The 112,610-nt window shown below is 65.8% G+C and carries 107 protein-coding genes and 1 pseudogene (2 of these 108 cut by a window edge); 60 read left to right on the top strand and 48 right to left on the bottom strand.

What is annotated here, in order from left to right; translation table 11 throughout:
* Nucleotides 1-30, top strand: a pseudogene (locus tag LV475_RS08670) (MerR family transcriptional regulator) (its annotated part extends 235 nt beyond the left edge of the window); the annotation flags it as partial.
* Nucleotides 31-299: 269 nt separating this feature from the next.
* On the opposite strand, the gene LV475_RS08665 reads toward LV475_RS08670, so the two are convergent.
* Both LV475_RS08665 and LV475_RS08660 read right to left on the bottom strand, forming a co-directional pair.
* Nucleotides 300-1,103 carry a GNAT family N-acetyltransferase gene (locus tag LV475_RS08665; RefSeq protein ID WP_250106142.1) on the bottom strand — a complete coding sequence of 268 codons (804 nt, stop codon included), beginning with the start codon at nt 1,101-1,103 and terminating at the stop codon, nt 300-302.
* A gap of 129 nt (nt 1,104-1,232) precedes the next feature.
* A complete protein-coding gene (locus tag LV475_RS08660) occupies nt 1,233-3,248 on the bottom strand; it encodes a thioredoxin domain-containing protein (RefSeq protein WP_250106141.1) in 2,016 nt (671 codons plus the stop codon).
* Between the two features lie 259 nt (nt 3,249-3,507).
* Here LV475_RS08660 and lgt point away from each other — a divergent pair, with 259 nt between their 5' ends.
* From lgt to LV475_RS08640, 4 genes are all read left to right on the top strand, one after another.
* A complete protein-coding gene (gene lgt / locus LV475_RS08655; RefSeq protein ID WP_136865905.1) occupies nt 3,508-4,329 on the top strand; it encodes a prolipoprotein diacylglyceryl transferase in 822 nt (273 codons plus the stop codon).
* Nucleotides 4,326-5,120 (top strand): thymidylate synthase, encoded by a 795-nt coding sequence (locus tag LV475_RS08650; protein ID WP_136865904.1) that lies wholly within the window; start codon nt 4,326-4,328, stop codon nt 5,118-5,120. The genes lgt and LV475_RS08650 overlap by 4 nt, the downstream gene beginning before the upstream one ends.
* Before the next feature lie 129 nt (nt 5,121-5,249).
* Complete coding sequence (gene folA, locus LV475_RS08645) at nt 5,250-5,753, top strand: type 3 dihydrofolate reductase (RefSeq protein WP_136865903.1); 504 nt, start codon at nt 5,250-5,252, stop codon at nt 5,751-5,753.
* A gap of 121 nt (nt 5,754-5,874) precedes the next feature.
* Nucleotides 5,875-6,333 (top strand): hypothetical protein, encoded by a 459-nt coding sequence (locus LV475_RS08640; RefSeq protein ID WP_136865902.1) that lies wholly within the window; start codon nt 5,875-5,877, stop codon nt 6,331-6,333.
* A 76-nt stretch (nt 6,334-6,409) separates the two neighbouring features.
* Here LV475_RS08640 and LV475_RS08635 read toward each other — a convergent pair whose 3' ends face one another.
* Together LV475_RS08635 and LV475_RS08630 are read right to left on the bottom strand one after the other, a co-directional pair.
* Entirely contained in the window at nt 6,410-7,159 is a 750-nt protein-coding gene (locus LV475_RS08635) for a hypothetical protein (RefSeq protein WP_136865901.1), read from the bottom strand.
* Nucleotides 7,156-7,728 (bottom strand): RNA polymerase sigma factor, encoded by a 573-nt coding sequence (locus LV475_RS08630; protein ID WP_136865900.1) that lies wholly within the window; start codon nt 7,726-7,728, stop codon nt 7,156-7,158. The genes LV475_RS08635 and LV475_RS08630 overlap by 4 nt, the downstream gene beginning before the upstream one ends.
* A 270-nt stretch (nt 7,729-7,998) precedes the next feature.
* Here LV475_RS08630 and LV475_RS08625 point away from each other — a divergent pair, with 270 nt between their 5' ends.
* The 3 genes from LV475_RS08625 (at nt 7,999) to LV475_RS08615 (ending at nt 11,884) form a co-directional block, all read left to right on the top strand.
* On the top strand, nt 7,999-8,496 hold the full coding sequence (locus tag LV475_RS08625; RefSeq protein ID WP_136865899.1) for a DsrE family protein: 498 nt from the start codon (nt 7,999-8,001) through the stop codon (nt 8,494-8,496).
* A gap of 115 nt (nt 8,497-8,611) precedes the next feature.
* Nucleotides 8,612-9,898, top strand: a complete 1,287-nt coding sequence (locus LV475_RS08620) for a porin (protein WP_136865898.1) — start codon at nt 8,612-8,614, stop codon at nt 9,896-9,898.
* A gap of 99 nt (nt 9,899-9,997) precedes the next feature.
* Nucleotides 9,998-11,884: a sensor domain-containing protein gene (locus LV475_RS08615; protein ID WP_136865897.1), complete on the top strand. Its 1,887-nt coding sequence runs from the start codon at nt 9,998-10,000 to the stop codon at nt 11,882-11,884.
* Nucleotides 11,885-11,904: 20 nt separating this feature from the next.
* On the opposite strand, the gene LV475_RS08610 is transcribed toward LV475_RS08615, so the two are convergent.
* Nucleotides 11,905-12,822, bottom strand: coding sequence for a LysR family transcriptional regulator (locus LV475_RS08610; protein WP_156573343.1), 918 nt, complete (start codon nt 12,820-12,822; stop codon nt 11,905-11,907).
* 155 nt (nt 12,823-12,977) lie between these two features.
* Between LV475_RS08610 and LV475_RS08605 the strand changes: the two genes are divergently transcribed.
* The 24 genes from LV475_RS08605 to LV475_RS08490 all read left to right on the top strand — a co-directional run bounded on the left by LV475_RS08605 (nt 12,978) and on the right by LV475_RS08490 (nt 37,050).
* Entirely contained in the window at nt 12,978-14,399 is a 1,422-nt protein-coding gene (locus tag LV475_RS08605) for a form I ribulose bisphosphate carboxylase large subunit (RefSeq protein ID WP_136865895.1), read from the top strand.
* 43 nt (nt 14,400-14,442) lie between these two features.
* A complete protein-coding gene (locus LV475_RS08600) occupies nt 14,443-14,775 on the top strand; it encodes a ribulose bisphosphate carboxylase small subunit (protein WP_136865894.1) in 333 nt (110 codons plus the stop codon).
* Between the two features lie 64 nt (nt 14,776-14,839).
* Complete coding sequence (locus LV475_RS08595; RefSeq protein ID WP_136865893.1) at nt 14,840-17,620, top strand: alpha-carboxysome scaffolding protein CsoS2; 2,781 nt, start codon at nt 14,840-14,842, stop codon at nt 17,618-17,620.
* Between the two features lie 21 nt (nt 17,621-17,641).
* The gene (locus tag LV475_RS08590; protein ID WP_250106140.1) at nt 17,642-19,204 is read left to right on the top strand and encodes a carboxysome shell carbonic anhydrase; all 1,563 of its coding nucleotides are present in this window, start codon (nt 17,642-17,644) and stop codon (nt 19,202-19,204) included.
* Nucleotides 19,201-19,452 carry an alpha-carboxysome shell vertex protein CsoS4 gene (csoS4, locus tag LV475_RS08585; protein ID WP_058575620.1) on the top strand — a complete coding sequence of 84 codons (252 nt, stop codon included), beginning with the start codon at nt 19,201-19,203 and terminating at the stop codon, nt 19,450-19,452. Before LV475_RS08590 ends, csoS4 begins: the two co-directional genes overlap by 4 nt.
* Before the next feature lies 1 nt (nt 19,453).
* Nucleotides 19,454-19,702, top strand: coding sequence for a carboxysome peptide B (locus LV475_RS08580; protein ID WP_125198465.1), 249 nt, complete (start codon nt 19,454-19,456; stop codon nt 19,700-19,702).
* A gap of 44 nt (nt 19,703-19,746) precedes the next feature.
* On the top strand, nt 19,747-20,043 hold the full coding sequence (gene csoS1 / locus LV475_RS08575; protein WP_058575618.1) for an alpha-carboxysome major shell protein CsoS1: 297 nt from the start codon (nt 19,747-19,749) through the stop codon (nt 20,041-20,043).
* A 69-nt stretch (nt 20,044-20,112) separates the two neighbouring features.
* Nucleotides 20,113-20,409, top strand: a complete 297-nt coding sequence (gene csoS1 / locus LV475_RS08570) for an alpha-carboxysome major shell protein CsoS1 (protein ID WP_136865891.1) — start codon at nt 20,113-20,115, stop codon at nt 20,407-20,409.
* Between the two features lie 139 nt (nt 20,410-20,548).
* Nucleotides 20,549-20,875 carry an alpha-carboxysome major shell protein CsoS1 gene (gene csoS1 / locus LV475_RS08565; protein WP_136866068.1) on the top strand — a complete coding sequence of 109 codons (327 nt, stop codon included), beginning with the start codon at nt 20,549-20,551 and terminating at the stop codon, nt 20,873-20,875.
* Between the two features lie 43 nt (nt 20,876-20,918).
* Nucleotides 20,919-21,335: a ferritin-like domain-containing protein gene (locus LV475_RS08560; protein ID WP_250106139.1), complete on the top strand. Its 417-nt coding sequence runs from the start codon at nt 20,919-20,921 to the stop codon at nt 21,333-21,335.
* A 298-nt stretch (nt 21,336-21,633) separates the two neighbouring features.
* Entirely contained in the window at nt 21,634-21,915 is a 282-nt protein-coding gene (locus tag LV475_RS08555) for a 4a-hydroxytetrahydrobiopterin dehydratase (protein WP_156573338.1), read from the top strand.
* Nucleotides 21,916-21,950: 35 nt separating this feature from the next.
* A complete protein-coding gene (parA, locus tag LV475_RS08550; RefSeq protein ID WP_136865888.1) occupies nt 21,951-22,589 on the top strand; it encodes a ParA family partition ATPase in 639 nt (212 codons plus the stop codon).
* Nucleotides 22,586-22,930, top strand: a complete 345-nt coding sequence (locus LV475_RS11085; RefSeq protein ID WP_156573336.1) for a hypothetical protein — start codon at nt 22,586-22,588, stop codon at nt 22,928-22,930. The genes parA and LV475_RS11085 overlap by 4 nt, the downstream gene beginning before the upstream one ends.
* 127 nt (nt 22,931-23,057) lie before the next feature.
* Nucleotides 23,058-25,409: a nitric oxide reductase activation protein NorD gene (locus LV475_RS08540; protein ID WP_156573334.1), complete on the top strand. Its 2,352-nt coding sequence runs from the start codon at nt 23,058-23,060 to the stop codon at nt 25,407-25,409.
* Between the two features lie 112 nt (nt 25,410-25,521).
* The gene (locus tag LV475_RS08535) at nt 25,522-27,204 is read left to right on the top strand and encodes an NADH-quinone oxidoreductase subunit 5 family protein (RefSeq protein ID WP_250106138.1); all 1,683 of its coding nucleotides are present in this window, start codon (nt 25,522-25,524) and stop codon (nt 27,202-27,204) included.
* Between the two features lies 1 nt (nt 27,205).
* Nucleotides 27,206-27,952 (top strand): hypothetical protein, encoded by a 747-nt coding sequence (locus tag LV475_RS08530; RefSeq protein WP_136865884.1) that lies wholly within the window; start codon nt 27,206-27,208, stop codon nt 27,950-27,952.
* 4 nt (nt 27,953-27,956) lie between these two features.
* On the top strand, nt 27,957-31,097 hold the full coding sequence (locus LV475_RS08525) for a DUF2309 domain-containing protein (RefSeq protein ID WP_250106137.1): 3,141 nt from the start codon (nt 27,957-27,959) through the stop codon (nt 31,095-31,097).
* Nucleotides 31,094-31,420, top strand: coding sequence for a P-II family nitrogen regulator (locus LV475_RS08520; RefSeq protein ID WP_058575608.1), 327 nt, complete (start codon nt 31,094-31,096; stop codon nt 31,418-31,420). Before LV475_RS08525 ends, LV475_RS08520 begins: the two co-directional genes overlap by 4 nt.
* A 64-nt stretch (nt 31,421-31,484) precedes the next feature.
* Entirely contained in the window at nt 31,485-32,324 is an 840-nt protein-coding gene (locus LV475_RS08515; protein WP_250106136.1) for a CbbQ/NirQ/NorQ/GpvN family protein, read from the top strand.
* A 604-nt stretch (nt 32,325-32,928) separates the two neighbouring features.
* Complete coding sequence (gene phnC / locus LV475_RS08510) at nt 32,929-33,738, top strand: phosphonate ABC transporter ATP-binding protein (protein WP_156573327.1); 810 nt, start codon at nt 32,929-32,931, stop codon at nt 33,736-33,738.
* On the top strand, nt 33,738-34,595 hold the full coding sequence (gene phnD / locus LV475_RS08505; protein WP_156575322.1) for a phosphate/phosphite/phosphonate ABC transporter substrate-binding protein: 858 nt from the start codon (nt 33,738-33,740) through the stop codon (nt 34,593-34,595). The genes phnC and phnD overlap by 1 nt, the downstream gene beginning before the upstream one ends.
* A gap of 81 nt (nt 34,596-34,676) precedes the next feature.
* Entirely contained in the window at nt 34,677-35,474 is a 798-nt protein-coding gene (gene phnE, locus LV475_RS08500) for a phosphonate ABC transporter, permease protein PhnE (RefSeq protein WP_156573325.1), read from the top strand.
* A 47-nt stretch (nt 35,475-35,521) separates the two neighbouring features.
* The gene (locus LV475_RS08495) at nt 35,522-36,529 is read left to right on the top strand and encodes a phosphonate dehydrogenase (protein WP_156573323.1); all 1,008 of its coding nucleotides are present in this window, start codon (nt 35,522-35,524) and stop codon (nt 36,527-36,529) included.
* Entirely contained in the window at nt 36,526-37,050 is a 525-nt protein-coding gene (locus LV475_RS08490; RefSeq protein WP_156573321.1) for a LysR family transcriptional regulator, read from the top strand. The genes LV475_RS08495 and LV475_RS08490 overlap by 4 nt, the downstream gene beginning before the upstream one ends.
* 30 nt (nt 37,051-37,080) lie before the next feature.
* Here LV475_RS08490 and LV475_RS08485 read toward each other — a convergent pair whose 3' ends face one another.
* The 4 genes from LV475_RS08485 to LV475_RS08470 form a co-directional block, all read right to left on the bottom strand.
* Nucleotides 37,081-37,548, bottom strand: a complete 468-nt coding sequence (locus LV475_RS08485; protein WP_250106135.1) for a DsrE family protein — start codon at nt 37,546-37,548, stop codon at nt 37,081-37,083.
* A 173-nt stretch (nt 37,549-37,721) separates the two neighbouring features.
* The gene (locus LV475_RS08480; protein WP_156573319.1) at nt 37,722-37,994 is read right to left on the bottom strand and encodes an antitoxin; all 273 of its coding nucleotides are present in this window, start codon (nt 37,992-37,994) and stop codon (nt 37,722-37,724) included.
* A gap of 8 nt (nt 37,995-38,002) precedes the next feature.
* Nucleotides 38,003-38,266: a BrnT family toxin gene (locus LV475_RS08475; RefSeq protein WP_430886870.1), complete on the bottom strand. Its 264-nt coding sequence runs from the start codon at nt 38,264-38,266 to the stop codon at nt 38,003-38,005.
* Between the two features lie 179 nt (nt 38,267-38,445).
* Entirely contained in the window at nt 38,446-39,822 is a 1,377-nt protein-coding gene (locus tag LV475_RS08470; RefSeq protein WP_430886872.1) for a DEAD/DEAH box helicase, read from the bottom strand.
* A 303-nt stretch (nt 39,823-40,125) separates the two neighbouring features.
* Here LV475_RS08470 and LV475_RS08465 point away from each other — a divergent pair, with 303 nt between their 5' ends.
* Together LV475_RS08465 and LV475_RS08460 are read left to right on the top strand one after the other, a co-directional pair.
* On the top strand, nt 40,126-41,997 hold the full coding sequence (locus LV475_RS08465) for a pyruvate kinase (RefSeq protein ID WP_250106132.1): 1,872 nt from the start codon (nt 40,126-40,128) through the stop codon (nt 41,995-41,997).
* 337 nt (nt 41,998-42,334) lie between these two features.
* Nucleotides 42,335-42,886, top strand: a complete 552-nt coding sequence (locus LV475_RS08460; protein ID WP_250106131.1) for a DUF2058 family protein — start codon at nt 42,335-42,337, stop codon at nt 42,884-42,886.
* Nucleotides 42,887-43,004: 118 nt separating this feature from the next.
* Here the strand turns inward: LV475_RS08460 and rssA are convergent, their stop codons facing one another.
* From rssA to LV475_RS08445, 3 genes are all read right to left on the bottom strand, one after another.
* Nucleotides 43,005-43,943, bottom strand: coding sequence for a patatin-like phospholipase RssA (rssA, locus tag LV475_RS08455; protein ID WP_250106130.1), 939 nt, complete (start codon nt 43,941-43,943; stop codon nt 43,005-43,007).
* Between the two features lie 254 nt (nt 43,944-44,197).
* A complete protein-coding gene (locus LV475_RS08450; protein WP_136866560.1) occupies nt 44,198-44,710 on the bottom strand; it encodes a DsrE family protein in 513 nt (170 codons plus the stop codon).
* A gap of 155 nt (nt 44,711-44,865) precedes the next feature.
* Nucleotides 44,866-45,357, bottom strand: coding sequence for a DUF4174 domain-containing protein (locus LV475_RS08445; protein WP_169303546.1), 492 nt, complete (start codon nt 45,355-45,357; stop codon nt 44,866-44,868).
* A gap of 424 nt (nt 45,358-45,781) precedes the next feature.
* Between LV475_RS08445 and LV475_RS08440 the strand changes: the two genes are divergently transcribed.
* Both LV475_RS08440 and LV475_RS08435 read left to right on the top strand, forming a co-directional pair.
* Nucleotides 45,782-47,005 carry an ATP-grasp domain-containing protein gene (locus LV475_RS08440; protein ID WP_250106129.1) on the top strand — a complete coding sequence of 408 codons (1,224 nt, stop codon included), beginning with the start codon at nt 45,782-45,784 and terminating at the stop codon, nt 47,003-47,005.
* Between the two features lie 33 nt (nt 47,006-47,038).
* Nucleotides 47,039-49,078: a hypothetical protein gene (locus LV475_RS08435; protein ID WP_250106128.1), complete on the top strand. Its 2,040-nt coding sequence runs from the start codon at nt 47,039-47,041 to the stop codon at nt 49,076-49,078.
* A gap of 27 nt (nt 49,079-49,105) precedes the next feature.
* On the opposite strand, the gene LV475_RS08430 is transcribed toward LV475_RS08435, so the two are convergent.
* The 5 genes from LV475_RS08430 to LV475_RS08410 form a co-directional block, all read right to left on the bottom strand.
* Entirely contained in the window at nt 49,106-49,903 is a 798-nt protein-coding gene (locus LV475_RS08430; protein ID WP_250106127.1) for a class I SAM-dependent methyltransferase, read from the bottom strand.
* Nucleotides 49,894-51,240 (bottom strand): amino-acid N-acetyltransferase, encoded by a 1,347-nt coding sequence (gene argA, locus LV475_RS08425; RefSeq protein WP_250106126.1) that lies wholly within the window; start codon nt 51,238-51,240, stop codon nt 49,894-49,896. Before argA ends, LV475_RS08430 begins: the two co-directional genes overlap by 10 nt.
* Before the next feature lie 81 nt (nt 51,241-51,321).
* Entirely contained in the window at nt 51,322-52,224 is a 903-nt protein-coding gene (locus tag LV475_RS08420; RefSeq protein WP_250106125.1) for a sensor domain-containing diguanylate cyclase, read from the bottom strand.
* Between the two features lie 54 nt (nt 52,225-52,278).
* Nucleotides 52,279-53,193, bottom strand: a complete 915-nt coding sequence (gene argF, locus LV475_RS08415; RefSeq protein WP_156573299.1) for an ornithine carbamoyltransferase — start codon at nt 53,191-53,193, stop codon at nt 52,279-52,281.
* Between the two features lie 65 nt (nt 53,194-53,258).
* Entirely contained in the window at nt 53,259-54,437 is a 1,179-nt protein-coding gene (locus LV475_RS08410) for an acetylornithine transaminase (protein WP_156573298.1), read from the bottom strand.
* A gap of 552 nt (nt 54,438-54,989) precedes the next feature.
* On the opposite strand from LV475_RS08410, the gene LV475_RS08405 reads away from it, so the two are divergent.
* From LV475_RS08405 to LV475_RS08390, 4 genes are all read left to right on the top strand, one after another.
* Nucleotides 54,990-56,336 carry a TRZ/ATZ family hydrolase gene (locus LV475_RS08405; RefSeq protein ID WP_136866567.1) on the top strand — a complete coding sequence of 449 codons (1,347 nt, stop codon included), beginning with the start codon at nt 54,990-54,992 and terminating at the stop codon, nt 56,334-56,336.
* 40 nt (nt 56,337-56,376) lie between these two features.
* On the top strand, nt 56,377-57,168 hold the full coding sequence (gene ubiG / locus LV475_RS08400; protein WP_136866568.1) for a bifunctional 2-polyprenyl-6-hydroxyphenol methylase/3-demethylubiquinol 3-O-methyltransferase UbiG: 792 nt from the start codon (nt 56,377-56,379) through the stop codon (nt 57,166-57,168).
* A 205-nt stretch (nt 57,169-57,373) separates the two neighbouring features.
* Nucleotides 57,374-58,072 carry an HAD-IA family hydrolase gene (locus LV475_RS08395; RefSeq protein WP_136866569.1) on the top strand — a complete coding sequence of 233 codons (699 nt, stop codon included), beginning with the start codon at nt 57,374-57,376 and terminating at the stop codon, nt 58,070-58,072.
* The gene (locus tag LV475_RS08390) at nt 58,069-58,650 is read left to right on the top strand and encodes a hypothetical protein (protein WP_136866570.1); all 582 of its coding nucleotides are present in this window, start codon (nt 58,069-58,071) and stop codon (nt 58,648-58,650) included. Before LV475_RS08395 ends, LV475_RS08390 begins: the two co-directional genes overlap by 4 nt.
* Before the next feature lie 32 nt (nt 58,651-58,682).
* On the opposite strand, the gene LV475_RS08385 is transcribed toward LV475_RS08390, so the two are convergent.
* The 3 genes from LV475_RS08385 to LV475_RS08375 form a co-directional block, all read right to left on the bottom strand.
* On the bottom strand, nt 58,683-60,410 hold the full coding sequence (locus LV475_RS08385) for a GGDEF domain-containing protein (protein ID WP_136866571.1): 1,728 nt from the start codon (nt 60,408-60,410) through the stop codon (nt 58,683-58,685).
* Entirely contained in the window at nt 60,407-61,663 is a 1,257-nt protein-coding gene (locus LV475_RS08380; protein WP_136866572.1) for an ABC transporter substrate-binding protein, read from the bottom strand. The genes LV475_RS08385 and LV475_RS08380 overlap by 4 nt, the downstream gene beginning before the upstream one ends.
* Before the next feature lie 146 nt (nt 61,664-61,809).
* On the bottom strand, nt 61,810-62,991 hold the full coding sequence (locus LV475_RS08375; RefSeq protein WP_136866573.1) for a methyl-accepting chemotaxis protein: 1,182 nt from the start codon (nt 62,989-62,991) through the stop codon (nt 61,810-61,812).
* A 167-nt stretch (nt 62,992-63,158) separates the two neighbouring features.
* Between LV475_RS08375 and LV475_RS08370 the strand changes: the two genes are divergently transcribed.
* Together LV475_RS08370 and LV475_RS08365 are read left to right on the top strand one after the other, a co-directional pair.
* Entirely contained in the window at nt 63,159-64,034 is an 876-nt protein-coding gene (locus tag LV475_RS08370) for a phytoene/squalene synthase family protein (RefSeq protein ID WP_136866574.1), read from the top strand.
* Nucleotides 64,035-64,108: 74 nt separating this feature from the next.
* Nucleotides 64,109-64,879 (top strand): SDR family NAD(P)-dependent oxidoreductase, encoded by a 771-nt coding sequence (locus LV475_RS08365; protein WP_169303547.1) that lies wholly within the window; start codon nt 64,109-64,111, stop codon nt 64,877-64,879.
* Here the strand turns inward: LV475_RS08365 and LV475_RS08360 are convergent.
* From LV475_RS08360 to LV475_RS08340, 5 genes are all read right to left on the bottom strand, one after another.
* Nucleotides 64,846-66,054, bottom strand: coding sequence for a class I SAM-dependent methyltransferase (locus LV475_RS08360; protein WP_136866576.1), 1,209 nt, complete (start codon nt 66,052-66,054; stop codon nt 64,846-64,848). The genes LV475_RS08365 and LV475_RS08360 overlap by 34 nt on opposite strands.
* Complete coding sequence (gene folB, locus LV475_RS08355; protein ID WP_169303548.1) at nt 66,051-66,485, bottom strand: dihydroneopterin aldolase; 435 nt, start codon at nt 66,483-66,485, stop codon at nt 66,051-66,053. The genes LV475_RS08360 and folB overlap by 4 nt, the downstream gene beginning before the upstream one ends.
* Before the next feature lie 100 nt (nt 66,486-66,585).
* Nucleotides 66,586-68,679 carry an EAL domain-containing response regulator gene (locus LV475_RS08350; protein ID WP_136866578.1) on the bottom strand — a complete coding sequence of 698 codons (2,094 nt, stop codon included), beginning with the start codon at nt 68,677-68,679 and terminating at the stop codon, nt 66,586-66,588.
* Nucleotides 68,676-70,319, bottom strand: coding sequence for a hypothetical protein (locus LV475_RS08345; RefSeq protein WP_136866579.1), 1,644 nt, complete (start codon nt 70,317-70,319; stop codon nt 68,676-68,678). The genes LV475_RS08350 and LV475_RS08345 overlap by 4 nt, the downstream gene beginning before the upstream one ends.
* 158 nt (nt 70,320-70,477) lie before the next feature.
* Nucleotides 70,478-71,410 (bottom strand): KamA family radical SAM protein, encoded by a 933-nt coding sequence (locus tag LV475_RS08340; protein WP_136866580.1) that lies wholly within the window; start codon nt 71,408-71,410, stop codon nt 70,478-70,480.
* Nucleotides 71,411-71,442: 32 nt separating this feature from the next.
* On the opposite strand from LV475_RS08340, the gene efp reads away from it, so the two are divergent.
* Nucleotides 71,443-72,012 (top strand): elongation factor P, encoded by a 570-nt coding sequence (gene efp / locus LV475_RS08335; RefSeq protein ID WP_136866581.1) that lies wholly within the window; start codon nt 71,443-71,445, stop codon nt 72,010-72,012.
* Between the two features lie 8 nt (nt 72,013-72,020).
* On the top strand, nt 72,021-73,010 hold the full coding sequence (locus LV475_RS08330) for an EF-P lysine aminoacylase GenX (RefSeq protein ID WP_247709480.1): 990 nt from the start codon (nt 72,021-72,023) through the stop codon (nt 73,008-73,010).
* Nucleotides 73,011-73,318: 308 nt separating this feature from the next.
* Here LV475_RS08330 and asd read toward each other — a convergent pair whose 3' ends face one another.
* On the bottom strand, nt 73,319-74,233 hold the full coding sequence (gene asd, locus LV475_RS08325) for an archaetidylserine decarboxylase (RefSeq protein ID WP_136866582.1): 915 nt from the start codon (nt 74,231-74,233) through the stop codon (nt 73,319-73,321).
* A 126-nt stretch (nt 74,234-74,359) separates the two neighbouring features.
* Between asd and prmB the strand changes: the two genes are divergently transcribed.
* From prmB to LV475_RS08305, 4 genes are all read left to right on the top strand, one after another.
* Nucleotides 74,360-75,325, top strand: a complete 966-nt coding sequence (gene prmB / locus LV475_RS08320; protein ID WP_169303549.1) for a 50S ribosomal protein L3 N(5)-glutamine methyltransferase — start codon at nt 74,360-74,362, stop codon at nt 75,323-75,325.
* A gap of 182 nt (nt 75,326-75,507) precedes the next feature.
* A complete protein-coding gene (locus LV475_RS08315; RefSeq protein WP_136866584.1) occupies nt 75,508-76,785 on the top strand; it encodes an NAD(P)/FAD-dependent oxidoreductase in 1,278 nt (425 codons plus the stop codon).
* A 177-nt stretch (nt 76,786-76,962) separates the two neighbouring features.
* Nucleotides 76,963-78,177 carry a cupin domain-containing protein gene (locus tag LV475_RS08310; RefSeq protein ID WP_250106124.1) on the top strand — a complete coding sequence of 405 codons (1,215 nt, stop codon included), beginning with the start codon at nt 76,963-76,965 and terminating at the stop codon, nt 78,175-78,177.
* Between the two features lie 12 nt (nt 78,178-78,189).
* A complete protein-coding gene (locus LV475_RS08305; RefSeq protein WP_136866586.1) occupies nt 78,190-78,972 on the top strand; it encodes a Rossmann-fold NAD(P)-binding domain-containing protein in 783 nt (260 codons plus the stop codon).
* Nucleotides 78,973-79,011: 39 nt separating this feature from the next.
* Here LV475_RS08305 and pseI read toward each other — a convergent pair whose 3' ends face one another.
* The 6 genes from pseI to pseB are packed head-to-tail and all read right to left on the bottom strand — an operon-like array spanning nt 79,012 to nt 84,571.
* Complete coding sequence (pseI, locus tag LV475_RS08300; protein WP_136866587.1) at nt 79,012-80,073, bottom strand: pseudaminic acid synthase; 1,062 nt, start codon at nt 80,071-80,073, stop codon at nt 79,012-79,014.
* Between the two features lie 2 nt (nt 80,074-80,075).
* Nucleotides 80,076-80,576, bottom strand: a complete 501-nt coding sequence (gene pseH / locus LV475_RS08295) for a UDP-4-amino-4,6-dideoxy-N-acetyl-beta-L-altrosamine N-acetyltransferase (RefSeq protein WP_136866668.1) — start codon at nt 80,574-80,576, stop codon at nt 80,076-80,078.
* Nucleotides 80,577-80,611: 35 nt separating this feature from the next.
* Entirely contained in the window at nt 80,612-81,715 is a 1,104-nt protein-coding gene (gene pseG, locus LV475_RS08290; protein ID WP_136866588.1) for a UDP-2,4-diacetamido-2,4,6-trideoxy-beta-L-altropyranose hydrolase, read from the bottom strand.
* The gene (gene pseF, locus LV475_RS08285; RefSeq protein ID WP_136866589.1) at nt 81,712-82,416 is read right to left on the bottom strand and encodes a pseudaminic acid cytidylyltransferase; all 705 of its coding nucleotides are present in this window, start codon (nt 82,414-82,416) and stop codon (nt 81,712-81,714) included. The genes pseG and pseF overlap by 4 nt, the downstream gene beginning before the upstream one ends.
* The gene (gene pseC / locus LV475_RS08280) at nt 82,413-83,573 is read right to left on the bottom strand and encodes a UDP-4-amino-4,6-dideoxy-N-acetyl-beta-L-altrosamine transaminase (protein ID WP_136866590.1); all 1,161 of its coding nucleotides are present in this window, start codon (nt 83,571-83,573) and stop codon (nt 82,413-82,415) included. The genes pseF and pseC overlap by 4 nt, the downstream gene beginning before the upstream one ends.
* On the bottom strand, nt 83,570-84,571 hold the full coding sequence (gene pseB, locus LV475_RS08275) for a UDP-N-acetylglucosamine 4,6-dehydratase (inverting) (RefSeq protein WP_136866591.1): 1,002 nt from the start codon (nt 84,569-84,571) through the stop codon (nt 83,570-83,572). Before pseB ends, pseC begins: the two co-directional genes overlap by 4 nt.
* Before the next feature lie 135 nt (nt 84,572-84,706).
* Here pseB and LV475_RS08270 point away from each other — a divergent pair, with 135 nt between their 5' ends.
* Nucleotides 84,707-87,304: a motility associated factor glycosyltransferase family protein gene (locus LV475_RS08270; RefSeq protein WP_136866592.1), complete on the top strand. Its 2,598-nt coding sequence runs from the start codon at nt 84,707-84,709 to the stop codon at nt 87,302-87,304.
* 66 nt (nt 87,305-87,370) lie between these two features.
* On the opposite strand, the gene LV475_RS08265 is transcribed toward LV475_RS08270, so the two are convergent.
* The 5 genes from LV475_RS08265 to LV475_RS08245 all read right to left on the bottom strand — a co-directional run bounded on the left by LV475_RS08265 (nt 87,371) and on the right by LV475_RS08245 (nt 91,215).
* Nucleotides 87,371-87,724, bottom strand: a complete 354-nt coding sequence (locus LV475_RS08265; RefSeq protein ID WP_136866593.1) for a hypothetical protein — start codon at nt 87,722-87,724, stop codon at nt 87,371-87,373.
* A gap of 81 nt (nt 87,725-87,805) precedes the next feature.
* The gene (gene fliS / locus LV475_RS08260) at nt 87,806-88,210 is read right to left on the bottom strand and encodes a flagellar export chaperone FliS (protein ID WP_136866594.1); all 405 of its coding nucleotides are present in this window, start codon (nt 88,208-88,210) and stop codon (nt 87,806-87,808) included.
* A gap of 137 nt (nt 88,211-88,347) precedes the next feature.
* A complete protein-coding gene (fliD, locus tag LV475_RS08255; protein WP_136866595.1) occupies nt 88,348-89,736 on the bottom strand; it encodes a flagellar filament capping protein FliD in 1,389 nt (462 codons plus the stop codon).
* A 14-nt stretch (nt 89,737-89,750) separates the two neighbouring features.
* Nucleotides 89,751-90,212 carry a flagellar protein FlaG gene (locus LV475_RS08250; protein WP_169303552.1) on the bottom strand — a complete coding sequence of 154 codons (462 nt, stop codon included), beginning with the start codon at nt 90,210-90,212 and terminating at the stop codon, nt 89,751-89,753.
* Nucleotides 90,213-90,372: 160 nt separating this feature from the next.
* A complete protein-coding gene (locus tag LV475_RS08245) occupies nt 90,373-91,215 on the bottom strand; it encodes a flagellin N-terminal helical domain-containing protein (protein WP_136866597.1) in 843 nt (280 codons plus the stop codon).
* Between the two features lie 138 nt (nt 91,216-91,353).
* Between LV475_RS08245 and glgP the strand changes: the two genes are divergently transcribed.
* Nucleotides 91,354-94,119 (top strand): alpha-glucan family phosphorylase, encoded by a 2,766-nt coding sequence (gene glgP, locus LV475_RS08240; protein ID WP_430886869.1) that lies wholly within the window; start codon nt 91,354-91,356, stop codon nt 94,117-94,119.
* A gap of 185 nt (nt 94,120-94,304) precedes the next feature.
* On the opposite strand, the gene LV475_RS08235 is transcribed toward glgP, so the two are convergent.
* A complete protein-coding gene (locus LV475_RS08235; RefSeq protein ID WP_430886871.1) occupies nt 94,305-94,952 on the bottom strand; it encodes an endonuclease III domain-containing protein in 648 nt (215 codons plus the stop codon).
* 208 nt (nt 94,953-95,160) lie between these two features.
* Between LV475_RS08235 and msrA the strand changes: the two genes are divergently transcribed.
* The 3 genes from msrA to LV475_RS08220 are packed head-to-tail and all read left to right on the top strand — an operon-like array spanning nt 95,161 to nt 96,202.
* Nucleotides 95,161-95,625, top strand: coding sequence for a peptide-methionine (S)-S-oxide reductase MsrA (gene msrA, locus LV475_RS08230; protein WP_136866669.1), 465 nt, complete (start codon nt 95,161-95,163; stop codon nt 95,623-95,625).
* 31 nt (nt 95,626-95,656) lie between these two features.
* The gene (locus tag LV475_RS08225) at nt 95,657-95,839 is read left to right on the top strand and encodes a PLD nuclease N-terminal domain-containing protein (protein ID WP_136866600.1); all 183 of its coding nucleotides are present in this window, start codon (nt 95,657-95,659) and stop codon (nt 95,837-95,839) included.
* Between the two features lie 18 nt (nt 95,840-95,857).
* Nucleotides 95,858-96,202 carry a DUF488 domain-containing protein gene (locus LV475_RS08220; RefSeq protein WP_136866601.1) on the top strand — a complete coding sequence of 115 codons (345 nt, stop codon included), beginning with the start codon at nt 95,858-95,860 and terminating at the stop codon, nt 96,200-96,202.
* A gap of 27 nt (nt 96,203-96,229) precedes the next feature.
* On the opposite strand, the gene LV475_RS08215 is transcribed toward LV475_RS08220, so the two are convergent.
* From LV475_RS08215 to LV475_RS08205, 3 genes are read right to left on the bottom strand one after another with little or no spacing between them, the layout of a single operon-like run.
* Entirely contained in the window at nt 96,230-97,003 is a 774-nt protein-coding gene (locus LV475_RS08215; protein WP_136866670.1) for an ABC transporter permease, read from the bottom strand.
* Nucleotides 97,004-97,062: 59 nt separating this feature from the next.
* Nucleotides 97,063-98,016, bottom strand: a complete 954-nt coding sequence (locus tag LV475_RS08210) for an ABC transporter ATP-binding protein (protein WP_136866602.1) — start codon at nt 98,014-98,016, stop codon at nt 97,063-97,065.
* Between the two features lie 45 nt (nt 98,017-98,061).
* Nucleotides 98,062-98,670 carry a trimeric intracellular cation channel family protein gene (locus LV475_RS08205; RefSeq protein ID WP_136866603.1) on the bottom strand — a complete coding sequence of 203 codons (609 nt, stop codon included), beginning with the start codon at nt 98,668-98,670 and terminating at the stop codon, nt 98,062-98,064.
* A 214-nt stretch (nt 98,671-98,884) separates the two neighbouring features.
* On the opposite strand from LV475_RS08205, the gene hemN reads away from it, so the two are divergent.
* Nucleotides 98,885-100,270, top strand: a complete 1,386-nt coding sequence (gene hemN, locus LV475_RS08200) for an oxygen-independent coproporphyrinogen III oxidase (protein WP_136866604.1) — start codon at nt 98,885-98,887, stop codon at nt 100,268-100,270.
* A 16-nt stretch (nt 100,271-100,286) separates the two neighbouring features.
* Here the strand turns inward: hemN and LV475_RS08195 are convergent, their stop codons facing one another.
* Both LV475_RS08195 and LV475_RS08190 read right to left on the bottom strand, forming a co-directional pair.
* The gene (locus LV475_RS08195; protein WP_169303553.1) at nt 100,287-101,498 is read right to left on the bottom strand and encodes an NnrS family protein; all 1,212 of its coding nucleotides are present in this window, start codon (nt 101,496-101,498) and stop codon (nt 100,287-100,289) included.
* Nucleotides 101,495-101,899, bottom strand: a complete 405-nt coding sequence (locus LV475_RS08190; RefSeq protein ID WP_136866606.1) for a hemerythrin domain-containing protein — start codon at nt 101,897-101,899, stop codon at nt 101,495-101,497. The genes LV475_RS08195 and LV475_RS08190 overlap by 4 nt, the downstream gene beginning before the upstream one ends.
* Before the next feature lie 114 nt (nt 101,900-102,013).
* Between LV475_RS08190 and LV475_RS08185 the strand changes: the two genes are divergently transcribed.
* The 4 genes from LV475_RS08185 to LV475_RS08170 all read left to right on the top strand — a co-directional run bounded on the left by LV475_RS08185 (nt 102,014) and on the right by LV475_RS08170 (nt 105,112).
* Nucleotides 102,014-102,505, top strand: coding sequence for an RrF2 family transcriptional regulator (locus tag LV475_RS08185; RefSeq protein WP_136866607.1), 492 nt, complete (start codon nt 102,014-102,016; stop codon nt 102,503-102,505).
* Between the two features lie 255 nt (nt 102,506-102,760).
* Nucleotides 102,761-103,234 (top strand): diaminobutyrate acetyltransferase, encoded by a 474-nt coding sequence (gene ectA / locus LV475_RS08180; protein ID WP_136866608.1) that lies wholly within the window; start codon nt 102,761-102,763, stop codon nt 103,232-103,234.
* A 93-nt stretch (nt 103,235-103,327) separates the two neighbouring features.
* The gene (ectB, locus tag LV475_RS08175; RefSeq protein ID WP_197039214.1) at nt 103,328-104,602 is read left to right on the top strand and encodes a diaminobutyrate--2-oxoglutarate transaminase; all 1,275 of its coding nucleotides are present in this window, start codon (nt 103,328-103,330) and stop codon (nt 104,600-104,602) included.
* A 99-nt stretch (nt 104,603-104,701) separates the two neighbouring features.
* Nucleotides 104,702-105,112, top strand: coding sequence for an ectoine synthase (locus tag LV475_RS08170; protein ID WP_125198400.1), 411 nt, complete (start codon nt 104,702-104,704; stop codon nt 105,110-105,112).
* A gap of 89 nt (nt 105,113-105,201) precedes the next feature.
* Here the strand turns inward: LV475_RS08170 and LV475_RS08165 are convergent, their stop codons facing one another.
* From LV475_RS08165 to LV475_RS08155, 3 genes are all read right to left on the bottom strand, one after another.
* Nucleotides 105,202-105,543 (bottom strand): DUF2853 family protein, encoded by a 342-nt coding sequence (locus LV475_RS08165; protein WP_136866609.1) that lies wholly within the window; start codon nt 105,541-105,543, stop codon nt 105,202-105,204.
* A 150-nt stretch (nt 105,544-105,693) separates the two neighbouring features.
* Nucleotides 105,694-106,134, bottom strand: a complete 441-nt coding sequence (locus tag LV475_RS08160) for a hypothetical protein (protein WP_136866610.1) — start codon at nt 106,132-106,134, stop codon at nt 105,694-105,696.
* A gap of 215 nt (nt 106,135-106,349) precedes the next feature.
* A complete protein-coding gene (locus tag LV475_RS08155; RefSeq protein WP_250106123.1) occupies nt 106,350-108,917 on the bottom strand; it encodes a DNA internalization-related competence protein ComEC/Rec2 in 2,568 nt (855 codons plus the stop codon).
* A 49-nt stretch (nt 108,918-108,966) separates the two neighbouring features.
* On the opposite strand from LV475_RS08155, the gene gloB reads away from it, so the two are divergent.
* Nucleotides 108,967-109,776: a hydroxyacylglutathione hydrolase gene (gene gloB, locus LV475_RS08150; RefSeq protein ID WP_169303554.1), complete on the top strand. Its 810-nt coding sequence runs from the start codon at nt 108,967-108,969 to the stop codon at nt 109,774-109,776.
* 23 nt (nt 109,777-109,799) lie between these two features.
* Nucleotides 109,800-111,338: a lytic transglycosylase gene (locus LV475_RS08145; protein ID WP_250106122.1), complete on the top strand. Its 1,539-nt coding sequence runs from the start codon at nt 109,800-109,802 to the stop codon at nt 111,336-111,338.
* 368 nt (nt 111,339-111,706) lie between these two features.
* On the opposite strand, the gene LV475_RS08140 is transcribed toward LV475_RS08145, so the two are convergent.
* Entirely contained in the window at nt 111,707-112,534 is an 828-nt protein-coding gene (locus LV475_RS08140; RefSeq protein ID WP_250106121.1) for a TatD family hydrolase, read from the bottom strand.
* Nucleotides 112,535-112,573: 39 nt separating this feature from the next.
* Nucleotides 112,574-112,610, bottom strand: the 3' end of a protein-coding gene (locus LV475_RS08135) for a PilZ domain-containing protein (RefSeq protein ID WP_136866616.1). The gene runs 317 nt beyond the window's last position; only the last 37 of its 354 coding nucleotides appear in the window; its start codon lies beyond the right edge, outside the window — the gene reads right to left on this strand; the stop codon is at nt 112,574-112,576.

The following is a 112,610-nucleotide window of genomic DNA, read 5'->3' as shown; positions in this document are numbered from 1 at the left end:
CCATCGCCGGCGCCCGCCAGCAACTCGCCGCCCTGCCCAAGGCCTCCTCGCGCGAGTCCTCGAGTGCGCTGGAAGCCGTGCGCGACATGCGCGAGCGCATCAGCCAGAGCGGCGGCAACCTGCTGGCGCTCGACCCGCAGGGCGAGGCCGGGAACGACACCGTGCCGTCCGCGCCTCCCGCGGAAGCTCCCCTCCCCGCCGGTCGCCAGCTGGACCTGCGCGAGATCCGTCTCGGCCTCGAGGCACTGGTCGACGAACTCGCCCCCTACTGCAACGAACGCCAGCCCGAGGACTGACCGTCAGGCTGCGATGTGCGTCCCGGCCGATCGCGGCTCGGGCGCCCGACGTCGCTCGACGAAGTGGCGCAGATAGCGCGACTGCAGGTCCGCACTCTCCAGCAGGATGAACAGGTCGGCGCAACCGAACGCCGGGTCCCAGCACGGCTCGCCCCCGACCGTCGCACCCAGTCGCATGTAGGCCTTCAACAGGGGCGGCAGTCGCGTTGATGTCGTGTTCGAGGCCGCGCTTGCGGCCGGCAAGGGGCGACGCGGCCGGACCCGTCGCTCCGCGGGCGCTAGGTGGCGAGCGATCAGGCGGTCCGTGATCGCACGGGCCGTCGCCCCACCATCATCCATCGGAATCGACGCGCAGCCGATCAGATAGGCAAACCGGTTGTCCGCCATGAAACGGGCCAGCCCCGCCCAGAGCGCGGCGATGGTGCCGCCCCGCCGCCACTCCGGATCGACACAGGTCCGCCCGATCTCCATGACCCGGCCGGGCAGTTTGCGAATCCCGCCCAGATCGAACTCCTGCTCTGAGTAGAACCCGCCGGTCAGGCAGGCCTGGGTATCGGTCAGCACCCGGGTGCAGGCAACGATCTCGCCCTCGGCATTACGCACCGCCAAGTGGTGGCAGTGCGGATCGAAGGCATCGCGCTCCAGGCCGCCGTGTCCGGTCGGGATCGCGGCACCCATCTCCTCGACGAACACCCGGTAGCGCAATCGGTAACAGGCCTCGCGATCGGCGGTCGTGGTCGCGAAGGCCACCGAGAGCCCCGCCGACTGATTCAACCGGCCACGCCGGTTTGCCTGGTCTCGCTGCATGGTTGGTCTCCCCTGACGGTATCGACTCCACCAAGGGTGGGCAGGGGAGTTGGCAACATCGTGACGGGACGATGTCGATCCGATGACGGGATGACACTCGGGAGACGAACGGCGCCGCCGCCTGCGGGGTTAGCGAAACTGCCGGAGCAGGCCTTCGGGGTCGGGCTCCGGCGGCAGACAGGCGGTGCCGCGACACACGTAGGCCAGCCCCGAGCCGGTCTCCGGCAGCGGCTTGTCGGCCAGCACCTCGTCGCTGCCGGTGGCGATCACCGCCACGCCACGGGCGCGCAGTTCACCGATCGCCTGCTGCCAGGCGGCCATGTCCTGGGCCTTGATCACCACCGCCGTGCCCGGCTGGTGGAAGCGCCGCAGGGCGGCGAGCAGGCGGGTATGCACCTGGGGTGCCCGCTCGATCGAGCCGGCCGCCGCCCGGAAGATGCCCTCGGCCCGCTCCAGCCAATCGGTCCGCCCCAGGACATATCCAAGCCGGGTGAGCGCGTCGGCGAACACCGCGTTTCCGGCCGGCTGGGCATCGTCCGTGAACACCACCAGCCCCGCCACCGGTGCGCCGTGGCCCGGGTGACTGAGCCGGAAGGCGCCGCTGGGATCGGCGAAACGCTCGGTGATGGTGTCGATGATCTCCTCGATGCGGGCCAGCCGGTCGACGTCGGGCACGCGGAAGAAGGCCTCGGTCTCGGCCTCGAGCAGCAAGGCGAGATCGTCGAGAAAGGCGGGCACCGACGGGCGACCGTCGAGATGCCCGGTCGGCAGGTCCGCCACGACCGTCACCGTCGGCACCAGTCGATCAAGGAGATCAAGTCCACGGGTGCCCCAATCGTCCCGTCCGAGTCGATTGCCGGCCCGTATCAACCCGGTGGCCAGCAGGGCGTTCAACCCCAACAGGGACTTGTCGTCACGCCTGGGCTGGGGACGGGTGTCGCGGCGTGCCAGCAAGGGACCACGAATCGCCTCGGCCAGCGGACGCACCGCCCCAACGCGTTTGGCACGACGTACGGCCGCCAGATGCCACTTGCCCTCGAAATTCGCCGGCTGCTCGAGCCCGTACTCGTCCAGGAAGCCCTCGATGACGGCGCGATCGACCCCGGCCGATTCCAGCACCTCGCGCGCCTCGTCGGGCGTCCACAGGTAGGTGGCGCCCTCCTCACCCTGGGTGTCGGCATCCAGACTCGCGGCGAAGGTGCCGTCGGCCAGGCGCATGCGGTCGAGGAAATGATCGATGCCGCGTTCGAGCAGCGATTCGATCACGGTCCGGCGTTCGGTGTCATCCGGTGCCAGCAGGGCAAAGCGCGACAGGGTGTCGGGCAACTGCGCGTTATCCACCAGCATTTTCTCGAAGTGCGGGATGGTCCAGTCGACATCGACGCAGTAGCGGAAAATGCCGCCATCGAGGTGGTCGAAGAGCCCACCGTCCAACAGGGCGGCCACGGCGTGCTCCAGTCGCCCGTTTCCGTCCGCACCCCGGGCGGCGGCCTCGTCGATCAGAAAGTCGAGCATCGGCAATTGCGGGAATTTCGGCGCGCCGCCCAGGCCGCCGTGCTCCTCGTCCAGCGCCTCCTCGAGGCGGGCACGGGCGGCATCGGCGATCGCGACCGGCGGCAGCTGGTCACTGCCCGGCGGGGTGGCGCTCAAGGCCCGATGCACCGCCACGCCCTGCTCGCGCGTCTGCTCGCGCTTTTCCCGGTAGACACGGCGCACCCGCTCGAGCAGGTCGGCAAAGCCGGGCATGCCGAAGCGCGGCTCGGCCGGGAAATAGGTACCGATAAAGAACGGGGTCAGGTCGTCCGGGTTGAGAAACGCGGTCAGCGGCCAGCCGCCACCGCGCTGATTCAGGAGCGCGTGGGCCGTCTGGAAGGTCTTGTCGAGATCGGGACGTTCCTCGCGATCGACCTTGATGTTGACGAAATGCCGGTTCATCACCGCCGCGATCTCGGGGTTCGAGAAGCTCTCGCGCGCCATCACGTGACACCAGTGACAGGCGGCATAACCGATCGACAGCAGGATCGGACGATCCTCGTCGCGGGCACGGGCGAGCGCCTCGTCGGTCCAGGCATACCACTCGACCGGGTTGTCGGCATGGGCCTGGAGGTACGGACTCGTCGATTCGAGCATGCGGGGATTGGTCATCCGGTGCCCCTGATCGTGAGGTGGGTGGTTAAGGAAGGTCTGCACGAAAGCCATGCCCCTGAAGGCTTGGCGAGTCGTTCGTGATCAAGGCGCGATGTCGCGGGCGTGCCGGTGGCCACGTCAAGACATCGCAACGCCGAGCACGGGCGACTCGCCAGGCCCCGCCGGGCGTGTCTTGAGCGGCATGGCTTTCGTGCAGACCTTCCCACGGATACTGGTAGACTCCCAGCGGATTCACAACCGCGGAACCGCGTTGCCCATGGATTACCCCGCCATCGACCCCATCGCCCTGCAGATCGGCCCGCTGGCCATCCACTGGTACGGGCTGATGTACCTGTTCGGCTTCGCCGGCGCCTGGGCGCTGGCCCGCCTGCGCGCCCGTCGCCCCGACTGGCCGGTCAGCCCGGTGCAGGTCGACGACCTCCTCTTCTACGGGGCGCTGGGCGTGATCGTCGGCGGACGCGTCGGCTACATGCTCTTCTACCAGCCGGGCATGCTGATCGACTCGCCGTTGAGCCTGTTCGCGCTCTGGGACGGCGGCATGAGCTTTCATGGCGGGCTACTGGGCGTGCTGGTGGCCATGGGCCTCTACGCACGCCGGCAGGGCCTGGCGTTCTTCACGGTCACCGACTTCATCGCCCCGCTGGTGCCCATCGGCCTGTTCTTCGGCCGGATCGGCAACTTCATCAACGCCGAGCTGTGGGGCAGCCCCACCAGCCTGCCGTGGGGCATGGTCTTCCCGGGAGCCGGCCCCGAGCCGCGCCACCCGTCGATGCTCTACGAGGCCTTCCTCGAGGGGCTGGTGCTGTTCGTCCTGCTGTGGGTGTTCTCGATGAAGCCACGGCCGCGCATGGCGGTCTCCGGGCTGTTCCTGCTCGGCTACGGCGTGTTCCGCTTCGCGGTGGAGTTCGTGCGCGAGCCGGATGCGCACATCGGCTACCTTGCCGGCGGCTGGCTGACCATGGGCCACCTGCTTTCCGCCCCCATGATCGTCGCCGGGATCGCCCTGCTGGCTTGGGCCTATCGCCGCGGTATCATGGACCGCCCCGCTCACACCCAACCGACCACGAGTTCCGAATGAAGGCCTATCTCGACCTGATGCAGCGCGTCCTCGATAACGGCGTGGACCGCGACGACCGCACCGGCACCGGCACGCGCAGCGTCTTCGGCCACCAGATGCGCTTCGACCTCTCGGCAGGCTTCCCGGCACTGACCACCAAGAAGCTGCACCTGCGCTCAATCATCCACGAGCTGCTGTGGTTCATCAGTGGCGATACCAACGTGCGCTACCTGCAGGACAACGGGGTGCGCATCTGGAACGAGTGGGCCGACGAGAACGGCGACCTGGGCCCGGTCTACGGCGCGCAGTGGCGCTCCTGGCCTGACCGCGACGGCGGCACCATCGACCAGCTCGGCCAGGTGATCGAGCAGATCAAGAGCAATCCGGACTCGCGCCGGCTGATCGTCACGGCCTGGAACCCGGCCGACGTGCCCGAGATGGCCCTGCCGCCCTGCCATCTCCTGTTCCAGTTCTACGTGGCCAACGGCAGGCTCTCCTGCCAGCTCTATCAGCGCAGCGCGGACATCTTCCTTGGCGTGCCGTTCAATATCGCAAGCTACGCCCTGCTGACCATGATGGTCGCGCAGGTCTGTGATCTCGAGCCGGGCGAGTTCGTCCACACGCTGGGCGATGCCCACCTCTACCACAACCATCTCGACCAGGCACGCGAGCAGCTCACCCGTGAGCCGCGATCACTGCCGACCATGCGCATCAACCCGACGCGGCGCACCATCGACGACTTCGTCTTCGAGGACTTCGAACTGGTCGATTACGACCCGCACCCGCACATCAAGGCCAAGGTCGCCGTCTAACGACGGTTGACCTGCTAACGACGACGGCGGCGCGTCAAGACGAGCGCATTGACGTGAACCACCCCCGCGTTTGGGCTAGACTGCTGGGTTGATCCCGTTCAACCACCATGCCGCAAGGCAGGAAACCGCATGCGCGTCAGTCTCATCGCCGCGATGGCCCGCAACCAGGTCATCGGTCGCAACAACCAGCTTCCCTGGCGGCTGCCGGCCGATCTCAAGCACTTCAAGCAGTTGACCATGGGCAAGCCCCTGATCATGGGGCGCAAGACCTTCGAGTCGATCGGCAAGCCGCTGCCCGGCCGCACCAACATCGTGGTCACCCGCGACGAGGACTTCGCCGCCGACGGCGTGATCGTGGTGCACACGCTCAACGCCGCGCTCGCCGAGGCGGAGAAACACCTCGACGAGAGCGAGGAAGCCATGGTGATGGGCGGGGCGAACATCTACTACCAGTACCTGCCCCGCGCCGACCGGATGTATCTCACGCTGGTCGAGGTGGAAGTCGCGGGCGACGCGCACTTCCCGGTCTACGTCCCCGACGAGTGGGAACTGACCGAGGCCACGCGTCACGACCCGGACGACAAGAACCCCTACGCCTACCAGTTCCTGGTGTTCGACCGCGTACCGACCTGAACCCCGGCCGGCCTTGCCGGTCTGACCTGACCCACGACATCAACTATCATCCGGTGAAGGGATTCCCGATCACGGCGGCGGTGCCTGGCACCCCGCCGGAACCGCCAACCCCGGAGTCCGCATGACCCAGCCGTCCCTCGACCTGCGCGACGAATTCGACTACCAGCCCGAGCTGATCGCCCGGCTGGTGGACGTCTACGAGATCGCCCTCAAGCATCGCTGGATCTACGCCAGCGTGATCGCGCTCACCGGCGCGTTCTTCATGCTGCAATGGTCGCTTCTGGCCGACACGGCCCAGTACGGCCACCCCTGGGTGGGCGTGCCGCTGATCGCGATGGCCGTCTGGCTGGCCCTCGCCCCGGCAGCGACCATCGCTAAGTGGGTGTCCCTGCCCGCCCACTTCAGCGGCGACTACCTCTCCTACCGCGACATCCACTGGATGCAGCAGATGACCGAGCGCCACCCGGTGCTGGTCACCACCGCCGAGCCCTTCCTCAACGCGCGCGAGCCGGTGCCGGTCGGCGCCCTGCGTCTGTTCTGGGCACCCCTGGTCCGCGAGGAAGAACGTCACCAGCGCTAGCTCAAGCCCGGGGTGAACCGATAACAAAGGCCCGCCATTCGGCGGGCCTTCCTGTATGCGGCCGAAGCAGCGAGGATCAGATACGGATGTAGGTCCAGCCACGCTGCATCCGACGCACCACCTCGCTTACGGCCGTGTCGACCACTTCCACGTTCGGCAGTACCGCGACGTCCTCCCCCTCACGCTGTAGGCGCGCGAGACTCTGGCCGCAAGCGGTGAATTCCAGGTTGGGGTGATCCCTCAACATGGCGGCGATCCGCTGGGCATGCGGTGTCACATTCTGCCGCACGAGGTTCACCCCACCCGAGTTGGCCAACACCTGCAAGTGAAAATTGGGGTTATTGTCGGCGTTGGCAAGCAGACTTTCCGCTGTATCGAGAGCCTGGTCGAAGGTCTGACGGTCGGACGATCCGACATGCAGGATGATGCGCGTGTCCTGCTTCGCCGTCTCTTCGTTCAGCGCCGCCGTCGCTTCCGCCACGGTGCCGGGGCCGGTGGATGGAGTCGGCAACCCGGAACTGGCCAGCCAGCCGATCATCACCCCAGCCCCCACGAGCAGACTCGCGGCCACAGCCCGACGCCAACCGCCAGGTCGAGAACGGCCGGCGTAACGATCCGGCACCATCGGCGGCGCGGCATAGGCCTGCTGCACCCAATCCTTCATCTGATCGAGATCGCAGACCTCCTGGGCCAGTTCCGGGTGGCGACGGATGGCCCGACGCACGCGCCGACGGGACTCCGCGTCAAGCTGGTTGTCGACGAAGGCGTTCAGATCCTCCTCCGACACGTGCTCCCGATCGTCTTCATGCAAGTCAGATGTACTCATACCACCCTCCGCAGGTGCCGACGGGGCTTGTCGCCCGAATCAACCACGCCCAGCTCGCTCTCGGCCAGATCGGCCAACAACTGCTTCAACTGCCGCCGTCCCCGACAAAGGCGGCTCATGACGGTGCCGATCGGCAGATCGAGCAGCTCAGCGACCGTCTGGTAAGAAAACCCTTCGAGATCGACCAGGGTCAGAACGGTACGCTGGCCGACCGGCAACGAGGACACCGCGTTGCGGACTTTCTGCACCAGTTCCCAACTGCTGTGCATCCGATCGGGGGCATTGGCCGGATCATCGACCACCTCGTCGAGTTCCGCATCCGGGTACTTTTTCCGCAACAGGTCACACCAGAAACCGTGCAGGATGCGCACCAGCCAGGCTTCCAATGCCTCCATGTCCCGCAACTGGTGACGTTTCTGCAGGGCCCGATACAGGACATCCTGGGTCAGGTCGTCCGCAAGCTCCGGATGCCGGGTCCAGGCATACGCGATGCGATACAGCCGGGGCCGCGCCCGTTCCAGACGGTGACCGAAGGTCAAGACGCGGCAGGCAGACTTGATCAACTCCATTTGCCCTCACTCTCCCACCTCTCGAATCGGGGCAGTCCCTTTTTTGTTTGATTGTTCGCCTAGGGGGTAGACGGATCTGCGCGGCAGTTTATTCCACCTTCGATGCCATTTGCCCGTTCCGGGAAAAACTTTCAATCACGGGGGAATAAACCCACCCCCACCCTCGTCTCCCCCCTAAGACCCGGCCGATCGAAATCGCCCGTATGTCACGACGTGCGATGACCGGGACTTTCAACCTCAATCCATGACCAGACGAGGAGAGAATCCTTCATGAAACAGGCCCATGCTGCCCGGAAAGCACTGCGTAACGCACTGCTTGCGCCCGTGCTCCTAGCCGCTCTGGCGATCGGAGGGACCGTCCAGGCGAACGATCCGGCCGACCCGGTCGACCAGGTCCTCAAGGAAAAACCGTTCGCCGATGCCCGGGTGGTCCTACAGATCAGCGACCCCGACCCCTTCAAGCAGACGTTGGTGCTGAACGTCGCCCAGAACTTGCTCAAGTTCTATGGCCCGGATCGGGTCGACATCGAGGTGGTCGCCTTTGGCCCCGGTCTTCGCCTGCTATTCGCGGACAACGCTCAGGCCGGCCGCATCGCCACCCTTGCAGACCAAGGTGTCCGCTTCAGTGCTTGCAAGAACACCATTACCAACATGGGCAAGAAACTCGGCCGCGAGCCGGCGCTTAACCCCACTGCGCGCATCGTGCCGGCCGGCATCGTCCGCCTGATCAAGCTCAATCAGGCCGGCTACTTCGTCGCCAAGCCGTAAGCGACACCCCGGTCATCGATAACGAGAAGACGGCAATTACAAGAACCGAACCACCACGGCAAAAGCAGCGACAGACCTGATCGACAGGCTGCGCCGAAACAAGGAGAAAAGAGCCATGAAGAGCACGCATCAACGACTCACCGCCACTGCACTCGGCATCTGCCTCGGACTGGGGGCCGCCGGCTCGGCCCAGGCGGCCAACTGGCTGATGCTGCAGGGCACCGAGAAGGCCGACAACGCCCCGCGCGCCAAGGTCTGGGGCTTCATCCAGCCCGAGTACCAGCAGGACTTCAGTGACGCGCACCCGACCGACACCTACATTCCGCCCAAGCTGATCGGGCCGGGGCTCGACGACCAGTCGGCCTTCAACATCAGGCGCGCGCGCATCGGGGTCCGCGGCACCGGTTTCCCGCTCGACGGCAAGGTTAACTACTTCCTGCTGGCCGAGTTTGGTAACAACGCCATCACCAACGGTGGCCGCTACGGCGACTACACCCCCGCTCTGACCGACGCGAGCGTCACGCTCAACTACATCCCGGGCGCACGCATCCGGGCCGGCCTGTTCAAGACACCAGGCGCCGAGGAGGCCCTCCAGGGCATCATCGCCCTGCCCTACATCAACTACACCAGCGTCACCAACCAGCTCTTGCTCGAGCGCTTCCCGGATGACGGCGACAGCAATATCCCACCGCAGACCACGCCCAGCGCGGACATGAACGGTTTTTCCCAGTCGGCCGGCGCGTACCGCGACACCGGTATCCAGATCTTCGACTCCTTCGATACCGGCAAGTGGGAACATAGCTATGCGGCCATGCTGGGTAACGGCAACGGCGTACAAATACTGGACGACGACAGCAACAAGGACGTTTACCTGTACTGGTCATCGGCCTATCTCTTCGACGGCAAGGCTGGTGGCCCGTGGCGCTCGACCATGAAACTGTTCGGCTGGTATCAGGACGGCAAGCGCACCAATGCCTACGACAAGAATCAGGAGCAAGACCGCACCCGTTATGGCATCGGGGCCTTTTATCTCAAACGCCCATTCCGCGTTAGCGCCGAGTACATCAAGGGCGAGGGGATGATTTTCCAGGGGCAACACACCCCGCAAGCAATGTTCAATGACTTCAAGGCCGAAGGTGGCTACGTTGAAGGCGCCTACTTCGTCCCGAACACGCCGTTCGAGTTGCAATTGCGCTACGACACCTACAACCGCAACGTCGACCAGCCGAACAAGGCGACCTTCGACACCTGGACGGCCGGCGTGCAGTACCACATCAACAAAAAGACCCGCGCGACGCTGAACTATGCCTTCCGCGACTTCAGCTCAGACGCGGCCGGCCCCAACTCCCATCTCGAGGGAGTTGGCGACCGAGTGTCCGTTCAATTGACGGCGGTCTTCTGAACGCACGCCGTTTACTTAATCGACTCCATTGCCAATGCTTGCTCGCCCCATGGGGCGAGCTTTTTCGGTAGTAATGACCCCGGAAACCGGAGGACGCTCATGCCCATACGCACGTCACCTCAGGTCGCGATTCGCACAGCCACGCTGCTGCTAGCAGTCCTAATCTGGCTTGGCACCGCCGGCCACGCGCTGGCGGAAAAGCCTGCCACGACGCTCGCCGGTGACACGAGCATCACCTCTCTCTTCGGGTCGACCGGCGCTTGGCTAACGACCTTGCTGCTGGCCCTAGGTGCGGGCTGGTTTGCCGGTCGCCGGCGAAAAACGGCCCTGGAGCCGGAGATGGCTCGCCTTCAGCATTGTTTCGAGGACAACAGCTCGATACTCATGCTGACCAACAGCGAGACCGGTCGCATCGTCAACGCCAACCAAGCAGCTGCCGAGTTCTACGGTTGGCCGCGGGAAAGCCTAATCGATCGACCTCTGCACGAGTTGTGGACCGAGCCATGCAAGCACTGGTCTCGGAGCTCGCGCCCCGAATTACCTGCACCCGCCTGCCACCTGCACACCCACAAACGACGCAACGGCGAAAAACGGCGGGTCGAAGTTCATGCCACCCCGTTTCGGGACCAAGACGGCACTGCTCATGTATTTTCCATCCTGCACGACGTCACCGAACGCGAGCGCGCCGCGGAGGCCCTGGAACGCGAACGGAGCCGTCTCGCCAACGTGATCGAGAGCAGCCAAGCGGGCACATGGGAATGGGAGATCGATTCCGGGAAAATGACCTGCAACAAGCGTTGGGTGGAGATGCTCGGTTACGGCTTGGACGAACTCGCACCGATCACGATCGAAACCTGGCAGGGGCTCGTGCACGACGATGATCGCGCACTGGTCTCTAGCAAGCTCGCCGCATGCCGGCAGGGCGGACAGGATGCTTGCGAAATTGAAGCACGCATGCGCTGCCGAAACGGCGGCACCATGTGGACCCTGGCACAGGGACGCATCCTCGAATGGGCACCGGGCGGCGAACCACTAAAAATGTGGGGCACCCTCCACGACGTCTCTCACCGAAAACGGATGGAACAGGACCTGTGGCTGGCGGCCAGCGTGTTTTCACAGGCGAACGAGGCAATCATGATCACGGATCTCGACGCGCGCATCATCGATGTCAACCAAGCCTTCACTCACATGACCGGCTGGGAGCGGGAAGAAGTGGTCGGTCACACCCCCAAGCTTTTCCAATCGGGATTGCACGGTCCGGATTTCTACCGGGAAATGCGCAACCGGCTTAAGCGAACGGGGCATTGGTCCGGGGAGGTATGGAACTGCAACAAGGCCGGCGAGCTGTATGCCGAACGCCTGACTATCAGCGTGGTTCGCGACGCGCAGGACCGCCCCTGCAACTACATTGCCCTGGCTTCGGACATCACCGATCTCAAGAACTATCAAAAGGAGCTTGAGCACCGCGCTTCCCACGATGAACTGACCGGGCTTCCCAATCGGGTGCTTATGGCTGATCGTCTTCGACAGAGCATGGCGACCAGTCGCCGCAGTGGGAAATTTCTGGCCGTCGCGTTTCTCGATCTGGATGGGTTCAAATCCGTAAACGATCGCCATGGACACGACATCGGCGACCGATTGCTCAAAAGCATGAGCGAGGATCTGAACGACGAATTGCGTGCCACCGACACCCTATCTCGTATCAGTGGTGACGAGTTCGTGATCTTGCTGACTGACTTGGAACAAGTCGCACAGGCCTACCCGGTGCTTGATCGGCTCGTAAGTACGGCTGCCGCCAACCGGGTAGTCAACGGACGAGATATCCACTTATCGGCAAGCGTCGGCGTCACGTTTTACCCACAGCCTCAAGAGGTCGATGACGAGACGTTGCTTCGCCAGGCAGACGCCGCGATGTATCGAGCGAAACGCGCCGGTCGCGGCAGGCTGGTCCCTTACGAGCCAAGCGCTGCAGAGGACTCCTGCTAGATAGGGGCCTTGAAACAAACTCACCCTTCGGACGGCAGGCGCACCTGCCGCTCGGCTTGCTCGAGCACGTGGTCGTGGAAGCTGCGCATCACCGGGGTGTCGCGCTTGCCCTGCCGTTGCACCATGTACCAGTGCCGGATGATCGGTAACCCGTCGACGTCCAGTATCACCAGCCGACCGGTCTCCAGCTCCAGTTCCAGGGTGTGCTGCGAGACGATCCCCACGCCGAGGCCCGCCTCGATCGCCTGCTTGATCGCCTCGTTCGAGCGCATCTCCAGCCCCGGCTTTACCGCAAGCCCGTGTTCCTCGAAGAACCGCTCGATCGCCGCGCGCGTGCCCGAGGCCGATTCGCGCTGCACGAAGCGGTGCTGCGCCAGCTCCTCGAGCGCGATCGACTTGCGCCCGGCCAGCGGGTGATCGGCCGCCGCGATGGCGACCAGCGGGTTTTCCAGGAACGCCTCGGAGTGCAGGTCGGCATCCGTGGGCGGCTCGCCCATGATCACGATGTCGGCCTCGTTGTCGGCCAGCTGGCGCAGCAGCCGTTGCCGGTTGGTGACGTCCAGGCTGATCGACACGCCCGGGTAGCGCTTGGAGAAATCGGCCAGCAGGCGGGCAACGAAGTAGTTCGCCGTACTGGCGACGCTCACCCGCAGGTGACCGCGATGCACCCCCTTCATCCCCTCGAGCACCTCCTCGGCCTCGGTGATCACCTCGAGGATCCGCTGGGCGTAGCCGTACAGCTCCCTTCCGGCATCCGTGAGGTAGAGTTGCCGACCGGTCTGCTCGAACAGGGGCAGGTCGACATTGTCCTCCAGCTGACGGATCTGCATTGACACCGCGGGTTGGGTAAGATGCAGCTTCTCGGCTGCCTTGGTGTAGTTGAGGAGCTCGGCCGCGGCGCTGAAGACGCGGAGCTGGTGCAATGTGAATCGAATCATCGGCTAACCCATAAGGCTTTCTTTATGGTGAACATCACTTATTTTGAATTGCTTTGATGGTCGGTGGACGTATAGTATCGGCCGAGACGAAAGAGGGGCCTTCCCCTAGGTCGATCCCAAACCCAATGCCAACCTTACCCTTCCGGAGGATCGCTATGGCGACTAAAAGTTACAGCGCGGGCGTAAAAGATTACCGCGAAACCTACTGGATGCCGGAGTACACGCCGCTCGACACCGATCTGCTGGCGTGCTTCAAGATCACCCCGCAGCCGGGCATCGATCGCGAGGAAGCCGCTGCCGCCGTTGCAGCCGAGTCCTCCACCGGTACCTGGACCACGGTGTGGACCGACCTGCTGACCGACATGGACTTCTACAAGGGTCGTGCGTACCGCATCGAGGACGTGCCCGGTGACGACTCCGCCTTCTACGCGTTCATCGCGTACCCGATCGACCTGTTCGAGGAAGGCTCTGTCGTCAACGTGTTCACCTCGCTGGTCGGCAACGTATTCGGCTTCAAGGCCATCCGTGGCCTGCGCCTGGAAGACGTTCGCTTCCCGATCGCCTACATCAAGACCTGTGGTGGTCCCCCGCACGGTATCCAGGTCGAGCGTGACAAGCTGTCCAAGTACGGCCGTCCGATGCTGGGCTGCACCATCAAGCCGAAGCTGGGCCTGTCGGCCAAGAACTACGGCCGCGCGGTCTACGAGTGCCTCCGTGGTGGTCTCGACTTCACCAAGGACGACGAGAACATCAACTCTCAGCCGTTCATGCGCTGGCGTGACCGCTTCCTGTTCGTCCAGGAAGCCACCCAGACTGCCGAGAACCAGACCGGCGAGCGCAAGGGTCACTACCTGAACGTCACCGCGCCGACCCCGGAAGAGATGTATAAGCGTGCCGAGTTCGCCAAGGAGATTGGCGCACCGATCATCATGCACGACTACATCACCGGCGGCTTCACCGCGAACACCGGTCTGGCCAAGTGGTGTCAGGAAAACGGCGTCCTGCTGCACATCCACCGCGCGATGCACGCAGTAATCGACCGTAGCCCGACCCACGGCATCCACTTCCGCGTACTGACCAAGATCCTGCGTCTGTCCGGCGGCGACCACCTGCACACCGGTACCGTCGTGGGCAAGCTGGAAGGCGACCGCGCCTCCACGCTGGGCTGGATCGACCTGCTGCGTGAATCCTTCATCCCGGAAGACCGCTCGCGCGGCATCTTCTTCGACCAGGACTGGGGCTCCATGCCGGGCGTCTTCGCCGTCGCATCCGGTGGTATCCACGTCTGGCACATGCCGGCACTGGTCAACATCTTTGGCGACGACTCCGTCCTGCAGTTCGGCGGTGGCACCCTGGGTCACCCGTGGGGCAACGCCGCTGGCGCCGCGGCCAACCGCGTCGCTCTGGAAGCCTGTGTCGAGGCCCGCAACCAGGGTCGCGACGTAGAGCGTGAAGGCAAGGAGATCCTGACCCAGGCTGCCCAGCACAGCCCGGAACTGAAGATCGCCATGGAAACCTGGAAAGAGATCAAGTTCGAGTTCGACACCGTCGACAAGCTCGACACTCAGAACCGCTAATCCAGGCCTTCTTAACCAGAATCTGACTCATAGGTAAGAAACCATGAACCAAATGCAGGACTACAAGACGACGGTCAAGTTCGAGACTTTCTCCTACCTGCCGCCGATGACCCCGGACCAGATCCGCGCTCAGATCGAGTACGCGCTGTCGCAGGGCTGGGCCCCGAGCATCGAGCACGTCGAGCCGGAAAACATGATGAACCACTACTGGTACATGTGGAAGCTGCCGTTCTTCGGTGAAGACAACGTCGAGAACGTTCTCTCCGAGATCGAAGAGTGCCACCGCAAGTACCCGGGCCATCACGTTCGCCTGGTTGCGTATGACAACTTCACCCAGAGCCAGGGTACGGCCTTCGTGGTTTACCGCGCCGGCTGATAAAGCGATGTGGCTGCCCGCCCTCGGGCGAGCAGCCTAACCATCAACACGAGGTACAACAGGCATGCCTGTACAATCTGGAAACAACGCAGCCAGAAATCGTGCAGCAGCTCGCGCCCGACGTGAGGAGCTTTCCCGTGGTGGCAGCACCGCGGCCGCTTCTCAGGGTGGCGGCAGCCTCGCCGGTCTGACCGGCAAGGACCTGGCCCGCGCCCGTCGTGCGCAGTTGTCTGCACACGGCAAGAACGCCAGCACCTCGACCTGGAAAACGGCCGCGTCGGCCGCTCGTCAGAACCCCGCGGCATCGCGGGCTCCGGCGAGCAATGGCGCTGCCGCCTCACAATCCCACGCATCCTCGTCCACCGACGAATCCGTTGACCAGATGTGCTCGCTCGCCGAGTCCGATCCGGGTCAGTTCGGTTCCGAGGCGGACCTGGTGCGGTCCGTCTGCCGTTCGCGTCGCCAGGCCATGGCGAAGTACGGCAAGAGCGCACTCCCGCCGAAGCCCGCCTCCCAGGGCGGCCCGGGTCGCAAGCAGATGCCCTTCGCTGACGAGGTTCGCTCGCAGTCGAAGCCGGCACCGGCTAGCAACGACACCCAGGCCGACCAGGAGACCGAGGCGTCGTTCGAGTCGCTCTGCTCGGTCGCCAAGAAGCGTCCGGCTCGTCTCGGCAAGCAGGCCACCAGCGTGCGCCAGATCTGCCAGGCTCGCCGCGAGGCGATGGCGAACAAGGGCAAGCGTGCGCTGCCGGCCAAGCCGGCCTCGCAGGGCGGCCCGGGACGTGTGGGTTACCAGGTTCCTGGTTATCTGGATACCAGCGCCAGCGGACGCGAAGCGGCCATGCGCCATCGCGAGATGCTGTGCCATTACGGTCGGGGCAGCGCCCCGTCCTGCCGTCCTACCGGACGTCGCAAGACCGAATCCTCCAGCGAGGCGTCCACGCCAAAAAAGGTGGAGACCGGTCACACGATTTCCGGCCGTGAGGTAAAGGGCACCCAGGTGGAGCGCTCCAATCGCGTTTCGGGTAACGAGTCCGGCAGCTGCCGGGTGATTTCCGGCACCGAGTACATCGGTTCCGAGCAGTACGAATCGTTCTGCTCCACCCGCCCGCAGCCGAACGCGCCGAAGGTTCGCACGACCACGACCGCTCGCGGTCATGGCGTCAGCGGCACCGCGGTAGGTCGAGCCGCCCAGGTTACCGGTGACGAGCGCGGGACTTGCGAGTCCGTGACCGGCACCGAGTATCTGAGCAGCGAAGACCTGCAGGCCTTCTGCGGCACCAAGGCCCGCCCGAGCCACGCCGACAAGGTGGTGGAAGGTCGGACCGAGAAGCAGATGCGTGTGACCGGTAGCGACGAGTTCCGCCCGGCCCGGGCCACCGGTTGGGAAGCTGGCGCGAGCCGGCCGATCACCGGCTCCGAGTACGCCGATTCCGGCGTGGCACGGATGACCATCAACGGTGCGCCGAAGAAGGTTGCGGAGACGCACACCTACACGGGTCGTACCGTGTCGGGCACCGCCGTGGGTCGTTCCAGCCACGTCACGGGTGACGAGCCGGGCTCCTGCCGCAACGTCTCCGGTACCCAGTACCTGAGCTTTGAGCAGTACGAGTCGTTCTGCAACACGCAGCCGGAGCCGGGCTACGACAAGGTCGGTATCGACCAGTCGCGCCACGGCCAGCGAATCACGGGCAACCTCGTGGATCGCAGCGAGCGTGTTACGGGCAACGAGCCGGGTTCCTGCTCCCGTGTCACGGGTTCTCAGTACGGCGAACCGCGTCTTTGCGGTGGCGGCGTCGACAAGGTCCAGTCCATGCACACCCTCGGGGGTCGTGGACTGACCGGTCAGCGCGTCGACCATCACCCAAAGATGTCCGGTGACGAGCAAGGGGGGTGCATGCCCGTCACCGGTACCGAGTACTACGGCACTGAACACTACGGTGCCTACTGCTCGGGTTCGCCCGCACCCCGTGCTGAGAAGGTCGAGGAGTCGCTGACCTGTGACGGCCAGACCGTCGGCGGTACGCCGATGGACCGGACCGATCACGTGACCGGTAACGAGTACGGTTACGACCACTACGTCAGCGGCACGCCCTACGCCAACGCGATGCACACCGGTTGTGCCGCGCCGACCAGCTACCCGCTGGCCGCGCCGACCCAGCCGAGTGCACGGTACGTGCCCCAGCAGGCTCACGCCCCGGTCCAGGAGCCGATCACGGCCCCGCAGGACTTCAGCGTGGACACGCCGGCACGCGCCGCTCGCGGACGCGTCACGGGCAGCTCCTTTGACCAAGGTGGCCGTATCACCGGCCCCGGCAACATGGCCATGGGACTGATCACCGGTACGCCGGAGTTCCGTCACCCTGAGCCGAGCGCCGCGCATCCGCGGATGGGTTCGGTCATGCCGACGCCTACGCCTGCCCCGCAGGCGGTGGCCCCGGCACCCGCTCCCGCCCCGGTCCAGCCGGCGCCGACTCAGAACGCACCGGCCCAGCCGGTCGAGGCCGCCGAGCCGCAGCCTGCACCGGCTGTCGCTCCGGCCCAGGCCGAGCTGCAATGCGCCCCGGAGCCGCAGGTTTCCGAGCGCATCACCGGCGAAGGCGGCGATCGCTGCCGCATCACCGGTGACGACTGGTCGCGTAATGGTTCCGTTACCGGTACCGAAGGTCAGTGGGCCCAGTCCCGCAACCCGTCCCTCCGGGGGCAGGCTCGCGGTGCTGTGCGCAACGCCTGGGTCAACCGTGAAGTGCCGCGTCCGGATGTTCCGGCATCCAAGATCACCGGCAGCAGCGGTAACGACATGAACGGGTCGACGATCACCTACTCCGGCGGTGCTCGGGGCTAAGTGGCAGGAATGAACGGTCAGATGACACAACAGCGGTTCCGTCGCAGCAGTCTGGGTGCGCCCCGACTGGGTCAGCGTCGGGCGCCGTTCGGACTGGGCGCACCCAGCGGGCCTCGCAGCCCCCTGGGCACGCCCCAGCCGATCGCGCACCCGGCCTGCCCCTCGCTGCCGGAGCGCGGTTGTCATCACCCGCTCACCGACCACGAGGCCAACCGGCAACTGGCGTACTGCGAAGACTCCGTCAAGGAGCGGTTCGATCGCATCGTGCCGTTTCTCAAGGAAGTGGCCGCCCTGCCCCGTGACGGGCAACTGGGCGACCGCATCCAGGAGCTGGCCACCGACTGGCTGGGCCACGGCTTTGACGAGGCCCTGGTCAACGACAGCTGGATCGAGGGTCCGGACCTGAAGGGGCTCTTCGCGCGTGCCACCTTTGACGCGCTCAACGCTGCCACCCGGCAGTTCGGGCGCAAACTGGAAGACCAAAAGGACGACGCACTGTCCACGAGCAGCTTCTTCCTCGACTGCGGCTTTCACGCGGTCGATATCAGTCCCTGCTCGGACGGACGGTTAAAGGGCCTGATGCCGTTTATCTTTCGGCTCCCGCCCTGGTCGTTCACTTATCGCAAGGCGTATGCCGGCGCACTGTTCGACGTCGAGGAAGATCTTCGACTCTGGAGCGAAGTCGAACTCCGCCGGTTTCGCGAGGGCGTACCGAACCGGGCTGACGAGGGTAGCCGCTATCTCAAGATCGCGGTCTACCACGGCAGCTCCTCGGACCCTCACCATGAAGGCTGCGCCGCGCATGGCAGCGACGAGCGCAAGGCAGCCGAGGCCGCACTGGACCGGCTGTATGCCTTCCGCCAGGCAGTGGAGAACACCTACTGCTGTGGCGCGAGCACGGACATCCTGCTGGTGGGTGTCGACACGGACACGGACGCGATTCGCGTCCATGTCCCCGACGCCAACGGCGATGTCAGCGTGCACCGATACATCGACAACGCCTACCTGTACCAGGAGACGTTGAACCTGGAGCGCGATGCGGCCCATCTGGCCATCTACGATGCCATCCGCTCGGTCAACGAAACCGACGACTGGGGGCGTTCGACCGGGGGCGAACCGCACGACGGCATGCGACGGTTCGTTGCCAACCTGCTGATCAGCAACCTGTCACAGATCGATTACGTGACGGAGCGTTACCAGGGGCGCTACCCGGCCGAGATCATCGGCCACGCCGAACGCTACATCAGCGTCGGCGATGGCTTCGAGGAGGTGCAGATGCGCAATCTGGCGTATTTTGCGCACCTCCACACGGTGGAAGAGAACACAAACGACCTGGACGTCGGGATCAAGATTTTCCGCAAGCTCAACGTGAGCCACGGACTGCCAATTCCGATCGCCATCCACTTCCGTTACGACGGTCGTGTTCCGGGTGCACGCGACCGGGCCGAGGCCCGGGCACAGCGGGTCTGCAACGCGATCCGCGAGCGTCACTCGGAGCTGGATGAGCAGGGCATGCTGTATTTCCAGCTGACCGTTCAGGACCGCCCGTCGGGCAGCGACATTGAAGAGGTTTCTCAGGCATGAAGATCATGCGGGTCGAAAAGACCTTGGTCTCGACCAACCGGATCGGCGAGCTGGGCCACCGCCCGCTCCTGGTCGTGACCGACAAGCCGGGCGGCACACCGCAGGTCGCGGTGGACGCGATCGGCTGCATCCCGGGTGACTGGGTGATCTGCGTCGGTTCCTCGGCGGCTCGGGAAGCCGCGGGTAGCAAGTCCTACCCGTCCGACCTGACCATCGTCGGGATCATCGACCAGTGGTCCGCTGAGTGACATGGAGATCATGCAGGTACGTTCCGACCTGGTGGCCACGCGGCGTGTGCCCGGGTTGAAACACGTTTCCTTGAGGGTGCTGGTCGACCAGTCCGGCAAACTCAACGTCGCGGCCGATCCGGTCGGGGCACCAGAGGGTAAATGGGTCGTCACCGTCAGCGGTTCCGCCGCCCGGTTGGCGCTCCCGGATCCCACGATCCAGACGGATCTGACAATTGTCGGCATCATCGATCACTGGGATCCTTGCTGACATTAGGTTTTCGTTTTAACAAGTCGTTCGAGAGGAGAGACAAGATGGCTGATGTATCCGGTATCGCACTGGGAATGATTGAAACGCGCGGCCTGGTGCCGGCAATCGAGGCGGCTGACGCCATGACCAAGGCGGCCGAGGTTCGCCTGGTTGGTCGTCAGTTCGTTGGTGGCGGTTACGTGACCGTTCTGGTCCGTGGCGAGACCGGCGCGGTCAACGCCGCCGTTCGCGCTGGCGCCGACGCCTGTGAGCGTGTTGGTGACGGTCTGGTTGCTGCGCACATCATCGCGCGTGTCCATTCCGAAGTAGAAAACATCCTGCCGAAAGCCCCGGAAGCCTAAGGCGGATTTACGTAATGTCGGCGGCCTGACGTCGCCGGCTGATTCAACTACAGCTTGGGAGTAACTCAAATGGCTGATGTATCCGGTATCGCACTGGGAATGATTGAAACGCGCGGCCTGGTGCCGGCAATCGAAGCGGCTGACGCCATGACCAAGGCTGCCGAGGTTCGCCTGGTTGGTCGTCAGTTCGTTGGTGGCGGTTACGTGACCGTTCTGGTCCGTGGTGAGACCGGCGCGGTCAACGCTGCCGTTCGCGCTGGCGCCGACGCCTGTGAGCGTGTCGGTGACGGCCTGGTCGCTGCGCACATCATCGCGCGTGTCCACTCCGAGGTAGAGAACATTCTGCCGAAAGCGCCGGACGCCTAAGTCCGCGCAATTTGAGCAGGCTCCTGTGGTCGTGTCCCCGTGGCACGACCCTGTCTGCCAACCAGATTCTTTTTCAGGAGCCGTTCAGACATGAGTGCTGACGGCTCTTGTTGGATTGACCGACCTGAGGGTTCATTACATGGCTAATTCCGGTATTGCACTGGGCATGATCGAAACGCGTGGCCTCGTCCCTGCCATCGAGGCGGCGGACGCAATGACCAAGGCCGCCGAAGTGCGGCTGGTCGGCCGCTCGTTCGTCGGTGGCGGTTACGTCACCGTTCTCGTGCGCGGCGAGACCGGGGCCGTGAACGCTGCCGTACGTGCCGGCGCCGATGCCTGCGAGCGCGTCGGCGACGGCCTGGTGGCCGCCCACATCATTGCCCGCGTGCATGGTGAGGTCGAGACGATCCTGCCGGAGGATGCCGCCCACTGCGAATCCTCCTGGTGCGTCCCGTCTATCGCGTGACGCATCGCTGCTTGATGGCTGATACCTGAGACGAGGATTAGCAATGAGCATGCGGAACAATTCGCGTGTGATCGGGCTGCTCGGACGCGCCCTGGAACTGGAAATGGAAGCCGCCCAGCAGCATGCCACCCGTGCCACGTTGGCATCGCTCTGGGGCCAGCAGTCGCTGGCCGAACAATTGACGCGCCTGTCGGACGAGGAAATGGGGCACGCCGACCTCGTCACCCGACAGATGTTGCTGTTGGGGTTCGCCCCGCCGGCGCTCTCCCTCGCCCCGGTCCGGCCCGGCCGCGACCCGGAGGAACTCCTGGCCCTCGCCCGGACCAAGGAGTGGGAGACCGTGCGGTTCTACGAGGACGCCGCCAACTGGTTCCGGCGATTCCAGCCGGACGAGACCGGCGCCCTCTTTGCCCATCTGTTCAACGAAGAGCTGGGCCACGTCCGTCAGCTCGGCGGTTAGGGAAGGGCTGAGCGAATGACATACCGCTCTGCGCGCCTTGAGCCGGGCAGATGCAAGGCGCTCGTCCGCCGTGGAAGGGTGACTCCCTTTCCAAGGACGACAACGCAGCAGATGTCCGGCTCAAGGCGCGCCCTGCGGGGCTTGGCGAGTCGCCCGTGCTCCGCGTTGCGATGCCTTGACGTGACCACCGGCACGCCGGCGACATCGCGCCTTGACCACGAACGACTCGCCAAGCCAGAGTGGCATGGCATTCGCGCAGACCTTCCCAAGACAACACGAGTTCTCAGGGAGAACGCACATGGCTGAGACGACCGACATTCAGGTGGACGGCTGGCAGACCCAGAAGCGCCCCCCCATGCTGATCCGCAAGTTCGAGTTCGCGGACTACTCGCAGACGCGCGATTTCCTCGACCGGCTCGCCGAGGTCTCCGAGGAGATGGGTTACCACCCGAGCCTGCAGTTCGACCGCACGCAGGTGAGCGTCAACGTCTCCCCGCTCGAGGAGACGCTCGGTGATCTCGAGGTACGCTTTGCCAAACAGGCCACCGAACTGGCCGAACAGACCCAGCAAGCGGGTTAACCTGGCAGGCTGACCCCATCAAGGAGGGTGACACCATGGCCGCACACGTCATCGCACTGGCCAATCTCAAAGGCGGCTGTGGCAAGACCACGCTGTCGATCAACCTCGCCTCCGGGCTTGCCCGGCGGGCCGAGGTCGGCCTGATCGACGCCGATCCCCAGGGGGCGTTGCGCCACTGGTCCGGCTGGGGCGAGGCCAAGTCCGGCCTGCCCCGCCTGTTCGACGATCACGACGACGCGCACGCCAACCTCGCCGCCGCGCGTGAGTCCTGCGACTACGTCATCGTCGACTGCCCGCCCTCACTCGACATGAACGTGACCATCGAGCTGCTGCTCCACAGTCACCAGGTCCTGATCCCCGTTCTCCCCTCGCCGCTCGACCTCTGGGCGAGTGCCGACACCGTCAAGGCGGTCAACAAGGCCCGCGAGAACGGCAACGAATCCCTTTCGGCGGCTCTGTTGCTCAATCAGACCGAACCGCGCAGCGCCATGACCCGTGCCATGCAGAACGCCGTCACGGGCCTTGGCTTGCCTGTCCTCCCGGCGGCGGTGCGTCGTCGGGCCGCCTATCGAACGGCGGTCGTGGAAGGAGTGAGCGTCTACCAGCTTGGCGGCCGCGGTCGTGCGGCGGTGGACGAAATCGAGAACATCATTGACGAGGTAACGCCATCATGAGCAAGTTGGAAGACAAGCTGAGCGCCAGCGTGAAGTCCGAGTCCCAGGCCACTCCGAACAAGCCGGCCGAGACCGCCAAGACCGAAACCAAGCCCGCGGCAGCGAGCAGCACGGCGGCCAAGCCGGCGGCCTCGACCGCCACGGCCAGCAAGGCCCCGGCCAAGCGCGCCACCCCGGCCCGCAAGCCGGCCCCGAAGACGACCGCGCGCAAGCCCGCGGCCAAGAAGCCCGCCAGCAAGCCGGCCGCCAAGTCCAGCACCACCCGCAAGCCGGCGGCCAAGTCGCAGGCACCGGGCCAGGGAAAGCAGCCGCTGCATCCGCGCCGCGTCTGGCCGGACTGATCGCCGCGGCGAGGTCCGCGCGATCCGCCAGGCCACACGAGCCCGGCAGTCGTACTGACCCGTTGTCTAGGCCGGCCCCGCGCCGGCCACTTTCTTCCTTGCCACAAGCAGAGCCACGATCGATGCCATGACGAGTGCACGGCTAGAAGACCAGGAGCGCCTCGACGAACTGGGCGAATCCGCACGCGAGATCCTCGAGATCCACTGGGTGGACGCCTCGCGGGTGTTCTCGCCGCGTGCGCTCGAGGCCTACCTCGAGGGCGCGATCAGCCTGCAATCGCTGGGTCGGGGCGAGGAACTGGTCCTCGCCTACATCGAGAGCCTGCCGCAGGTGGCCCGGGAGATCGGTACCGATGCCGCCTTCGAGCTCCTCTCGATGGCGATCAAGATGTTCTCCAAGACCAGTGGCGCCGTACTCGTCCTGCTGTTCTCCACCTCACCGGTGGCCGCGAACCGCCTCGGCGAGGCCTCGCTGTTCCAGCAGTACCTGTCACTGGTCAACTTCATTCTCGCGCAGGCGCCACGCGCCCTGCGCCCCATGCTCACGCAGCTCGACCACCTGCTCGAGGTGCTCACCCTGGGTGGCCTGCGCCGCTGGGCGACCTGGGGCATCAACGCCCACCGCAACGACTTCGATGCGCTGGACGCCTACTTCAGCCTGGCCAGCCCCGATGCCGAGGCCGTGCTGCAGAAGGAGCGTCGCGGCACCCTGTTCGTCGACGTCCAGCGCCGCCTGGTCATGTATCTACGCGCACTGTGGGCACGCAATTTCCTGATGCGCCCCACTTCGGGCGACTTCGAGAGCCGCGAGGGCTACCGCCCCTTCATCGAAGGGCCGTTCATCAACCTGCCCGATGCCTTCGATGACTACGTCGACCGCGACGATTCCTCGGTCGACGGCGTCAATCTCTACCGCGCCGCGGCCTCGCACGCCGCCGGGCACATGATCTACTCGGGCTTCGACGCCGAGTCCGAGGACGCCTCCAAGCTGCAGCAGACCTTCATCGGCCTGATGGAGGACGCGCGCGTCGAGACCCTGGCCGGCAAGGACTTCCCGGGGCTCGCGCCGCTGTGGACCCGCATCGCGCGAATCGCGGTCAACCGCCACGAGGAAACCGATCCGGACCGTGTCGGCCCGTTGCTCGACCGCATCGCGCTCGCCCTGCTCGACCCCGATTACGTCGACGACCACCCGCTGATCGCTCAGGCCCGCGAGGCGGTCGGCCACATCCGCGAGGACCTCGAGGACTACGAGCGCGTCCGCGCCGCCGGCCTGGCACTGGCCGAGCGCGCCAACGAGCTGGGTCTGCACTTCAGCCCCAGCCAGGACGTGCCCAGCATCCCCTACCGCGACGACAACCGCTTTCTGTTCGAGAAGCCCGAGTCGGCGTTCGAGATCCAGCAACAAGGCAGCGTCGACGACAAGCGTCGCTACGTCACGCTCATGGAGATGCTCAACTCGCTCGACGTCGAGTACATCTCCGCGGAGGACGCCGACGAGATCTGGGTCCTGGGCACCGAGCTCTACGACAACCACGGGCGCAAGTACTCGGACATCTTCGCCGAGGACCGCACGCTCTCGCCGGTGCACTACCACGAGTGGGATTACATGTCCCAGCTCGAGCGCCCGTACTGGACCACCATCAACGAGAAGCGCCCGGTCGACGGCGACCCCGAGACCATCGACGCGATCCTCGATCGCCACAAGCCGCTGGTCCGGCGCCTGAAATACCTGATCGAGGGCATCCAGCCGCAGGGCGTGGTGCGCGAGAAGAAGGTCGAGGACGGCGACCAGATCGACCTCAACGCGGCCGTGAACGCGATGATCGACATCCGCATGGGCCAGACCCCGGACCCGCGCATCGGTATCCGTACGCGCCTGCAGATCCGCGATCTGTCGGTGATGCTGTTGATCGACCTGTCCGAGTCGACCAACGACGTGCTCGGGCGCGGCGACGAGGAGACCACGGTGCTGGACCTCTCGCGCGAGGCGGCCGCCCTGCTCGCCGATGCCATCCACCGCGTAGGCGACCCGTTCGCGATCCACGGCTTCGATTCCAACGGCCGCCACGACGTCGAGTACTACCGCTTCAAGGATTTCGGCGAACCCTACGGCGACAAGGCCAAGGCGCGCCTGGCCGGCATGACCGGCCAGTTGTCCACGCGCATGGGCGCGGCCCTGCGCCACGCCGGCTCGGTGATGCGCCAGCGGCCCAGCCAGCGCAAGCTGGTGCTGCTGCTGTCCGACGGCGAGCCCTCGGACAACGATGTCCGCGATCCGCAGTACCTGCGTCACGACACCAAGAAGGCGGTCGAGGAGCTGCATCGCCATGGCGTCGAGACCTTCTGCGTCACCCTCGACCCCAACGCCGACGAGTACGTCTCGCGCGTGTTCGGGCCGAAGAACTTCATGGTCCTCGACCACGTGTCGCGGTTGCCGGAAAAGCTCCCGGCGCTGTACCTGTCGATGACCCGCTGATCCGCCGGGGCGGCGATCACCGCCCCACCCGGCCCCGAGGCCCGGTCGGCACGCGGAAACGAGATTTTTTTGCAGCGAACTGGCACCGGCCAGTGAAAGATGGAGTCAGGACATGATCAAACTGCAATGGTTGATCCCTTTATTGCCGGTGCTCTCCGCCCTGCTGGTGCACCTGCTGGCCGGCCGGCTCGGCCGGCGGGTCGCCCAGTTGAGCGTGGGCATGGGGGTGATCACCTTCCTCGTCGCCCTCTGGCAGATCGTGGTCTTCATCACGAGCGACCAGGGCCCGAGCTGGATGGGCATCGGCGGCAACTGGGGCAGCGTCTACCTCGACCCCCTGAGCGCCACCATGGCGCTGGTGGTCTCCGGCTTCAGCCTGATCGTGCACATCTACTCGGTGCGCTACATGGCCGAGGAGCCGGGCTACGCGCGCTTCTTCATGCTGCTCGACCTGATGACGGCGTCGATCCTGCTGTTCGTCACGGCCGGTGACCTCATCACCCTGCTGATCGCCTGGCACCTGGTCAGCGTGATGATGTACTTCCTGCTCGGCCAGAACACCGAATCCCGGCCGGGCGAGCGCTATGCCTTCTGGACCTTCCTGACCTACCGCATCGGCGACCTGCCGATGGTCCTGGCGGCCGTGATCTTGTTCCAGGCCTACGGGGCGCTGGACTTCCCGACGCTGTTCGACCGGCTGATGGCCGCCCCGGACACCGAGGTGTTCGGCATGCCCGCGGCGATCACCGCGGCCGGGCTGATCGCCGTCTCGGCCTTCGCCAAGTCCGCCCAGTTCCCGCTGCACACCTGGCTGCCCTACACCATGGACGGCCCGACGCCGGTCTCGGCATTGATGCACGCGGGCATCGTCAACGCCGGCGGCATCATCATCAACCGCTTCGCCCCGGCCTTCGTCAATGCCGACGGGGTGCTGCACCTGCTGTTCGTGGTCGGCCTGCTTACCGCCGTGATCGGCTCGGTATTGATGCTCACGCAGAACGACATCAAGAAGTCGCTGGGCTACTCCACCATGGGCCAGATGGGCTTCATGATCATGGAAACGGGCGTCGGGGCGTTTTCGCTGGCCGTGTTCCACCTGATCGCCCACGGCATGTTCAAGGCGACCATGTTCCTGAGTTCGGGTGACCTGATCGGGGATGCGCGCCGCCACGACGACGTGCCGCAGAACCCGCTGTACACCTTCCTGGTCGACCGCAAGACCGGCAAGCCGACGCGACTACCATGGCTCGCCATCGGCGTGGTGACCCTGGTCGTACCGCTGGCCATCCTCCTGCTGGCGCACTGGGCGGTCTCGCCGGACTTCTTCCAGAAACAGGGCGCGATCGTGCTCCTGTTCTTCGGCTGGATCACCGGCGTGCAGGTGCTGTTCGCCACCCATCGACTGGATGCGACCAACCCGGTGCGCATGATGCTGATGATCCTGCTCTCGTTCGCCCTGATCGTGATCGGCTACAGCATCATCGGTCACACCTTCGAGACCTTCCTCTACCCGGATGCGGCCTTCCGCGAGGCGCTGTATCACGCCGCGGGGCTCGACGCGGTGACCTTCGACGGGCTGGTCATCCTGCTGGGCCTGATCGTGCTGGTCGGCTGGATCGGCAGCTATCTCGCCAGCCGCGAGGAATCCCTGTTCGGCAACCGCTTCACCGAACTGCGGCTGACGCTCTACTCGCTGATCTCGCGCGAGCTGTACATCGCCGACCTGTACGAGCGGCTGAGCCAGGCCCTGCTGGCGGGCTCCAAGCGCATCAATGTCTGGATGAGGTGGCGCTGACATGAACACGCTGTTGCTGTTGCTGGCAGGGTTCTTCCTGCCCCTGTTCCCCCTGAGCATGGCCTTCAACTGGCTGCTGGGGCGATTCAACAACCCCGTGGTCCGCGCGGCTCTGATCCTCGTCTGGCCGCAGATCGGCGTGCTGCTGGTGCTGACCGCCGGCGTGCCGCTGACCGGAAGCGTCTTCCTCTGGTGGGGCCTGATCACCGCCGCCTTCTACGCCTGGCGCCTGCTCACCGTGCGCGAACTGGGCCAGTGGGCCGCCATGCTGGCCACCTCGGCCTTCGCGCTGACCTGGGTGATGGCGGCCGACGGCGCGCGGGCGATCGACCTGCATGCCTTCGTGCTCGGCTTTGCCGTCGCACCGGCCCTGCTAGTGGCGGTCACCACGCTGCTGGAACGCCGCCTGGGCGCGGCCTACTCCGGCCTGGTCACCGGCATGGCACGGGACATCCCCCGGCTCGCCGGCCTGATCACGGTGGTGCTGCTCGCCGCGATGGCGTTGCCGATCTCGCCCGGCTTCTTCGTCATGCTCGACCTGCTGCTCGAAAGCGACCCCGCGCCGGTGATCGTGGCGCTGCTGACCTGGCTGCTGTGGAGCTGGGCCGGCACCCGTCTGCTGCGGGACACCGTCTTCGGTCCGCGTAGCGGCAAGAACGTCGCCGACCTGCCCGTCCCCCTGGCCTGGGCCTTCGCGGGCGTGATTGTCGCCGCGGTCGTGTTGAACCTGATCTGGACAGGAGTCTGACGCCATGAGCCGACTGACGCTGGGCCATCGCCTGAAAATCCGCTCCATGGTTCACATGGCCGCCGAACCCATCCCGTTCTTCTGGCCGATGCGGACCTTCATCCACCACAACCCGCTGCACGGCCTCGAGCACCTGCCCTTCGAAGAGGGCGTGCGCCAGGGCGAGCAACTGTTCCACGGCCGGGGCTTCCTGCCGCGGACCGACTACCAGCGCTATCACGCCGAGGGCAAGGTCGACGACGCCACGCTCGGCGACGACATCCGGCGCTTCCTGGCCGAGCGCGAAGCCATCGGCGACCTCGACCTCCAGGGCCTGCTGCAGACCCTGCTGTGCCGCACCCCGGAAACGGTCGGCGTGCGACTGGACCTGGCGGATGCCGACGACATCAAGTGCGCCATCGACGGCGGGACCTCCTGCGCCGAAGAGACCGCCGACATCGACGCCCTGCAGGAACGCCTTGCCAGGCAGTTCCCGCCCGAGCGGCCGCTGTACGAATCGATCGACCTCCTGTTCGGCACCGAGATCGGCACGACCCTCGACGAGCTGGTGATCAAGAGCTGCCTGGACTTCTTCGACGAAGGCCAGTCGACCCTGCAGATGCCGGGTCGCGAACACGGCTTCTTCACCGCCTGGAGCGCGCTGGCCAAGCGCAACCTGCGGTTGTTCCTGCGCGGCCTGCACATCAAGAAGATCCTCGCCCAGGACACCTCCGCCGAAGGCGTGATCGCCTACGTGCTGGGTGAACTGGGCATCGAGGAGGCGCACTGGGACGGGCTGATCACCCGCGAGCTGACCCGCCTGCACGGCTGGGCCGGCTTCATCCGCTGGCGCTCGTCGGCCAAGCGTTACCACTGGTCGCAGACCTACCCCGCCGACCTGATCGACTTTCTGGCCATCCGGCTGGTGCTGGGGCTGGCGCTGATCCGCGAGCATGCCCGCCGCAAGCGCCTGCCCGCCACCTTCCCCGAGTTGTCGCACTACCTCGAGCAACACACCGCCGAGTGCTACCTGCGCCAGGCCTATCACGGCGGCACCGTCCAGCCGGAATGGGCCCACCGCGTCGACGACGCCCTGGCACACAAGCACCCCGGCCGCATCAACCGCCTGCTGCCCGAGTACCTGCAGGCCGAGCGGATCGCCGAGACGCGCCGACAGGCCGACCGACTGCTGTCGCTGGCCGAGGCCGCCGGGCAGGCCGAGGCGCTCAAGGCACTGGACGCCAACCAGATCGACGCCCTGCTCACCCTGCTCGACGAGTTCGAGGACGGCGAGGGCATGATGTGGCTGCGCGCCATGGAGGCGGTCTACCGCAAGTCGATCCTCAACGAGATCAAGCTGCTGCCGCCAGCCAAGCGCGAAAAGCGGCCGTTTGCCCAGGCGCTGTTCTGCATCGACGTGCGTTCCGAGCGCATCCGCCGCCAGCTCGAGCACGTCGGCGACTACCAGACCTTCGGCATCGCCGGCTTCTTCGGCGTGCCGGTCAGCTTCATCGGGCTGGGCAAGGGCACCGAGCTGGACCTCTGCCCGGTGCAGATCACGCCCAAGAACGTGGTACTGGAAGTGCCCACCGGCGCGACGCAGATCGAGACCGATTTCTACTCGTCGGCCAGCCACGTGCTGCACGACGTGAAGAGTTCGGTGCTCTCGCCCTACTTCACCGTCGAGGCCATCGGCCTGCTGTTCGGCTTCGACATGATCGGCAAGACCGTCGCGCCGCGTATCTACGATCGCTGGCGCAACCGCATCGAGCCCAAGGACGCCTCGACCCGCCTGCTGATCGACAAGCTCTCGCGCGAGCAGGCCGACTCGATCGTCCGCTCGTTGCAGCGGGTGACGATCGTGCGCGCCATCGGCCAGGAGCTCGGCATCGACCGCGACGCGATCACCGACTCGATGATCCGCGAGCTGCGCGAGATCGCGATGGGCAACAAGGAAGGCACGTCGGAATTCGCCCGGCAGTTCGCGTTGAGCCCGGCCGCCGAGGCCGATTTCATCGAGACGCTGCGCGACGAGTACCGCATCAACCCGTCGTTCGTCTCCATGCAGATGGAGCGCCTGGGCAAGATCGGCTTTTCCACCGACGAGCAGGTCTACTTCGTCGGCCAGGCGTTGCGCATGATGGGCATGAAGGAAACCTTCTCCCGTTTCGTCATCCTCGCCGGCCACGCCAGCGAATCGGACAACAACCCCTACGAGTCCGCGCTGGACTGTGGGGCCTGCGGTGGCGGCCACGGCCTGGTCTCCGCGCGCGTGCTCGCGCAGATGGCCAACAAGTCGGAGGTGCGTCGGCGCCTGGCCGAACAGGGCATCCGCATCCCGGATGACACCTGGTTCGTCCCGGCGCAGCACAACACCACCTCGGACGAGATCGTCCTCCATGACCTGGACCTGCTGCCGACCAGCCACCTGGTCTACATGGAGCGCCTGCGCAACGGCCTGCGCGCGGCCAGCCGCCTGTGCGCCGCCGAACGCCTGCCGACGCTGGAGGACGGCGTCGACCCGAACCTCGACACCACCACGGCGTACCGCCACATCCAGCGCAACACCAGCGACTGGACCCAGGTACGCCCGGAATGGGGCCTGGCACGCAACGCCGCGGTGGTCGTGGGCGGCCGGCACCTGACCGAGGACATGAACCTCGACGGGCGCAGCTTCCTGCTGTCATACGACTACAAGCTCGACACCAAGGGCCGCCTGCTGGATACCATCCTCTCCGGCCCGTTGATCATCGGCGAGTGGATCAACCTCGAGCACTACTTCTCTGCCGTCGACAACGAGGGCTTCGGCAGCGGCTCCAAGGCCTACCACAACGTCGCCGGCCGCTTCGGCGTGATGACCGGCAACCTGTCCGACATCCGTACCGGCCTGCCCTCGCAGACGGTGCTCAAGGACGGCCGCCCGTACCACGAGCCGCTGCGCCTGCTGGTGATCGTCGAGGCGCCGGTACCGCACGTACTGGCCGCCGCCGGCCGGGTACCCAAGGCACTGAGCCTGATCGTCAACGGCTGGATCAACGTGGTGGTCGCCGACCCCGAGAGCGGCCACCTGCACTTCTTCGATCGCGGCGAATGGCACGACCTGGGACCGGCACCCCAGCGGGCCAAGCAACTGGAATCCATTGACGCAGAGGAGAGCCCTGCATGAGCAATCTCAAACTCAACCCGCTGAAGAAGCTCGAGATCATCATCGAGGGCGAGCACCAAGAATTCGCCACCGACCTCCTCGACCGCGCTGACGTCAAGGGCTACACCATCGTCGGCAACCTGTCCGGCAAGGGCAGCCAGGGCTTCCACGAAGGCCACCTCATGTTCAACGAGGACGAGGTGCTGATCATGATCATCGCCGCCGTTCCGGAAGAACTGGTCGAGCCGCTGCTCGAAGGCTTCGCCCCGTTTTTTGACAAGCACAGCGGTGTGGTCTTCGTCTCCGACATCCAGGTCAGCCGACTGGTTAAGTTCAAGGGCTGATCGCGGTAGCATTGCGACCCAGCCGTCGCCACCGACACCCCAACACCGAATCGAGAGCGCAAACATGTTGTTTGATCAAAGCCCCCAACAAGGCACCAGCAGCGCGGACGCCGACCAGTACCGCATCCAGACCGAGCCCTACTACCGCCCGGTCCACGACGAGATCGAGCTGTACGACGCCGCCTACAAGGCCCGCATGCCGATGATGCTCAAGGGCCCGACCGGCTCAGGCAAGACCCGCTTCGTCGAGTACATGGCCTGGAAGCTGCAGCGTCCGCTGATCAGCGTGGCCTGCAACGAGGACATGACCGCCTCCGACTTGGTCGGCCGCTACCTGCTCGACAAGGACGGCACCCGCTGGCAGGACGGCCCGCTGACCACGGCCGCCCGCATGGGCGCGATCTGCTACCTCGACGAGATCGTCGAGGCCCGCCAGGACACCACGGTCGTCATCCACCCGCTGACCGACCACCGTCGCGTCCTGCCGCTGGAGAAGAAGGGCGAGCTCGTGGAGGCGCATCCCGACTTCCAGATCGTGATCTCCTACAACCCGGGCTACCAGAACCTGATGAAGGACCTGAAGCAGTCAACCAAGCAGCGCTTCGGCGCGCTGGACTTCGACTACCCGGACCCGGACACCGAGACCGAGATCCTTGCCCACGAAACGGGTGTAGACCGCGACACCGCCGGCAAGCTGGTAGAGATCGCCCAGCGGGCGCGCAACCTCAAGGGCCACGGCCTGGACGAGGGCATCTCCACCCGCCTGCTCGTCTACGCAGGCCAGCTGATCGCCAAGGGCGTCGACCCGCGCGATGCTTGCTCCATGACCCTTGTCCGTCCGATCACCGACGACCCGGACATGCGCGATACCCTCGACTCGGCGGTCGCCGCCTTCTTCTCCTGACGTCGCAGGCCCGCCGAATCCACAAACGCCCAGCCGATTAAACCGGCTGGGCGTTTTTTTTGTCAGATCATACGACCCGCCGGTAGCGCGTCAGCACGAATTGCACGGCCACGACCTGTCCGGCCTAAAGACGTGTCGGATGCGCGCTGTCGCCAGTCGGTCCACGAACGATCACCGGCGAAAAATCACCTGGGACATCTAACGCGCGCGTCAGATTGTGTCCATCCCCCCCGTCAACGTTTGTTCCAGCAGCGCGATCGCAATTGCCTGATGCGGATTTCCACACCCACGGACTCAATGCCCGGGAAAAACGCGACCTACTCAACAAGCACCTCGAACGGCGGTTTCCTCATTGCCATCGAATGCACCTCCATCATGTCGATCTCGAGCGACATGCTGCCATCTCGACAAACACGACAACTGAGTTAGCACTTATTTCTTAAGCCTCCAAACCCGGGGTAGTCACGAACATCCACCACGGCCATCAAGCTTCATCCCCTGGTCATCCGCCCGTCACGGCGTAGTCACATCTACCCCATAGCCTGAACTCAATTCGGTTTTCGAATCGAATCTAGGTTTTGATTCAAACTAAGTGGAGGCGAGCATGATCCGACTCAATCAGGTCAGCGTGACCTACCCTGGCGGCTTCACCGCCCTGCACCCGACGGACATCGAATTCCGTCGCGGTGAGTTCACGGTCCTGCTGGGCGCCTCCGGCGCCGGAAAGTCGACCCTGTTGCGCTGCCTCAACTACCTCAATGTCCCCAGTAGCGGCCATGTGCATGTGGAAGGGATCGGCGAATTGAAGCGGCGCTCGGCACTCCTGGCCCACCGCAGACGTACCGGAATGATATTTCAGCAGCACCAGCTGATCGGCCGCCTCAGCGCGTTGCGCAACGTACTAACCGGCCGGCTCGGTTATCACGGCACTTGGCGCAGCCTGGTTCCATTACCTCCTGAAGACCAACGTATCGCACTACAGGCCCTCGATCGCGTGGGCCTGATGGCGAAGGCTCTGGAACGGGTCGACTCACTCTCAGGCGGCCAGCAACAACGCGTCGGGATTGCCCGAGCGATCGCCCAACGGCCGCAGATGGTCCTCGCCGACGAACCCGTCGCCAGTCTCGATCCCCACACGTCGGTGCAAGTACTGGGACTCATTCGCGGGGTCTGCGCCGAGGATCACATCCCCGCCGTGGTGAGCCTGCATCAACTCGACCTGGCTCGCCAATTCGCCGATCGCATTGTCGGCATCGCAGCCGGACGGGTCGTCTACGATGGCGCACCCGCCGGACTCAGCGATCTCCACCTGGAAGCCATCTACCGCCGTGACCCGACCCGCAGCAGCGAGGCCACGGCCGCCCCTTCCACCACAACCGAGTTCCCCCTGAACCTAGCAACGGAGAAATCGTGATGAAGAAGCTCTTCGCAGGACTGCTTACCGCCGCCACCCTCATGACCGGCGCAGCCCACGCAGCGCCGCAGGCCGACCCCGATACCCTAAAGGTTGCTCTGCTGCCGGATGAAAACGCCGCCACCATCATCAAGAACAACAAGCCGCTCCAGGACTACCTCGAAGATCGCCTGGACAAGGAAATCGAACTGGTTGTCACCACCGACTACTCCTCGATGATCGAGGCCATGCGTCATGGCCGGCTCGACCTTGGCTACTTTGGTCCGCTCTCCTACGTGCTGGCGAAACAGAAGAGCGAGATCGAGGCCTTCGCAGCGATCAACAAGGGCGGCAGCACTTCCTACCACGCCGTTCTCATCGGCAACGTCGAAGCCGGTGTTGAAGACTACGAAGACATCACTGGCAAGGATGTCGCCTTCGGTGACGTCGCATCCACCTCGAGTCACCTCATCCCCAAGGCCATGATGGCCGAACAGAAGATCAGCCATGAGGGCGATTACGAGGAACACTTCCTCGGCTCCCACGATGCAGTGGCCATCGCCGTCATGAACGGCCGAGCTCAGGCCGGCGGTTTGAGCCAGCCCATTTACAACTCGCTGGTTGCCCGCGGGATGGTCGACGAAGACAAGGTGAGCGTCATCGAGGTCTCCAAGCCGTATCCGCAGTATCCGTGGACCATGCGCTCAAGCCTGGCACCGGAAGTCAAGGAGCGCATTCGCAACGCCTTCTACGATCTGGAGGACCCGGCGGTACTCAAGCCGTTCAAGGCAGATGCCTTCGAGCCCATTTCCGACAGCGACTACGACGTGGTGCGTGAACTCGGCCAGCTCCTCGACCTGGACTTCTCCAAGATGTAATGCGAAACGGAGTCGGCGCTCGTGTGACCGCCGGCTTCCCTCGTTCGAACGAACAGGAAACTCCACAGGTATTTCGTCGCCATGCAAAGCGAACACGATGCAGTACTGCTCCAGCAGCGACAAACGTTTCGCCGCGGCAGCATCCAGTTGCTGGTTGTCGCCACGGTAATCACCATCTGCTCCATTTACGTCGGTCTGTTCGACGGCGCGCGTCTGGCAGAGGGCATCCCGAGCATGATCAGCCTGATCGGCGAGATGTTCCCGCCCGACTTCCAGAATGCTCGCGACTGGGTCGAGCCGCTACTCGACACACTTGCCATGAGTGTCGCCGGCACCGCTCTCGCCGTGACCTTCTCCGTCCCCCTGGCCCTGCTGGCCGCGCGCAACACCACCCCCCACCCAGTGGTCTACCAAGTCGCCCGCGCCATTCTCAACGGATTGCGCTCCATCCCGGAACTGATCATGGGGATCATCTTCGTCGCCGCGGTCGGTTTTGGCGCGCTCCCTGGCGTCCTGGCCCTGGGACTGCACTCGATCGGGATGGTGGGCAAGTTTTTCGCCGAGGCCATCGAGCACGTTGACGAGGCACCAGTCGAGGCAACCCGCGCCGCCGGCGCCAACGGTCTGCAAGTGATCTGGCACGGCATCCTGCCCCAGGTGCTGCCGCAAATGGCGGATGTTTCCATCTATCGCTGGGAATACAACTTCCGCGCTTCCACCGTCATGGGGATGGTCGGCGCCGGGGGCATCGGCTTCGAGCTCATGGGCTCGCTGCGCATCATGCAGTATCAGGAGGTTCTCGCGATTCTCCTGGTGATCCTGGTGATGGTGACCATGGTCGACGCCCTGAGTGCCGTACTGCGCCGCAAGTTCAAGTAACACCACCGCGGCGCGCGAGCCGCCTGTTCCCACATCGGAGTCTATCCATGTCCAAACCCAAAGTCGTCCTTACCCACTGGGTCCACCCCGAGGTGATCGAGCTACTGCAGACGCGTTGCGAGGTGGTCGCCAACCCCACCCGGGAAACGCTGTCCGCCGAAGAAATCCGTCGACGCACCGCCGATGCCGACGCCATCATGGTATTCATGCCCGACAGCATCGATACGGCATTCCTGGACGCGTGCCCGCACCTGCGCGTAGTCGGGGCGGCCCTCAAGGGGTACGACAACTTCGACGTCCAGGCGTGCACCCAGCGCGGCATCTGGTTCACCATCGTGCCGGATCTGCTCACCGTGCCCACGGCCGAACTGACCATTGGACTGATGCTGGCCGCCGGGCGACGCATGCTGGAGGGAGATCGTTTCGTTCGCAGTGGCGAGTTCGCGGGCTGGCGCCCCCAACTGTATGGCACCGGCCTGGCCGACACCACCGTGGGCATTATCGGCATGGGCGCGGTGGGCCGCGCCATCGCCAAACGCCTGGCCGCCTTCGACACCCGCATCCTCTACACCGACCCGGTGCCGCTGAGCCGGCAAGAAGAGGCGGCGTGGCAGGCCGAAGCAGTGGCACTGCCGAAGCTGCTTTCCCGCAGCGACTACGTGATCCCCATGCTCCCGATAAAACCCGAGACGCTTCACCTGATCGACTCCGATGCCCTGGCGCAGATGCGCGACGGCACCATCCTGGTCAATGCCTGTCGCGGCTCAGTCGTAGACGAGGCGTCCGTCGCACAGGCACTGGACACCGGCAAGCTCGCCGCCTACGCTGCGGACGTATTCGAATTGGAGGAATGGGCGCGGCCGGAACGTCCCCGAGAGATCCCGCCCGCCCTGCTGGAACATCCGCACACCTTCTTCACCCCGCATAGCGGTTCGGCAGTCGATGCCGTTCGGCGTGACATCGCCCTCGAGGCGGCACGCAACATCCTTCAGGCCCTCGCCGGAGACCGGCCACATGGTGCTCTCAACGACCCGCAGGTACGGAAAGGCGCGTGAACCTCAGACATCTGGAGAGCTTCCTCGCGGTACTCCGACACGGAAGCTACCGAGAAGCCGCAACGCGGACAGGGACGTCACAACCCGCCCTCTCCCAACACATCCGCAAGCTCGAGGCCGAACTGTGCGTCGGACTGATCCAGCGTCAGCACAGTGGATGCAAGCCCACCCCGGAAGGGTTGGCACTGGTCCCCTACGCCGAAAGCCTGTTACGTACCGAAAAGCGGGCGCGTGCCCACTTCCGGGACCGTTCGTTGGGTATTGGCGCGGGCACCAACATCGGCGTGTACCTGTTGCCTGCCTATCTCAAGGATTTCCGCACCCGGAAACCGGAAACGGAGATCGAGATGACCGTCGACAACAACCCCGCGATCGCCCGGCGTCTCGAAGAAGCACAGATCGAAGTAGCCATCATGGAATGGTGGGACGGACGCCGCGGCTTCACCGCACATCCGTGGCGACGCGAGGAACTCGTGCTGATAATCCCACCCGCGAAAAAGGGGTCAGAACCCTTTAAATAGAGCCGACGGGGCCTCTCGAGAACCCGACGATCACTTCATGTAGGCATAGCCCTGGTGCTGCAACTCGATGATCTCGGCGTCGGCCATGGGCACCACCTTGACGAAACCATGCACGTCCTCGGGCGCGACGTCGTGCAGTGCCGCGGCAGCCGCGCACATGCGGTACTCGATATTGCCGGCCACGGTGAGCGATTGCGCGCGCTCCATCAGCTCCTTGTTCTCCTCGTACTTCTCGTGAGTGAACAGCGGGATCTCGTCGCCGTGCAGGACCACGACGATATGCGCGTCGAAGACATCGCCGGCGTATTCGTTGTTCAGGTGACTGACCCGGCCGATGATGCTGTTGAGCGCCTCGGCATCCTTTGCCGCCACGTCGTAGACGACCTTGTCGGGCTGGTAGTCCTTCTCGTTCAGCTCGGCCGTGCCCCAGGGGCGGTTGTCGCTGGCCATCGCAATGGCCGGCATCAGGCAGGCAAACAGCAGGGCTCGCTTGATCATCGCTTCCTCCGTGAATCCTCGAGGGATTGTTGTGTGCTCCCATCCGACGGTAGCCGACCCCACGGGCAATACCAATTACTTTGTCTGTTATTCGATAACGGCCTACCCAACCGGCCACGCGCAGCAAAAAAAACGCCCGACCGGTTGGTCGGGCGTTCGTCGTCTGCGGACGATCAACCGTCCTCGTGCAGACGCCCCTCCACGTACTTGTGCAAAATACTGGAGACCAACGTCTGGTAGGGAATGCCCTCGGCCAACGCCTTCTTTTGCAGCCCCCTCAGATCCGTCGATGACAGTCGGATGTTGATCCGAGCGTCTTTCCGAAAGGTCGCCTCGGCGTAGGTCTGGTGACCCTGCTTGATCTCGTCCGCCTGCTCCGCACGCTTTAGGGCGCCTGCTTCAAAGGCCTCGAGAACCTCGCGTTCTTCATCATCCAATCGGTTCATATCAGACCTCACAAATACGTCTTCGTCGCCTTCCGGCTCGGAATCACGATCTTCAGGAAGACCTCGTCTTCCGTCTCGACGAAGGGAACAAGAACAAGGTAAGCGTAGCCCTCGATATCGACCACGTGAATTCTTTGTCCCGGATAGCGGGCCGGGTTCGGGTGATCGAATGTATCCAGAATCCCGCCAGCACCAATGTGGTACACCACGTCTTCGAACGAAACGTTTCGCTCTTCCTTGAGCAACCGATTCTTCGACGGATTCCATGTCATCGTTCTCATAGCACGAAAGCAGCACAACGTGTGCTCAATGCATTCACATCAGCGATTCGTCCGCCACGGGTTGTTTCATCCGAATGGCGAACCCGCATCAGAACGAGCAACGCCCGGCTGGACAGCCGGGCGTTTCATTCCGTGATCCTCGATCTCGGCCGAGGATTGAGGGGTGCGGATCAGCGGTTGCCGCTGCGACCACCGCCGCCACGACCGCCACGGCCACCGGGACGACCGCCCGGGCCGCGACCGCCGCCACCGGGGCCACGGCCCTGGCCGCGTCCCTGGCCACCGCCGGGCCCACCGCGACCGCCACCGCCGCCGGGTCGACCACCGCCGCCACGACGGCCGCCGCCGGCATTGTTGCGACCGTTCGGGATCGGCTCGGGCTTGGCGTTCGGGTCCGGCTCGAAGCCGGGCACGACGTGGCGGGTGAACTTCTGCTTGGTCAGGCGCTCGATGCCGGCCAGGAGCTTGTGCTCGTCGATGCAGACCAGCGAGATCGCCTCACCGGATTCGCCCGCGCGACCGGTGCGACCGATGCGGTGGACGTAGTCCTCGGCCACGTTGGGCAACTCGAAGTTGACCACGTAGGGCAACTGGGCGATGTCGATGCCGCGCGCGGCGATATCGGTGGCCACCAGTACCCGGATGCTGCCGTTCTTGAACGATTCCAGCGCCTTGGTCCGGGCCGTCTGGCTCTTGTTGCCGTGGATAGCCATCGCCGGGATGTCGCGCTTGGAGAGGTACTCGGCCAGGCGGTTGGCGCCGTGCTTGGTTCGGGTGAACACCAGTACCTGCTGCCAGTCCTGGTCGATCAGCAGTTCGGCGAGCAGTTCGCGCTTCTTGTCGCGATCGACCTCGTAGACCGACTGGCTGACCGCCTCGACGGTGGTGTTGCGCGGGGTCACGGAAATTTCCGCCGGGCTATCCAGCAGCTTGCCGGCCAGGGTGCGGATCTCGTCGGAGAAGGTGGCCGAGAACAGCAGGTTCTGGCGCTGCTCCGGCACGATCTTGAGGATCTTCTTGATGTCGTGGATGAAGCCCATGTCGAGCATGCGGTCGGCTTCGTCCAGCACCAGGATCTCGACCTTCGACAGATCGACGGTGCCCTGGTTCTGGTGGTCCAGCAGGCGGCCCGGCGTGGCGACGAGGATGTCGACGCCGCGCTTGAGCTTGTCGATCTGCGGATTGATGCCCACGCCGCCGAACATGACCATCGATTTCAACGGCAGGTGGTGACCGTAATCGAGCACACTCTGCTCGACCTGGGCGGCCAGCTCACGGGTCGGGGTGAGGATCAGCGCGCGGATCGGGCGCTTGCCGCCCTTGTGGCCGCCTTCCGGGTGAGTCGCCATCAGGCGTTCCAGGAGCGGCAGGGTAAAGCCGGCGGTCTTGCCGGTGCCGGTCTGCGCGGCGGCGAGCAGGTCGCCACCGGAGAGAACTTCCGGAATGGCCTTGGCCTGGATCGGGGTCGGGGTGGTGTAGCCGCGTTCTTCGATCGCGCGCTGGAGTTCCGGGCGGAGGCCCAGTTCTGAAAACAACATAGAGATGATTTTCCTTGGGAGACGCTAGGCGCATGGAGGCCATGGCAAACATGGCGTCTCGAATGGCGTGGCGTTTCCCGTCACACGGTCCCGGGGAGGGAGCGCACGCCAGTCGGCAAGGAAAACGCGGGGTGATGACGTGTCGTCGGACAGGGCATCGATGATGAAATCGGCAGGACTGGTCAGACCGAGGCGGCGCATACTAGCACGTTCGCGGCGGGGTCAACGCTTTTTCTCGTGGGAGTCGTCGCTGCCATCTACCCGTCATATCGGGATGGTATCGATGGACCTCCCAGGCAGGAGGTGCCGCTCATGTGTATCGCCACCCGATCCCCGATATCCGAATGCTCCATCGACTGGCTGCTCGACCAGCTCATCGGCCTGCGCGAACGGGTGCTCGACCAGGCCCGCCGGTGGCTCGAACGCGAACTGGGCGATCCGGTTCTCGCCAGCGAGAGCAGCTGGAACCTGGCCTGCTATCTTGCCCTGCGCTCCGAGGACCTGCGCGAGCTGCAACCGCTGCTGGCGGCCCACGGCTTATCCTCCCTGGGGCGCAGCGAATCCCACGTCGTGGCGACGCTTGATGCGATCATCCACCTCCTCGGTCTCGCCTCTGGCCGGGACGTCAATGCCGAAGCCGGCTCGGCGACACGCTTCCTCGCCGGGGAGCGAACGCTCGAGAGCAACACCCGGCGCCTGTTCGGCATCGAGCCCCCACACGGGGTGCGCATCATGGTCACGTTGCCCACCCAGGCCGCCGATGACGCGGACCTGATCGAGGACCTGCTGTGCGCCGGCATGACCTGCGCCCGGATCAACTGCGCGCATGACAGCGCCCGCGAATGGAGCCGGATGATCGCCAATCTGAAGGCGGCCCGCGAACGTTGTGGGCGGGAATGCCGGGTATTCATGGACCTCGCCGGGCACAAGGTACGCACCGGCGACATCCGTCGTCGCCACAAGGCGCTCGAGATCGACTGGGAAGGCAACCGGGCCCCGGTGGTCGAGATCAGCGACGGCTTTCTGCGCTCGGAGGCCGTGGGCAAGGGACGCAGGCGCAACTGGCACCTGGCGCTGGATTCCGCCGTGATCGACCGACTCCACGATCACCAGGAACTGTACTTCGTCGACGCGCTGGGCCGGGAACGGCGCATGCGCCTCGCCGCGTCGGGCACGACGCGCTTCTTCCGCGCCGCGCTCGACGGCCCGGCGCACATCGACCAGACAACCGTGTTCCACGACCCGGCCACCGGCGAACAGTTCGTCGCGCGGGGATTCGACACCCGCCCGGCCAAGGTGCGCGTCTTCGAGGGCGACCCGCTGCGACTCTCCGCCGACCCGACGCCGGGCGAGCCTGCCCGCATCGACCCGACCGGCAACATCCTGGAGCCCGCGCGGGTGCCTTGCGCCGAGCCGCGCGTATTCGAACGCCTCACGGACGGCGACATGGTCTGGATCGACGACGGCAAGATCGGCGCACGTGTCAGCCAGGTGGATACCGACGGCGCCCTCCTCACCATCGAGCATGCCGCCCCGCAGGGCCGGTCGATAAAGCCCGACAAGGGGCTCAACTTCCCCGACACCCCGCTCAATCTGCCCGCCTTGAGCGACAAGGATCTCGCCGATCTCGATTTCGTGGTCCGGCACGCGGACATGGTGGGCTTCTCCTTCGTCGAATCCGGCGACGACATGCGAGTGCTCATGGCCGAACTGGACGCGCGAGGAGCCGCGGGGATGCCGATCGTCGCCAAGATCGAGACCCGCCGAGCCGTGTCCAACCTGCCGGAAATCATGCTCGCCGCGCTCGACCGGCGACCGCTGGGCATCATGATCGCCCGCGGCGACCTGGCCGTGGAACTGGACCCCGAGGCGATGATCGAGGCTCAGGAAACCCTGCTCTGGTTGACCGAGGCGGCACGCACGCCGGTGATCTGGGCCACCCAGGTGCTGGAGACGCTGGCAAAGAAGGGCAGCATCTCGCGCCCCGAACTCACCGACGCCGCGATGGCCGAACGGGCCGAATGCATCATGCTCAACAAGGGGCCCTACATCGAACGGGCCGTACGCATCCTGGTCGAGATCGTGCAGCGCATGCACCGTCATCAGCACAAGAAGACCGCGCAGCTTGCGCCGCTGCAATGCCTGATCCGGCCGGACGACCCCGCCGAACGCGCCGCGCCGTGATCCCTGCGAGGGAAACTCTGCACGAATGCCATACCACTGAAGCGCGCCTTGAGCCGGGCCGATGCAAGGCGCTCGTCCGCCGCGGAAGGGTGGTTCTCGCATCCTCGGACGACAACGCAGCCGATGTCCGGCTCAAGATGCGCCCTGCGTGGCCTGGCGAGTCGCCCGTGCTCTGCATTGCGATGTCTGGACGTGGCCACCGGCACGCCGGCGACATCGCGCCTTGATCACGAACGACTCGCCAGGCCAGAGTGGCATGGCATTCGTGCAGAGTTTCCCGAAGCGGGCGTGCTGGTAGACTGCCGACCCGTTTCACCGACCGGCATCGCGAACCATCATGAGCAAGGCATCGCTTCAGGATCAGTTACTCAAGGCAGGCCTGGCCAAGAAGGGCGGCAAGCAACCCAAGCAGAAGAAATCCGCCTGGGGACGCGTCAGTCGCCACGACAAGGACGCGAACACCAAACCGCCTGCCGAGATCGAGGCGGCCAAGAAGGCCGCCGCCGAGAAGCTCGAGCGTGAGCGCCGCCAGGCGCGCGAAGCCGGGGCGCGCCAGCGCGAGGCCGAGCAGCGCCGCGCCCAGCGCGCCGAGATACGCCAGCTCATCCTCGATCACGCCGAGAAACTGCCCAGCCACGGCGAGCCGTTCCACTTCGCCGACCAGTTCCGCGTGTTGAGCCTGCCGGTCAACGCCCGCCTGCGTCGCGGCCTGGCCACCCGCAAGCTGCGACTGGCCACCTGGGACAAGCGCTACTACATCGTGTCGGCGCAGACCGCCGAGAAGATCGCCCAGCGCGACCCGGCCTTCCTGGTCGCCCTGCCCTCCGGCGGGGAGATCCGCGACGAGGCCTACGCCGAACATCAGGTGCCGGACGACCTGGTCTGGTGACGGGCCGGGAGAAACCAGACGTCAGATAGCAGGGATCAGAAAGGGGGCATTCGCTGCCGGAATTTCCCAGCCCTCTCCCCTCTGACATCTTTCCTCTACCGTCTTCCCTCTGGCCTCGTCAACCTGACGTTCCGCCCACCTCCGGGACGAGGTCACTGCCATCGAGCGCCCGCTCGGCGGCCTTGCGGCCGACCTCGATGGTCTCGGCGGCGCGCTCGAACTCGAGCAGGCCGATGTGCGAGAGCTTGGGCGAGATCAGCAGCTCGGGCGGATCGCCGGCCATGCGGCTTCTTGTGATGCGGTCCTGCATGATGTTGATTGCGCCGGCCATCACGTCGAGCATGCCGGGCGTCGGTTCGTCCTTGCCGCGCTCTTCCAGCCACTTGCCGATCCGGCCGTCGAGGAAGCGCTCGTCCAGGCCGTCGACCCACTTGCGCAGCCCGCTGTCGTTGTCGGTGTCGTGGCGCGCCGCCCCGCGGATGTCGCGGATGTGACGGCCGACCAGGTCGCTGTTGAGGTTCACCGCGATCACCACGTCCGCACCCAGCGCGCGGCACAACGAGACCGGCACCGGGTCGGTCAGCCCGCCGTCGACCAGCCAGCGGCCCTGGTTGCGCACCGGCGACATCAGCCCGGGCACCGCGATCGACGCGCGCACGGCATCCATCAGGCTGCCCTCGCGCAGCCAGACCTCGCGACCAGCCTCGAGATCGGTGGCGACCGCCGCGAACGGCACGCGCAGCGTCTCGATATCGACGGGCTCGACCTGCTTGGCTAGCGAGCGCATCAGGTTATCGCCCTCGATCAGCCCGCCACCGAGGCGCACGTCGAGCAGGCGCATCACGTCCCAGGAGCGAATGCCGCGAGCCCAGGCCTCGAGCTTGTCCATCGACTCGCCGGCGTACCCGGCCCCGACCAACGCGCCGATCGAGCAACCGGCCACCATCGCCGGACGGATGCCGGCCGCTTCCAATGCCTGGATCACGCCGATGTGCGCCCAGCCACGGGCCGCCCCGCTGCCCAGTGCCAGGCCGATCGTCGGTTTGCCGTCGGTCATGGTTTCGTTCCTCTCGTTCCATCGAAAAACCCGCCCTGAAGGCGGGTGATATCCGGCAGTGCCGTTCCCGGGAACGGACGGCGCGGATTCGATGCCGCTCTGCACGCCTTGAGCCGGGTAGATGCAAGGCGACCGTTCGCCGTGGAAGGGTGATTCCCTTTCCAAGAACGGCAACGCAGCAGATGCCCGGCTCAAGACGTGCCCGACGGGGCTCTATGAGCCAGAGTGGTATCGAACCCGCGCCGGCCGTTCCCTTAATCGTACACGGGGATCAGGGCGTAGCCGTTGTTCTGATAGCCCATCAGCGAGATAAAGCCGGAACGCACCGGCTCGATGCCCGGCAGCAGGGTGTCGTTGTCGACGTTGAACGCCCGCGTGGCGCCATTGCAGGCCTCGATGCGCACCCCCAGGTCCTGCAGGGTCTCGATGCTCCGGGCGATGCTGGCCAGCGCGTCGCCATAGTCGGCCTCGGTCTCCATGGTCGGCTCGGTGTTGATGAACTTCACCGAGTGGGAGATGAACACCATGACCAGATCGGCCTGCACGCCCTCCTTCTCCAGGTTCTCGACATTGGTGATGATGGCCTTGAGGTACATGTCGAGCGCATTGGGGTTGGACTTGCGCACGTCGTAGACGGCCTTGATGTTCTCCAGACCACCGATGGCGGCGCGGTTGTGCAAGTTCTCGGCGGCCACGGTCGGCGCGAGCGCAAGCGCGGCCATGGCGAGACCGGCGGCCCGAAGAAGACGGGTGACACGACGGATCATGGGATTCCTCCTTGATGGGGCCGATTGATGGGGCCGACAAAACCAAGCCGGCAAACGATTAGCCTCACCTGTCATCCTTGCGCGATGCGTCACTCGAATCAATATCCGCTCAATCGAATTTTCTGATTCCGGTCATGTCGAGCGATATGCCGGTCTCAGTCGGCGCAGTCGTCCGGTTCGCGCGCCATCTCGGCCCGCCGCATCGGCATGCGGTCGATCAGCGACCAGATCGTCTCGAGCGAGTCGGGACGGCCGCGGTACTTTTCTTGCCCGTCCAGCCCGAACAGCACCAAGGCGGTCTTGTCCCCGGCCGACCATCCCACCTGGTCGCGGACATCCCCCGCTGCGCTCTCGTCCAGCCGCGTCCGCTCGACCTGGGCCTCGTCGGTCCCGCCGAATCGGCGCCACACCCGGCCATCCGCGCCGATCGTCAGCCAGTGGATACGTCGTTCGGCCATCGCGCAACGCGCCGCCAGCAGCCGCTCGGCCCAATCATCGGCAGACCCGTCCCCGTCGACGAGCACGAGCGGGCGCACCTGCCACGCGAGTTCCTCCCAGTAGTCACCGGCCCAGGCAGAGGGGGCCACGACGCTCAGGGCGGTGGCGAGAACGGCGAGCAGAGGAACGGTCCGGCTGGTTCGAGTCATGGAGGCTCCGGCGTACTGGATCAGGTAACGAGGGTAGACCTGAACCCGCCGACCGTCTTGGCGGCAACAAGTCCCGGGTACAGGGGTTCCGGGGCGCCAATATCGGCGGGCCACTCGATATCCGGTCCGCGTAGCCATGCCTTGTCGACTAGGCTCTATGCCTGAGGGAAACTCTGCACGGATGCCATACCGCTGAAGCGTGCCTTGAGCCGGGCGGATACAAGGCGCTCGTCCGCCGTGGAAGGGTGATTACCGCATCCTCGGACGACAACGCAGCAGTGCCCGGCTCAAGGCGCGCCCAGCCAGAGCGGCATGGCATCCGTGCAGAGTTTCCCTGGCTTTCCCGATTCGCGCGGCACAAATGGACGTGCCGGTAAGCCCGTGTCGGCTCGACATTCCATTTCGCACGAATCAGAGGTACCCCATGGAGAAGAATCCCGACAAAGGTTTTGTCGCGCTGCTCGGCTGGTCGCTCAACGCGGTCGAGGCCGCCGAGACCTTCGATCGCCGCTACGTCGTGGTCGCCCCCGACTGGGCCGAGGAATATTGCGAGAAGCACGACATTCCCTACATCCCGTGGAACTTCGAGCGGCTGAACGACCGCTCGATGGAGATCGCGCACACCCTGCAGGAAAAGGGCGTGGACGTGGCGATCCCGCTCTACGAGGAGACGGTCGAATGGGCCGGGGCGATCAACTCCGTGCTGCTCGACAAGCCCAAGTTGTTCGGCCAGGCCATGCTGTTGCGCGACAAGGCGCTGATGAAGCGTCGCGCCCAGCTGGGCGGCATTCGCGTGGGCATCTTCGAGGAGGCCCACGACAAGGAGGACGTGGTGCGTTTCCTCAAGCGGGTCAACCAGACCCTGCTCAAGCTCGACGGCGATCCCAACGACCCGATCCACCTCAAGGCCTTCGACAAGGCGGGCTGCCTGGGTCACCGCGTGATCCGGACGCCCGACGAGGTCGATACCATCCCGGACGAGGAATTCCCGGTATTGATGGAATCCCATCTCGACGGCTGGGAGTTCGCGGTCGAGGCCTGGGTCCACAACGGCAAGATCCGCTTTCTCAACATCTCCGAGTACGTCACGCTGGGCTATTCGGGGTTCGTACCGGCCACCCCGGAGCTGGAAAAGTACCGCGAGCAGATCACCGCCCAGATCGAGAAGCTGATCAAGACCTTCGACATCGAATTCGGCTTCGTCCACCCGGAGTACTTCGTCACCAACGACGGCGAGATGTATTTTGGCGAGGTGGCCTACCGCCCGCCGGGCTTCAAGGTCTTCGAACTGCTCGAGCGGGCCTACGGTTTCAACGCCTACCAGGGCCTGATCCTGTCGTTCGACCCCAAGACCACCGAGAAGGAAATCACCGCGTTCTTCCCCAAGGAAGTCGTGGACGCCAAGGGCGTGGCCGGCTGTTTCGGCGTCTACCCGCGTCGGCGCGTGGTCAGCAAGCTCGAGATGCCGGCCGAGACCGAGGACCACCCCTACTTCGAGTCGCATGAACTGACCCCGCCGATCGAAGAAACCGTCACCAAGCGCACGGCCTTCGGCACGCACTGGGGCCTGATCTACTTCTTCGGCGACGATCCGCACACGATGCGCGACCTGCTCAAGCGCCAGGAGGACCTGGACTTCTATGTATAATCCGGCGGCAATTCCCGGGGATGAGGTTCCCACGTGACCAGCGACGTCGACGACCAAGCGCCCGGGGCCCTCCTGCCCGGCCTTCTGCAACGACTCGACGAGGCGATCGAAGCCCTCGACTCCGCGCCCGATTTCTCCAAGCCCACGCGGCTCCGTCGGGTGTTGGACGGGGCCAAGCGGGTGCTGCTGCAGGAAGGCGGCCCGGCGGCCATCGAGGCACGTGCCCAGGCCATCGAGGCCGCCGGCACCTTCACCGGCTCGGACTGGGCCTGGCCCGAGATCCTGATCCCGTCGCTCTCCGCGCATGCGCTGGGTAGCCATGATGCGGATACCGTGGTGATCGAGGCCCTCAGTGACCTGCGCATCCTCGCGGTAGCCCGGGGCGCCTACCTCCATCCCACGCTCTCGGCGGAGAACGCCCACCATCACCTCACCCAGGTGCTGGCGATTAACCTGCAACGGCTGTTCATGCCGCCCAGCGAGGCCGAGCGCGAGAGCCAGGGACGGCTCGCCCAGCTCGCTCGCGCCCTGCTCGGCCACCTGGCTGAGCGGATCGGCTACGAGCACATCGTCGACCAGTTGATCGAGGAGATCTGGCGGATCCTGCAGCAACGGCCGATCCAGACCGAGCCGGTCAAGCAGATGATCACGCAGATCGCGATCTGCCAGGCCAACCCCGACATCGACCTCGGCAGCAGCGGCCAGGGTGCCGACCGCCTGGTCAGCAGCCTGTTCGGCCCCACCCAGGCCTGCCGCGAGGACCCCGGTGTCGAGATCTACCGCGACCGGCTGGAACGCATGGACGGCGTGGCCCTGCAGAACGAGGCGACCGGGTTCGCGCGGGCCATGCACGATACCGGGCTGGTCTCGCCCTACCACGCCGTGCTGCTCCGCCATCTGGCCGATCACGGCGATCACCTGCTGTCCGAGGCCATGGGGCTGTCGTCGACCGGCCGGGACTGCCTGCTGTGCTACAGCGAGCTGGTGCACGCGCTGATCGACCAGGCGGTGTTCGCGGAGACGGCCCAGGCCATCTACGGGATGGCCCTGATGCTCGAGCGCGGCATCCTCTACCAGCCACCGGTGGCCCCGGCCCTCTGGCGCCAGCTGAGCCTGCCACTGTCGGCCTGGTCACGCGAGCGCCTGGCGATCGCCTTCGGCGAGACCGTGCCGCCACGGACCCGCCTGCTGGAAGGGGTGCTCTGCATGCTGGGCCAGCCGCTGGGCGTGGGCCAGGGCAACAACCCCACCTGCCAGTCGGCCCGCGCCCTGTCGATGTGGGCCTACAACGACCCCGACTACCTGCTGCAAATGGTGGCCTGGGCGGCGCGCGACGACGAGATCATCATCCACTTCGAGGGCCAGCCGATCTCCTCGATGGCCTCGCTCAGCGGCGTCGCCACCACCCTGCCGATCGACCTCGATCCGGTGTCCCTGCTGGTCGTACCGCACCTGGACCGCATCTACGCCGAGATGGGGCGTCGCTGCATCGGTCGGGAGGGCGACCCGCACCGCTGGATCAACCCGGAGTTCCACGGTTGGTGGTCCGGGCGCGGCTTTCGCATCAACGTGGACGTCGCCACCGGCAAGCTCGAGTCGCTGGAGGACTTCCTGCGGCACTTCTACGCGAGCTACCACCCCTACTTCAACGGCAACCAGCCGCTGATCCACCCGCAGCCGATCGGCATCGCCGCGACCGACAGCGCCGCGCGCTTCATCGGCTGGCACGCGATCACCCTGTTGCGGGTGTCACTCGACCCGCAGGACGTCATGCGGGCGTATTTCTACAACCCCAACAACGACAGCGGCCAGAACTGGGGGGATGGCGTCGAGGTGAGCACGGCCGGCTGCGGCGAGCGCTTCGGCGAGTCCTCCCTGCCGTTCGAGGAATTCGCCTCGCGTCTGTACATCTTCCACTACGACCCGCTCGAGCACGGCGAACTCGCCTCGGTACCGCAGGAATCGCTCGACCGCGTGATCGCGATGGTGCACCGCACCTGGGGCGCCGATCGCATCCCCGACGAGCACCTGACGCTCAACCTCGACAGCCCGGCAACCGGCACCGAGGCCTGACTCTTCCGGGAGTCGCCCCGGGCCTGATCAACCCAGGTAGACGTCGAAGCGCAGTCGCCCGGAGCGATAGTCGATGTCCGGGGTGGTCGCATCGATGGTGGGGGCGCCCGGCGGGCGCTTGACCACCCAGCGGGCACCGGGCTGGGTTCGGGCCCAGGCAAACAGGGCCGCGGCGTCCGGGTCCTCGCCCACCAGCTGGTGGAAGATACGCATGGGCTTTTTCACCAGCGCCGATTTCTTGCGCTCCGGGAACATCGGGTCGAGGTACCAGACCGTCTCCTCACTAGCGTGAAGCGCCGGCGGTTCGGCGCCCAGCACATCGCCGAACACCGGTTCGATCCGTGCGGCGATCGCTGCCAGCGCCGGATCCTCCGCCGCTCGCTCGATCGCATCGGTGAGCAGCAGCCAGACCACCGGGTGGCGCTCGACGGCCGTCACCTCGCAACCGCCGCTCGCCAACGCCCAGGCATCCCGCCCCAGCCCGGTGGTCAAATCCACCACCGGCGGCCGATAGCCGCCCTTCCAGCCGGTCGCCCGCGCCAGGGCATCCTTGCGCGCCAAAGGCCGGGCAAACCGTGGGTCGGCGGCAAAATCGATCACCAGCGGGTGCGAACCCAGGTCGGGATGGTCGCGGGGGGGAATCAGGCCGATGCGGCCCTGATCGATGGCGAGCGTGAAGCGGGCCGGCGAGTCGCCGGGCGCCTCCACCCAGTCGAGCCCCCGGGTCGCGACAAACGCCTGCAGGCGCCCGGCCGCAGCCCCATCCACCTCGGGGCGACAGGCGACCACCGGCAGCGAGGCTACAGCGAGTTGTCCTATAGCCACTTGCGGAAGATCCGCGAATTGCGCTTGAGGTTGTAGAGCGCGCGGCGTTCGGCGGGCAACCGGTCCAGGCTTTCGTCGGCATAGCCCCGCTCGCGGAAGAAGGCCATGGTCTGGGTCGACAGCAGAAACAGGGATTTCAGGCCCAGCGAACGCGCCCGACTTTCCATGAAGCCAAGCAGGCGCGCCGCCCGACCGCCGCCCTGGTAGGAGGGGTGCACCACCAGGGCGGCCAGTTCGGCGGTACCGTCCTCGGGGAAGGGGTAGAGCGCGGCGCAGGCGATGATGTCGCCGTCGCGGTCGATCACGACGAAGCGATCGGTCTCGAGCTCCAGCTGCTCGCGCGAGCGGCGCACCAGCACGCCGGCCTGCTCCATCGGCTCGATCAGCGCGAGAATCCCGCCGATGTCGTCCAGCGTCGCCGGGCGGATGCGCTCGTAGGGCTCGCTGGTGATCAGCGTGCCGCAGCCGTCGCGGGTGTAGAGCTCCACCAACAGCGCCCCGTCGACCTCGCGATCGACCAAGTGGATGCGATCCACGCCCTTCGAGCAGGCGCGCACGGCGCTGTGCAGGTGCAGCTGGAACTCGGTCGACAGCTTGTCGCCTTCCCGGTCGAGCAGGCCTTCGACCTCGGAAAGGCTCATCGCGGTGGGCAGGTCGTCGAGCGGGTCGGTGAGAAAGATCAGCTTGTCGGCCCCCAGGGCGACGGCCATGCTCTCGGCGACGTCCTCGGCGCGCAGGTTGAACAGCTCGCCGGTGGGCGAGTAGCCGATGTTCGACTGGACCACGATCGAGCCGTCGCCGAGCGCGTCGCGCACGCCGTCGACGTCCACCCGGCGTACCGCCCCGGTATGGCCGAGATCGACCCCGTCGATCACGCCCATGGGCCGCGCGGTGACGAAATTGCCGGTCAGCACCCGCTGGGCCAGCCCCGAGCCCGAGGCCAGGCTCAGGCGCGCCGAGAGCCAGGAAATCACGTCGAACTGCACCGCGCCGACCGCCTCGGTGAGCGGATCGATCATCTCGGGCTCGGTCACGCGCAGGCCACCGTGGAACCGCTCCTCGAAGCCCGCCGCCTGAAAACGGCGATTGATCTGCGGGCGGGCGCCGGGCACCAGCACCAGGCGCACGCCGAGGTCGGCGATCAGCACGATGTCGCGGATCAGCCGCTCGAAACTGGCCGGCTCGTCGAGCGCCTCGCCGCCGAAGGCGAGCACGAAGACGTGATCCTCGTGCTCGCGGATGTAGGGCACGGCGTCACGCAGCCCCTGCACCAGCATGCGGGCCGCGCCCGTCGGTTGGCAGGTGCCGGGAGGGGTTGGCGTCGAGGGATCGTTCACGATGGCGCTCCATGCAAGTCTTGACGCCGAGGATAACGCAGAGTGGGCATAGGGGCAGGCCATCTAGCCACTCCCCGGTCGTCAGACAATGCGGTTACGGCCCTGGCGTTTTGCCTCGTAGAGGGCCTGGTCGGCTCGATGCAGGGCGCCTTCGTGGCTGGTGTCCCCCTCGCGCATGGCGGCCACGCCCTGGCTGATGGTCACCGGGGGGATATCCGGGAAATGGGTCGCCAGCCCCTCGATCACCGCACGACGGAACCGTTCGGCGACCTGGCGGGCGTCATCCAGATCCGTCTGCGGCAGGACCAGCACGAACTCCTCGCCGCCGAAGCGCGACAGCAGGTCGTTTTCGCGCAGCATGCCCCGGCCGATCTCGGCGATGGCGATCAGCACCTCGTCGCCGACGGAATGGCCGTACTGATCGTTGACGCGCTTGAAGTGATCGACGTCGATCATCACCACGGCACAGGGCTCGCCGTAACGGCGGTGCTCACCGAACCGCTCGGCCAGCACCTCGAGGAGCTTGCGGCGATTGAACACCCCGGTCAGCGGATCGATCACGCTCGCCCGCCGCAGCTTTTCCTCGAGGTCCCGCCGCGGGGTGATGTTGCGCGCCACCCAGACCACGGCCCGCTCGCCATTGATCGGTTCGGCGAGCGGCTGGATGTGCCCTTCGAACCAGAGCATCTCGCGCGGACCGTCGGCCGACTCGAGACCCTTCACCTCATGGGCGGCGAGCGGGTATTCGACCTTGAGCAGGCGGTTTTCGCTGAGCGATTGGCGGATCTGATCCAAGACCTGGCTCGCCTTGTCGGCGGGCAGCAGATCCTCGACGGTTTGCCCGACGAGCGTTCGACCGTCGTGGTAGTAGCCTGGGTCATTGCCGCCGTAGACCGCCAGGTAGCGGCCCGATTCCGACAGGATGAACAGCGGGTCCGGCAGGGCGTCCAGCACGGCCGGCAGCAGGTCCGCAGGCAGACTCATGGCAATCCCTCGTCAATGGCAACCAATCAGCGGACGGCCCGGGCTCGCGGTGACTTAGGGAAACTCCCCCAGCATCAGGAACTCGACCAGCGCCTGCTGGGTGAACATGCGTGCCTCGGCCTCGTCCCAGACCACGCTCTGCGGGCCGTCGATCACGCCGGCGGTGACTTCCTCGCCGCGGTGGGCCGGCAGGCAGTGCATGAACAGCGCGTCATCCTTGGCGCGGCCCATCAGCTCGTCGTTGATCTGGTAGTCGTGGAAGTCGCGCAGGCGGCGCAGGCGCTCCTCCTCCTGGCCCATCGAGGCCCAGACGTCGGTGACCACCAGATCGGCGCCCTCGACCGCCTCGGCCGCCGTACCGACCAGCTCGACGCGGTCCTCGGCCGCGGCGACCACGTCCGGGTCGGGCTCGTAGCCGCGCGGGGCGGCGACGACCAGGTCGAAGTCGAAGGTGCGCGCGGCGTTGATGTAGGAATGGCACATGTTGAAGCCGTCGCCCACCCAGGCAACGCGCTTGCCGGCGATCGAGCCGCGGTGGCGCTGGTAGGTGTAGATATCGGCCAGCAACTGGCAGGGATGACTGCGGTCGGTGAGCGCGTTGATCACCGGCACGCGGCTGTTGGCGGCGAAGGTCTCGACCATGCCGTGATCGTTGGCGCGGATCATGATGGCATCGACCATCCGCGACATGACGCGGGCCGAATCCTCGACCGGCTCGCCGCGACCCAGCTGGGTGTCGCGCGGCGAGAGGAAGATCGCCGACCCGCCCAGCTGCGCCATGCCCGACTCGAACGACAGCCGGGTGCGGGTCGAGGCCTTTTCGAAGATCATGCCCAGCACGCGACGCTCAAGCGTGTTGGGGCGCTCGCCGCGCTCACGGGCGGCCTGCAGCTGCCCCGCGCGCTCGAACAGGGCGCGGTACTCGTCCGCGGTGAGATCGAACAGGCTCAGGAAGTGACGTGTGGACATAGCGATATCGGTTCTGTCGGTTGAGGGGAGCGCACGGGCAAACGCCCGGCACCAGCCCCGGAAACTCAGGTGGTCGCGTACCAGTCGCGGATGACACCGATTACCCGGTCGGCGATCAGGTCGGCCTGCGATTCGCTCAGGATCAACGGCGGCAGCAGGCGCACCACGGAACCGGCGGTGACGTTGATCAGCAGGCCCTGCTCCAGCGCCCGGCCGACCAGCTCGCCGGCCGGACGATCCAGTTCGATGCCGATCATCAGTCCGCGACCGCGCACCTCGCGGCAGCCGGCCAGGTCGGTCAGACCGTCGCGGATACGATCGGCGATCGACCGGCCCAGTTTCTCCGCCCGCGTGACCAGCCCGTCGCGTTCGATCACCTCGAGCACGGTCGCCGCCGCGCGGCAGACCAGCGGGTTGCCGCCAAAGGTCGAGCCGTGGCTGCCCGGACCGAACAGGTCGGTGGCCCGGCCGGCCGTCAGGCAGGCGCCGATCGGCACGCCGTTGCCCAGCCCCTTGGCCAGGCTCATCACGTCGGGCAGCACCCCGGCCTCGTGCTGGAAGCCGAACCAGCGTCCAGTGCGCGCGATGCCGGTCTGTACCTCGTCGACCAACATCAGCCAGTCGTGGTCGTCGCACAGCGCGCGCACCGCGGCCAGATAGCCCGTCGGCGCCGGGCGGACACCGCCCTCGCCCTGCACCGGCTCGAGCAGCACGGCGACGATGGTCTCGTCCGAGGCGACGCGCTCGAGCGCCTCGATGTCGCCGTAGGGCACGCGCACGAAGCCATCGAGCAATGGCTCGAAGCCCTTCTGGATGGCGGCGTTACCGGTCGCGGCCAGCGCGGCGAGCGTGCGGCCATGGAAGCTGTGCTCCATCACCGCGATCTTCGGGTTGTCGATCTCGCGGCGGCGACCGTGCAGGCGGGCAAGCTTGATCGCCGCCTCGTTGGCCTCGGCACCGGAGTTGGCGAAGAACACCTTGTCCATGCCGGAAATCGCGGCGAGCCGCTCGCCCAGACGCTCCTGCCACGGGATGCCGTAGAGGTTGGAGGTGTGGATCAGGGTCTTGGCCTGGTCGCACAGCGCCTCGGCGATGTCCGGGTGGGCGTGGCCCAGACCGGTCACCGCAATTCCGCTGACCGCGTCGAGGTATTGCACGCCCGCCTCGTCCCAGAGGTACGGGCCTTCGCCCCGGACGAAACGGACGGGCTGTCGATTGTAGGTGGGCAGCAGAAAGTCGCTCACGGCATTCCTCGAAAACCGATTTCGCCCGGATATTTCCGGGCGACACAAAACCAAAAAAGCGCTCCCCGGAACGACGAGCGCATTGAATCCATTGCGTTTTGTGCCCCTCGACGAACAACGATATGCCTGGCCAACACAGTTGGCGCGAGTTCGGAGGGGCAAGTCATGGAGCATATCACGAATCGAATCGATTTCGACAAAGGGCCGCACGGCGCGGCATGCCAGGGAAACTCTGTACGAATGCCATACCGCTCTGCGCGACTTGAGCCGGGCAGGTGCAAGGCGTCCGTCCGCCGCGGAAGGGTGACTCCCTTTCCAAGGACGGCAACGCAGCAGATGCCCGGCTCAAGGCGCGCCCTGCGGGGCCTGGCGAGTCGCACGTGCTCCGCGTTACGATGTCTTGACGTGGCCACCGGCACGCCGGCGACATCGCGCCTTGATCACGAACGACTCGCCAAGCCAGAGTGGCATGGCATTCGGGCAGAGTTTCCCTAGGCTTCCGCAAGCCTTTTTGCCGCCATTGCCCTTCTCAACCGGACCACTGCAATTTCCATGGCAAACGACCATCCCAACCAGATTCTCGCCCCCCGCTGGCTGATCCCCGTCGCCCCGCGCGACGAGGTGCTGGAAGACCACGCCGTGTGGATTCGCGATGGCCGCATCGAGGCCATCCTGACCCGCGAGCAGGCCCGCGAGCGCCAGCGGGCAACCGAGGAACCCGTCGACTGGGTCGACCTGCCCAGCCACGCCCTGATTCCCGGGCTGGTCAACGGCCACACCCACGCGGCGATGAGCCTGATGCGCGGGCTGGCCGACGACCTGCCGCTGATGACCTGGCTCGAGGAGCACATCTGGCCGGTCGAGGGACAGATGCTGGGTCACGACTTCGTTCGCGACGGCACGATGCTCGCCGCCGTCGAGATGATCCGCAGCGGCACGACCACGCTCTCGGACATGTACTTCTTCCCCGAGGCGGCGATCGAGGCCGTGCAGGCCGCCGGCCTGCGCGGGATCTTCGGCATCGTGGTGATCGACAACCCCAATCCCTGGTCGGCGAACGCCGAGGAGGCACTGGCCAAGGGCGTCGAGCTGGTCAACGACTGGCGCCATCATTCACGCATCGAGTTCACGCTCGCCCCGCACGCCCCCTACACGGTCGGCGATGCGGCGCTCGAACGGGTGCGCACCATGAGCGACCAGCTCGACCTGCCGGTCCACATGCACGTCCACGAGACCGCCCACGAGGTCAAGTCGACCCTCGCCGCCACCGGCGAGCGGCCACTGGCCCGCCTCGATCGGCTGGGGCTCCTCAACGAACGCCTGGTCGCCGTGCACATGACCCAGCTGACTGAGGCGGAGATCGCCCGCCTGGCCGTCACCGGCACCCACGTGCTGCACTCGCCGCAATCGAACCTCAAGCTCGCCTCCGGCTTCTGCCCGGTGGCCAAGCTCCTCGAGGCCGGCGTGAACGTCGGGCTGGGCACGGACGGGGCCGCCAGCAACAACGATCTCGACATGCTCGACGAGATGCGCACCGCCGCGCTCATCGCCAAGCCTGTGGCCAATGATGCCGCGGCGGTCAGCGCCCACCAGGCCCTGCACATGGCAACCCTGGGGAGTGCGCGCGCCTTCGGCCTGGACGACCGTATCGGCTCGATCGAGCCGGGCAAGCAGGCGGACCTCGTCGCGGTCGATCTCGATGCCCCGGAGACCCAGCCGGTCTACGATGCCGTCTCGACCCTGGTCTACAGCGCCTCGCGCGCCCAGGTGAGCGATGTCTGGGTCGACGGGCGCGCCCTGCTGCGCCACGGGCAGTTGCGTGGGCTCGACAGCCGGGCGATCATCGAGCGGGCAAACACTTGGCGCGAGCCGATCCGGCGGGCCAAGCCCGCCGTCTGACACGTTCACCGTCCATTCGCCCTTACCTGGCCACGCCGCGATGACCCCGACCCACGACACTGCCGACAACGCCTCCAGCGCCTCGCCCGACGAGCTGGCCCACTTCAATCGGCTGGCAAAGCAGTGGTGGGACAGCGACGGCCCGTTCGCCTCGCTGCACGCGATCAACCCGTTGCGCATGGCCTTTATCGAGACCCACAGCGACGCCGGCGACAGCCGCGTGCTCGACGTCGGCTGCGGTGGCGGGATACTGGCCGAGGCACTGGCCCGCAGCGGTGCTGCCGTCACCGCGCTGGATCTCGCCGAGGACGTCATTGCGGTCGCCCGCGACCATGCGCCGGACACACTCGGGATCGACTACCGGGTCGCCGACGTCACCCGCTTCGCCCCCGAGCACGCCGGCACGTACGACGTGGTCACCTGCATGGAGATGCTCGAGCACGTCGAGGACCCCGCTCGCATCATCGAGGCCCTGGCCACGGCGGTGCGCCCCGGTGGGCACGTGTTCCTCTCGACGCTCAACCGCAACGCCAAGTCGTGGCTGCTGGGGATCGTCGCCGCGGAGTACCTGCTGAACATGGTGCCACGCGGCACGCACGACCACCGCCAGTTCATTCGCCCCGGCGAACTCGCCCGGATGGGTCGTGCCGCCGGGCTCAAGCCGATCGCCTCGACCGGCATCGTCTACAACCCGCTCACCCGCGAGTTCTCGCTCAACGACCGCGATCTCGACGTCAATTACCTGATGGCGTTCGTAAAGGAAACTCTGCATGATTCGATGACGTCTCTGCGGGACTCCAAGGGTCCAGATGCAAGGCGCAGTCCGCCGTGAAGGGCCGTCGCCCTTTGCAAGGGCTGCAACGCCGCAGATGGGCCCTTGGAGACCCGCCCGGACGGGGCTCGCGGGTTTGCCCGCACTCGGCGTTGCCGCCCCTCGGCGGGCAACAAGCCCGCCTTCGGGCCGGCGCCTTGATTGCGAACAAACCCGCGAGCCAGAGATGCCATCGAATCATGCAGATTTTCCTAAAGGAGTCCTGATGCTGCCCGCCCCCAAGGCAATCCTATTCGACCTCGACGGTACCCTGCTCGACACCGCCCCCGACATGGCCGCCGCGCTTAATCGCGTGCGCGCCGAGCAGGGCCTCGAGCCCATGCCGTTCGAGGCGATCCGCCCGCATGTTTCCAACGGGGCGCGCGGGCTGCTGGGGATCGGGCTGGGCATCACGCCGGACGACTCGGGCTATGAGGGGTTGCGCGAGCGCTTTCTCGCGCTCTACGCCGAGGACCTGGCGGTACACACCTGCCTGTTTCCGGGCCTGGAGGCACTGGTCGAGTCACTCGAGCAACGCGCCCTGCCCTGGGGCGTGGTGACCAACAAGCCCGGCGAGCTGACACGACGCCTGCTCGAGGCGCTGGAGATCACCCCGGCGGTGGTGGTCTGCGGTGACGACCTCCGCCGGGCCAAGCCCCACCCGGACCCGCTGTTGTTCGCGGCCGGCAAGCTGCGCCTGCCGCCCAATGCCATCTGGTACATCGGCGATCACGAGCGTGACGTCGTCGCCGGCAATGCCGCCCACATGCCCACCGTCGCCGGGCGCTGGGGCTACCTCGACGGCGAGCGGCCGATCGAGTCCTGGGGGGCGACGGTCGTGATCGATAACCCCGAGGACATCGCGCATCTGTTGAGCCGGGCGGACCAAGACGCCACGCACACCGAAACGGTGGACGCCAAATGATTCCGCGCGTCACCTCGCTGCTCGCCTGGCCGGTCGAGGCCCGCTTGCGCAACGCACCGCTCTCGCCGGTCGAGACGCCCACCGACATGGGCGAGCTGATCACCTTCTACCGCGAGCGCCTGGATGCCTTCCGTCCGTCCGCGTTCGAACGTCTGTCCGAGACCGACCAGGCCCGCGTCGACGGGCTGATCACGGCGGTGCTGCTGGTCGACGGGTGGCTGGACGCCGCGGCCGATCGCGAGGCCGGCCAGGCAATGCGCCTGCCGGCCAACGAGTTGGCGCAACTGGGAGTCACCGATGCCCACTGGCGGGAGCAGCAGGTGGACTTCGCCTTCCGGCGCTTCAACGAACGCTTCGCCGGGCGCATCCGGGGCATCCTGCAGGGAGCGGCCCCGCTGGGTCGCCCGTGGCTGGCCGGCTGGCGTTATCGGCTGACCATCGCCCGGGTCGAGCAGATCCTGCGCGAACGGCAGGTCGACCCGGCGCTATGGTTCGATCACGAGCCCCGGCGCTCGCCGGTGGCGTGGGGAACGGCCTCGCTGCGCATCCTCTGGCGGGTACTCACCGGCCGCGGCTGACCCCCGGCGCCGCCATCGGCCAACGCCAGGGCTCACGGCATGAAGCGGACCTGGTCCCGCCCCTCGCGCTTGGCCAGGTAGAGCGCCTCGTCGGCGCGTCGCACCAGATCGGCAGGCGTTTGCCCGGCGTCATCCGGGAGCCGGGTGGCGACACCGACGCTGACCGTCACCACGCCCACCGAGGAGTCGGCGTTCGGGATGGCCAGCTCGCGCACGGCGCGCTGCAGCCCTTCGGCGACCGTCAAGGCGCCGTCCCGGTCGCTGTCCTGCAGGATCAGTACGAATTCCTCGCCGCCGTAACGGGCCGCCAGGTCGTTGCTGCGCCGCACCGGCCCCTCCAGCACCCGGGCGATACGCCGCAGGCACTCGTCGCCGGCCGGGTGCCCGTAACGATCGTTGAACGGCTTGAAGTGGTCGACATCGAGCATGACCATGCTCAGGGCCATCTTGGTGCGCACGGCCACGGCCCATTCCCGTTCCAGCACCTCCTCGAACGCGCGCCGGTTGGCGAGATCAGTCAAGCCGTCGGTGCGCGAGAGTGTCTCCAGCTGGGCGTTGGCCGCCTGCAAGGCCTCGGTGCGTTCCTCGACGCGCTGCTCGAGCACCTCGTTGAGCTCCTGGTATTCGCGCAGCAGGCGCTCGGTTTCCTCGTTCTTTTCCCGGAAGACATGCGCCGCACGGGTCAGCTCGTGAAACTCGTAACCCGCCTCGGTTAGGTCAAGGTCGGCGGCATCCTGACCGCGAGACAACCGCCGGAAGGTCTGCGTGAGGGTCTCGATCGGCGCGACCACGCTGCGCCCCAGCCGATAGGGCAGAAACACCATCAGGGCCAGGGTCAGGGCGATACCGACGAGAACCGTCCACACGGCCTGGCGAATCGTCTCGGCGGTCTGCGCCTCGATCTGCTCCATCTCCTTGTGCAAGCCCGCGGAAAGCTGGTCGGACTGGTAGAGCACCTCGTAGGTCTCGCCGGCCATGACGACGTTGACCAGGTAGAGATAACCGCGCGTCAGTTGCACGGCGTCGAGGATGGCCTCCTGATAGTCATCCAGGGCACTGCCCATCTCGCGAAACACCGCACCATCCGCCGGGTCCTCGCTCGACTCGGCCAGCCGGTCGAGTCGCCGGCGGGACTCGCGCACCTCGACATTGACCTCGCGGATACGCGCGTTGTCGAGCGAGTCGAAGTAGTTGCGCGTCAGGCTGTCGATCCGCAGGGCCGCGCCGCGCAGTCGCTCGAGGCCGGATATGGTCTCTGCCCGACTGGCAGGAAGCGTGGCCTCAAAGGCGCCCAGCAGGTCCTGGTAGCGGCGGGCCTGCGAGTCGATACCCTGGTCGATCAGCCAGCTCTGGCGGTCGTGGAGCCGCTTGACCTCGACGAAGGCCTCGCGGAAACCGTAAAGGTATTCCTCCATCCGCTCGACGCGGTCGCTCACCGCCTCGCTCGCCCCCTCGCCGAGTTGCTCGAGCAGCCCGCGCGCACGCTCGAACACGATCCCGGCCTGGTCGGCGGGAAACGAGCGCCCCGACTGGACGAACTCGCCCGACAGCCGCTGGAGTTCGACCATCTGCAGGGCGACCTCGCCGCCCATCTCGACCCGTTCACTGATGTCGGTCAGGCGCTGGAAGTCGGCGTAGATGCGGGTGATCGTCAGCGCGAGTACTAGGCTGATCAGAAAGCCGGCCAGCCCGATCGCGCCGAAGCTGCCGAAGATGCGCGCCTTGAGCCGACGCCGCGGAGCCGAACGTCGACGGCTCATGCGAGCAGGAATTCCTGCCACTTGGTCAGGGTGTACTCGTAGGTATCCATGACCGTGTTCCACACCGCGATGTTGGCGAAACGGGTTTCGTAACTGCCGCCGCGACGGACCTCGCCCGCCGCGGCGACCCGGTGGCCGTCAACGCCGGTCAAGGCGTGGGCGGCCGGCTTGCCGGCGTACCAGTAGTCCCACTCGGCCGGGGTCATGAAGGGGCGCGAACGCTGCGGGTTGGCGATGTAGTAGCCCTGTCGGGCAATGAATGCCCCCGGCCAGCCCGACAGCCACCAGTTCATGAAGGCATAGGCCATCGCCTGGCGCTCGCTGTCCACGGCCGAGGACAGGCACATTACGCCGAACCAGGCGCGGTAGCCTTCCCGTGGCGCCGCGTAGAGGCAAGGGATGCCCATGCCCTGCAGCTGGGCCGCAGCGGGCGAGAACATGCTCTGGATCACCACCTCACCACGCGCCATCAGATCGACCGAATGCGGCACGGAAAACCACACGCCGCGAAAATGCCCACGGCGCTTGAAGTCCACCAGGAGCGCGAACAGGTCGTCGATCTCCTCGCGGGTCATCCGGCCGATCTCGCCAAAGCGCATCAACCCGTTCGCCTCGGCGGCGAGGGCGAGATCGAACAAGCCGATACTGGGCGCATTCACAACCGCCACGCGTCCGCGATGCGCCGGGTCGAGCAACCACCCCCAACTCTCGGTCTCGTAGGGAATGCCCGGCGCGATCGCGCGCGTGTCATAGCCGAAGGAGTCGGCGTTGTGAACGTAGGGCAGGAAGCTGAGCCGGCCGGAGGGCGTGGCGCCGAGCCGGCCATCCTCCTGGACGAACAACAGCTTGTGGGGCGCATCACCCCGACCGATGGGCGAATCCGGGGTGATGCGGCCGGTCTTGGGGAGATCGTTGATCTCGTCCCAGTACGTCAGGCGCTCGACGTCAATCGACTGGATGGCGTTGGCCTGCCAGAGCACCCGGATGCTGTTCGACCACTGCTCGTAGAGATCGAACGACCCCGGATCGGTGGCCGCCCGTTGCAGCACCTCGGCGCTGCCGCCGGGGTGGAACTCGATGTTGAATCCCAGCTCGGCCTCGGCGCGACGGCGGATCGGCTCCTGGAGGGTGACGTGCGTTCCCATCACCCGCAAGGTCGGCTTGCGATCCAGGGCGCGCACGATCGCCGGGAAGCCGGCCCCGCCCAGCAGCAAGCCCGCCCCACCGGCCTTGAGCACGTCACGTCGATTCATGGGCCTATCATCGGTTCGGGGTCTCCAACGGCATCGGCAACCGGCCACCTTGGCAGAACGCCACTCGGCCGCGTCATGCCGGCTCAATCGGCAGCATGCCGCCACGCCGGTCGGGTGACAAGCACCCGGACCGGACCGATCCCGGGTTAGAGCCGGAAACGGGCGACCTGGCCGGCGAGGCGCTCGGCCTCGCGATTGACCGAGTCGACCGCCTGGTTCGCGGACTGCATGGTCTCGGCATTGCGCTCGACCACCTCGATCAGCGAATTCAGGTCCTCGGTGAGCCGCTCGATCGCCGCCTGGTGACGCTGGCCGTGGCTGGCCGCCTCGTCGGTGAGCTTGACCGTGTCGGCCACCGCCCCGAGCATCTCGGAGAGCCCGCCGGAAGCGGTCTGCAGGGAGCGTTCGGCATCCGCGGAGTAGTGGCTGGCCTCCTGCATCTTCTCGTCGGCGGCCGTCACGTCACGCCCCAGCGATTCCATCACCAGGCCGATCTCGCGGGCCGCCTCGGCGCTGCGCCCGGCGAGCTTGCGCACCTCGTCGGCAACCACGGCAAAACCGCGACCATGCTCGCCCGCCCGGGCCGACTCGATGGCGGCGTTCAGGGCCAGGAGATTGGTCTGCTCGGCCACGGCATCGATGGTCGCGGTCATGCCGCTGATGCGGTCGCGGGCAGCGACCAGCGACGTGATCAGGGCCGCGGTTTCCTCGACGCGTTGCTGCGAACGGCTGATCGAGGCGACGCTCTCGCCTACCTCGTGGCGGGTCTGCTCGGCCCGCGACTGCATCTCGCCGGCCTGGTGACCGGCCTCGAGGATTGCCTCGACCAGTCGCCCGCCGCCGTCGGCCACTTCGCGCGCCTCGCCGAGCGTGCGCTCACGCTGCGCCTGGACCCGCCCCTGCGCGGTCATCACGCTGGACACGCTCTCATCCAGACTGCCGGCGGCGGCGGACAGCGATTCGCTGCTGCGGTTGAGGTTCCCCATCTGGGCATGCAGCTGGTCGATCATGCCGTTGACGCTGGCGACAATCTCGCCGAGCGAGTCATGGCTGACGATCTGGCATTTCTCGGTGAGGTTGCCGTCGCGCACGGCCCCGGCCAGACGCGCCAGCGCGCCCATGCGGCGCAACAGGATCAGGTGGGCCAGCCCGTAGTTGACGAAGCCCACGGTCAGTCCGGCGCCCAGGCAACCGACCACGAACCAGCCCAGCATGCCCTCGCGGAACTCGACGAAGAACGACGCGAATACCGGGAAGATCGCTCCCATGACAACGCCCATGCCGACAAAGGACCATTTCAGGCGACGCAGGATGCTGGGCTGACTCATGATTGGATGGCACCTGGCTCGAAGTGGATGGCGCAACAGGATAGACGCCTGATCGGTTATCGGTCAGTGGGACGATTTCTTGAGGGGCCATCGCTGGCCGATCCGGGGGGACGGTTCGCGCCGGGCGATCCCGGGCAGAAGGCAGGGAACTGGTAGAATCGGCGCCCATGAACGCCGAATCCACCCGCCCCTCGGTCGAGCCCCACCTGGCTGCCGCCGAATGCGAGCGACTCGCCCGTCCGGTAGGCAGCGCCTTCCGGCTGGCCAGCCTCAAGCTATCCCCGGCCCGACAGCGGGCGGTGACGGCCCTGCGCGCGCTGGACGTCTCGCTGGCCGAGATCCCGGAGACGGTCAGCGAACCGCAGGTCGCGATGGCCAAGCTCGATTGGTGGCGCGAGGCGCTGCTGGGCATGACCCAGGGGCGGGCCGAGCACCCGGTCATCCAGTCGCTCGCCGCGGGGCTCGACGAGGTCGGCCTGGGCGAAGAGGCCCGTCGCGAGGACTCGCCGCTGGTCGGCCGGCTGGAGGAGCGTCTGGGGGCAGCGCGCATCGAGCTCGAATACGAGGGCTTTGCCGGCGAGGCGGACCTCGAGGCCTTTCTCGACGCGCGCTACGCCAGCCTGTTCGCCCTGTACGGCCGCCTGCTGGCCCTGCCCGCCGAGCAGATCGAGGCCGCGGCACGGCTGGGGCGCTGGCATGGTCGGCTCGACCGCGCGCGGCTGCTGGGGCGGCATGCGCGCATCGGCCGCGTCTACCTGCCACAGGACACGCTGAATCGCTTCGGCCTGGACGAGGCCGACCTTTATCGCGAACCGGCGCCGGCCGATCGCGAGGCCCTGTTCCGCGAGGAACTCGACCGCATTCGCGCCGGCTTGAGCGACTGGCCGGCGAGTGGCCGACCGCCGCGTCTGTTCCGCATTCTGCGCGCCGTCGACCTCGAGCACCTGCGCCTGATGCAGGAAACACCCGCGGAACTCACCGGCGGCCGCGTTGAAATCAGTCCCGTGCGCCAGTGGTGGCTTGCCTGGCGCGCCTCCTGGTAACCCCAACGGCTAACCCGACCCTTTCCGGCCCGATCATGGCAATGATGGCGGGCTCACCTTGCCGAGACATCCCGATGACCGACTCCCCTTCCACCGACACGCCGATCGATACCTCGTTTGCCGGGCAGGTCGTGCTAATCAACGGCGCGACCGGCGCGCTGGGCACCGCCACCGCACAGACGCTGGCCGCCCGCGGCGCGACCGTGATCCTGCTGGGACGCAAGCTCGATCAGCTCGACCGGCTGGCCGACGACATCAACCAACGGGTGCTGCCCGAGGTGCCTGCCGAGGTCCGCGGCGAACCGCCGGTAATCCAGCCGGTGGACTTTTCCGGGGCCGCGCCAGAGGACTACGCCACGCTGGTCGAGGGAATCGAGCGGGCCTTCGGCCGCCTGGACCTGCTGGTGCATGCCATGGGCACGGCCGGCGAACTCGCCCCGCTCGCCCAGGCCGACCTGATGAAGTTCCAGGAAAGCCTACACGTGAACCTCACCGCGCCGTTTGCCCTCACCCGCAGCGCATGGCCACTGCTGGAGCGCGCCAGTCGGCCGCGCGTGCTGTTCTTCACCGATCGCGGCACCGATGCCTACGGCAGCGCGCATGACATCGCCCACGCCGGCATCGAGCGGATGATCCGCCAGTGGGCCGCGGAGACGCCGAGGGTGTGGATCACCGGCTTCGATCCGGGCGCGGTCAACAGCCGCCTGCGCCACGCGCGCTTCCCCGGCGAGCTCACCCAGGACCGCCAGCCGCCCTGCGCGGTGATGCCCGCCCTGCTCGACTGGCTGGAACACGGCGAATCGGGGGCGATTCAACGCCTCGACGAGGCGCCTGCCTCGGCCTGATCCAGACGCAGCCGCATCACCCGGAACCGCTCGCCCATCTCGGTGGGCATGACCAATTCGCGGAATTCCTGTGCGAGACGCGCCTGATCCGCGAGGGAATCGCGGGACTGCAGTTCGCGCTCGACCCGTTGTGGCACGTCGGTGCCCAGCAGCCACTGCGCCTGACTGCGCTCGCCGTCGATCGCGAACCCCGCCTGTCGCGCGGCCTGCTCGACGGCCTGGAAATCCACCCAGGCGGTGATGTCCTGCAGCCCCGGGTAGACGAACGGATCCTCGTGGGCCAGGTGCCGGTAGTGGCACTTGAGCGTGCCCTCGTCGCGATCGGCTCGGTAGATATCGGCGGTGTGGCTGCCGTAGTCGAACAGGTAGATCCAGGTCTCGCCACCGGCGTCGAGTGACGCGTGCATCTCGCCCAGCCAGCCGGCAAGATCCGGGTTGTATTCGGCCAGCACGGTCTCGCGCGGCGTGACGATGGGGCGTTCGATGCGCGCGCCGATCGCCTCGACCGTGGCCCGCAACGCCTCGTCGGCGGGCCGTTCCTCCCAGACGAATCGCTGGCCGTCGAAGCCCACCAACAGGCGCTCGGCCGTTTCCGGTTTGCCCGGCCACCAGCGAAAGCGCTCCATCGGCATGGCATCGAGCACTTCGTTGGCGATCACGATGCCGCCCGACCACCCCAGATCCGACCACGAATCGATCCAGCGCACGCGTTCGGCCACCGCCGGTGGCAATGACGCGCGCAGGTTCTCGGCCTGGCGTTCGGCCAGTGCCGGGGAGATCTCGAGGATGGTGTAGCGCGCGGGCAGCGCCTCGTCCGCGGCCAGCCGGTCGAGGAGATCGATGGCCAGACGCCCCGACCCCGCGCCGATTTCGAGGATCTCGCCGCCCAGCCCGGCGGCCTGCGCCTGGTGCCACTCGTAGGCCAGCCCGTGGGTGAAGAAACGCGAGCGTTCCGGGGCGGTAATGAAATCGCCGCCCACGCCGAAGGCGACCTGGCCGCTGCCGTAGTAGCCCAGCGTCGGGTGATAGAGCACGGTGGCCATGTACTCGGCGAACGGGATGGGGCCCTCATGCATCCGCTCGACCAGCGGCTCAATCAACGCGAGGCTCTTGGCCTGGTCGGCCGGTGACGGTGCCGGCAGCTCGAACCCTTCGTGGCGAGATCCGGCGCTCATGCGCCCTCCCCGGCCGCCGCCTCCGGCGTCATTTCACGGGTAATCTCGACCCCCACGCCGGCCGCCTCGGCCAGGGCGTGCGGCTTGATCGCGCGCATCGTGACACGGCGAATGGGGAATTCGGTCAGCAGCACCTCGCAGCAGCGCTCGGCCAGGGTCTCGACCAGCTGGAAGCGTCCCTCGCGCGCGATCTCGGTGACGCGCCGGGAGACGGCCGCGTAGTCGACCGTCTGGTCGATGTGTTCGCTGAGCACCGCCTGCCGGAACGACTCGACCTCGAGGACGAGATCGATGCGCACCGGCTGCGGGGTCTCCCGCTCGGCGGGCAGGATGCCGATGATGGTCTCGAACTCGAGGCCCTGCACCAGGATACGGTCGGTGGGCAGCGTGGTCGGCAGGGGCGGGGCAAGCGGCTGGTCGGCGTCCGTCACGGCGTCGGCTCTCGGGTGTGGATGGGGCACCCGGGCGCGTGCCGGGCGGCGCCAATGGTAGCCCGGATCCACCCCCTTTTGCAGGGCGGCGCGGCGAGGGTCAGAACTGCGCGAAGTCGAACTCGAGGCTTTCCTGCGGCGCCTGGATGAAGTCGCCCTGCACGAAATCCACGCCCATCGGCCAGAGGATCTGCAGGCTGGCTGCGTTCTCCACGTTGGGCACGATCACCGCCATCTCCGCGTCCTTGGCGTGCCTGACCACCTCGCCGACGCGATCCTGGTTGGCGCTCTCCTGGGCGAAATGCTCCAACAGCGGCCGGGCGATCTTGATGGTCGAGACCGGCAGGTGGTCGAGGATGCGGAAACCGTCGTCGCCGGAACCGAAGCCGTCGAGGATGAGCTCGCCGCCCAGCGGATGCAGCGCCTGCTGCATGTCCGCCAGGTGACGCAAGGCGTGGCCGGCCTTGTCGACCGACACCTGGATGGCGAGCAAGGTGTCCGGCAGACGGGTCATCTGCAGACGCTGGGTCAGCCACTTGGTGAACTCGGGGTCATGCAGGGAGGCGTCGCTGATGCGAATGTAGAGCTTGGGCTTCTCGCCGTTCTTGACGCCGTTGTGGATCTGCTTGACCGCCGAAAGCACCACCCAACGGTCGATCGACTGGATCAGGTCGCCGCGCTCGGCCTGCGAGAGGAACTCGGCCGGCGAGATCAGGCTGCCGTCCTCGTCGAGCATGCGCACGAACACCTCGTAGCGACTGATCTCGCGATCGCCGGTCAACGAAACGATCGGCTGGAACACCAGCGAGAATCGGCTTTCGCGCAGGGCCGTCTTGATCTTGCGCGCCCAGGCCTCGTCCTGCTCGCGCTCCGAGGCGGTCTTGAGATCCGGCTCGTACAGACGGGCCTGGTACTTGCCTTCCTGCGCGGCGCGGTTGGATGCGCGTTCGACCCGGTCGACCAGCTCGGCGGCATTGGGCGGGGAGTTCTCGTCGAGCACGAGATAACCCGCCGAGGTGGAGACGGTCACCGAGGTGGTGCCCTGGGTGTAGACGTAATCGCGGGCGAGCTCGTTGAGCACCTCGGCCAACTCGGCGGTGCCGTGGCGGTCGAGCCGTCCCAGCAGGATCAGGAAGGAGAACGCGCCGTGGCGCGCGACCAGCCCCTGACCACCGACCCGCTCCTCAACCTTCTTGCCGAACTCGGTCAGCAGATTGTCCATGCCGGTGGTGCCGATGTGGCGCTTGATCTCGTCGTGGTTGAGGATCTCGAGCAGCAGCAGCGCGCCGGTCTCCTCCTCGTCGCCGCTGACGATCTCCGCCCGGCGGGCCTCGATCTGCTCGAACAGGTAGTTGCGGTTATACAAGCCGGTGAGCAGATCGCGACGCGCGAAGTACTCGAGCTGCTCGGAAATGTCGGCCACGTCCTCCTTCACCTGCGTCGCGAAGACCTGCAGGCAGGGCTCGCCGTCGAAGGAGGCCGCGGTGCTGTGGATCCGCACCTCGATCTCGTGGCCGCCGTTGGTCCTGAGGGTGAAGGTGTCCTCCGCGTCCTCGGTCTTGAGGAAGGCCTTCAGGCGCTGGGCGGAATCGCCGGCGGCGAGGTCCAGGATGGGCTCCTCGCGCAACTCGTCGATGCTGGCAAAGCCGAGCAGGTCGAGGTAGGCCTGGTTGGCGTAGATGTGCAGCCCGTCCTGCAGGTAGGCCACCGCCTCGGAGGAGCCGTCGATCAGCTTCTGGCAGCGCAGCTCGGACTTCGACAGCTGGGCGGCCTTGCGCTCACGATCCTGGTAGAGCAACGCGAAGGCCACGGCCCGCATCAGGATCGGCTCGACCAGCGACTCGTGGGTAATCACGGAAAACGCGCCGGCCTCGAGGTAGGCCTCGATCTCCTCGACGCCGCCGATGTCGTCGTAGACCACCATCGGCACGCCGGCCAGCGCCGGCTCGCGCGCGGCGAGCTCGTGCAGGGCGGTCAGCATCTCCAGGGCATTCGCACCGTACTCGATGTAGACGACGTCGATCGGGGTGGCGGTGATCTCGTGGCGCGCGGCATCGAAATCGGCGGCATTGTGCACCGAGGCCTGGAGCCCGGCGTTGCGCAACTCGCCACGCAGGGCGATCGAGTCGTTGACCGACCCGATCACGTGCAGGATGGAAAACGGGGTGTTCTCGACGGTTTCGACGGGCGTCACTTATTGCCTCCCTTGTCGGGGCTGGTTTCCATCACGACCAGGTGGGAGCCCACCATCACGATGCGTTCGAGGTTCAGGGGCACGTCCTGGCCCCGCTCGCGGATCACCGTCACGCGACGGCCGCGATCGGCCAGATCCGGCGGCAGGATCAGTTGATCGATCCGATCCCCCTCGAGGCGCGCGAGCACCGGCCAGGTGCCAGCGGCGTGCGGCGACTCGTCGGCCGGGTGGGCGAAATACGCCATCCAGTCGCCCGGCAGTCGCTCGACGCCCATGTCGATGGTGCGATTGCCCTCGTCGAGGTGACGTACCCAGCGGATGATACCCACCCCGACGACGGCGGCCAGCCCCCCGACCTCCTCCATCGGGTCACGTTCGATCAGGATCAGCTCGTCGACCGCCGCGCGACTGTTGTCGGCCAGTCGCCAGTGCAGTCGCAACCCCCGCTCGGAGAGATTGACCACGTCCCAGGTCGCCGGCTCGTTGAGCCGCGGGGTCGCGGGACGGCCGTTGGCGTCGGGCATCGCCTCCCAGTCGACGTCGTCGCGCGCGCCCGAGTCGATCTCGAGCTTGAAGTCGTGAATGCTCGGGCCGTCCTTGACCTGGCCGTGCACCGGGCGTTCCAGGCCCTCCCAGTCGAGACCGGAAAAGGTCAGGTGCTGCGAGGCGCGCAGGCTGTAGAGCATGTCATCGAGCAGCCGGTGGTGCACGCTGTGAAAGCCGATGGTGATCAGCGAGCGCTCGCCGATCTTCCGTTCGAGGTGGTCGTGGCGACGCGCCTCGCGCGAATTCAGGAAAAACTGCAACCGGCGCAGAAAGCCGCGCAGGGCCAGACGGCACTCCGCATCGAGGCCCTCGATGGTCTCCTGCCGATACAGGGCATCGACGCCGACGTACACGGCCCCGTCGGGGTTCGCCTTGCCGCCGCTGATGGCGATATGCGGGGCGAGTCGCCCGGTCATGTCGACGAAGCGCGCCGATCCGCCGGGCCGGTCGGCGGTGATCTCGACCACCCGCCCCACTTCGCGCAGGCAGGGGTAGAGCACCGCCATCTCCTCGACCGTCAGGGCGTACGGATTGACCATCGCGAGCAGCAGCACGGCCACGTAGACGTCGCGCACCTCGCCCCAGGCCTCGGGCTGCGCCGACTCGAGGTCGCGGCAGGCCGCACGGGCGAACTGATGCAGGTCGGCGTACAGCGGCTGCGGCACGCCGACGTAGAGCTGGTAACAATCGAGGATCAGGCGCGCCGCCCACTCGACCCGTTGGCGATGGGCGGTCGCGCGTGCCTGGCGGGCATCGCCGGCCTCGACCAGCCCCAGGCGCAGGTTGGCAAGCGACTGGGCCGCGCGATACAGGGTAAAGAGTGCCGACAACTGCTCGCGCGCCTGGCTCGACATCGGCAGCGGGCTTTGCCTCAGGCTGCGCCGCAGTGCCTTGGCCGTGCGCTCGACCTGTGGCTCGAGCCGCGCGATCAGGCCATCGAGCGCCTCGTCGCTGATCTCCTCGAGATCGGTCCGGCCGAGAAAGCCGGCCAGCAGGCTGGCCGCCTCGGTGGGACCCACGATCGGGACCCGCTCGAGCAGGGTCTCGAGATCATCCACGGCATGGGACTGGGGTGGCTGAGACGAATCGGCCATCGACGAACTCCTTATCGCATCCCGAACGGGATCTTGCTTCCGTGCACCCGGACGTCGGGGGCGTACGATCATACTGTATTCAATGTGACCGCCCCAATCTACGCCTGACGCCCGCTGGCCGGCGCCTGGCGGGGCGGAAACCGTCGGACGAGATCGGGTCAGGCAATCGGCGTCTTGCTCGGCTCGCCGGCCTGCTCGACCACGAACCGCGGCACGAGATAGCCGGGCAGGCGGGCGCGCAAGGCCTCGATCCGTTCTCGCCCCACCGCGGCGTCGACCGCAAAGTGGGCGGCACCGGCGACCGGGTCGAGTTGGTGCAGGTAGTACGGCAGCACCCCCTGGGCGAACAGCGCCTCGGAGAGCTCGGCAAGCACATCGGTGTCGTTGTTCACCCCCTCGAGCAATACCGCCTGGTTGAGCAGCGTGACCCCGGCCTCGCGCAACCGGCCGAACGCCGCGGCGCTCTGCGGCCCCAGCTCCCGCGGGTGATTGACGTGCGCGACCAGCACCACCTGGCCGGGAAAGCTCGCCAGCCGTTGGCACAACGACTCGTCGATCCGCTCGGGCGACACCGTGGGGATGCGGCTGTGGATACGCAGCCGGCGCAGCTGGGGCAAGGCGGCGAGCCGCTCGATGACGGCCGCCAGGCGCCGGGGGCCCAAGACCAGCGGATCACCGCCGGAGAGGATCACCTCGGTCATCTCCGGATCGGCGGCGAGGTAATCCAGCGCCCGCTCGAGCGCGTCCTCGTCGAGCCGCTGGTCGCCGTAGGGAAAGTGGCGGCGAAAGCAGTAACGACAGTGCACGGCACAGGCGCCGGTCAGCACCAGCAAGGCCCGACCGCGGTACTTGTGCAGCACGCCGGGCACGGCGTTGGCGGCGAGATCGCCGACCGGATCGGCATCGAAACCGGGCACCTCGAGCGATTCGCGCGGATCGAGCCGGAACTGGCGCGCCACGGGATCGTCCGGGTCGGCGGCATCGATCTGTGCCTCGACCGTCGACGTGGTCAGCTCGACGAAGTCGGCATCGCGACGGGGACGCGCGGCATGCTGGGACGATGAGGGGTTATCAGGTATGATCGCGGCCATTTCCACCGACTTCGATTAACTTGCAGGTTCCCATGGCTAGTTACAGCACCAACGAATTCCGCGCCGGTCTCAAGGTCATGCTCGACGGCGATCCGGCCACCATCGTCGAGAACGAGTTCGTCAAGCCCGGCAAGGGCCAGGCGTTCAACCGGACCAAGCTCAAGAACCTCAAGACCGGCAAGACCATCGAGCGCACCTTCAAGTCGGGCGACTCGCTCGAGGCGGCCGACATCCACGAGCAGGAAATGCAGTATCTCTTCTCCGACGGCGAGGAGTGGCACTTTATGGATCCCGAGTCCTTCGAGCAAATCATGGCGACCAAGGACGCCGTGGGCGACTCGGCCCAGTGGCTCAAGGAACAGGACATGTGCCAGGTCACCCTGTTCAACGGCGCGCCGATCCAGGTTCTGCCGCCCAACCACGTCGAGCTCAAGGTGGTCGAGACCGACCCGGGCCTGCGCGGTGATACCGCCACCGGCGGCACCAAGCCGGCCACCCTCGAGACTGGCGCCGTGGTCAAGGTGCCGCTGTTCATCGAGGAAGGCGAGGTGCTGCGCTGCGACACCCGCACCGGCGAATACCTCTCGCGCGTCAAGAACTGATCCACGACGTGACCGACCCGGAGCAGGTGGACTGGCGTCCCGGCGCCAGTGCCGACACGCTCCGCCAGCGCGCCCGGCTCAAGCGCCTGCTGCGCGAGACGCTGGATGCGCGTGACTGGCTGGAGATCGACGCCCCCGTCCTGATCGACAGCCCCGATTTCGAACCCAACATCGCCCTCTTCCGGGCGACCCTTCCCGACGGCACTCCAGCCGGCTCCCTGCACAGCTCGCCCGAGCTGACGATGAAGCGCCTGCTCGCCGCCTGCCCCGACCTGCCCGGGGCCTACTACCTCGGCCCGGTCTTCCGCGCCAATGAGGCCGGTCGGCGGCACAATCCCGAGTTCACCATGCTCGAGTGGTACGACAACGGCGCCACGCTCGAGTCGGCCATCGCGACCACACTCGCGCTGATCCAGTCGGCCCGAGAGGCGCTCGGCCTGTCGCCCGCGCCGGTCGAGCGCCAGGATTACGGCGCGCTGTTTCGCCGTCACGGCGCCCTCGATCCCTACCACGCCGATACCGACACCCTGGCTCAAGCAGCCGCGCATCACGGTATCGATGTCGCCGACCCCGCCGACATGGCCCGCGACGACTGGCTGGACCTGCTGATGAGCCTGGTGATCGAACCGCGGCTCGACCCGGCGGCACTGACCGTGGTGACGGGCTACCCGGCCAGCCAGGCCGCGATGGCCCGCCTCGAGACCGGCTCGTTCGAGGGGCAGGCGATCACCACCGCGGCTCGTTTCGAGGTCTACGGCGGCGGGCTGGAACTGGCCAACGGCTACCACGAACTCGTCGATCCCGACGAGCAGGCCCGCCGATTGGATTCGGCCGGCTCACGGCAGCCGTCACCCAGCCAACAACGCTTCCTCGCCGCGCTGGTCCACGGCCTGCCCGAGTGCAGCGGCGTGGCCATGGGCGTGGATCGCCTGCTGATGTGGCTGACGGGCGCGGAGGATATCGACGCCGTGCTGCCGTTTTCGGCAAGACGGGTTTAGGGGAACCAAAGAGGCACGTCGATCACAGCAGGGCCAGGCGGCTCCGATGACTGGATTCCCGCGTTCGCGGGAATGACGCCGGGTGGGGGGCTTTCGACGTTTGACGGCTACCTTTGCCCCCGCTGCCATCCATTCACGGCAGCGTGCGTCACCACCGCGACCGAACGTCACCAACGGTTAACCAACAAGCCCGAAAAAAACCGTCATTCCCGCGAACGCGGGAATCCAGGGAACCACGGCACGACACGTGGAGCAGCCGCCTAACCAAGTAGCCCTGACGCTCTTCGGCCAGAAATGACAGGCGCACCCTAGCCTTCGGCCTTCACCTCGCCCTCACCGGCAATCTCGCTCGCTTGCAACCGCTGCCCCAGCTTGATCGGCATCTCCGCCTGCCAGGCGGCATCGAATTCCACGCCCTTGGCGGTCAGCAGGATCACCGTCGAGCCCATGTTGAAGCGTCCCATCTCGGCCCCGCGCTCGAGGCGGATCGTCAGCCCGGTCTCCCCGCCATACGTCCAGCGGCCGATCTGGCGCTGCGGTGTCGGCGTGACCAGCCCGGCCCAGACGGTCTCGATGGCCGAGACGTTGATCGCCCCGACCAGCACCATTGCCATGGGCCCGTCGTCGGTGTCGAACAGGCAGACCAGGCGTTCGTTGCGGGCAAACAGGCGCGGCACCTCGGCCACCGTACCGGTCGAAACCGAGAACAATCGGCCCGGCACGTGGATCATTTCGCGCAACGTGCCGGTCACCGGCATATGGATGCGGTGGTAGTCCGAGGGCGAGAGGTAGAGTGTGGCGAACGAGCCGTCCTTGAACGGTTCGGCCAGCGCCTCGTCGCCGCCCAGCAATTCGGTGGCGGTGTAGGCCCGGCCCTTGGCCTGGAAGATATTGCCCGACTGGATGTGACCGATCTGGCTGATCCGCCCGTCGACCGGGCTGATCCACGCCTGCGCTTCGCCCTCGATGGGCCGGGCGCCCTCCGCCAGCGCCCGGGTGAAGAAGGCATTGAAGGTCGGGTAATCGGCCGGGTCGGTCTTGGCCGCCTCGCCGAGGTTCACCCCGAAGGCCTTGACGAAGCGCCGGATCAGCCAGGTCGTCCAGGGCGCGCGCCAACGCGTCACCCGGAACACCAGCCCGGAGATCAGGTGGTGCGGCAGGACGTACTGGACACGCGCCCACAGGCGCGATTGCCATTTCACGGTATTGCTTGGGCTTGTCATGTTGCCTCGTGTTGGCCTGGATACGGGCCGGGCTCTCCCGGCCTCGGTCGCGGTGAAGGTACTATTGTGCCAGAGCAGCGATTGCTGCCATACGCCCTTCAACACGCCTTTCCGATGAGCCACCGCATGAGCCACGCCCACGCCCCCTCCGATGCGCCCGAAGCACTCGGCAACCACGACCACCTCGAGACCATCCTCGATTTCGTCCGCTGGGCCGCCAGCCGCATGGACGAACACGGCGTGTTCCTCGGCCACGGCACCCACAGCTACCTGGACGAATCCGCCTGGCTGGTACTGGAGGGGCTGCGGTTACCGCCGGATCTGGGGCATGACTGGTGGCAGGCGCGCCTGACCAGCGAGGAGCGCAGCGCCGTGGTCGAACTGATCCGCCGGCGCTGCCTCGACCACACACCCACCGCCTATCTGCTCAACCGGGCGTGGTTTCTGGGCCGGCCCTACTACGTCGACGAGCGCGTGCTGATCCCGCGTTCGCCCTTCGGCGACCTGATCCGCGACGACTTCAAGGGACTGCTGACCCGCAACCCCGCACCGCAACGGTTGCTCGATATCGGCACCGGCTCGGGTTGCATCGCCATTGCGCTGGCCGAGCATTTTCCGCAAGCCGATGTGGTGGGCAGCGACATCGACTTCGGCGCCCTGGCGGTCGCCTCGCACAACGTCGCCGACTACCAGCTCGCCGACCGGGTCGAGCTGATCCAGTCCGACGGCTTCGACCAGCTGCTGGATGCCGACGACAAGCCGCTGGTGTTCGACCTGATCGTCAGCAACCCGCCCTACGTCGACTCCGACGAGGCCGAGGACCTGCCCGACGAATACCATCACGAACCGGCCGGCGCCCTGTTCGCCCCCGACCAGGGCCTGGCACTGGTCGAACGCCTGCTCGACCAGGCCGCCGACCACCTTTCCCCCGGCGGCTGGATCTTCATCGAGATGGGCAACGGCCGGCACTGGTTCGACCAGCGCTGGCCCGGACACCACGGACTTTGGGTGGACCTCTCACCGGCGCCGTCGTCGATCGTCGCCTTCAAGCGCGAACAGCTCGGCCAGTGGCGCGGCGAGGAAACCACCTAATTATTGAATACTAATATTCGGTCGGGGCAGAAAACCAGCGCAGATACATGACGTTGCAATCATCCGACCAGCCCAAATTGCAATCCTTGTAGACCAACCCTTGTTTTTCCCGGGCCACGGGGGAACAATCGGGACAACGGTATCGATCGCAAAAAGATCGTCACGAACAGGGAGAGCACGTCATGGCACATATCGTCATTCTGGGCGCCGGCATCGGTGGCCTGCCCGCCGCCTACGAGGCCCGCGAGGCACTGGGCGACGAACATCGCATCACGGTCATCAACGCCGAACCCTACTTCCAGTTCGTGCCGTCAAACCCCTGGGTGGCGGTCGGCTGGCGCAACCGCGACGACATCACCTTCCCGATCGCGCCCTATCTCGAACGCAAGCACATCGGCTTCATCGCCCAGTCGGTCGAGCGCATCGATGCCGAGGAAAACCGCCTGGAGCTGGCCGACGGCGAGACGGTGGATTACGACTACCTCATCATCACCACCGGCGCCAAGCTGATGTTCGACGAGGTCGAGGGCGCCGGCCCGCATGGCGGGCACACCGAATCGGTCTGCACCATCGATCACGCCGAGCAGGCCTACGATGACTTCAAGCGACTGGTGGAAAACCCCGGCCCGGTGATCGTCGGTGCCATGCCGGGTGCGAGCTGCTTCGGGCCGGCCTACGAGTACGCCTTCATCCTCGATTCGGCGCTGCGCAAGAAAAAGCTGCGCCACAAGGTGCCGATCACCTTCGTCACCGCCGAACCCTACATCGGGCATCTGGGGCTCGGTGGCGTGGGCGACTCGAAGGGCATGCTCGAATCGGAGATGCGCTCCCACGACATCAAGTGGATCACCAACGCTCGCACCACGCGGGTCGAAGACGGCACCATGCACGTCGAGGAGCTCAACGAGGACGGCGAGGTCAGGCAGACCCATGCCCTGCCGTTCCACCACTCGATGATGCTGCCCGCCTTCAAGGGCGTCGACTGCGTAGCGAACGTCGAGGGGCTGTGTAACCCGCGTGGCTTCGTGCAGGTCGACGACTACCAGCGCAACCCGAACCACAAGAACATTTTCGCCGCCGGGGTCGCCATCGCCATCCCGCCGGTGGAGAAGACCACCGTGCCCACCGGCGCGCCCAAGACCGGCTACATGATCGAGTCGATGGTGACGGCCATCGTTCACAACATAAAGGCGGAACTGACCGGCGAGGGCGAGCCCAACTCCAAGGGCTCCTGGCAGGCCATCTGCCTGGCCGACTTCGGTGACCGAGGCGCGGCCTTCATCGCCCTGCCCCAGATCCCGCCGCGCAACGTCAACTGGTTCGCCGCCGGCCGCTGGGTGCACCTGGCGAAGATCGCCTTCGAGAAATACTTTATCCGCAAGATGAAGAAGGGCACCTCCGAGCCGCTGTACGAGAAGTACATCATGCGGGCGATCGGGTTGAACCGGCTGGAGAAGTAACGATCGGTCTGATCGAGGAGCCGATGCGACTTCACCAACGGCGCGCCTCGAGCGCGCCTTTTTCTTGCCACACAACGGCTCAGCCCCAAAAGCCGCGCCCGCCATGGGCGCATGCTCTCAACGGCCAGCGTTATCCGTTAGACTTGCGCACACCCACCCACTCGCAGGGAAATGGCCATGTCCGCATCGACGCACGACTCCAGCAATCACGTCCTCGGCGACCTCAGCATCGAGACGTTCCTGCGGGATTACTGGCAGAAAAAGCCGGTGCTGATCCGCGGCGCCTTCCCCGACTTCGAGACCCCGATCTCTCCGGAGGAACTGGCCGGACTGGCCTGCGAGGCGGACGCCCCCTCGCGCCTGATCCTGGAACACGGCGACGAGCGTGACTGGCAACTGAAAATGGGCCCGTTCACCGAGGACGACTTCCGCGCCCTCCCCGACGACGGCTATTCCCTGCTGGTCACCGACTGCGAAAAGCTGGTCCCCGAGCTGATGGAGGTCGTCGAGCGGTTCCGCTTCGTCCCCGACTGGCGCATCGACGACCTGATGATCTCCTATGCCCCGCCGGGCGGCTCGGTGGGCGCGCATATTGACGACTACGACGTGTTCCTGCTTCAGGCCCACGGCCGTCGCCGCTGGCAAATCGAGAACCCGCCGGTCCACACCGCCTACCGCGAAGGACTGGACGTACGAATCCTGACCGACTTCACCCCGACGGACGAATGGGTGCTCGAACCAGGCGACATGCTCTACCTGCCACCCGGCATCCCCCATCACGGCGTCGCGCTCGACGACTGCATGACCTGGTCGATCGGATTCCGTGCCCCCACCCAGGCCGACCTCGTCGGCGGCGTCTGCGACCGACTGGCGACGCTTGCCCCCGAGGTTCGCTACCGTGACCCCGATCTGTCGCCGAGCGACAACCCCGGCGAACTCGATCCGGCCACGCGCCAGCGACTGCGCGAGTGGGTGCTCGAGGCGATGACGGCCGATGCCAACCAGCTTGACCGCCTGATCGCGGAGACGCTGACCGAGCGCCCCGTCGATCACGCCGACCTCTATCCGCGCTATCACGAGGAGGAGATCGTCGGCATCCTCGACCACCTGCACGAGATCAGCGAGCTGCAGCGCACCCCGGCCTCGCGCTGGCTGCTGCTCGAACCCATGGCCGATTCCGGGGGCGACGACCCGGGCCACCTGTGCATCGACGGGCAGAGTCACGAACTCGACGCCGAGTCCCTGCCACTCGCCCGCCTGCTGACTCAACACGTCCACGTCTCCGGCGAGGCACTCGCCGAGCGCGCCAGCAACGCCAGCGCACGCATCCTGCTGGAAAAGATCCTGACCGCGGGGCAGCTACTGATCCCCGACGAAGACGAACAAGACTAAAAGGAGACTTCCATGACCCAGTCGTTTGCCACCGAATGGGGTCTGATCGGCGCCGGCGAGATCGGCGGCGTGCTCGCCCACGGTCTGCTGAAAACCGGTCACCCGGTCTTCCCGATCGGTCGCGACTTCAACATCCAGGCCGCACTCTCCGCCCGCCCGTTCCTCGATGGCCTGCTGGTCGCCGTCGGCGAAAAAGACCTCGATTCGGTGCTCGAACAGATACCCCACGCGTGGTACGACCGCCTGGTGCTGATCCAGAACGAACTCTTGCCCGACGACTGGCGCAAGCACGGCATCGAGACGCCCACCGTCGCCTCGATCTGGTTCGAGAAAAAGCCCGGCAAACCAGTCAAGCCGCTGATCTCCTCGCCGGTCCACGGCTCCAGGGCCGACGCGCTGGTCGCCGCGATGCAATCGCTCGACATCCCCGCCCATCGCGTTGATGACAGCAGCGACATGCTTGAGGAACTGGTGATCAAGAACGTCTACATCCTGACCACCAACATCGCCGGACTCGAGACCGGCGGCGACGTCGAGGACCTGTGGACCAACCACCAGCAACTGGCCCGCGACATCGCGGCGGACGTCATCGCCCTGCAGGAAGCGAAGGTAGGCAAGACCTTCGACCACGAGCGCCTGATCAAGGGCATGGTGAAAGGCTTCGACGGCGACCCACGGCACCAGTGCATGGGCCGGTCCGCGCCGCAGCGGATGGAGAGGGCGCTGTCGCAGGCCAGGAAGCTGAATGTGGCCATGCCTCACATTGCCGACGTAGCAGCGAAACAGGCCGGCTGAGTCGCTACGATCCCCGGCCGGGGATCCGATGGACCGGAATTACTCCCGCTCGCCGTCGTCCAGTACCGCCCAGTCCACCGGGGTGGCCCGCTGCACGTCCTGGTCCACCCGGCAGCCAATCACCTTGTGGAGGTGCTTGGGCGCGAGGCCGAAGCCCGGCCGCACGCTTGCCACGGCATTGGCTGACACCGTATCCCCGGCACGCAGGTCCTGTGTGAAGTAGAGCGAGCGGCGGAACTGCGCGTTGCCCTGCTCGCTGGACTTCCTGCCATAGTCGATTTCTCCCAATGCTTCCCACGCGATCCGCGCATCCCGACACAGGGCGTTGAGCTCGGCAGGCTCCAGGGAGAAGCTGTCATCCGGACCACCGCCGTTCCTGTCCAGGGTGAAATGCTTTTCGATGATCGAGGCACCAAGTGCGACGCTGGTAATGGCGGTGGTATTGGCGATGGTGTGATCGGACAGGCCAGTGACCAGACCGAAACGCTCGATCATGTCGGGGATGGTGCGCAGATTGTAGTCTCCCGGCGGAGCGGGATAGCCGCTCACGCAGTGCAGGATGGCTAGCTGCTCGCAGCCCGCGCAACGGGCAGCATCGATCGCCTCCCGGATTTCCTCTGCATCGGCCATGCCCGTGGAAATGATCATCGGCTTGCCGGTGCGCGCGACATAGTCGATCAGCGGCAGATCGACGGCTTCGAACGAGGCGATCTTGTAGGCCGGCGCACCGAGATCCTCCAGCAGGTCGACCGCTGTGGCGTCGAACGGCGAACTGAAAATGGTAATCCCGAGCTTGCGGGCGTGCTCGAACAGCGGCTGGTGCCACTCCCAGGGCATGTGGGCCTCTTCGTACAGCTCGTAGAGGGTGCGTCCGTCCCACAGACCTCCCTCGATGCGAAAGTCGGCACTGTCACTGTCGAGCGTGATGGTATCCGGGCGGTAGGTCTGCAACTTGATCGCATCGGCCCCGGCCGCCTTGGCCTCGTCGATGATCCGGAGAGCGGTGTCGAGGCGACCGTTGTGGTTAGCCGAGAGCTCGGCGATGACATAGGGCGGTTCGTCCACCGCAATGCGGCGACCGGCGATTTCAATACTTGGCATTCTCATCGGACCTCAGATCCTGATCCCCGTAACCATTCCGCTGCCAGCAACCCGAAACCGATCACATCGTGATAGCGGCTGCCGTCGAAATGGTGATCACGCAGCCGGGCCTCCTGCCGGAAGCCGAGGCGTTCGTGAAAGCGAACCGAGCGCTCATTGTAGGCCAGCGCCTCGCCACAGAGCTTGTGCAGCTTCAGGTCACCAAACACGTAAGCCAACGTCTGTTCTCCGAGCCGGCTGCCGCTCCCCCGGCGAGCGTCCGGCGCCAGGTAGAAACCCCATTCCGCCCGCCGGGCGATCTCGTCCACGATCGTCACGTTGACGAACCCGCCGGGCTGCCCCTCTCGTTCGAAGACCAGCAGGTGCTTGCTCGGGTCGGCATGGGCACGCTCGAACCACGCCTGGTGCTCGTCCCGGCCGATGACATGCTGGGTGTACATGTATCGACGGACCTCGGGGTGATTCCTCCACGCGAGGACCCGGTCCAGATCCCCGGCATGCATGCGCCTCAGACCACCACTACCCGATTCGCTCGACATCACGCCTCCTGGTTCAGCTGCTGACACACTCTTGCCGCTCCCTCGCCGTCGGTAACCGAGGCACTGGCGCGGGACATGGCGCGCAGCGTGCCCGGCTGGGCCCATGCGCTCCAGCGCTCGGGAAGCTCCGTCAACGCGCCTGCATCATCCAGGCAGATGCAGGCACCGGTTGCGGCCAATGCCGCAGCGATACCCCGCTGATTTTCGGCCAGCACCACCATCACGGCCGGCAGGCCAAGACAACAACGCTCCCAGGAGGTGCTGCCCGCCGCACCGATGGCCAGGTCCGCCTCGACCATCCGCTGCGCCATGTCGGGGATATCGGCCATCACCCGTGTCGGCCACGGCATGGCGGTAGCCTGATCCCGAACCTGTCGTAACCACGGGGCGTTACCGCCCATCACCACGTCGATCTGTAAATCAGCCGACAGGGGCGCGGCGCGAAGCGCGTCGAGGACCTTGCCGGTGACGTTGTCCTTGTCCATACCGCCCATGCTGACCAGTAGCCGCTTCAGCCGAGGCGACCGCCGGCGCCGCAGGCTGTCCTCGCGCAGACGGGCGAACTCCGGGCGCAACAGCGCATAGCGCGGCCCGATCAGGGGCCGGCAGCGCTCGGGCACGAGATCGGCATAATCATCCGCTTGGCGGCCCAGGTTTTGGTCGAGCAGCACGTCGGCCTGGTGAGAACGGTCGGCCAGATCGTCCAGCACCATCAGCCGACTGCCCTGTGGGACCACCAACGCCTCCCAACGAGCGTCGAGCGCATAGTGGTCAACCACCACCCAGCGCGGATGGAGCCGACGGACGACGTCGGCGGTTTGTTCGGCATCGATATCCCAAGGGACACCCAGCCACATGGCATGGGCAGTCCCTAGTGTCACGTCTTGCTCACGCGTCTCGTTGGAAACCGGCAGGACATGCACCGGAAAACCGCGCGATCGGATGGACTCGATCAGGTGGCCGGGATGTTCCCGACAAATGAAGTGGCACTCCCGCCCCTGATCGCGGAGTGCGTCAGCCAGCGTGAGGCAGCGCATCACGTGTCCGGTACCGATCTGCACCGAGGCATCGGTGCGAAAGACGATGGCCTCCCGATCGGTCATCGCCCCTCGCCCGACTCGGCCTGCATCGCGTTGAACAGCCATTCAGCCCGGCGCCAGTCCTCGGGGGTATCGATGTCCTGCACGCGCTCCCGCGGCAGGACAACCGGGACGGCATCGGCTGTCATGATCGCCCTGTTCGCGAGCCACGCCTCGCTTCGCCCCCAGTAGAACTGACCGGCGTCGTGCCAGGCCTCCTCGAGGTCCTGGGAACGGGTCGTGGCGTATTCGGGCTGGAACATGGCGACTCGACCGGCGTCGGTAATCCGCAGGGCGCGCTGGATGGGGAAAGCGTAACTGGTCACGGAAAAGGCGTAATCGCCACCCGACTGTTCCAGGGCCTTCTGCCCCCGTCGCAAATCGGTCGCACGGACAAAGGGAGCCGTGGCATAAAGGCAGCAGACCGCATCGGGTGCCGAGCCGTTTTCCTGCAGCCATTCGACCGCGTGAGCGACCACCGGGACAGTGCCGGTGTAGTCGTCGGCCAAGGCTTGTGGACGCCGGAACGGCACCTCCGCCCCATGGCGCTCGGCCATCGCGGTGATCTCGTCATCGTCGGTGGAAACAATCACCCGATCGAAACAGCAACTGGACAGCGCCGCCTCGATCGACCAGGCAATCATCGGCCTGCCGCAGAACGGTCGGATGTTCTTGCGCGGGATGCGCTTGCTGCCGCCGCGCGCGGGAATGACGGCCACTCTCATGCGGCGAGCGCCTTCTTGAGCGCAGCGACCACCTGGTCCTGCTGCGTCTCGGTCATGGTCGGGAACAACGGCAGACTGATCGCTTCGGCGTAATGGCGCTCGGCTTGCGGGAAATCGCCCGGCTCGAAGCCGAACTGCCGATACCACGGCTGCAGGTGGATCGGGATGTAGTGCAGGTTGACGCCGACACCCTGCTCCCGTAGTGAGTCGAACACCGCCCGATGACCGGGTTCGATGCGATCGAGCTCCAGGCGGATGACGTAAAGGTGCCGACCCGAATAACCGTCCGGGTGCTGCCATGGCGTGATCACCGGCAGGCCGGCAAGCAGGCGGTCGTAGCGCTCGGCCAGCTCGTGACGACGGGCCACGTACGCATCCAGCCGCTCCATCTGCGACAGTCCCAATGCGGCCTGCATTTCGGTCATGCGGTAGTTGAAGCCCAGCTCGACCTGCTGGTAGTACCAGGGACCGTCCGGCGCGTGCGTCATGCGATCCGGATCCCGGGTCACGCCGTGGCTGCGCAGCAGGGCCATGCGCTCGGCAAGCGCCTCGTCGTTGGTGACGGCCATGCCGCCCTCGCCGGTGGTGACGATCTTGACCGGATGGAAACTGAACACACTGACATCGCTGTAACGACCGTTGCCGATCGGTTCGTCACGGTACCGGCCGCCGATGGCATGCGAGGCATCCTCGATGATGCGGAAACCGTACTGCCGGGACAGCTCGTGAATTGTCGCCATGTCGCATGGCTGGCCGCTGAGGTGCACGGCCACCAGCACCTTCGGCAGGCACCCCTCACGCTCGGCGGCCTCGAGCTTGACCGCCAGCGCTTGCGGAGAGAGGTTGTGGGTGGCCGGATCGATGTCGACGAAGTCGACCTTCGCCCCGCAATAGAGACCGCAGTTGGCCGAGGCCACGAAGGTCACGGGCGTGGTCCACAGCCAGTCGCCCTCGCCCAGCCCGAGCGCCAGGCAGGCGACATGCAACGCTGAGGTGGCACTGTTGACCGCCAGCCCGTAACGGGCGTCCACCCGCCGGGCCACCGCCTCTTCGAAGCGCGGCACCACCAGCCCCTGGGTGAGAAAATCCGAGTGGAGCACCTCCACGACCGCGTCGACGTCCTCCTGGCGGATATCCTGACGGCCGTAGGGGATCACACGCCCGCCCTCTCGTTGAAGGCGAGAATCTCGTCCTCGTCGAGAAAGTGATCGTTGCTGCCCGAGTTGTACTCGAAGCCGATCTCGACCGGGCGCCCGGTCTCGCCTACCGCATTGGTTTCGAAATCGTTGTTACGTCCGGTGAAGGTGATCGTCGGCCGGATGACGAAGTGGTCGTCGAACTCGAGGGTCAGGTGCGAGTCGTCCGCCGGGCACATGATCTCGTGGAGCTTCTCGCCGGGGCGGATGCCCACGATTCGCTGCGGCAAGTCGGGTGCCAACGCACGGGCGAGATCCGTGATGCGCACCGACGGCAGCTTGGGGACGTAAATCTCCCCACCGTGCATGCGCCGGAATGCATCGATGACCAGATCGACACCCTCCTGCAGCGTGATCCAGAAGCGGGTCATGTCCTCGTGCGTGATCGGCAGGTGATCGGCACCCTCGGCGATCAGGCGACGGAAGAACGGTACCACCGAACCGCGCGAGCCCACGACATTGCCGTACCGGACCACCGAGAAGCGCGTCGGGTGGCCGCCGGCCATGTTGTTCGCGGCGACGAACAGCTTGTCCGAGGCCAGCTTGGTCGCGCCGTAGAGGTTGATCGGGTTTGCCGCCTTGTCGGTCGACAGGGCGACCACCCGGCGAACATCGTTCTGCAGGGCAGCCTGAATCACGTTCTCCGCGCCGTGCACGTTGGTCTTGATGCATTCGGTCGGGTTGTACTCGGCCGCCGGCACCTGCTTGAGGGCGGCGGCATGGATGACGTAGTCCACCCCCTGCATCGCCTGCTGCAAGCGCTCGCGATCGCGCACGTCGCCGAGGAAGAAACGCATGCGCGAGTCGGTAAAGCGCTGCTGCATCTCGAACTGCTTGAGTTCGTCCCGCGAATAGACGATCACACGACGTGGACTGTGCTGCTCCAGCAGCGTGGAGACCATGAGCTGGCCGAAGGAGCCGGTGCCCCCGGTGATCAAAATCGATTTATCCTCAAACATCGCTCGTCGTGTTCCTTAAGTGTTCCCTTGCCCAACGGCGGGTTATGTATCCTTGACCTTGGACCGGGCCGCGGACATGGCCCGTCTCGGCCGGCGTCCGGCCGCACTGAACGATCAGCACAGGGACAACCATACATGACGACCGCCGAACGCTCGTCGACAACAACTCCCGACTACCGGGGCAGCCTGACGTCCTCCCGTGAATGGCTCCAGACGCAGCAGGGCGACTGGATATTGCCGTCCATCAATGCCCGCCACTTCGGTGCACAGCAAGGTGCCACGCCGGAGACCGGTGACAAGAGAAGCAAGAGCCATGCCCAGTTGGTTCTGGCGGAACACTTCGGCGACCGACTGCACCAGGAAGATCGACTGTACGTCATCATCGGCAGCGATTCCGGCCAGCTGCTGCGCTATATCCGCGAACACGCCCCCATGCCGCGGGGGAGTCGCTGGCTGATCATCGAACCCGAGGACATTCTCCAGACGCTGCGCCAGAACCCCGCCATCAGTGCGCTCTGTGATGATTTCGTCCAGCTGGTCGGCTTCAACGAATGGCAGGAACAGGCCGCCCTGCTGCAACTGCCGGCCTACTTCCGTATCGACGGCGTCAGACTCGAGCGCTCGCTGGGGGCGCTCGACGGCACCGATCCACAATATATCGAGCTGACCGCCCATCTCGATGCGCACCTGACGGCCGAGCGTTTCCGCAAGACAGCCGAACTCAACCTGGCTCCCTTCATCGAGCCCAACATCCTCTCGGCACCGAATTTCCACGGGGGTATCGACCGATTCAAGAACCTGTTTGCCGGCCAACGTGCCGTCATCATCGCCGGCGGCCCGTCACTTGACGACCAGATCGACTGGCTGCTCGAGCATCGAGACACCCTGTTCATTATTGCCGTTTCCCGGGTCAGCGGCCGACTGCAGGATGTCGGCATCACGCCGGATATCGTGGTCACCGTGGACCCGTTCCCGATCAGCCTAACGGTCAGTCGTCAAATGTTTGACTTCCCGGAACAGACCGTTCTGATGGCCAGCAGCCATCCCTACCCCCGCATTACGAATCGCTGGCCACACTCCCTGTTCTGCACGGGGCCGTTGGTCCCCTGGCCGGACGACTCCGTCAACGACCGGGATGCCCTTTCCTCGGCCGGCCCGACGGTGACCCACATGGCCGCCCAGCTCGCCGGCTACATGGGGTTCAGGGAAGTCATCTTCTGCGGGCTAGACCTGTGCCACACGCCGGACGGACGCACCCACGCGGCGGGAAGCAGCGAGGCCTCCGCCGGGCCCATCATGGAATTCAGCGCTCTCCCGGTCGTGACCAACAGCGGTGAGTCGGCCTGGACCACGCCGGACTACTTTGCCGGCATCCAGGCCATGTCGGAAATTGCCGAACAATCCAACACCGTCCGATTCATCAATCCGAGCACCAATGCTGCCGTGATCGATGGCATCGAACACGTCCCGCTGGACCGCATCGCCGTCCCGACAACCGCTTTCGACCGTGATCCGTTGGACCGCATGCGGCAAGACACGGACAACGAGGCACGCAAACGCCACCTGAACGCGCTGGCCGAAAGCCTGGAGACCATCGAAAATGACCTAGGCAAGGTGGCCAACCTCGCCCAACTGGGTCTCGAATCAAACCAGGCGTACTTCAACCTCACCCACCCTGACCGGCAGAAACGCCACAAACGCCGCATGCAAGCCATCGACCGGCTTTTCGAAGGCCGGTTCAGGCGTGCGGCGCGCTTGGCCCAGCAGGCGGCCAAACGAGCCATCATGCGAACCGCGCTGCCACACGACTTCTTTGCACTCGACCGCCACCAGGCCGAGAGCCTCGCCAGCCAGTACTACGATGCGATTCGGGAGCAAGCGCGCCGCCTGACCGGCACAATAGCACTTGCCCGTGAACGGGTGGCCACCCGCTTGCTGGAGCATGACCAGAACGCATCCGCGGACGAAATCGCCCGCCGATACGTCGAACACGACGAACCCGAGCGTGTTCGTTGGCTTGAAGCCAATCGAGCCACGGTCGCATCCTCGGCTATCGAACAAGCGCAGTCGAGCTACGCCACTCTTATCGACGGTTTGCTCGAGAAGGATCGACAACGTAACTGGGAAAAGCGTTCGCCAAGAGCCTCCCTGCGACAGATCGAACGCCTGTTTTCGAGTAGAAAAGCGGAAGGGTTGCGGTCGCTGGCGGAATCATTGGATCGACACCAGGACGCTGAAACGGCCCGACCCTACGCACACTATGCGCACGGTTTGAAGCACGAGCTGGACGGGGAACTGCCCGAGGCGGCCGAACAACATGCTCGCGTGATCGATCAGGTGGACACGCAGCACGACATCGTCCTGCTGGAGCACGCGCTGCTACGCCTGACGCATATCAACCTCGAGGCAAACGACCCCGCCACGGCACTGACGGTCTTGCAAACCGCCGCCAGTATCAATCCGGGCCACTGGCGACTCGTGGCTCGACTGGCCCTGCTGGAAAATGATGCAGAAACCGGCATCACCGCCCTGACGCGCCACCTCGAGCAGTTCCCGGGCGACGTGGAGCGGGTCAAGCAGATGGTGCGCCTGTTCGTGGCGCTGGAAATCCCTGACGGGGTCCCGTTCTGCGAGCAGTATCTGCCCTACTGCGCGCCGGCCGCCCGGCTCGAACTCGAGGCATTCCTGAAAGACGCCCGAAACGCTCTGGAATCACCCGGCGAGTCAAGCTGAGACAAAAAAGCCGCCGTCCTCGCAGGACGGCGGCTCGTGCAAGTGCGGCACGGCCGGCGGCGCCGGTTAGGAAGCCTGGTTCTTCAGATAGGCATCTGCTGCGCGGTGGCGTGACAAGCGTAACTCGGCTTCACCGTCCAACTGATGCCGGGTTCGTTCGACCAGGCTGAAGAAGCGTTCGAACCGGCCGAGCCAGTCCGACTTCAGGGCAATAAGCCTCGGGTCGCCAAGCTGTTGGCGCGATTCCGCCTCAAGCACCAATTCGGCAATCTGCGACTCGGCCCGATCGAGGCCGTCGGCCATCTCGCTCAATGCCTCTTCCTGGTGCCCCGCCTCGAGAAGCGAGGCGATCTGGTCCAAAGAACGCCCGAGCCCATCGAGCTCGTCGATGAATGAGTCAATCGACACTGCGTTCGTCATACAAGCCCCGTCCTCGGATCAGCGTGGACCCAGTTTCACCGGACCGTACCGGGATGCACCCGACTAGTCGACCCGGTCCTTTCAGCTGGCCTGGGCCATCTGGGCGACCTCGGGCTCGATGGCATCCCAAGCTTCCTTGATATCGCGGATCAGCGATGCCACTTCGTCGAACCCTTCGGCATCGCGCTGGGCACTGGCGTCGAGCAGACGGCGCTGACAGTAGTCGTACAGCTCGCCGAGACGCTCGGCCAGTTCTGGGCTGTGTTCCGGGTTCAAGCCGTCTTTGAGTCCACCGAGGATATTGTGCGCCTTGGTCACGTTGATGCCCTTCTGCTCGAAGTTTCCGGCAAGCATCGCGGCCTTAGCCTGAGCGACCCGCGTGAGAAATCCTTCATACAACATGCCAATCAGACCGTGCGGCGATGCCGACTCGACCTTCGCCTCGAGATCGATGGACTGGTACTGCGCGTAGGGATTGGCTCGCATGACTGTCTCCTGCAATATCTTTTATCTGGCTGGTCGCGCCGAGCGTGAAAACGGGTGACTACCGTTCCTCGCTCTACCCAAGTTAATCGGCCACCGACGCGAAAACTTGAGCCGGTCCAGGCAAAGATCAATCGGCATCAGGAGCCAACGTTGATGCCGATCCGGCTCAGGTAGCTGGCCGACGACTGCATGTTCTGTACGATCTTATCCATCGCGGTGAACTGCGTGGTCAGGCTGTCTCGATAGTTCTCCATACGACGGTCCAGCGCGGCCCGCTGATCTTCAATACGGTCGATCGAGCGGTTGAGACTGTCGGTCCGGTTGTCGATGATGCCGTCGAAACTCAGATACGGCTGCAGCAGCTCGTCCACCTGCTGCGAGAGACCGTTGGTCGGATCCGTCAAGAAGTCCTTGACCGCCTGGCTGTCGCTGTTGAGGGCTTCCTCGGCCTTCGCTTCGTCCAGGGTCATTTTCCCTTCCGAGTCGATCTGAATACCGATCTCGGCCAGATTATCGATAGTGCCCGTTCCGATATTACCGCCCAGCAACGACCGCAAGCCACGGTTGATGCCATTCGCGGTCGCATCGCCCTGCAACACGCCACCCTGCTCGGTCTCCGCGTTGTAGGCGGTCAGATTCCGGTAGGTACTGTTCAGGGCGTTGTACTTCTCGACAAAGCTGTTCAGCGCCTCGAGCACCGGACCGTTGTCACCCTCGACGGCCACTTCCACCTTGGTGCCGGGCTGGGCTTGGTTGAGGTTCAGGGTCATGCCCTCGATCACCCCGTCCACCTGGTTGGTGGAGCTGGTGACCGACAGCCCGTCGATCGTCACCTGGGCATCCTGCGCAGCGGTAAGCTCGGTCAGGTTGGCCGATGCCAGCCGCGAGAGACCGGCGGCATCGGTGTTGTTGCCGTCGTCATCGGTCGCCGTGACGGTCACCGCATTGGCCGTACCCGTCTCCCGCGCGGAGAACACCAGCCGAGCCTCGGTGCCGCCGGCACCGTCGTCGACATTCAGGATCGAGGCCTGCACCGAGTCATTGCCACTCGCGCCGTTGATCTTGTCGCGAATGGTGGCCAGAGAGTCGCCTGCCGCCACGGCCACACTGAACGAGCTGCTGCTGGTATCGAATGTCAGCTGCCCCGAACCCACCGTTGCAGTCGAATCGGCAAAGCCGGCCGAGGCCTGCTTCTGCGCCGTCGCAAGCTGCCCTACCTCGACCTGGTATTTCCCCAGCGCCGTTCCCGGCGAGGCCGTGGCCGTCAGGATGTCCTCGTTGCTGGACGTCACCGCGCGGGAGCGGAAGGTGTCCAGGCTGCGCAGATCGAAGGCAGCGGAGCTCAGCTCGGAGGCTGCACTCTTCAGCTTCGACAGCCCCGACAGCGTGGCCTCATAGGAGGCCTCGCGGCTGGCGAGCAAATTGCGTCGAGGAGCACCCTCTGCCTGAACGAGCTGGCTGACGATGCCCTGGATGTCCAGGCCACTACCAACGCCGGAAATGGAAAGACCGCTGGAACTTGCCATGGTCGTACCTCAAATCAAGAAATGTCTGACAGCAGGCTGCCTGCCGGCAGAACGTCCGAAAGATTCAACTCGCTGAACTCGCGGAGACGTTCACGCATCGCGATGATCTCTTCGGGAGGGATTTCCCGGATCACCTGCTTGTTGGACGGGTCGACCACCTTGACCACCACGTCCCCCAGTTTGTCGTTAACGGAAAAGTCCAGGGCCCTGGGTCCAGGCTTGAGCTTCTCCTGTATGGCCTCGATGGCCTCTCTTAACTTGTCTCTTTCCCCTTCTGCCTGAGTATCGGCACTTTTGGTGCGCGCGACCTCGACAGGTGATGGGTCGGACGAGGGCTTCGGCAGCTCCGATGGAGCTGCCGTCGGCGCCTTCGACTCCATCGGGGTCGATTTTGCCCTTTCTGAAGACAAAAAGGCATCCGGTCCGCTCATCGCGGACGGGATGCCCGTCATGGAAATCTGGTTGATCGAACTCATGGGTTCGTCCTCAAGCATCAAGCGGCTACAGCATACACAAACTCAAATTTTCTCGACTTGGGTTCCGGTGTGACTGTCGGGAATCCGGAGGATCCCACCGCTTTGATGAAAAGGCCGGCTCCCTTAAGGGTCACCGGCCCATCCCATTCCCTATCGGATCTTAGCCGAGGAGGCTCAGTGCCGACTGCGGCGCCTGGTTGGCCTGGGTCAGTACCGAAGTACCGGCCTGCTGCAGGATCTGCGCCTTGGACAGGTTGGCAGTTTCCTTGGCGAAGTCCGCGTCCTGAATCCGCGAGCGGGCAGCCGACTCGTTCACGATGAAGTTGTTCAGGTTGTCGATCGTGACCTCGAAGCGGTTCTGGATCGCACCAAGCTGGGCACGAGTGGTGTCGACCGCGGTGATCGACGCGTCCAGGGCGCTCATGGTGGACATGATGTCGCCGAAGCTGGCACCCGAGCCGATGGCAGCCGCGGTGGACAGGGCTGCACCGATGGTGGTGGAGACGTTGGCAAGGCTGAACACGATCTGGTTGTTGGCCGAAGTGTTCGCGCCGACCTGGAAGGTTGCGCCGTTGGAGATCGCACCGTTCAGAACCTTCTGACCGTTGAACTCGGTGTTGGTAACGATACGGCCCAGCTCGTCCTGGAGCTGCTTGAACTCCGACTGGAGGTTCTCACGGTCACTCGCGCTGTTGGTGGAGTTGGCCGCCTGAACAGCGAGGTCACGCATGCGCTGCATGGTGTCGGTCAGTGCACCCAGTGCACCTTCCGCGGTCTGCGCCATGGAGATGCCGTCGTTCGCGTTGCGAGCGGCGACTTCGGAGCCACGGATCTGAGTGGTCAATCGGCTGGTGATTGCCAGACCGGCGGCGTCGTCCTTGGCACTGTTGATGCGCAGGCCGGTGGACAGACGCTCCAGGGAAGTCTGCAGCTGGTTGTTGGTGTCGCGCAGTGCGTTCTGACCCTGCAGCGAGAAGATGTTGGTGTTAATGACACTTGCCATGATGATAACCCCTTACGACGTTGCGTAAATTCCGGCCCTTGGCCTTTGTTGGACAAGACGCCTTTCAGGTCGCCTTGCTGAGCTTATCGGCTGAGTTGCGAGAAACTTTAGCCTCGATTTTCATCCGATCTTCGCTGGATGCCTTTTCGGCTTTTCTCGGGCTTCGGGCCGGTTGGTCTCGACTCCCGGATCTGGCATCCGTGGAAGGTATCGGCGCCACTCGCGGAAACTTTAGCTTCGTCATCCAGCCGACCTCTCCCTCCTTGCCGCGACCACGTCGACGACCGCTACCGAGGCGTCATAAAGCCGCACTACACTCTGCCAACCACCACATCGAGAACGCGTGCCGTGCCCACCATTCGCCACATGGAAGTTCGTCCTTCCCTTCCGCCTGCGCTCACGCATTTGAACGAGTTGGCAGGCAATCTCCACTACAGCCGCTCACGGGCGGTGCGAGACCTGTTCGATCGCGTAGATGCGGTCACCTGGGCGCAGGTGGAAGGTAATCCGGTGCGGTTCCTGCAATTGGTGCCGCAAGCCTCTCTGGATCGAGCGGCGGACGATTCGGCGTTTCTGGCGGAATTGGCGGCGGCCTGGCGGGGGTTCGAGGAGCACTGCGCCGATCAGCGGGTCGGTGCGCTGGACTCGGTGATCGGCGCGGACGCGACGGTGGCGTATTTCTGCGCGGAATTCGGCTTTCACGAGTCGTTGCCCATCTATTCGGGCGGACTGGGGATTCTGGCGGGAGATCACTGCAAGGCGGCGTCGGACCTGGGCGTGCCGTTGGTCGGCGTGGGGCTCTTGTACCGGCAGGGCTATTTCCAGCAGTGCATCGATGCCGAGGGCCGCCAGCACCCGCGCTTCGAGGACCTGGAGTTCTCCCACCTGCCGATTCGGCCAGCCACTCGGGGCAGCGCGCCCGTCGAGGTGCGTGTGGAATTCCCGGGACGGATGGTGACGGCGCAGGTCTGGGAAGTGCGGGTCGGGCGGGTGGTCGTGTACCTGCTGGATACCGATGTGGCCGACAACACGGCCGCGGACCGGGAGATCACCCACCGACTCTACGGCGGTGACCGCCGCCGTCGGCTCGAGCAGGAGATGCTGCTGGGTGTGGGCGGCGTGCGCGCCTTGCGGGCGCTGGGCATCATGCCGTCGGCCTGGCATATCAACGAGGGGCATGCCGCCTTCTCGATTCTCGAGCGGGTGCGGGAGCTCACACGGGACGGATTGGCGTTTGATCCGGCCCGTCACGCCGTGGCCGCCGCGACCCTGTTCACCACCCACACGCCGGTACCCGCCGGGCACGACACATTCGCCCCGGATCTGATCGAGGCGCATGTCCAACCGTTTCTGGCCGATCTGGGTGTCGATGCACCCACCGTGCTGTCGTTGGGCACCGACCCGGCCCATGATGGCAAGCACTTCAATATGACCGCCCTGGCCCTGCGTGGCTCACGTCAGCACAACGGCGTTTCCCGGGTGCATGGCACGGTTGCCGCGCAGATGAGCCAGGCCTTCTGGCCCGAGGTGCCAGCCGAAGAGAATCCCCTCACGCACGTGACCAATGGCGTTCACGTCGAGACCTTCCTCAACCGGGACCTGACCCGCCTGTTCGATGCCACCCGCCGCGACTGGCGAAACCATCTGCACGAGGCAGGCATCGGCGAGCTGGTCGAGCGCATCGATCCTGCGCGCCTCTGGTCCATGCACCTGTCGGCCAAGGCGCATCTGGTCGATGACCTGAAGGCACGTCTGCAGCGCCAATCGGAACGGTTCGGCGAGGCTCACGTGCGCCTCAAGCAACGTTGCCGTGTACTGGAGCAGCCGGTCGACGATTTCCTGATGGTGGGATTCGCGCGGCGGTTCGCCACCTACAAGCGGGCCGGCCTGCTCTTTCGGCAGCGCGAACGGCTTGCCCGCCTGATCGAGACCAGCCCGCGGCCGCTGGTCTTCGTCTTTGCCGGCAAGGCCCACCCCGCCGACGAGCCGGGCCAGGCGCTGTTGAAGGAGGTCCATGAACTAAGCGCTGATCCGCGCTTTGCCGGGCACGTGCTGTTGATCGAGGGCTACGACATGGGGCTGGCGCGCCGGCTGGTAGCCGGTTGCGATGTCTGGCTGAACACGCCGGAATTTCCCATGGAGGCCTCCGGCACCTCCGGGCAGAAGGCGGGTATCAACGGCGTGCTGAACCTGTCCGTGGCCGATGGTTGGTGGGCCGAGGGCCATGATCACCGCGAGGGGGTTGCCAATGGCTGGTCCATTTCACCGACGCCGGGGGCGGCCGACCGCGACGTGCGCGAGGCCGATGACCTGCTGACGCTGCTCGAGACCGAGGTGATCCCGCTGTTCGATCGCCGAGAGGCGCCTGCCGATAATGTCCCCGAAGGACTGCCGCTGGAATGGATTGCCTGGCAGCGACATGCCATCGCCACCATCCTGCCGCGGTTCAATGCCTCGCGCATGGTGCGCGATTACGCCGAACGTCACTACCGACGGGCCATCGACGCGGGGCGATTGCTGGCGCAAGACGGCTATCGGGCCGCTAGAGCGCGTGCCGACGTCGAACAGCGACTTGCCACCCACTGGGCGGGTGTGGAGGGGAAGGTAATCAGCGCGCCCGGATCGATCATGCGGCAAGGCGATTCATTGACCATAGAGATCGAGACCACGAGCCCGGGCCTGCCGCCCCAGTCGCTTCGCTGTGAGGCGGTATTGGGTGATGGGGCGTTTCGACGCATCGTTGTGGGCGAGCTGATCGAATCGACCGACGAGCCGATACGCGGACGACATCGAATCCAGTTGCCGGAGGATCTGGCCGGCGAAGTCGATTATTGGCTGCGGATTGTCCCGACGCACGAGACCTTGCTGCATCCCTACGAGTTGGGTCGGATGGTTTGGTTGTAGCGGGGGATGGGCGGACCGGGTCCGCTTGATTCGTATCGGCTCTAGGTACGCTACGGCCGATTCAGTCGCTGGACTCCCGTCTTCGCGCGAATCCAGAAGACTCAACGGCTGCAGCAAACACCGCAAGAACCCCCGTTCGTTGCCAAAGGCACGACGTCAGTCCGACTCGAACCGCCACGCGGGAGTCATTCGCCTTTTTCCAACCCGCTCCCATAAGCGCACCGCTCGATCAGCGGGCAGTCCCCACAAACCGGCTTGACCCGGCAATGCGCCTTGGCGTGCTCGACGATCAGGCCGTGCCAGCGGGCAAGGCGCGGGGCGGTTGGCTCAAGGGTGTGCGTCAGCAAGTCATCCGCCAACCGGTCGTATTTTTTCGTGGCGGTCTCGGGAAAGCCGAGCCGGTGGAACAAGCGGCGGGTGTAGGTGTCGATTACCCAGACGGGACGTTCCAGCGCGTAGAGGAGGATGTCGTCGGCGGTCTCATGACCGACGCCGTGGATGCCGAGCAGCCACTCCCGCAATTCGTTGGTGGGACGGGCCTGCAGGCCGACCCGTCCACCGGCGTCCTGCCAGGCCTCGGTCATGGCGCGCAGCCGGCGGGTCTTGATACGAAAGAACCCGGAGGGTCGGATCAAGTCGGAGAGGGTTTCGTCGTCGAGGGCCAGGATGCGATCGGCGGCCAGTACCTCGGCGGCATGCAGGTTGGCCAGCGCCTTCTCGACGTTGTTCCAGTTGGTGTTTTGCGTTAGCACGGCACCGACGGCAATCTCGAAGGCGCGCGCTTCGGCGTCGTGCGCGTAACCCGCTGGCCACCACGGCATATCCGTGGGCATTTCGGCAGGCTGGCCCCGCTCGAGCTTATTTTGGTGGGCCTCGAGCAATCGTGGCTCGACCCAGTCGAGGCAGTCGGCGAGTGAATCAAACGTCGGCTCGGGCACGTGGCTCTCCTATTGGGAAACTCTGCACGACTCGATGCGCGCGGCACGATTGGATGCGCTATCGTCTGGGCATGGTACCCATTTCGAGGACAGGGCCGTGATCATGCAAACCGATGTCGCCACCTTCGCCGCCGGCTGTTTCTGGGGAGTGGAAGACCGCTTTCGCCAGGTAGCCGGCGTGATCGACGTGATCTCGGGTTACACCGGCGGGCACGTCGACCACCCGGACTATCGGGCGGTCTGCAGCGGTGAAACCGGGCATGCCGAGGCGGTGGAGGTATGCTTCGCCCCCGACCGGGTCGATTACGAGACCCTGGTGCGCGCCTTCTTTGCCATGCACGACCCGACCACGCCCAACCGACAGGGGCCGGACGTGGGCACGCAGTATCGCTCGGCAATCTTCACCCACGGCGATGAACAACGCGCGATCGCCGAACGGGTGCGCGACGAGGCACAGACAACCATCGACCGGCCGATCGTCACGGAAATCACCCCGGCCTCGGCCTTCTGGCCGGCCGAGGACTATCACCAGCGTTACCTCGAGAAGCGGCGCGCCGGCGCGCTCTGACCTTCACCCATCGACACGCAAGGAGAACGCGATGCTCGAACTTCCCTTTGGCGGCCTGCTCGGCCTGATCATCCTGTTCCTGGATATCTACGCGATCATCAAGGTGGCGCAGAGTTCGGCCTCGGCGGGCATGAAGGCGCTGTGGATCGTGATCATCCTGTTCCTGCCGGTCCTCGGCCTGATCATCTGGTGGTTGTTCGGTCCAAAGGGGTGACGATCCGGGGGTGACGCCATGAGCAAGGTGCGCACGAAACGGGTCTACGACCCGGCCGAGCGCGGGGATGGCTACCGGGTACTGGTCGATCGGCTCTGGCCCCGGGGCGTGAAGAAGACCGACCTGGAGCACGACGAGTGGCTCAAGCACGTCGCCCCGTCCGGTGCCCTACGGCGTTGGTTCGGGCACGACCCCGAGCGCTTCGATGAATTTGCCCGCCGCTACCGCAAGGAATTGGAGGGCAACCAGGAAGCCGAGCGCCTGGCCCAGATTGCCGCCGAGCGGACGGTCACGCTGCTTTACGCGGCGAAGGACCAGGAGCATAACCACGCCATCGTGCTGGCCGATTACCTCAGCGAGTGAGGGAAAAGCGCCTTGCCTGAGAGCGCCTCAGCCGCGCAAGCCGATGCCCTTGCGGAACAGGCGCAGGGCGTAAAGGTAGGCGAGCAGGATGCCGACGGCGAGGATGGCATAGGTGCTCCACACCGGCACGTCGCTGATACCGAGCATCGCGTAACGGAAGCCATTGATGATGTAGAGCACCGGGTTGTAGAGCGAGGCCTGCTGCCAGAACTCGGACAGCATGTTGATCGAGTAGAACACCCCACCCAGATAGGTCAGCGGTGTCAGCACGAAGGTCGGCACGATCGAGATGTGATCGAAGTGCGTCGCGTAGACGGCATTGATCAGCCCGCCCAAGGCGAACAGGATCGAGGTCATCAACGCCACGCCGAACAGGTTCAGCACACTGTGGACCGACAACTCGGCGAACAGCAGCGCGACCAGCGTCACTGCCCCACCGACCGTGAGTCCGCGCGCCACGCCGCCGGCGACGTAGCCAACGATGATCAGCCAGTTGGGCATGGGCGAAACCAGCAATTCCTCGACGTGACGGGCGAACTTCGCGCCGAAGAACGAGGACACCGAATTGGCGTAGCTCTGCGTGATCACCGACATCAGGATCAGCCCGGGCACCAGGTACTGGATGTAGGGCACCCCGTCGATCACGCCGATGCGCGGGCCGATCAGGTGGCCGAAGACCACGAAGTAGAGCGCGGTCATGATCATCGGCGGCAGCACCGTCTGCACCCAGATCCGGCCGAAGCGCAGGATCTCGCGGGTGAGCAGCATCATGAAGGCGTTCCACGCCCCTCGCGGCGTCAGGCCGACTGCCTTGTCGCCCGGCCCCTGATGGTCGAATGCCTCGCTTTGTGAACGGATGCTCATGCGCGGTCTCCGGTCTGTTCATTGGCCGTTGCCTCGTCGTCGTCCTGCACCAGGCGCAGGAACAGCTCCTCGAGGCGATTGGTCTTGTTCTTCATGCGTTCGATCACGATGCCGTGGCCACGCAGCACGTCGAACACGCCGGTCAGTTCCTGACCGCGGGTGAGGTCGACCTCGATGGTCTCGTCGTCGATCAGGCGCGAGCCGACCACCGGCATTTCCGGCAGCGATTCCACCGGCTCGCGGGCGTAGAGCACGAAGGTCTCCTGCGACAGCTTGGCCAGGAGGTTCCGCATCGAGCTGTGCTCGACGATCCGTCCCTCGTTGATGATCGCGATGTTGCGGCACAGCGCCTCGGCTTCCTCGAGGTAGTGCGTGGTCAGGATGATGGTGGTGCCCTGCTTGTTGATCTGGGTGAGAAAGTCCCACATCCCGCGGCGCAGCTCGATGTCCACCCCGGCGGTGGGCTCATCGAGGATCAGCATGCGCGGGCTGTGCACCAGCGCGCGGGCGATCATCAGCCGGCGCTTCATGCCACCCGAGAGCGCCCGGGCCATGCCCTCGCGCTTGTCGTAGAGGCCCAACTGCTTCAACAGTTCGTGGGCACGCTTCTTCGCCGCCTTGCGGGTCATGCCGTAGAAGCCGCCCTGGTTGATGACGACCTCCTCGACCGGCTCGAACTGGTTGAAGTTGAATTCCTGCGGCACCACGCCGATCTGGGACTTGACCCACGCGCGGTCGCGATCGAGATCGTGGCCGAACACGCGCACGGTCCCGTGGGTCTTGTTCACCAGCGAGCAGAGGATGCCGATGGTGGTCGACTTGCCCGCCCCGTTCGGCCCCAGCAGGGCGAAGAAGTCACCCTCGGCGATGGACAGCTCGATGCCCTTGAGGGCGCGCGTGCCACCCTCGTAGGTCTTCTCCAGCTCGTAGATTTCGACGGCATTGCTCATGAGGAACTCGTGATGCGTTGATTCGTGATGCGTGCGGACCTTCCCCTAGCGATCGGCGGAGGGCAGGTGCCAGTGATAGCGGATACCCAGCCCGCGCACGGCCAGCGTCACCAGAAAGCCCAGGATCACCGCGGCGATCGACCAGTCCAGCCAGTGGGCGAACAGAACATAGACGATCCCGCCAACCAGGGCGGCCGAGGCGTAGATCTCCCGGTGCAACAGCAACGGCGGCTCGCCGGCGAGCACGTCGCGGATCAGCCCGCCGAAGGCGGCGGTCATGATGCCCATCATCACCGCGATCATCGGATTGGCATCCATCGATAGCGCGATCTGGGTGCCGATCACGCAGAAGGCCGCCAGCCCGACGGCATCGGCCCAGGGCAGCCAGTTGGCCCGCTGGTGAAACGGCTTGCTGACGTAGAAGGTGACGATCGCCGTCACCGCGGCGATCACCAGGTACTCCCACTGGGTCAGCCAGAAGACCGGCCGATCCAGCAAAAGATCCCGTATCGTGCCGCCGCCGATGGCGGTGACGGTCGCCAGGATCAGAAAGCCCATCATGTCCATGCGCTTTCGATCGGCCATCAGGGCGCCCGTGACGGCGAACACCGCCGTCCCGAAGTAATCCAGCCCCTGCAGCATTTCGCCGATCATGCCCCGTCTCCTGTGTGTCCACCCTGCCCTGTCACCGATCCGCCGGGGACAAGATAAAGATCGCGGAGGATAGCCAGTCGGCGACCGGGAAAAAAGCCCGGCCGACACCAACCGGCCCAATTCCCCAGCATTCTACTCGGGGGACGAGGCAATGCGGGTGGCGCTAGACTTCCGATGTGATTCCACTCGTTCAACCAATCGCCGACCGCCGCCCATGAGCCAGACCGAGATCCCCTTCGATGCCGACCTGATCCGCCGCTACGACACCAGCGGGCCGCGGTATACCTCCTACCCGACCGCGGTGCAGTTCCACGACGGCTTCACCGAAGACGACTACCGGGCGGCCGCCGCGCGGTCGAACGCCACCGGCGGGCCGCTGTCGCTGTACGTGCACATCCCGTTCTGCGACACGGTCTGCTACTACTGCGCCTGCAACAAGGTGGTCACCAAGGATCGCGCCAAGGCCCGCCCCTACCTCGAGGACGTCTACCGGGAGATGGCGCTGCAGGCCGAGCTGTTCGATGCCGGTCGGCCGGTCGACCAGCTCCACTGGGGCGGCGGTACGCCCACCTTCCTCTCGCACGACGAGATGCGCGAGCTGATGGCCAAGACCGGCGAGCACTTCGCGCTCAAGACGGATGACACCGGCGAATACTCCATCGAGATCGACCCGCGCGAGGCCGATGCAGACACCATCCGCCTGCTACGCGAGATCGGCTTCAACCGCATCAGCCTCGGGGTGCAGGACTTCGACCCCGAGGTGCAGCGGGCGGTCAACCGCGTGCAGAGCGTCGAGGAGACCCGCGAAGTGGTCCAGACCGCCCGCGAACAGGACTTCCACGGGGTGAGCATCGATTTGATCTACGGACTGCCGCACCAGTCGCGTGACCGGTTCATGGCCACACTCGACCGGGTGATCGAACTCGACCCCGACCGGCTGTCGATCTTCAACTACGCCCACCTGCCGCAGCGCTTCAAACCGCAGCGCCGGATCGCGGGCGACGACCTGCCCAGCCCGGCGGAGAAACTCGACATCCTCGGCTCGACCATCCGCTACCTGCAACAGGCCGGCTACGTGCTGATCGGCATGGATCATTTTGCCAAGCCCGACGATCCGCTGGCGATCGCCCAGCGCGAAGGCACGCTGCAGCGCAATTTCCAAGGCTACTCCACCCACGCCGAGTGCGACATGGTCGCGATGGGCGCCTCGTCGATCAGCCAGGTGGGCGGCGCGTTCAGCCAGAACGTCAAGGATCTGACCGCCTACCACGAGGCATTGATCGCCGGGCACCTGCCGATCGAGAAGGGGGTGGTAATTACCGAGGAGGACGTGCTGCGCCGGTACGTGATCACCGAGCTGATCTGTCACTTCCGGCTGTCGATCCCCGAGGTCGAGGCGCGTTTCGGCATCGACTTTGCCGAGCACTTCGCCGACGCGCTGGACGAGCTGGCCGACATGGCCCGCGACGAACTGGTCACCATCACGCCCGACTCGATCGAGGTTCAACCGCGCGGACGGCTGCTGATCCGCAACGTCTGCATGGCCTTCGACGAGTACCACGGCACGCTCGACGGTCAGCGCTTCTCCAAGGTGATCTGAGGCACCGGCCCGCTGGTTAACTCCGGCGCACCGGCGGACGGGCATCCGCGCGTTCGTGGACCAGCCAGGGGCCAATCACCAACAGCATCGCCAGATAGACCAGCGCCAACCCACCGGCGGTGACCGCGAGCCAGGCCGGCTCCAACCCCGGCCAGATTGGCAACAGCAGCCGTCCGGCCACCACCGCCAGCATCAACACCAGCATCGGACGGAGCCATCGTGGCAGGTGAATCGGGCGCCCCGTGTGCCCGGCACTGACCCGCGTCATCATGCCCATCGCCATGACCACCAGCATGCCCAGACCCAGCGCATGCACCGGGCCGTCCAGCCCGCCGGCCGGCACGCCGACGAGGACCCCCGCCAGCCATGCCAGCCCGAGCAGCACCACCGAGACCCCCAGGAACAGTAACCACAACATCGGTTCGGTAAGCACCCGGCGGTGCCACCAGCGAGTGAGCGCATAACCGCCGGTCACGGCGACCACGGCGGCGATCGTCGCCCCGACCAGCGACACGGCGTTCGGCACGATCGGTTTGGCGAGCACGACAACGAACAGCAGCAACGGCCCACCACCCAGGATGAACGCCACATAACGGCCGGTGCGCCGCGGCGGAATGCCCAAGCGATTGGCCGAAAACGGCGGCACCACCCGCTGGGCGATGAACAACAACATCGCCACGATCGGCAGCAGCCCCAGCCAGCCGTGGATGCCGGCCAGCCCCCCGTCGTGCCGCAGCAGGGCGAACAGCGCATCCGCCAGCACCATCCCGGTCAGCGCCAAGACGAACAACAGGTTGTGCCATTGGCGGGACAGCAGGATCAGACGGGCCACCACGAACAGGATGCCCAGCTCGGCGGCGATCGAGAGCAGGTAGGGCCAGAGTGGATCGCCCCCCATGAGCAGAAACGCGAGCCGCGCGGCGAGCCAGATCCCTAGCACCGCCAGCAGACCGGCCGGATGCCAGGCGCGCCGGCCGGTCCAGTTCTGCGCGGCCGTGGTCAGAAAGCCCGCCACCAGTGCCACCCCCACGCCAAAGATCATCTCGTGGGCATGCCAGCGCCAATCGAGTTGCCCGCCGTCGAGCAGTCCCTGCATGGCAGCCCCCCAGCCTCCAACGATCCAGACCGCGGCCCAGAGCCCCATCGCGAGCGTGGCAAACCCCAGCATCAGCAGAAACCAGGGGCGAAACCCGACCGAGAGGACGGGCCAGTGGCGCCAATCGCTCATGCCGGCTCTCCCGCCTGCCCCGGCAGACATCCTTCCTGCAAGTGATTGAACAATTCACGTTCCTCGAACCGCACGTGGGTGACCAGTAATTCACCCAAGCGATGGAAGCTCGATTGCTCGCCGGCGCCATCGAGCACCTCGGTCAAGAGCTCCTCGATCTGGCGGTGCTCGCGTTGCATCCGATCGAGCTGCCCTGCCAGGGTTGAATCCGTCGGACATTGCCTTAACGCCTGACGCCCAATGGACTCTTCGGTGACGAAATGCGCCGCGAGCTCGCCGCGGTGTTCGGCCAGATCCCGAAGCAGGTCCGCATCCGGCTCGCCCCACTGCAATCGCCGTGCGATCTTCAAAGTCTGATGGTGTTCGCGAGACAGGGGCTGCAGGGATTCGTGGCGATGCATCGGGGGCTCCTCCCGCGTGGCTGGTACTGGCCGACCAGAATATGCATACTGTTTGCATATTACAAACGCCCAGCGATCCGCTTGATCGATGGACCACCGCCGAGAATGGACGCCATGCAGCTCAATCAACAGACCGATTTCGCCTTTCGACTCCTGATGTACCTGGCCGATCACGCCGCTCGACACAACGCGCGGGGGACAAACGCCGAGGAAACGATCGCCCTGCCGAAGATCCGCGAGATCGCCGACTACTTCGAGATTTCCTACAACCACCTGATGAAGGTGGCGAATGCCCTCGCCGCGCGCGGCTACGTCAAGGCGCGCCGCGGCAAGGGCGGCGGTCTGGCGCTGGCCCGCGCCGAGTCGTCCATCTCGCTGGGGGCGGTCGCCCGCGACATGGAAGGCCACTGGGAGCTGGTCGAATGCTTCTCGACGACCGGGGACTGCCGGATCGCGGCGAGCTGCCGGTTGGCCCCTGTGCTCGGCGAGGCGCTGGAGGCCTTCTGGGCGGTGCTCGACCGCTACACCCTGGCCGACATCGCCCACCTGCCGCCGGGCGATCTCCCGCTGACCTTCCATCGCCACGGGCCGCCGACCACCCAGTAGTTCTGGGCCCGCCATGCGGCCGTTTGCATGCGGCAAACCGGTGAGGTTCACCCCGATCGACCCCGGGAATCGCTCGAGTGATTCCTCGCGGGCGAATCCGGGATGAAAACCGCATGACGGCGCCGTTACAGACGGGTTACCAACCGCTCGCGGACGGCTTCAACGGTTGAGCTTTACGCCTCATGCCCTATAATGGCCGCTCACTTATACGGACCTGATCGCGGCTGGAAACTGAACGCGGACAGGCAAAAAAGCATGACGATTCATTTTCGTGAACCGCGCCTCGAGGATGGGGGTCGGATTCACCAACTGATCCAACGAGCGGGCACGCTCGACCTCAACTCGGCCTACCTCTACTTCCTGCTTGCGGACCACTTCCGCTCGACCTGCGCCATCGCGGAAAACGGCGATGACCTCGTGGGTTTCGTCACCGCCTATCGGCTGCCGGACAACCCTGACACCCTGTTCGTCTGGCAGATCGGCGTCGATGCCTCGGCCCGCGGCCAGGGCGTTGCCTCCCGCCTGCTCGGCGCCCTCCAGGAGCGCGACTGGTTCAGCGACATCAAGCGCATCGAACTGACCATCGCCCCGGACAATCCGGCCTCCCAGGCCCTGTTCACCCGCTGGGCCGAAAAGCTGGGCTGCTCGATCCGCAACGAGCCCTATCTCTCCAGCGAGCTTCTCGGCGATGGCCATCAGCCGGAAGACCTCTACGTCATCGATCTCTGATCAACGACATCACCGCCCGGTGCGATTCCCACCGGCGGTGCTATTTTCTTTTCGATCCCGATTTCTTTTTCAAGCTCAAGACGAGGACCTGTGATGAACATCGACCTGTTCGAGAAATACGAGTCCAACGTTCGCGGTTACATCCGCTCGTTCCCGACCATTTTCGTCAAATCCAAGAACGCCACGATGTGGGACCACCACGGCAAGGCGTACATCGACTTCTTCGGCGGCGCCGGCTCCCTGAACTACGGCCATAACGACCCGGCGATCAAGCGCGCCATCATCGACTTCATCGAGCGTGACGGCGTCACCAACGCGCTCGACAAGGCGACCGACGCCAAGTACCTGTTCATCAAGAAGCTGCAGGAGACCATCCTTCAGCCCCGCGACCTGGACTACAAGATCCAGTTCGTTGGCCCGACCGGCACCAACGCCGTCGAGACGGCCCTGAAGCTGGCGCGCAAGGTCAAGGAGCGCTCCAAGATCGTCTCCTTTACCAACGCCTACCACGGTCACACCCTGGGCGCCCTGGCCGTCACCGGCAACGAGTTCTATCACGACGACTTCTACGGCGTGCCGCTGAACGTCACCAAAATGCCGTACGACAACTACTTCGACCCGACCGGCGAAGGCCAGATGGACAGCATCGACATGATGCGCCAGTACTACGAGGACGCGAGCTCGGGCTACGAGCTGCCGGCGGGCATCGTGGTCGAGACCATCCAGGGCGAGGGCGGCATCAACGTCGCCTCGGTCGAGTGGCTCCAGAAGCTCGACAAGATGTGCAAGGACCTCGACATCCTGCTGATCGTCGACGACATCCAGGTCGGCAACGGCCGGACCGGCAACTTCTTCAGCTTCGAGCGTGCGGGCATCAAGCCGGACATCGTCACCATCTCGAAGTCGATCGGCACCGGCCTGCCGATGGCGATCGTCCTGATGCGTCCGGAAATCGACGAGTGGTCGCCGGGCGAACACACCGGCACCTTCCGCGGCAACTCGCTGGCCTTCGTCGCCGGCGCGACCGCGCTGGAGCGCTGGGACACCGACGAGTTCTCCAAGGAGATCGTCGCCAAGGGCGAGAAGGTCGAGAAGCGCTTCCGCGCCATCGCCGAGCGCCACAAGGACCTGATCTCCGACGTGCGCGGCCTGGGCATGATCTGGGGCCTGGAGTCCGAGAAGGACGAGTTCTGCAACAAGATCTCGGAAGAGGCCTTCAAGCGCGGCCTGCTGGCGGAGACCGCCGGCGCCGACGACCAGGTGATCAAGTTCCTCGCCCCGCTGACGATCAGCGAGGCCGAGCTGAACCAGGGCCTGGACATCCTCGACGAGTCCGTCGACGCCGCCGCGGCCGCCTACCAGGGCTAAGCCTGTCGGCCGGCTTCAACGTCATTCGGCCCCGCCCTCGCGCGGGGCCGTGTTTTAGCCCCCTACCCCTTTACCTTTCTACCCGTAACGGAGTTCACCATGCTCGTACGTTATCTTGACCGGGACATCATCGGCACCGACCGCGAAGTCGAAGCGGAAAACGGCAACTGGGTCAGCCGCCGTCTGATCCTCGCCGACGACAAGGTCGGCTTCTCCTACAACGACACCATCATCCGTGCCGGCACGGAGACCTTCATCCACTACCAGAACCACATCGAGGCGGTCTACTGCGTGGGTGGCAACGGCGAGATCCACGACATCAACAACGATGTCACCTACCCGATCCGCGACGGCATGATGTATCTCCTCAATGATCCGGCCGCCGACAAGCATTACCTGCGCGGCGGCAGCGAGGACATGCGCCTGATCTGCGTGTTCAACCCGCCGCTGACCGGCCGCGAGGTTCACGACGAGAACGGCGTCTACCCGGCACTGAGCCTGGACGACTGATCACGGTCAACTTCCGGTAGCCGTGAAACGAAGAAACCCCGACCTGTTCGCAGGCCGGGGTTTTTTGTTGTGGTGCCGAGGTTGCGGGTTCAGGCGTAGGCCGCCTCGCGACCGAAGTGGCGCGTAAGCAGGTAGTAGACCACGGCCCGGTACTTGTGACGGTTGGACCGACCGTACTGCTCGAACACCTTGTCGAGCGCCGCGTCCAGGTCCGGCCCATCGGTCAGGCCGAGCTTCTTGACCAGGAAATTCTTCTTGATGCTCTCGAGCTCGCTCTCGTCGCTTGCCGCAACAATCGACGCATCGGCGTTGTAGACCGCCGGCCCAAGGCCGACGACCACGCGCTCCAGCAAGTCACGATCCGGTGTTTCCCCGCACTTCTCCTGAATCTCTTCGGCGTACTTTTCGATCAGTTCATCCCGACTGCTCATGGCGATTCCTCCGCTCGGTTCCCGGTCTCGTCCACGGCGCACGACCCGTGTCCGTTCGTTCAACGAGACCTGACACCCATCAATAGGTCAGTGAGCTGGAATTGACAAGCCGTCGGATCGATCGGCTCAGCACGACATGGCGAGGTGAAGTCAGCCGGGATTCTCGCCAGGCTCGAACTGGCGCTGGCGATTGATCTGCATGATCAGCACGACCCCCTGGTTGGGGTCGTCATCACGCCGGGCCTCGGTGGTCTTGGTGACCAACCCCTCGATGATCTGGCGGATGCCCAGATTCTCGTCGGCGAAACGGCGCATGATGACCAGGCGGGCGCCCTCCTTGATCCAGGTCAGGGGCAACTGCTGCGTGTAGCGCGGCACGATCAGGGCCAGGCGGTCCTTGGCGAAGAAGTCGAGATAGACACCCTCGAGGATACGGATACCCCGCTCGTCGGGGCTCAGCGCACGCACCGATTCCGGCCGGCCGCTGCGGCCGTTGCGATTGTCGAGGCTCATGTCATCCGCGCCGACCTCCTTGAGGTACTGCTCGGCGGCACGGATCTGCTCCTCGGAATACAGGCTGGTCGATTTCATCGGGGACCGGTGTTACCTCGCGGGCCATGCCTCCCTGCCCCATTCAGCCGATTCCGTGGCCATTGGGCGCCATCCGACCGTGAACTTGTCACGTCGACGGCGCACTCGATCCCGACACCACTCTAAGACAGGGCACCGGGATATGGTGATTTCGTTAGCAGAGGTTAGCAGAAGTCATGCCACCAGCCGGGGGCATGACAACAAATCGCGGGCGATCACGGGCTCTCCACGCCCGGCATCGCCGTCGGTCGGCGCCAGGCAAATGGCCAGCGCTCGGACCGCTCGGTGCGCAACTCGCCGCTTTCGATCCACAACGCCCCATGTCGATCGGTACGCCAGACCGAGGCCCCCGACGCGTGCCAGCGGGACACCACGGAATCGCGCGGATGATCCCAGCGGTTGAGGAACCCGGCACTGACCAGTGCATGACGGGCACCGGTGGCCTCGACGAAACCGGGCGTCGATGAGCTCGCCGACCCGTGATGCGGTACCAGCACGGCATCGGCCTTCACTCGCGCGTGGCGCCGCAGCCAGTGCTCGGCCGCCGCCTCGATATCGCCGGTCAAGAGCAATGACCCGGACGCCCCCTCCACCCGCAACACGCAGGAACGGTCGTTGGCCGAACCAAGCGGCGCACGCAGCAGCCTGAACACCACCCCATCGAGGTGCCACCGCTCGCCGTGCCGGCACTCACGCCCCTCCCCGCTGCCGGCGAACCGATCGCCGGACAGGCCGATCACGGTCGCGTCCGGAAACGCCTGGCGTATCGAGGCAAGCCCGCCGGCATGATCCATGGCCGCGTGACTGATCACGATGCGATCAAGCCGGGTCACGCCCACCGCCCGCAGCGCCGGCAGCACGATTGCCTCGCCGGTGTCGAAGCGGCCATGCCGGGGCCCGGCATCGTAGAGCAGGTCGTGCCGCGCGGTGCGTAACAGGACCGCCGCGCCCTGCCCGACGTCGAGCACCACCGCCGTGAACTCCCCGGTCGCCGGTCGCGACGGCCCCACGAGAATCGCCGGCAGCAAGAGCAGAATGGCCAGCCACTGGCCCGGAAAGCGACGCGGCAACCCCAACCAGATCACGCCAAACGCAAACAGACCGAGCGCGAGCGCCCCGGGCGCCCCGTGATTCGAGTCGGGGAAGACGTCGACCAGCCACCCGAGGACCGCGAACAACCCGGCGCCCAGCGCGTTGATCAACCCGATGGGCCAGGCGGCCAATGCGGGACTGATCGTGGCCAGGCCCAGGCTGAACAGGGCGAGCGGCGTGATCAGCATCGAGACCAACGGCACGGCAACGAGGTTGGCCGGCAAGGAGGCGAAGGCCACCCGATCGAACAGCCCCCAGGTCAGGGGGAGCAGCCCCAGCGTGAGCAGCCATTGCAGGCGGAGCAGCTCCCAGGGGCGCCAAAGGGCATCGCGCCCGCGAACGAGCACGATGATCAGCAGCACGGCGGCAAACGACAGCCAGAACCCCATGTCCAGCGGGGCGAACGGGTCGATGGCGAGCACGAGGATGAAGGCGACCAGCCACAGGTCGAGCAGGCGCCAGCGCCGCTGCATCAACACGCCAAGCAGCAGCACCGTGAGCATCAGGGCGGCTCGCAGGGTGGGAATCGACAGCCCGGCGATCAGCGCGTAGGCCCAGGCGGCGATGACGGCGGCCAATGCCGCCACCCGCTGGGCGGGCATGCCGCGGCTGATCGGCAATCGCCCCCAGAGCATTCGCAGCCACCAGGCGGCCAGCGCCGCCACCATGCCCACGTGCAACCCCGAAATCGCGAGCAGGTGGTTGGTGCCCGAAGCCAGCAGCAGCTCCCACTGCTCGTCACTCAGCTCGCCGCGATCCCCCAGGGCCAGGCCATGCAACAACGCCGCGCCTGCCTCCAGCGAGTCATCCGGCGCCGCGACGGCCGCCAGCCCCGATTTCAGGCGCTCGCGGGCACCGGCTCGCCAACGATCGACCCGTGCCCGCCACCCGTTTGCCGCCCCGAGGGCCTGCGGCTGGCGATCGCGCAGGTAGCCGGTGGCAAGGATCTGGTGGCGAAACAGGTAACGACGGTAATCGAAGCCGCCCGGGTTGGCATGGCCTCGCAATGGCTTGAGACGGGCCGTGAGCGCGTAGCGGGTGCCGACGACCAGACCGCCCCGCTCGTCCGGCGGCGTGTAATCGCTGAGCTTGAGCCGCCCGCCCGATGGCAACTGCCGGCAGATCGAGCCGGCGCGATCGTCGCCGCTACTAGCCGGCTCGGCTGCCTGGATGGCGAAAGTGAACCGACGTCGATCGGCGCGGTCATCGACCAGCCCGACGACGGCGCCGTCGATATGACAATCCACGCGATCGTCGAACGTCGGCGTCTGGCCCAGCAACGCCCCGACCGGCACCAGGGTGTGCAGCGCGCCCGCGAGGGCCATCGCCAGCAAGGCCGGACCATTGCGCCCCTTTCGCCTGGCCCACAGCGCCGCGGCAACCACCCCGAGGGCCAACGCGTGGGCCATGATTCGCACCGGCCACGCCCCGTCATCGGCGCCAAGACCCGACGCGACCAGCAGCGGCCAGGGCAAGAACCAGGCGAGCAGCGCGCCACCCGCCCAGCCGGCCAGGAGCCAACGGGCGGCGAGCGGTTTGCCCTGGCGCGGTTCGTTTCCGTGGCGATCACACGACCCGGGCGAGCCGTGCCGGTTGGTCGGCCGACATGACCGGGGCGACTGCCGCTCGTCATCAAGGGAAAGGTTGTCCATCGAGCCGCGTCCCTGCAGCGAGAATGGGGTTGCCAACATGCCCACAAAGGCATTCCTTGCCCTCGTCAGACTGCGTTACCATGCCGGCATGAGCACTGTAACCGCCCCGACCATCCATTGCATTCCCGTCCTCGCGGACAACTACGTCTGGCTGATCGAGGGGGCGGATCGCGCCACCGTGATCGTGGATGCCGGCGAGGCCGGCCCCATCATCGAGGCGATCGAGTCACGCGGTCTTAACCCCGTGGCCACCCTGATCACGCATCACCATGGCGACCACGTGCAGGGGCTCGGCGAGCTGACCCGGCGGTTCCCGATGCCGGTCTACGGCCCGGACAGCTGCCGACGCGTCGGGGTCGACACCGTCGTCGGCGAAGGCGACCGGTTCACGATTCCCCAGGTGGGCGAATTCGCGGTCATGGCCACGCCGGGCCACACGCAGGATCACTTGAGCTTCATCAACGGTCAGGCGATCTTCTGCGGCGACACCCTGTTCACCGCCGGTTGCGGACGGTTGTTCGAGGGCACCGCGGCGCAGATGCTGCACTCGCTCGACCGGCTGGCCGACGCGGCCGATGCGATCGGCGACGGGGCGACCATCTACTGCGGTCACGAGTACACCACCGACAGCCTGCGGTTCGCCGCGCACGCCGAGCCCGACAACGCCGACATCGCCGCCCGGGTGCGCGAGGTTGCCGCCATGCGCGCGAAAGGGGAGCCGACGGCCAGCGCCTCGATGGATCTCGAGAAACGCACCAACCCGTTTCTGCGCATCCGCGAGCCGGTGCTGCGCCGGGCGGTGGAGGCCTACGTCGGGGAGACCATCGAGAACGACATCGAGGCCTTCGCCCAGTTGCGCCACTGGAAAGACGACTTCGACGGCCTGGCCCGCCTGTGACCCGCTGAAGGAATCCTGCACGAATGCCAAGCCACTCCCTTCCCGCGCTAACCACCCGACTGCCGACCCGGCTGCTGCGTGGCCTGCTCCTGCCGGCGCTCGTCCTGCTCCTGCACGGCTGTGCCGCACTCGTGCCGCCCGCCGACCGTGATGGCAGTGAGGCGCGCGACTCCAGCCGGCCGGGCTTCTCCACCCTGCCCGCGATCAGCCGCCAGGGGGGCGACGGCGAACCGGCCACCGATCACCGCCACGACCTGTGGGGCGCGGTCGCCAGCCGCTTCACGCTACCGATACCGGACAACGCGCGGGTGGACGCCGAGATCCGCCGCTACGCCCGCCACCCGGAGTACCTGCGCGAGGTCAGCCAGCGCGCCGAACCCTATCTCTACATGATCGTGGAGAAACTCGAGGCGGCGAACCTGCCCCTGGAGCTGACCCTACTGCCGATCGTGGAGAGCGCCTACCTGCCGCAGGCCCTGTCATCGAGCTCGGCGGCCGGCATCTGGCAGTTCATCCCGTCGACCGGCACCTACTTCGGGCTGGATCGCGATGCCTTCTACGACGGCCGTCGCGACATCGAGGCCTCCACCGACGCGGCCGTGACCTATTTCAGCCAGTTGCGCGGCATGTTCGACGACGACTGGCCCACCGTGATCGCCGCCTACAACGGCGGCCAGGGCACCCTGCTCAACGCCATCCGGGAAAACGAGCAGCGTGGCCGGCCCACGGATTTCTGGAGCCTCAAGCAGATTCGCAAGGAGACCCAGGACTACCCCGCCCGGCTGTTCGCGCTGGTGCGCATCTTCTCCGAACCGGAGAAGTACGGCTTTACCCCGCACGCGATCGAGAACCGTCCCGCGCTCGCCCAGGTCGAACTCGATCGCTCCGTCAGCCTGGTCAAGCTGGCCGATCTGACCGGCATGGACCACGACGAGCTCTATCGCCTCAACCCGGGCTTCGGTCGCTCGATCACCGGCGACACGCCACGGCAACTGCTCGTGCCGCGCGAGGCACGCGGGCGCTTCGACGTCGACACGCTCAACTCCGCGGCCAGCGCCGCCGAGGACTGGCAGCGCTACACCTTCGTGCGCGGCGACAGCTTCTACCGCGTGGCGCAACGCTATGGCAGTTCGGTCGACGAGCTGCTCGCGATCAACCGCCGCCAGGACGCGGTGGCCCGCCCCGGCCAGGTCATCCTGGTCCCGACCGGGCGCGTGGATCGCGCGATCGCCTCGGGCAACGCCCGCACGCACACCGTCCAGCCGGGCGAATCGCTCTGGGCGATCTCGCGCCAGCATGGCGTCAAGCTCGCCGAGTTGCGGCGCATGAACGCCTACGGCGACAACCCGGTCCTGCGCCCGGGCGACAAGGTGATCATCGGTGCGACGATGGCCAGTGACGACCAGGACGCCCCCTCGAAGTACGTGGTCCAGCCGGGCGACACGCTCTGGCAGTTGGCCCAGCGGTTCTCCACCACCGTCGAGGAATTGACCGCACTCAACCGCATCGGTCCCGACGCCGCCCTCAAGCCAGGCCAGGAGCTGCGGGTGGCCAGCAACTGATCCGCCGCCGACTTGGAGTTATTCCCCAGACAGGAAAAGGGCCCTCACGTCAGACACGGGGGCCCTTCTTCACTTGGGAAACTCTGCACGAATGCCATCCCGCTCTGCGTGCCTTGAGCCGGGCAGGTGCAAGGCGCTCGTCCGCCGCGGAAGAGTGATTCTCTTTCCAAGGACGACAACGCAGCAGATGCCCGGCTCAAGGCGCGCCCGGCGGGGCTTGGCGAGTCGCCCGTGCTCCGCGTTGCGATGTCTTGACGTGGCCACCGGCACGCCGGCGACATCGCGCCTTGAGCACGAACGACTCGCCAAGCCAGAGTGGCATGGCATTCGTGCAGAGTTTCCCTTGCCCCGCGTTGCCGCCCCGGGCGTCAGCCGGTCGCCAGCCCCAGCCAGCGCTGGGCGTTTTCGCGTGACCGGGTCGCCATTTCCGGCAGGCTCTCGCCGCGCAGGTCGGCCAGCATCTCGGCGACATGCCGCACCCGGATGGGGTTGTTGGGCTTGCCGCGGTACGGGACCGGTGAGAGATACGGCGAATCGGTCTCGATCAGGATCCGGTCACCGGGCACCTTCTTCGCCACCTCGCGCAGCGCGGCGGCCGACTTGAACGTCACGATGCCGGAAAACGAGATGTAGAAGCCAAGATCCAGCGCGCGGCGCGCGGTTTCCCAGTCCTCGGCGAAACAGTGCATCACCCCGCCGCATTCCTCGGCGTGCTCGCGCTCGAGCACGTCCATCGTGTCCCCCGGGGCCCCGCGGGTGTGGATGATGACCGGCTTGCCCACCGCCTTGGCCGCCTCGATGTGATTGACGAAGCGATCGTGCTGCCAGCGCTCGCCTTCCTCGCAGTGGAAGTAGTCGAGCCCGGTCTCGCCGACCGCGACGATGGAATCGGCGTGCCGGTCGTCGCGGATCGCGCGCACCAGCTCGTCGGCCGGGATTACCGCGCCGGCATCGTCCGTGGGATGCAGGCCGTAGGAGAGGAACACCTCGGGGCGCTCGGCTAAGCGCTCGGGGTTGCCGGCAAGGTACGGCGAGACCAGGTCGGTCATCGCCGGCCAGGTCGACGGCTTGATCGACACGCACAGCATCCGCGTGACCGATTCCAGCCAGGCGGTGTGCATGAAGCGGTCGAAGTCGTTGTCGAAGGCGTCGAGCTCCACCCGGTCGAGGTGGCAGTGTGAATCGAACAGTTGCATGGTGCTCCGAGATAAAAGCGATCAGCGCGCGGCGGCGCGTCACATGGTGTAGGTCGGCGTTTCCTTTTCCAGCGCG

Origin of the sequence: Guyparkeria hydrothermalis, assembly GCF_023555375.1 — a bacterium.
Lineage (GTDB): Bacteria > Pseudomonadota > Gammaproteobacteria > Halothiobacillales > Halothiobacillaceae > Guyparkeria > Guyparkeria hydrothermalis.
The sequence above is the reverse complement of the archived record's forward strand: the minus strand, read 5'-3'. Positions and strand labels throughout refer to the sequence as shown.

What these genes read in the sequence shown, in the direction of transcription:
- LV475_RS08640 (WP_136865902.1), top strand. Translation starts at nt 5,875, where the DNA reads ATGACCCAGCCGTCCCTCGACCTGCGCGACGAATTCGACTACCAGCCC.
- LV475_RS08540 (WP_156573334.1), top strand. Translation starts at nt 23,058, where the DNA reads ATGACGAGTGCACGGCTAGAAGACCAGGAGCGCCTCGACGAACTGGGC.
- LV475_RS08495 (WP_156573323.1), top strand. Translation starts at nt 35,522, where the DNA reads ATGTCCAAACCCAAAGTCGTCCTTACCCACTGGGTCCACCCCGAGGTG.
- pseH (WP_136866668.1), bottom strand. Translation starts at nt 80,576, where the DNA reads ATGCATGCCGGGGATCTGGACCGGGTCCTCGCGTGGAGGAATCACCCC.
- LV475_RS08270 (WP_136866592.1), top strand. Translation starts at nt 84,707, where the DNA reads ATGACGACCGCCGAACGCTCGTCGACAACAACTCCCGACTACCGGGGC.
- LV475_RS08560 (WP_250106139.1), top strand. Translation starts at nt 20,919, where the DNA reads ATGAGCATGCGGAACAATTCGCGTGTGATCGGGCTGCTCGGACGCGCC.
- LV475_RS08365 (WP_169303547.1), top strand. Translation starts at nt 64,109, where the DNA reads ATGACCGACTCCCCTTCCACCGACACGCCGATCGATACCTCGTTTGCC.
- gloB (WP_169303554.1), top strand. Translation starts at nt 108,967, where the DNA reads ATGAGCACTGTAACCGCCCCGACCATCCATTGCATTCCCGTCCTCGCG.
- pseG (WP_136866588.1), bottom strand. Translation starts at nt 81,715, where the DNA reads ATGACCGATCGGGAGGCCATCGTCTTTCGCACCGATGCCTCGGTGCAG.
- LV475_RS08160 (WP_136866610.1), bottom strand. Translation starts at nt 106,134, where the DNA reads ATGAAATCGACCAGCCTGTATTCCGAGGAGCAGATCCGTGCCGCCGAG.
- LV475_RS08590 (WP_250106140.1), top strand. Translation starts at nt 17,642, where the DNA reads ATGACACAACAGCGGTTCCGTCGCAGCAGTCTGGGTGCGCCCCGACTG.
- LV475_RS08380 (WP_136866572.1), bottom strand. Translation starts at nt 61,663, where the DNA reads ATGAATCGACGTGACGTGCTCAAGGCCGGTGGGGCGGGCTTGCTGCTG.
- LV475_RS08580 (WP_125198465.1), top strand. Translation starts at nt 19,454, where the DNA reads ATGGAGATCATGCAGGTACGTTCCGACCTGGTGGCCACGCGGCGTGTG.
- LV475_RS08465 (WP_250106132.1), top strand. Translation starts at nt 40,126, where the DNA reads ATGTGTATCGCCACCCGATCCCCGATATCCGAATGCTCCATCGACTGG.
- rssA (WP_250106130.1), bottom strand. Translation starts at nt 43,943, where the DNA reads ATGACCGACGGCAAACCGACGATCGGCCTGGCACTGGGCAGCGGGGCG.
- LV475_RS08520 (WP_058575608.1), top strand. Translation starts at nt 31,094, where the DNA reads ATGAGCAATCTCAAACTCAACCCGCTGAAGAAGCTCGAGATCATCATC.
- LV475_RS08630 (WP_136865900.1), bottom strand. Translation starts at nt 7,728, where the DNA reads ATGGAGTTGATCAAGTCTGCCTGCCGCGTCTTGACCTTCGGTCACCGT.
- LV475_RS08235 (WP_430886871.1), bottom strand. Translation starts at nt 94,952, where the DNA reads ATGCCCACGGATATGCCGTGGTGGCCAGCGGGTTACGCGCACGACGCC.
- LV475_RS08210 (WP_136866602.1), bottom strand. Translation starts at nt 98,016, where the DNA reads ATGAGCAATGCCGTCGAAATCTACGAGCTGGAGAAGACCTACGAGGGT.
- pseI (WP_136866587.1), bottom strand. Translation starts at nt 80,073, where the DNA reads ATGCCAAGTATTGAAATCGCCGGTCGCCGCATTGCGGTGGACGAACCG.
- LV475_RS08445 (WP_169303546.1), bottom strand. Translation starts at nt 45,357, where the DNA reads ATGACTCGAACCAGCCGGACCGTTCCTCTGCTCGCCGTTCTCGCCACC.
- LV475_RS08305 (WP_136866586.1), top strand. Translation starts at nt 78,190, where the DNA reads ATGACCCAGTCGTTTGCCACCGAATGGGGTCTGATCGGCGCCGGCGAG.
- LV475_RS08530 (WP_136865884.1), top strand. Translation starts at nt 27,206, where the DNA reads ATGAACACGCTGTTGCTGTTGCTGGCAGGGTTCTTCCTGCCCCTGTTC.
- LV475_RS08195 (WP_169303553.1), bottom strand. Translation starts at nt 101,498, where the DNA reads ATGAGCGATTGGCGCCACTGGCCCGTCCTCTCGGTCGGGTTTCGCCCC.
- LV475_RS08310 (WP_250106124.1), top strand. Translation starts at nt 76,963, where the DNA reads ATGTCCGCATCGACGCACGACTCCAGCAATCACGTCCTCGGCGACCTC.
- ectA (WP_136866608.1), top strand. Translation starts at nt 102,761, where the DNA reads ATGACGATTCATTTTCGTGAACCGCGCCTCGAGGATGGGGGTCGGATT.
- LV475_RS08480 (WP_156573319.1), bottom strand. Translation starts at nt 37,994, where the DNA reads ATGAACCGATTGGATGATGAAGAACGCGAGGTTCTCGAGGCCTTTGAA.
- LV475_RS08515 (WP_250106136.1), top strand. Translation starts at nt 31,485, where the DNA reads ATGTTGTTTGATCAAAGCCCCCAACAAGGCACCAGCAGCGCGGACGCC.
- LV475_RS08220 (WP_136866601.1), top strand. Translation starts at nt 95,858, where the DNA reads ATGAGCAAGGTGCGCACGAAACGGGTCTACGACCCGGCCGAGCGCGGG.
- LV475_RS08405 (WP_136866567.1), top strand. Translation starts at nt 54,990, where the DNA reads ATGGCAAACGACCATCCCAACCAGATTCTCGCCCCCCGCTGGCTGATC.
- LV475_RS08140 (WP_250106121.1), bottom strand. Translation starts at nt 112,534, where the DNA reads ATGCAACTGTTCGATTCACACTGCCACCTCGACCGGGTGGAGCTCGAC.
- LV475_RS08650 (WP_136865904.1), top strand. Translation starts at nt 4,326, where the DNA reads ATGAAGGCCTATCTCGACCTGATGCAGCGCGTCCTCGATAACGGCGTG.
- fliD (WP_136866595.1), bottom strand. Translation starts at nt 89,736, where the DNA reads ATGGCAAGTTCCAGCGGTCTTTCCATTTCCGGCGTTGGTAGTGGCCTG.
- LV475_RS08660 (WP_250106141.1), bottom strand. Translation starts at nt 3,248, where the DNA reads ATGACCAATCCCCGCATGCTCGAATCGACGAGTCCGTACCTCCAGGCC.
- phnD (WP_156575322.1), top strand. Translation starts at nt 33,738, where the DNA reads ATGAAGAAGCTCTTCGCAGGACTGCTTACCGCCGCCACCCTCATGACC.
- fliS (WP_136866594.1), bottom strand. Translation starts at nt 88,210, where the DNA reads ATGCGAGCCAATCCCTACGCGCAGTACCAGTCCATCGATCTCGAGGCG.
- LV475_RS08625 (WP_136865899.1), top strand. Translation starts at nt 7,999, where the DNA reads ATGAAACAGGCCCATGCTGCCCGGAAAGCACTGCGTAACGCACTGCTT.
- LV475_RS08450 (WP_136866560.1), bottom strand. Translation starts at nt 44,710, where the DNA reads ATGATCCGTCGTGTCACCCGTCTTCTTCGGGCCGCCGGTCTCGCCATG.
- LV475_RS08185 (WP_136866607.1), top strand. Translation starts at nt 102,014, where the DNA reads ATGCAGCTCAATCAACAGACCGATTTCGCCTTTCGACTCCTGATGTAC.
- LV475_RS08170 (WP_125198400.1), top strand. Translation starts at nt 104,702, where the DNA reads ATGCTCGTACGTTATCTTGACCGGGACATCATCGGCACCGACCGCGAA.
- ectB (WP_197039214.1), top strand. Translation starts at nt 103,328, where the DNA reads ATGAACATCGACCTGTTCGAGAAATACGAGTCCAACGTTCGCGGTTAC.
- LV475_RS08360 (WP_136866576.1), bottom strand. Translation starts at nt 66,054, where the DNA reads ATGAGCGCCGGATCTCGCCACGAAGGGTTCGAGCTGCCGGCACCGTCA.
- csoS1 (WP_136865891.1), top strand. Translation starts at nt 20,113, where the DNA reads ATGGCTGATGTATCCGGTATCGCACTGGGAATGATTGAAACGCGCGGC.
- LV475_RS08485 (WP_250106135.1), bottom strand. Translation starts at nt 37,548, where the DNA reads ATGATCAAGCGAGCCCTGCTGTTTGCCTGCCTGATGCCGGCCATTGCG.
- msrA (WP_136866669.1), top strand. Translation starts at nt 95,161, where the DNA reads ATGCAAACCGATGTCGCCACCTTCGCCGCCGGCTGTTTCTGGGGAGTG.
- LV475_RS08370 (WP_136866574.1), top strand. Translation starts at nt 63,159, where the DNA reads ATGAACGCCGAATCCACCCGCCCCTCGGTCGAGCCCCACCTGGCTGCC.
- LV475_RS08340 (WP_136866580.1), bottom strand. Translation starts at nt 71,410, where the DNA reads ATGGCCGCGATCATACCTGATAACCCCTCATCGTCCCAGCATGCCGCG.
- csoS1 (WP_058575618.1), top strand. Translation starts at nt 19,747, where the DNA reads ATGGCTGATGTATCCGGTATCGCACTGGGAATGATTGAAACGCGCGGC.
- LV475_RS08665 (WP_250106142.1), bottom strand. Translation starts at nt 1,103, where the DNA reads ATGCAGCGAGACCAGGCAAACCGGCGTGGCCGGTTGAATCAGTCGGCG.
- folA (WP_136865903.1), top strand. Translation starts at nt 5,250, where the DNA reads ATGCGCGTCAGTCTCATCGCCGCGATGGCCCGCAACCAGGTCATCGGT.
- LV475_RS08635 (WP_136865901.1), bottom strand. Translation starts at nt 7,159, where the DNA reads ATGAGTACATCTGACTTGCATGAAGACGATCGGGAGCACGTGTCGGAG.
- LV475_RS08390 (WP_136866570.1), top strand. Translation starts at nt 58,069, where the DNA reads ATGATTCCGCGCGTCACCTCGCTGCTCGCCTGGCCGGTCGAGGCCCGC.
- hemN (WP_136866604.1), top strand. Translation starts at nt 98,885, where the DNA reads ATGAGCCAGACCGAGATCCCCTTCGATGCCGACCTGATCCGCCGCTAC.
- argF (WP_156573299.1), bottom strand. Translation starts at nt 53,193, where the DNA reads ATGTCCACACGTCACTTCCTGAGCCTGTTCGATCTCACCGCGGACGAG.
- LV475_RS08475 (WP_430886870.1), bottom strand. Translation starts at nt 38,266, where the DNA reads ATGACATGGAATCCGTCGAAGAATCGGTTGCTCAAGGAAGAGCGAAAC.
- LV475_RS08555 (WP_156573338.1), top strand. Translation starts at nt 21,634, where the DNA reads ATGGCTGAGACGACCGACATTCAGGTGGACGGCTGGCAGACCCAGAAG.
- LV475_RS08250 (WP_169303552.1), bottom strand. Translation starts at nt 90,212, where the DNA reads ATGAGTTCGATCAACCAGATTTCCATGACGGGCATCCCGTCCGCGATG.
- LV475_RS08205 (WP_136866603.1), bottom strand. Translation starts at nt 98,670, where the DNA reads ATGATCGGCGAAATGCTGCAGGGGCTGGATTACTTCGGGACGGCGGTG.
- LV475_RS08375 (WP_136866573.1), bottom strand. Translation starts at nt 62,991, where the DNA reads ATGAGTCAGCCCAGCATCCTGCGTCGCCTGAAATGGTCCTTTGTCGGC.
- LV475_RS08460 (WP_250106131.1), top strand. Translation starts at nt 42,335, where the DNA reads ATGAGCAAGGCATCGCTTCAGGATCAGTTACTCAAGGCAGGCCTGGCC.
- parA (WP_136865888.1), top strand. Translation starts at nt 21,951, where the DNA reads ATGGCCGCACACGTCATCGCACTGGCCAATCTCAAAGGCGGCTGTGGC.
- glgP (WP_430886869.1), top strand. Translation starts at nt 91,354, where the DNA reads ATGCCTTTTCGGCTTTTCTCGGGCTTCGGGCCGGTTGGTCTCGACTCC.
- prmB (WP_169303549.1), top strand. Translation starts at nt 74,360, where the DNA reads ATGAGCCACGCCCACGCCCCCTCCGATGCGCCCGAAGCACTCGGCAAC.
- LV475_RS08535 (WP_250106138.1), top strand. Translation starts at nt 25,522, where the DNA reads ATGATCAAACTGCAATGGTTGATCCCTTTATTGCCGGTGCTCTCCGCC.
- efp (WP_136866581.1), top strand. Translation starts at nt 71,443, where the DNA reads ATGGCTAGTTACAGCACCAACGAATTCCGCGCCGGTCTCAAGGTCATG.
- LV475_RS08610 (WP_156573343.1), bottom strand. Translation starts at nt 12,822, where the DNA reads ATGATTCGATTCACATTGCACCAGCTCCGCGTCTTCAGCGCCGCGGCC.
- LV475_RS08155 (WP_250106123.1), bottom strand. Translation starts at nt 108,917, where the DNA reads ATGTTGGCAACCCCATTCTCGCTGCAGGGACGCGGCTCGATGGACAAC.
- LV475_RS08420 (WP_250106125.1), bottom strand. Translation starts at nt 52,224, where the DNA reads ATGAGTCTGCCTGCGGACCTGCTGCCGGCCGTGCTGGACGCCCTGCCG.
- phnC (WP_156573327.1), top strand. Translation starts at nt 32,929, where the DNA reads ATGATCCGACTCAATCAGGTCAGCGTGACCTACCCTGGCGGCTTCACC.
- LV475_RS08245 (WP_136866597.1), bottom strand. Translation starts at nt 91,215, where the DNA reads ATGGCAAGTGTCATTAACACCAACATCTTCTCGCTGCAGGGTCAGAAC.
- LV475_RS08595 (WP_136865893.1), top strand. Translation starts at nt 14,840, where the DNA reads ATGCCTGTACAATCTGGAAACAACGCAGCCAGAAATCGTGCAGCAGCT.
- LV475_RS08145 (WP_250106122.1), top strand. Translation starts at nt 109,800, where the DNA reads ATGCCAAGCCACTCCCTTCCCGCGCTAACCACCCGACTGCCGACCCGG.
- pseF (WP_136866589.1), bottom strand. Translation starts at nt 82,416, where the DNA reads ATGAGAGTGGCCGTCATTCCCGCGCGCGGCGGCAGCAAGCGCATCCCG.
- LV475_RS08600 (WP_136865894.1), top strand. Translation starts at nt 14,443, where the DNA reads ATGAACCAAATGCAGGACTACAAGACGACGGTCAAGTTCGAGACTTTC.
- LV475_RS08620 (WP_136865898.1), top strand. Translation starts at nt 8,612, where the DNA reads ATGAAGAGCACGCATCAACGACTCACCGCCACTGCACTCGGCATCTGC.
- LV475_RS08345 (WP_136866579.1), bottom strand. Translation starts at nt 70,319, where the DNA reads ATGGCCGATTCGTCTCAGCCACCCCAGTCCCATGCCGTGGATGATCTC.
- asd (WP_136866582.1), bottom strand. Translation starts at nt 74,233, where the DNA reads ATGACAAGCCCAAGCAATACCGTGAAATGGCAATCGCGCCTGTGGGCG.
- LV475_RS11085 (WP_156573336.1), top strand. Translation starts at nt 22,586, where the DNA reads ATGAGCAAGTTGGAAGACAAGCTGAGCGCCAGCGTGAAGTCCGAGTCC.
- LV475_RS08525 (WP_250106137.1), top strand. Translation starts at nt 27,957, where the DNA reads ATGAGCCGACTGACGCTGGGCCATCGCCTGAAAATCCGCTCCATGGTT.
- LV475_RS08265 (WP_136866593.1), bottom strand. Translation starts at nt 87,724, where the DNA reads ATGACGAACGCAGTGTCGATTGACTCATTCATCGACGAGCTCGATGGG.
- LV475_RS08395 (WP_136866569.1), top strand. Translation starts at nt 57,374, where the DNA reads ATGCTGCCCGCCCCCAAGGCAATCCTATTCGACCTCGACGGTACCCTG.
- ubiG (WP_136866568.1), top strand. Translation starts at nt 56,377, where the DNA reads ATGACCCCGACCCACGACACTGCCGACAACGCCTCCAGCGCCTCGCCC.
- pseB (WP_136866591.1), bottom strand. Translation starts at nt 84,571, where the DNA reads ATGTTTGAGGATAAATCGATTTTGATCACCGGGGGCACCGGCTCCTTC.
- lgt (WP_136865905.1), top strand. Translation starts at nt 3,508, where the DNA reads ATGGATTACCCCGCCATCGACCCCATCGCCCTGCAGATCGGCCCGCTG.
- LV475_RS08385 (WP_136866571.1), bottom strand. Translation starts at nt 60,410, where the DNA reads ATGAGCCGTCGACGTTCGGCTCCGCGGCGTCGGCTCAAGGCGCGCATC.
- csoS4 (WP_058575620.1), top strand. Translation starts at nt 19,201, where the DNA reads ATGAAGATCATGCGGGTCGAAAAGACCTTGGTCTCGACCAACCGGATC.
- LV475_RS08615 (WP_136865897.1), top strand. Translation starts at nt 9,998, where the DNA reads ATGCCCATACGCACGTCACCTCAGGTCGCGATTCGCACAGCCACGCTG.
- LV475_RS08165 (WP_136866609.1), bottom strand. Translation starts at nt 105,543, where the DNA reads ATGAGCAGTCGGGATGAACTGATCGAAAAGTACGCCGAAGAGATTCAG.
- LV475_RS08225 (WP_136866600.1), top strand. Translation starts at nt 95,657, where the DNA reads ATGCTCGAACTTCCCTTTGGCGGCCTGCTCGGCCTGATCATCCTGTTC.
- csoS1 (WP_136866068.1), top strand. Translation starts at nt 20,549, where the DNA reads ATGGCTAATTCCGGTATTGCACTGGGCATGATCGAAACGCGTGGCCTC.
- LV475_RS08315 (WP_136866584.1), top strand. Translation starts at nt 75,508, where the DNA reads ATGGCACATATCGTCATTCTGGGCGCCGGCATCGGTGGCCTGCCCGCC.
- LV475_RS08440 (WP_250106129.1), top strand. Translation starts at nt 45,782, where the DNA reads ATGGAGAAGAATCCCGACAAAGGTTTTGTCGCGCTGCTCGGCTGGTCG.
- phnE (WP_156573325.1), top strand. Translation starts at nt 34,677, where the DNA reads ATGCAAAGCGAACACGATGCAGTACTGCTCCAGCAGCGACAAACGTTT.
- LV475_RS08605 (WP_136865895.1), top strand. Translation starts at nt 12,978, where the DNA reads ATGGCGACTAAAAGTTACAGCGCGGGCGTAAAAGATTACCGCGAAACC.
- LV475_RS08190 (WP_136866606.1), bottom strand. Translation starts at nt 101,899, where the DNA reads ATGCATCGCCACGAATCCCTGCAGCCCCTGTCTCGCGAACACCATCAG.